113 protein-coding genes, 2 pseudogenes and 1 riboswitch (2 of these 116 running past the window's edge) are annotated in these 109,793 nt (G+C 64.5%); of the genes and pseudogenes, 66 read left to right on the top strand and 49 right to left on the bottom strand.

Going from position 1 to position 109,793, the window contains the following annotated elements; genetic code table 11:
• The 3 genes in view from HAP48_RS46970 to HAP48_RS46960 are tightly spaced (at most 22 nt apart) and all read right to left on the bottom strand, a layout consistent with a single transcriptional unit that may run on beyond the window.
• A protein-coding gene (locus HAP48_RS46970; RefSeq protein WP_166207323.1) for a hypothetical protein crosses the window boundary here: on the bottom strand, nt 1–365 show its 5' portion. Its footprint begins 133 nt before the window's first position; 365 of the gene's 498 nt are visible here — the first part of the coding sequence; it begins with the start codon at nt 363–365; its stop codon lies off the left edge, out of view.
• 22 nt (nt 366–387) lie between these two features.
• On the bottom strand, nt 388–744 hold the full coding sequence (gene flgJ, locus HAP48_RS46965; protein WP_166207321.1) for a flagellar assembly peptidoglycan hydrolase FlgJ: 357 nt from the start codon (nt 742–744) through the stop codon (nt 388–390).
• On the bottom strand, nt 744–1,868 hold the full coding sequence (locus HAP48_RS46960) for a flagellar basal body P-ring protein FlgI (protein ID WP_166207318.1): 1,125 nt from the start codon (nt 1,866–1,868) through the stop codon (nt 744–746). Before HAP48_RS46960 ends, flgJ begins: the two co-directional genes overlap by 1 nt.
• A 264-nt stretch (nt 1,869–2,132) precedes the next feature.
• On the opposite strand from HAP48_RS46960, the gene HAP48_RS46955 reads away from it, so the two are divergent.
• Entirely contained in the window at nt 2,133–2,546 is a 414-nt protein-coding gene (locus HAP48_RS46955; protein ID WP_166207315.1) for a flagellar assembly protein FliX, read from the top strand.
• A 48-nt stretch (nt 2,547–2,594) separates the two neighbouring features.
• On the opposite strand, the gene HAP48_RS46950 is transcribed toward HAP48_RS46955, so the two are convergent.
• A complete protein-coding gene (locus tag HAP48_RS46950) occupies nt 2,595–2,981 on the bottom strand; it encodes a winged helix-turn-helix transcriptional regulator (RefSeq protein WP_029085377.1) in 387 nt (128 codons plus the stop codon).
• A gap of 104 nt (nt 2,982–3,085) precedes the next feature.
• On the opposite strand from HAP48_RS46950, the gene HAP48_RS46945 reads away from it, so the two are divergent.
• From HAP48_RS46945 to HAP48_RS46935, 3 genes and pseudogenes are all read left to right on the top strand, one after another.
• On the top strand, nt 3,086–3,697 hold the full coding sequence (locus tag HAP48_RS46945; protein ID WP_166207312.1) for an NAD(P)-dependent oxidoreductase: 612 nt from the start codon (nt 3,086–3,088) through the stop codon (nt 3,695–3,697).
• Nucleotides 3,698–3,932: 235 nt separating this feature from the next.
• Nucleotides 3,933–4,298: an RNA polymerase-binding protein DksA gene (gene dksA, locus HAP48_RS46940; protein WP_170991616.1), complete on the top strand. Its 366-nt coding sequence runs from the start codon at nt 3,933–3,935 to the stop codon at nt 4,296–4,298.
• Between the two features lie 237 nt (nt 4,299–4,535).
• Nucleotides 4,536–5,338 (top strand): annotated as a pseudogene (locus HAP48_RS46935) (phytanoyl-CoA dioxygenase family protein).
• Nucleotides 5,339–5,521: 183 nt separating this feature from the next.
• On the opposite strand, the gene HAP48_RS46930 reads toward HAP48_RS46935, so the two are convergent.
• Nucleotides 5,522–5,932, bottom strand: a complete 411-nt coding sequence (locus tag HAP48_RS46930) for a winged helix-turn-helix transcriptional regulator (RefSeq protein WP_166207309.1) — start codon at nt 5,930–5,932, stop codon at nt 5,522–5,524.
• 113 nt (nt 5,933–6,045) lie between these two features.
• On the opposite strand from HAP48_RS46930, the gene HAP48_RS46925 reads away from it, so the two are divergent.
• Together HAP48_RS46925 and HAP48_RS46920 are read left to right on the top strand one after the other, a co-directional pair.
• A complete protein-coding gene (locus HAP48_RS46925) occupies nt 6,046–7,074 on the top strand; it encodes an SDR family oxidoreductase (protein ID WP_166207306.1) in 1,029 nt (342 codons plus the stop codon).
• A gap of 108 nt (nt 7,075–7,182) precedes the next feature.
• Nucleotides 7,183–7,968: a 2-keto-4-pentenoate hydratase gene (locus HAP48_RS46920; protein ID WP_166207303.1), complete on the top strand. Its 786-nt coding sequence runs from the start codon at nt 7,183–7,185 to the stop codon at nt 7,966–7,968.
• A gap of 193 nt (nt 7,969–8,161) precedes the next feature.
• Here HAP48_RS46920 and HAP48_RS46915 read toward each other — a convergent pair whose 3' ends face one another.
• Complete coding sequence (locus HAP48_RS46915; RefSeq protein ID WP_166207300.1) at nt 8,162–8,914, bottom strand: carbonic anhydrase; 753 nt, start codon at nt 8,912–8,914, stop codon at nt 8,162–8,164.
• A 1,078-nt stretch (nt 8,915–9,992) separates the two neighbouring features.
• Here HAP48_RS46915 and HAP48_RS46910 point away from each other — a divergent pair.
• The 5 genes from HAP48_RS46910 to HAP48_RS46890 are packed head-to-tail and all read left to right on the top strand — an operon-like array spanning nt 9,993 to nt 12,050.
• Nucleotides 9,993–10,316 carry an ArsR/SmtB family transcription factor gene (locus HAP48_RS46910; RefSeq protein WP_166207294.1) on the top strand — a complete coding sequence of 108 codons (324 nt, stop codon included), beginning with the start codon at nt 9,993–9,995 and terminating at the stop codon, nt 10,314–10,316.
• Nucleotides 10,313–10,744 (top strand): SRPBCC family protein, encoded by a 432-nt coding sequence (locus HAP48_RS46905; RefSeq protein WP_166207291.1) that lies wholly within the window; start codon nt 10,313–10,315, stop codon nt 10,742–10,744. The genes HAP48_RS46910 and HAP48_RS46905 overlap by 4 nt, the downstream gene beginning before the upstream one ends.
• Before the next feature lie 34 nt (nt 10,745–10,778).
• On the top strand, nt 10,779–11,003 hold the full coding sequence (locus HAP48_RS46900) for a hypothetical protein (RefSeq protein ID WP_166207288.1): 225 nt from the start codon (nt 10,779–10,781) through the stop codon (nt 11,001–11,003).
• A 55-nt stretch (nt 11,004–11,058) separates the two neighbouring features.
• Entirely contained in the window at nt 11,059–11,493 is a 435-nt protein-coding gene (locus HAP48_RS46895) for a DUF1801 domain-containing protein (RefSeq protein ID WP_166207285.1), read from the top strand.
• Nucleotides 11,494–11,534: 41 nt separating this feature from the next.
• The gene (locus HAP48_RS46890; protein ID WP_166207282.1) at nt 11,535–12,050 is read left to right on the top strand and encodes a GNAT family N-acetyltransferase; all 516 of its coding nucleotides are present in this window, start codon (nt 11,535–11,537) and stop codon (nt 12,048–12,050) included.
• Here the strand turns inward: HAP48_RS46890 and HAP48_RS46885 are convergent.
• The 7 genes from HAP48_RS46885 to flgF all read right to left on the bottom strand — a co-directional run bounded on the left by HAP48_RS46885 (nt 12,040) and on the right by flgF (nt 17,042).
• Complete coding sequence (locus HAP48_RS46885) at nt 12,040–12,471, bottom strand: hypothetical protein (RefSeq protein WP_029085390.1); 432 nt, start codon at nt 12,469–12,471, stop codon at nt 12,040–12,042. The genes HAP48_RS46890 and HAP48_RS46885 overlap by 11 nt on opposite strands.
• Nucleotides 12,472–12,480: 9 nt before the next feature.
• Nucleotides 12,481–12,774 (bottom strand): hypothetical protein, encoded by a 294-nt coding sequence (locus tag HAP48_RS46880; protein ID WP_029085391.1) that lies wholly within the window; start codon nt 12,772–12,774, stop codon nt 12,481–12,483.
• Nucleotides 12,775–12,870: 96 nt separating this feature from the next.
• Nucleotides 12,871–13,305 (bottom strand): hypothetical protein, encoded by a 435-nt coding sequence (locus HAP48_RS46875; protein WP_224496864.1) that lies wholly within the window; start codon nt 13,303–13,305, stop codon nt 12,871–12,873.
• Between the two features lie 348 nt (nt 13,306–13,653).
• On the bottom strand, nt 13,654–14,406 hold the full coding sequence (flgH, locus tag HAP48_RS46870; protein WP_166207275.1) for a flagellar basal body L-ring protein FlgH: 753 nt from the start codon (nt 14,404–14,406) through the stop codon (nt 13,654–13,656).
• Nucleotides 14,407–14,411: 5 nt separating this feature from the next.
• A complete protein-coding gene (flgA, locus tag HAP48_RS46865) occupies nt 14,412–15,467 on the bottom strand; it encodes a flagellar basal body P-ring formation chaperone FlgA (RefSeq protein WP_166207272.1) in 1,056 nt (351 codons plus the stop codon).
• A gap of 5 nt (nt 15,468–15,472) precedes the next feature.
• On the bottom strand, nt 15,473–16,261 hold the full coding sequence (gene flgG, locus HAP48_RS46860; protein ID WP_166207269.1) for a flagellar basal-body rod protein FlgG: 789 nt from the start codon (nt 16,259–16,261) through the stop codon (nt 15,473–15,475).
• 16 nt (nt 16,262–16,277) lie between these two features.
• Nucleotides 16,278–17,042, bottom strand: a complete 765-nt coding sequence (gene flgF / locus HAP48_RS46855; protein ID WP_166207266.1) for a flagellar basal-body rod protein FlgF — start codon at nt 17,040–17,042, stop codon at nt 16,278–16,280.
• Between the two features lie 382 nt (nt 17,043–17,424).
• Here flgF and fliL point away from each other — a divergent pair, with 382 nt between their 5' ends.
• From fliL to HAP48_RS46800, 11 genes are all read left to right on the top strand, one after another.
• Nucleotides 17,425–17,913 carry a flagellar basal body-associated protein FliL gene (gene fliL / locus HAP48_RS46850; protein ID WP_166207263.1) on the top strand — a complete coding sequence of 163 codons (489 nt, stop codon included), beginning with the start codon at nt 17,425–17,427 and terminating at the stop codon, nt 17,911–17,913.
• Nucleotides 17,914–17,931: 18 nt separating this feature from the next.
• Nucleotides 17,932–19,134, top strand: a complete 1,203-nt coding sequence (gene fliM, locus HAP48_RS46845) for a flagellar motor switch protein FliM (protein ID WP_166207260.1) — start codon at nt 17,932–17,934, stop codon at nt 19,132–19,134.
• Nucleotides 19,131–19,595, top strand: a complete 465-nt coding sequence (locus HAP48_RS46840) for a DUF6468 domain-containing protein (protein WP_166207257.1) — start codon at nt 19,131–19,133, stop codon at nt 19,593–19,595. The genes fliM and HAP48_RS46840 overlap by 4 nt, the downstream gene beginning before the upstream one ends.
• Nucleotides 19,592–20,404: a MotE family protein gene (locus HAP48_RS46835; RefSeq protein WP_166207254.1), complete on the top strand. Its 813-nt coding sequence runs from the start codon at nt 19,592–19,594 to the stop codon at nt 20,402–20,404. The genes HAP48_RS46840 and HAP48_RS46835 overlap by 4 nt, the downstream gene beginning before the upstream one ends.
• Before the next feature lie 396 nt (nt 20,405–20,800).
• Complete coding sequence (locus tag HAP48_RS46830) at nt 20,801–22,135, top strand: IS1182 family transposase (RefSeq protein ID WP_166202952.1); 1,335 nt, start codon at nt 20,801–20,803, stop codon at nt 22,133–22,135.
• A gap of 175 nt (nt 22,136–22,310) precedes the next feature.
• The gene (locus HAP48_RS46825; RefSeq protein ID WP_166207251.1) at nt 22,311–26,117 is read left to right on the top strand and encodes a tetratricopeptide repeat protein; all 3,807 of its coding nucleotides are present in this window, start codon (nt 22,311–22,313) and stop codon (nt 26,115–26,117) included.
• Between the two features lie 69 nt (nt 26,118–26,186).
• Nucleotides 26,187–26,423: a hypothetical protein gene (locus HAP48_RS46820; protein ID WP_166207248.1), complete on the top strand. Its 237-nt coding sequence runs from the start codon at nt 26,187–26,189 to the stop codon at nt 26,421–26,423.
• Between the two features lie 26 nt (nt 26,424–26,449).
• On the top strand, nt 26,450–27,409 hold the full coding sequence (locus HAP48_RS46815; protein WP_166207245.1) for a LysR family transcriptional regulator: 960 nt from the start codon (nt 26,450–26,452) through the stop codon (nt 27,407–27,409).
• An 88-nt stretch (nt 27,410–27,497) separates the two neighbouring features.
• On the top strand, nt 27,498–28,208 hold the full coding sequence (locus HAP48_RS46810; RefSeq protein ID WP_166207242.1) for an SDR family NAD(P)-dependent oxidoreductase: 711 nt from the start codon (nt 27,498–27,500) through the stop codon (nt 28,206–28,208).
• Nucleotides 28,209–28,222: 14 nt separating this feature from the next.
• On the top strand, nt 28,223–28,462 hold the full coding sequence (locus tag HAP48_RS46805; protein ID WP_166207239.1) for a tautomerase family protein: 240 nt from the start codon (nt 28,223–28,225) through the stop codon (nt 28,460–28,462).
• A 163-nt stretch (nt 28,463–28,625) separates the two neighbouring features.
• Nucleotides 28,626–29,867: a YbfB/YjiJ family MFS transporter gene (locus tag HAP48_RS46800; protein ID WP_224496862.1), complete on the top strand. Its 1,242-nt coding sequence runs from the start codon at nt 28,626–28,628 to the stop codon at nt 29,865–29,867.
• Here HAP48_RS46800 and HAP48_RS46795 read toward each other — a convergent pair.
• The 4 genes from HAP48_RS46795 to HAP48_RS46780 all read right to left on the bottom strand — a co-directional run bounded on the left by HAP48_RS46795 (nt 29,864) and on the right by HAP48_RS46780 (nt 33,731).
• Nucleotides 29,864–31,015 carry an aminotransferase class V-fold PLP-dependent enzyme gene (locus HAP48_RS46795; protein WP_166207236.1) on the bottom strand — a complete coding sequence of 384 codons (1,152 nt, stop codon included), beginning with the start codon at nt 31,013–31,015 and terminating at the stop codon, nt 29,864–29,866. The genes HAP48_RS46800 and HAP48_RS46795 overlap by 4 nt on opposite strands.
• A 51-nt stretch (nt 31,016–31,066) precedes the next feature.
• Complete coding sequence (locus HAP48_RS46790) at nt 31,067–31,954, bottom strand: hypothetical protein (RefSeq protein WP_166215813.1); 888 nt, start codon at nt 31,952–31,954, stop codon at nt 31,067–31,069.
• A gap of 86 nt (nt 31,955–32,040) precedes the next feature.
• On the bottom strand, nt 32,041–32,793 hold the full coding sequence (gene fliP, locus HAP48_RS46785) for a flagellar type III secretion system pore protein FliP (RefSeq protein ID WP_029085410.1): 753 nt from the start codon (nt 32,791–32,793) through the stop codon (nt 32,041–32,043).
• Nucleotides 32,790–33,731, bottom strand: coding sequence for a flagellar biosynthetic protein FliO (locus HAP48_RS46780; protein WP_176399254.1), 942 nt, complete (start codon nt 33,729–33,731; stop codon nt 32,790–32,792). Before HAP48_RS46780 ends, fliP begins: the two co-directional genes overlap by 4 nt.
• Before the next feature lie 369 nt (nt 33,732–34,100).
• Between HAP48_RS46780 and flgB the strand changes: the two genes are divergently transcribed.
• From flgB to HAP48_RS46735, 9 genes are all read left to right on the top strand, one after another.
• Nucleotides 34,101–34,511: a flagellar basal body rod protein FlgB gene (flgB, locus tag HAP48_RS46775; protein ID WP_166207233.1), complete on the top strand. Its 411-nt coding sequence runs from the start codon at nt 34,101–34,103 to the stop codon at nt 34,509–34,511.
• 27 nt (nt 34,512–34,538) lie between these two features.
• Complete coding sequence (gene flgC, locus HAP48_RS46770) at nt 34,539–34,964, top strand: flagellar basal body rod protein FlgC (RefSeq protein WP_166207230.1); 426 nt, start codon at nt 34,539–34,541, stop codon at nt 34,962–34,964.
• 26 nt (nt 34,965–34,990) lie between these two features.
• Nucleotides 34,991–35,311 carry a flagellar hook-basal body complex protein FliE gene (gene fliE / locus HAP48_RS46765; protein WP_029085414.1) on the top strand — a complete coding sequence of 107 codons (321 nt, stop codon included), beginning with the start codon at nt 34,991–34,993 and terminating at the stop codon, nt 35,309–35,311.
• 138 nt (nt 35,312–35,449) lie between these two features.
• The gene (gene fliQ / locus HAP48_RS46760; protein ID WP_024580945.1) at nt 35,450–35,713 is read left to right on the top strand and encodes a flagellar biosynthesis protein FliQ; all 264 of its coding nucleotides are present in this window, start codon (nt 35,450–35,452) and stop codon (nt 35,711–35,713) included.
• Between the two features lie 18 nt (nt 35,714–35,731).
• Complete coding sequence (gene fliR / locus HAP48_RS46755; RefSeq protein WP_166207227.1) at nt 35,732–36,502, top strand: flagellar biosynthetic protein FliR; 771 nt, start codon at nt 35,732–35,734, stop codon at nt 36,500–36,502.
• A 109-nt stretch (nt 36,503–36,611) separates the two neighbouring features.
• Nucleotides 36,612–37,685: a flagellar biosynthesis protein FlhB gene (gene flhB / locus HAP48_RS46750; protein WP_166207224.1), complete on the top strand. Its 1,074-nt coding sequence runs from the start codon at nt 36,612–36,614 to the stop codon at nt 37,683–37,685.
• Between the two features lie 141 nt (nt 37,686–37,826).
• Nucleotides 37,827–40,403, top strand: a complete 2,577-nt coding sequence (cckA, locus tag HAP48_RS46745; RefSeq protein WP_166215810.1) for a cell cycle histidine kinase CckA — start codon at nt 37,827–37,829, stop codon at nt 40,401–40,403.
• A gap of 310 nt (nt 40,404–40,713) precedes the next feature.
• Entirely contained in the window at nt 40,714–41,676 is a 963-nt protein-coding gene (locus tag HAP48_RS46740; protein ID WP_166207221.1) for a Tim44 domain-containing protein, read from the top strand.
• 151 nt (nt 41,677–41,827) lie between these two features.
• Nucleotides 41,828–42,505, top strand: coding sequence for a lectin (locus tag HAP48_RS46735; RefSeq protein WP_166207218.1), 678 nt, complete (start codon nt 41,828–41,830; stop codon nt 42,503–42,505).
• A gap of 130 nt (nt 42,506–42,635) precedes the next feature.
• Here the strand turns inward: HAP48_RS46735 and HAP48_RS46730 are convergent, their stop codons facing one another.
• Nucleotides 42,636–43,031, bottom strand: a complete 396-nt coding sequence (locus tag HAP48_RS46730; protein WP_166207215.1) for a DUF3606 domain-containing protein — start codon at nt 43,029–43,031, stop codon at nt 42,636–42,638.
• 155 nt (nt 43,032–43,186) lie between these two features.
• Here HAP48_RS46730 and HAP48_RS46725 point away from each other — a divergent pair, with 155 nt between their 5' ends.
• Nucleotides 43,187–43,894, top strand: coding sequence for a glutathione S-transferase (locus tag HAP48_RS46725; protein ID WP_166207212.1), 708 nt, complete (start codon nt 43,187–43,189; stop codon nt 43,892–43,894).
• 153 nt (nt 43,895–44,047) lie between these two features.
• Here the strand turns inward: HAP48_RS46725 and HAP48_RS46720 are convergent, their stop codons facing one another.
• Both HAP48_RS46720 and HAP48_RS46715 read right to left on the bottom strand, forming a co-directional pair.
• Nucleotides 44,048–44,407, bottom strand: a complete 360-nt coding sequence (locus HAP48_RS46720) for a GFA family protein (RefSeq protein ID WP_166207209.1) — start codon at nt 44,405–44,407, stop codon at nt 44,048–44,050.
• Nucleotides 44,408–44,416: 9 nt separating this feature from the next.
• The gene (locus tag HAP48_RS46715; protein ID WP_166207206.1) at nt 44,417–45,091 is read right to left on the bottom strand and encodes a methyltransferase family protein; all 675 of its coding nucleotides are present in this window, start codon (nt 45,089–45,091) and stop codon (nt 44,417–44,419) included.
• Nucleotides 45,092–45,263: 172 nt separating this feature from the next.
• Between HAP48_RS46715 and HAP48_RS46710 the strand changes: the two genes are divergently transcribed.
• Together HAP48_RS46710 and HAP48_RS46705 are read left to right on the top strand one after the other, a co-directional pair.
• Entirely contained in the window at nt 45,264–45,590 is a 327-nt protein-coding gene (locus tag HAP48_RS46710; protein ID WP_029085424.1) for an ArsR/SmtB family transcription factor, read from the top strand.
• Nucleotides 45,590–46,030 carry an SRPBCC family protein gene (locus tag HAP48_RS46705; protein ID WP_166207203.1) on the top strand — a complete coding sequence of 147 codons (441 nt, stop codon included), beginning with the start codon at nt 45,590–45,592 and terminating at the stop codon, nt 46,028–46,030. The genes HAP48_RS46710 and HAP48_RS46705 overlap by 1 nt, the downstream gene beginning before the upstream one ends.
• Before the next feature lie 4 nt (nt 46,031–46,034).
• Here HAP48_RS46705 and HAP48_RS46700 read toward each other — a convergent pair whose 3' ends face one another.
• Nucleotides 46,035–46,496 (bottom strand): hypothetical protein, encoded by a 462-nt coding sequence (locus HAP48_RS46700; protein ID WP_166207200.1) that lies wholly within the window; start codon nt 46,494–46,496, stop codon nt 46,035–46,037.
• Between the two features lie 261 nt (nt 46,497–46,757).
• Nucleotides 46,758–47,072, bottom strand: coding sequence for a Kazal-type serine protease inhibitor family protein (locus HAP48_RS46695; RefSeq protein WP_166207197.1), 315 nt, complete (start codon nt 47,070–47,072; stop codon nt 46,758–46,760).
• 220 nt (nt 47,073–47,292) lie between these two features.
• Between HAP48_RS46695 and HAP48_RS46690 the strand changes: the two genes are divergently transcribed.
• The 4 genes from HAP48_RS46690 (at nt 47,293) to HAP48_RS46675 (ending at nt 50,940) form a co-directional block, all read left to right on the top strand.
• Nucleotides 47,293–48,948, top strand: a complete 1,656-nt coding sequence (locus HAP48_RS46690) for a fumarate hydratase (RefSeq protein WP_166207194.1) — start codon at nt 47,293–47,295, stop codon at nt 48,946–48,948.
• A 9-nt stretch (nt 48,949–48,957) separates the two neighbouring features.
• Nucleotides 48,958–49,632, top strand: coding sequence for a DUF429 domain-containing protein (locus HAP48_RS46685; protein WP_166207191.1), 675 nt, complete (start codon nt 48,958–48,960; stop codon nt 49,630–49,632).
• 158 nt (nt 49,633–49,790) lie between these two features.
• On the top strand, nt 49,791–50,333 hold the full coding sequence (locus HAP48_RS46680) for a hypothetical protein (RefSeq protein ID WP_176399253.1): 543 nt from the start codon (nt 49,791–49,793) through the stop codon (nt 50,331–50,333).
• Between the two features lie 25 nt (nt 50,334–50,358).
• Nucleotides 50,359–50,940: a hypothetical protein gene (locus tag HAP48_RS46675; RefSeq protein WP_166306110.1), complete on the top strand. Its 582-nt coding sequence runs from the start codon at nt 50,359–50,361 to the stop codon at nt 50,938–50,940.
• Nucleotides 50,941–51,023: 83 nt separating this feature from the next.
• Here HAP48_RS46675 and HAP48_RS46670 read toward each other — a convergent pair whose 3' ends face one another.
• The 4 genes and pseudogenes from HAP48_RS46670 to HAP48_RS50320 form a co-directional block, all read right to left on the bottom strand.
• Nucleotides 51,024–51,320 (bottom strand): hypothetical protein, encoded by a 297-nt coding sequence (locus HAP48_RS46670; protein ID WP_029085432.1) that lies wholly within the window; start codon nt 51,318–51,320, stop codon nt 51,024–51,026.
• Nucleotides 51,321–51,397: 77 nt separating this feature from the next.
• A complete protein-coding gene (locus HAP48_RS46665; protein ID WP_166207182.1) occupies nt 51,398–51,952 on the bottom strand; it encodes an inner membrane-spanning protein YciB in 555 nt (184 codons plus the stop codon).
• Between the two features lie 57 nt (nt 51,953–52,009).
• Complete coding sequence (locus HAP48_RS46660) at nt 52,010–52,585, bottom strand: hypothetical protein (protein WP_166207179.1); 576 nt, start codon at nt 52,583–52,585, stop codon at nt 52,010–52,012.
• 334 nt (nt 52,586–52,919) lie between these two features.
• Nucleotides 52,920–54,248: pseudogene (locus HAP48_RS50320) on the bottom strand (carotenoid oxygenase family protein).
• Nucleotides 54,249–54,358: 110 nt separating this feature from the next.
• Between HAP48_RS50320 and HAP48_RS46645 the strand changes: the two are divergent.
• Entirely contained in the window at nt 54,359–55,081 is a 723-nt protein-coding gene (locus tag HAP48_RS46645; protein WP_166207176.1) for a TetR/AcrR family transcriptional regulator, read from the top strand.
• A 69-nt stretch (nt 55,082–55,150) separates the two neighbouring features.
• Nucleotides 55,151–56,485 (top strand): IS1182 family transposase, encoded by a 1,335-nt coding sequence (locus HAP48_RS46640; protein ID WP_166202952.1) that lies wholly within the window; start codon nt 55,151–55,153, stop codon nt 56,483–56,485.
• A 52-nt stretch (nt 56,486–56,537) separates the two neighbouring features.
• On the opposite strand, the gene HAP48_RS46635 is transcribed toward HAP48_RS46640, so the two are convergent.
• A complete protein-coding gene (locus tag HAP48_RS46635) occupies nt 56,538–57,140 on the bottom strand; it encodes a hypothetical protein (protein WP_224496861.1) in 603 nt (200 codons plus the stop codon).
• Nucleotides 57,141–57,303: 163 nt separating this feature from the next.
• Between HAP48_RS46635 and HAP48_RS46630 the strand changes: the two genes are divergently transcribed.
• The gene (locus HAP48_RS46630) at nt 57,304–57,963 is read left to right on the top strand and encodes an SET domain-containing protein (RefSeq protein WP_166207173.1); all 660 of its coding nucleotides are present in this window, start codon (nt 57,304–57,306) and stop codon (nt 57,961–57,963) included.
• 93 nt (nt 57,964–58,056) lie between these two features.
• Here HAP48_RS46630 and HAP48_RS46625 read toward each other — a convergent pair whose 3' ends face one another.
• Entirely contained in the window at nt 58,057–58,347 is a 291-nt protein-coding gene (locus HAP48_RS46625; protein WP_166207170.1) for a DUF6522 family protein, read from the bottom strand.
• Complete coding sequence (locus HAP48_RS46620) at nt 58,344–58,769, bottom strand: RrF2 family transcriptional regulator (protein ID WP_166207167.1); 426 nt, start codon at nt 58,767–58,769, stop codon at nt 58,344–58,346. The genes HAP48_RS46625 and HAP48_RS46620 overlap by 4 nt, the downstream gene beginning before the upstream one ends.
• Before the next feature lie 84 nt (nt 58,770–58,853).
• Here HAP48_RS46620 and HAP48_RS46615 point away from each other — a divergent pair, with 84 nt between their 5' ends.
• The gene (locus tag HAP48_RS46615) at nt 58,854–59,315 is read left to right on the top strand and encodes a group III truncated hemoglobin (RefSeq protein WP_166207164.1); all 462 of its coding nucleotides are present in this window, start codon (nt 58,854–58,856) and stop codon (nt 59,313–59,315) included.
• On the top strand, nt 59,312–59,470 hold the full coding sequence (locus tag HAP48_RS46610; RefSeq protein ID WP_176540410.1) for a hypothetical protein: 159 nt from the start codon (nt 59,312–59,314) through the stop codon (nt 59,468–59,470). Before HAP48_RS46615 ends, HAP48_RS46610 begins: the two co-directional genes overlap by 4 nt.
• 59 nt (nt 59,471–59,529) lie before the next feature.
• On the opposite strand, the gene HAP48_RS46605 is transcribed toward HAP48_RS46610, so the two are convergent.
• Entirely contained in the window at nt 59,530–59,928 is a 399-nt protein-coding gene (locus HAP48_RS46605; RefSeq protein ID WP_166207161.1) for a hypothetical protein, read from the bottom strand.
• 38 nt (nt 59,929–59,966) lie between these two features.
• Nucleotides 59,967–60,191, bottom strand: a complete 225-nt coding sequence (locus HAP48_RS46600) for a hypothetical protein (RefSeq protein ID WP_166207158.1) — start codon at nt 60,189–60,191, stop codon at nt 59,967–59,969.
• Nucleotides 60,192–60,285: 94 nt separating this feature from the next.
• On the opposite strand from HAP48_RS46600, the gene HAP48_RS46595 reads away from it, so the two are divergent.
• From HAP48_RS46595 to HAP48_RS46585, 3 genes are all read left to right on the top strand, one after another.
• The gene (locus HAP48_RS46595; protein ID WP_166207155.1) at nt 60,286–61,110 is read left to right on the top strand and encodes a helix-turn-helix domain-containing protein; all 825 of its coding nucleotides are present in this window, start codon (nt 60,286–60,288) and stop codon (nt 61,108–61,110) included.
• Nucleotides 61,111–61,172: 62 nt separating this feature from the next.
• Entirely contained in the window at nt 61,173–61,838 is a 666-nt protein-coding gene (locus HAP48_RS46590) for a DsbA family oxidoreductase (protein ID WP_166207152.1), read from the top strand.
• A gap of 101 nt (nt 61,839–61,939) precedes the next feature.
• A complete protein-coding gene (locus tag HAP48_RS46585; RefSeq protein WP_224496860.1) occupies nt 61,940–62,578 on the top strand; it encodes an NIPSNAP family protein in 639 nt (212 codons plus the stop codon).
• Nucleotides 62,579–62,873: 295 nt separating this feature from the next.
• Here the strand turns inward: HAP48_RS46585 and HAP48_RS46580 are convergent, their stop codons facing one another.
• Together HAP48_RS46580 and HAP48_RS46575 are read right to left on the bottom strand one after the other, a co-directional pair.
• A complete protein-coding gene (locus HAP48_RS46580) occupies nt 62,874–63,707 on the bottom strand; it encodes a transglutaminase-like domain-containing protein (RefSeq protein WP_166207146.1) in 834 nt (277 codons plus the stop codon).
• Nucleotides 63,708–63,741: 34 nt separating this feature from the next.
• Nucleotides 63,742–65,427 carry a glycosyltransferase family 4 protein gene (locus HAP48_RS46575; RefSeq protein WP_166207143.1) on the bottom strand — a complete coding sequence of 562 codons (1,686 nt, stop codon included), beginning with the start codon at nt 65,425–65,427 and terminating at the stop codon, nt 63,742–63,744.
• Nucleotides 65,428–66,092: 665 nt separating this feature from the next.
• On the opposite strand from HAP48_RS46575, the gene HAP48_RS46570 reads away from it, so the two are divergent.
• From HAP48_RS46570 to HAP48_RS46550, 5 genes are all read left to right on the top strand, one after another.
• On the top strand, nt 66,093–67,217 hold the full coding sequence (locus tag HAP48_RS46570) for a calcium-binding protein (protein WP_166207140.1): 1,125 nt from the start codon (nt 66,093–66,095) through the stop codon (nt 67,215–67,217).
• A gap of 257 nt (nt 67,218–67,474) precedes the next feature.
• Nucleotides 67,475–68,212 (top strand): hypothetical protein, encoded by a 738-nt coding sequence (locus tag HAP48_RS46565; RefSeq protein ID WP_224496859.1) that lies wholly within the window; start codon nt 67,475–67,477, stop codon nt 68,210–68,212.
• 30 nt (nt 68,213–68,242) lie between these two features.
• A complete protein-coding gene (locus HAP48_RS46560; RefSeq protein ID WP_166207137.1) occupies nt 68,243–69,574 on the top strand; it encodes a glycosyltransferase in 1,332 nt (443 codons plus the stop codon).
• Nucleotides 69,546–71,723, top strand: a complete 2,178-nt coding sequence (locus HAP48_RS46555) for a type I secretion system permease/ATPase (RefSeq protein ID WP_166207133.1) — start codon at nt 69,546–69,548, stop codon at nt 71,721–71,723. Before HAP48_RS46560 ends, HAP48_RS46555 begins: the two co-directional genes overlap by 29 nt.
• Nucleotides 71,723–73,192, top strand: coding sequence for an HlyD family type I secretion periplasmic adaptor subunit (locus HAP48_RS46550; RefSeq protein ID WP_166207130.1), 1,470 nt, complete (start codon nt 71,723–71,725; stop codon nt 73,190–73,192). Before HAP48_RS46555 ends, HAP48_RS46550 begins: the two co-directional genes overlap by 1 nt.
• 65 nt (nt 73,193–73,257) lie before the next feature.
• On the opposite strand, the gene HAP48_RS46545 is transcribed toward HAP48_RS46550, so the two are convergent.
• Together HAP48_RS46545 and HAP48_RS46540 are read right to left on the bottom strand one after the other, a co-directional pair.
• Nucleotides 73,258–74,442, bottom strand: coding sequence for a GNAT family N-acetyltransferase (locus tag HAP48_RS46545; protein ID WP_166207127.1), 1,185 nt, complete (start codon nt 74,440–74,442; stop codon nt 73,258–73,260).
• A 143-nt stretch (nt 74,443–74,585) separates the two neighbouring features.
• Entirely contained in the window at nt 74,586–75,017 is a 432-nt protein-coding gene (locus HAP48_RS46540; protein ID WP_224496858.1) for a hypothetical protein, read from the bottom strand.
• A 181-nt stretch (nt 75,018–75,198) separates the two neighbouring features.
• Between HAP48_RS46540 and HAP48_RS46535 the strand changes: the two genes are divergently transcribed.
• The 4 genes from HAP48_RS46535 (at nt 75,199) to HAP48_RS46520 (ending at nt 79,595) form a co-directional block, all read left to right on the top strand.
• Entirely contained in the window at nt 75,199–75,429 is a 231-nt protein-coding gene (locus HAP48_RS46535) for a hypothetical protein (RefSeq protein WP_166207121.1), read from the top strand.
• Between the two features lie 128 nt (nt 75,430–75,557).
• Nucleotides 75,558–77,006: a caspase family protein gene (locus HAP48_RS46530; RefSeq protein ID WP_166207118.1), complete on the top strand. Its 1,449-nt coding sequence runs from the start codon at nt 75,558–75,560 to the stop codon at nt 77,004–77,006.
• 71 nt (nt 77,007–77,077) lie between these two features.
• A complete protein-coding gene (locus HAP48_RS46525; protein WP_166207115.1) occupies nt 77,078–79,102 on the top strand; it encodes a pyrroloquinoline quinone-dependent dehydrogenase in 2,025 nt (674 codons plus the stop codon).
• A 199-nt stretch (nt 79,103–79,301) separates the two neighbouring features.
• A complete protein-coding gene (locus tag HAP48_RS46520; RefSeq protein ID WP_166207112.1) occupies nt 79,302–79,595 on the top strand; it encodes an HdeA/HdeB family chaperone in 294 nt (97 codons plus the stop codon).
• 81 nt (nt 79,596–79,676) lie between these two features.
• Here the strand turns inward: HAP48_RS46520 and HAP48_RS46515 are convergent, their stop codons facing one another.
• The 3 genes from HAP48_RS46515 to HAP48_RS51010 form a co-directional block, all read right to left on the bottom strand.
• Complete coding sequence (locus HAP48_RS46515; protein ID WP_166207109.1) at nt 79,677–80,138, bottom strand: PaaI family thioesterase; 462 nt, start codon at nt 80,136–80,138, stop codon at nt 79,677–79,679.
• Between the two features lie 155 nt (nt 80,139–80,293).
• Complete coding sequence (locus HAP48_RS46510; protein WP_166207106.1) at nt 80,294–81,322, bottom strand: tetratricopeptide repeat protein; 1,029 nt, start codon at nt 81,320–81,322, stop codon at nt 80,294–80,296.
• The gene (locus HAP48_RS51010; RefSeq protein WP_166207103.1) at nt 81,237–81,839 is read right to left on the bottom strand and encodes a winged helix-turn-helix domain-containing protein; all 603 of its coding nucleotides are present in this window, start codon (nt 81,837–81,839) and stop codon (nt 81,237–81,239) included. Before HAP48_RS51010 ends, HAP48_RS46510 begins: the two co-directional genes overlap by 86 nt.
• A 113-nt stretch (nt 81,840–81,952) precedes the next feature.
• On the opposite strand from HAP48_RS51010, the gene HAP48_RS46505 reads away from it, so the two are divergent.
• On the top strand, nt 81,953–82,912 hold the full coding sequence (locus HAP48_RS46505; protein ID WP_166207100.1) for a Bug family tripartite tricarboxylate transporter substrate binding protein: 960 nt from the start codon (nt 81,953–81,955) through the stop codon (nt 82,910–82,912).
• A gap of 37 nt (nt 82,913–82,949) precedes the next feature.
• Nucleotides 82,950–83,963 (top strand): methyltransferase, encoded by a 1,014-nt coding sequence (locus tag HAP48_RS46500; RefSeq protein ID WP_166207097.1) that lies wholly within the window; start codon nt 82,950–82,952, stop codon nt 83,961–83,963.
• Between the two features lie 89 nt (nt 83,964–84,052).
• Here HAP48_RS46500 and HAP48_RS46495 read toward each other — a convergent pair whose 3' ends face one another.
• Nucleotides 84,053–85,543, bottom strand: coding sequence for an amidase (locus tag HAP48_RS46495; protein WP_166207094.1), 1,491 nt, complete (start codon nt 85,541–85,543; stop codon nt 84,053–84,055).
• 196 nt (nt 85,544–85,739) lie between these two features.
• Between HAP48_RS46495 and HAP48_RS46490 the strand changes: the two genes are divergently transcribed.
• From HAP48_RS46490 to HAP48_RS46480, 3 genes are all read left to right on the top strand, one after another.
• Nucleotides 85,740–85,871, top strand: coding sequence for a peptidylprolyl isomerase (locus tag HAP48_RS46490; protein ID WP_166207091.1), 132 nt, complete (start codon nt 85,740–85,742; stop codon nt 85,869–85,871).
• Between the two features lie 74 nt (nt 85,872–85,945).
• Nucleotides 85,946–86,248 carry a hypothetical protein gene (locus tag HAP48_RS46485; RefSeq protein ID WP_166207088.1) on the top strand — a complete coding sequence of 101 codons (303 nt, stop codon included), beginning with the start codon at nt 85,946–85,948 and terminating at the stop codon, nt 86,246–86,248.
• 99 nt (nt 86,249–86,347) lie between these two features.
• Entirely contained in the window at nt 86,348–86,578 is a 231-nt protein-coding gene (locus HAP48_RS46480) for a hypothetical protein (RefSeq protein WP_166207085.1), read from the top strand.
• 75 nt (nt 86,579–86,653) lie between these two features.
• Here HAP48_RS46480 and HAP48_RS46475 read toward each other — a convergent pair whose 3' ends face one another.
• The 3 genes from HAP48_RS46475 to HAP48_RS46465 all read right to left on the bottom strand — a co-directional run bounded on the left by HAP48_RS46475 (nt 86,654) and on the right by HAP48_RS46465 (nt 90,607).
• Nucleotides 86,654–86,860: a hypothetical protein gene (locus HAP48_RS46475; RefSeq protein WP_166207082.1), complete on the bottom strand. Its 207-nt coding sequence runs from the start codon at nt 86,858–86,860 to the stop codon at nt 86,654–86,656.
• 260 nt (nt 86,861–87,120) lie between these two features.
• Nucleotides 87,121–88,250, bottom strand: a protein-coding gene (locus tag HAP48_RS46470) for an IS3-like element ISRj2 family transposase (protein WP_166206328.1) whose coding sequence is annotated in 2 segments (ribosomal slippage) — nt 87,121–87,998 and nt 87,998–88,250 — 1,131 coding nt in all. Because the reading frame shifts where the segments join, the coding sequence is not laid out codon by codon here.
• Nucleotides 88,251–90,451: 2,201 nt separating this feature from the next.
• The gene (locus HAP48_RS46465) at nt 90,452–90,607 is read right to left on the bottom strand and encodes a hypothetical protein (protein ID WP_166207079.1); all 156 of its coding nucleotides are present in this window, start codon (nt 90,605–90,607) and stop codon (nt 90,452–90,454) included.
• A 1,778-nt stretch (nt 90,608–92,385) separates the two neighbouring features.
• Here HAP48_RS46465 and recA point away from each other — a divergent pair.
• Nucleotides 92,386–93,474: a recombinase RecA gene (gene recA, locus HAP48_RS46460; protein WP_166207076.1), complete on the top strand. Its 1,089-nt coding sequence runs from the start codon at nt 92,386–92,388 to the stop codon at nt 93,472–93,474.
• A 160-nt stretch (nt 93,475–93,634) separates the two neighbouring features.
• On the opposite strand, the gene HAP48_RS46455 is transcribed toward recA, so the two are convergent.
• The 4 genes from HAP48_RS46455 to gcvT all read right to left on the bottom strand — a co-directional run bounded on the left by HAP48_RS46455 (nt 93,635) and on the right by gcvT (nt 98,700).
• Entirely contained in the window at nt 93,635–94,072 is a 438-nt protein-coding gene (locus HAP48_RS46455) for an acyl-CoA thioesterase (RefSeq protein WP_166207073.1), read from the bottom strand.
• Between the two features lie 188 nt (nt 94,073–94,260).
• Nucleotides 94,261–97,149: an aminomethyl-transferring glycine dehydrogenase gene (gcvP, locus tag HAP48_RS46450; RefSeq protein ID WP_166207070.1), complete on the bottom strand. Its 2,889-nt coding sequence runs from the start codon at nt 97,147–97,149 to the stop codon at nt 94,261–94,263.
• Nucleotides 97,150–97,172: 23 nt separating this feature from the next.
• Nucleotides 97,173–97,538 (bottom strand): glycine cleavage system protein GcvH, encoded by a 366-nt coding sequence (gcvH, locus tag HAP48_RS46445; RefSeq protein ID WP_166207067.1) that lies wholly within the window; start codon nt 97,536–97,538, stop codon nt 97,173–97,175.
• A 16-nt stretch (nt 97,539–97,554) separates the two neighbouring features.
• Entirely contained in the window at nt 97,555–98,700 is a 1,146-nt protein-coding gene (gene gcvT / locus HAP48_RS46440) for a glycine cleavage system aminomethyltransferase GcvT (protein ID WP_166207064.1), read from the bottom strand.
• Between the two features lie 140 nt (nt 98,701–98,840).
• Nucleotides 98,841–98,930: riboswitch (glycine riboswitch) on the bottom strand.
• 202 nt (nt 98,931–99,132) lie between these two features.
• Here gcvT and alaS point away from each other — a divergent pair.
• Nucleotides 99,133–101,823: an alanine--tRNA ligase gene (gene alaS, locus HAP48_RS46435; RefSeq protein ID WP_166207061.1), complete on the top strand. Its 2,691-nt coding sequence runs from the start codon at nt 99,133–99,135 to the stop codon at nt 101,821–101,823.
• 11 nt (nt 101,824–101,834) lie between these two features.
• Nucleotides 101,835–103,085 (top strand): cyclic nucleotide-gated ion channel, encoded by a 1,251-nt coding sequence (locus tag HAP48_RS46430; protein WP_166215802.1) that lies wholly within the window; start codon nt 101,835–101,837, stop codon nt 103,083–103,085.
• On the opposite strand, the gene HAP48_RS46425 is transcribed toward HAP48_RS46430, so the two are convergent.
• From HAP48_RS46425 to HAP48_RS46415, 3 genes are all read right to left on the bottom strand, one after another.
• The gene (locus tag HAP48_RS46425) at nt 103,082–103,582 is read right to left on the bottom strand and encodes a DUF3455 domain-containing protein (protein ID WP_166207058.1); all 501 of its coding nucleotides are present in this window, start codon (nt 103,580–103,582) and stop codon (nt 103,082–103,084) included. The two genes, HAP48_RS46430 and HAP48_RS46425, sit on opposite strands and share 4 nt — an antisense overlap.
• Nucleotides 103,583–103,619: 37 nt before the next feature.
• On the bottom strand, nt 103,620–104,834 hold the full coding sequence (locus HAP48_RS46420) for an NADP-dependent isocitrate dehydrogenase (RefSeq protein WP_166207055.1): 1,215 nt from the start codon (nt 104,832–104,834) through the stop codon (nt 103,620–103,622).
• 213 nt (nt 104,835–105,047) lie between these two features.
• Nucleotides 105,048–106,775, bottom strand: a complete 1,728-nt coding sequence (locus HAP48_RS46415) for an alpha/beta hydrolase family protein (RefSeq protein ID WP_210292772.1) — start codon at nt 106,773–106,775, stop codon at nt 105,048–105,050.
• Nucleotides 106,776–107,088: 313 nt separating this feature from the next.
• Between HAP48_RS46415 and HAP48_RS46410 the strand changes: the two genes are divergently transcribed.
• The 3 genes from HAP48_RS46410 to HAP48_RS50565 all read left to right on the top strand — a co-directional run.
• Nucleotides 107,089–108,288, top strand: coding sequence for a TrmJ/YjtD family RNA methyltransferase (locus tag HAP48_RS46410; protein ID WP_166207052.1), 1,200 nt, complete (start codon nt 107,089–107,091; stop codon nt 108,286–108,288).
• A 1,084-nt stretch (nt 108,289–109,372) separates the two neighbouring features.
• Nucleotides 109,373–109,624, top strand: a complete 252-nt coding sequence (locus HAP48_RS46405; RefSeq protein ID WP_338028971.1) for an Ig-like domain-containing protein — start codon at nt 109,373–109,375, stop codon at nt 109,622–109,624.
• On the top strand, nt 109,590–109,793 hold the 5' portion of the coding sequence (locus HAP48_RS50565) for a hypothetical protein (protein WP_338028970.1). 24 nt of this gene lie beyond the right edge of the window; only the first 204 of its 228 coding nucleotides appear in the window; the start codon lies at nt 109,590–109,592; its stop codon lies beyond the right edge, outside the window. The genes HAP48_RS46405 and HAP48_RS50565 overlap by 35 nt, the downstream gene beginning before the upstream one ends.

The following is a 109,793-nucleotide window of genomic DNA, read 5'->3' as shown; positions in this document are numbered from 1 at the left end:
GAGACGGCGTGCGCGGTCGCAAGTACCGTCAAGTTGACCTGGAGCATGGCGCGGAACGTCTCGTGATGACGCCGCAGCGTTGCGAGCAGTTCAGGATCAGTCTGCGACAGCATCTTCTGCATCGATTTCAGGTGCTCCACCGCGAGCATGTAGCGCCGCGACAGCTCGGATTTTTGCGCCTCGAGCCGCATGCCTTCGCGGATCTTGCCGGCGCGGACGAATTCGGTCTCCTGCTCGATGACGGCGAGCAGCCCGCTCATCACTTCCGTCAGCTCGTTGGCGAGCCGCGCGACGTCCGGAGGCGTCGACGTCACGGGACGCGCGGCGGGGGCGGGCGCTGGCCGCTGCGGTGGACGCTGGTTCATCGCGCTTCTCCTTGGGACCGTATCAGCTCTTGTTCGCCTGCTGCAGGATCAGCGAGCGGAACACCTCGTTGGAAATGCCGACGCCGCCGGCCTTGGCGAAATTCTTCGAATATTCGTCGGTCAGCATCGACCGCCAGGCGCCGGTGCCGACGGTGTCGCCGTACGGGCCGTCGCCCTTCAGGCCGGTCGTCATCTGCGAGAACATCGAATTCAGGAACATCGATTCGAAATCGGTCGCGGTCGCCTTCGCCTTGGTGATCTGCTGCGGCGACACCTTCTTCATCGCGTCCTGCAGCACGGGATCGGGGCGGCCGTTGAACATCGGCATCAACGCCTTGTTCGGCATGCTGCCCGTGGTGCTGTTGATCAGGCTCGCCATCACATCACCTCGATGTCGGCTTCGATGGCGCCGGCGGCCTTGATCGCCTGCAGGATGCTGATCAGGTCGCGCGGCCCGATGCCGAGGCCGTTGAGGCCGTCGACGAGCTGCTGCAGCGAGACGCCGTCCTTGACGACCGCAAATTTCTTGCCGTCCTCGCTGACGCCGACGCTGGTGCGCGGCGTCACGACGGTTCGGCCGCGCGACAGCGGATTGGGTTGGCTGACTTGGGGGCTTTCGGAGATCGAGACGGTGAGATTGCCTTGCGCCACCGCAACGGTGGCGACGCGGACGTCGCGGCCCATCACGATGACGCCGGAGCGTTCGTCGATCACGATCTTCGCCGCGAGATCGGGGTCGACCTGCAGCTGCTCGATTTCGGTCAGGAAGGCGACGACGTTGCCCTTGAACTCCGGCGGGATCGAGAGCTGCACGGTCGAGGGGTCGATCGGCTCGGCGGTCTTGACGCCGAGATAGTCGTTGACCGCGGCGGCGATGCGTTTGGCAGTGGTGAAGTCGGCGTTGCGCAGCGCCAGGCGCACATTGGGCAGGCGGTTGAGCGCGAACTCGATCTCGCGCTCGATGATGGCGCCGTTGGCGATACGGCCGACCGTCGGCACGCCGCGGACGACGCTGGCCGCGGCGCCTTCGGCCGCGAAGCCGGCGACCGCCACCGATCCCTGCGCCACCGCGTAGACATTGCCGTCGGCGCCGAGCAGCGGGGTGACGAGCAGGGTGCCGCCGCGCAGATCCTTGGCGTCGCCGAGCGCGGAGACGGTGACGTCCATGCGCGTGCCCTGGGTGCCGAATGCCGGCAGATTGCCCGTGACCATCACGGCGGCGACGTTGCCGGTTCGGATGGTGGCGCCGCGGATGTTGACGCCCATGCGCTCGAGCATCGCCTGCAGCGACTGCTTGGTGAACGGGATGTTGTTCAGCGTGTCGCCGGTGCCGTTGAGGCCGACCACGAGGCCGTAGCCGATCAGCTGGTTCTGGCGCACGCCCTCGATGTTGGCGAGATCCTTGATCCGCGACGTCGCGGCCGCAGGCATGGCGGACGCCGCCAGCGCCAGCAGTGCGGCGCAGGCCATCCCGAATAAACGCGCGATCCGGATGCCAGGCATCCCAAACTCCCCTCAGACCTAACTCGCGGATCACGCGACACTCCCATGACGGCGATCCGCCATTAACCATGCGAGTGGCGTGCCACATCGCTTCATCGGCACAATGTATTGATATATTTATCGAAATTGTCGGCGCGCCATTCGCCTCCGGTTCGCCAGGGCGCGCGAAACTGCCGTGTGGCGGCAGAAATTGCCGGGTCGTTTACGCACCGTTAACCATAAAACAGCGATGCTCGCGGCATTCAGGCCTGCGGGATCACCACGATGCGCATCTACGGACCGAACGGCACCACGCTTGGCACGTCGACCAGCTCCACGCGGCGGACCTCGTCGAGCGGCTTCTCGCTGCCGGACGCGACCACCGCGCAGGAGGAGGTCCGCTCCAGTGCGGCGCCGAAGGCCGCCGCCAGCCTCGATGCGCTGCTCGCGCTGCAGGGCGTCGAAGACCCGACCGAACGCCGCAAGCGCTCGGTGGCCCGCGGCAAGGGGGCGCTCGACGTGCTCGACGCGCTCAAGCTCGGACTGCTGTCTGGCAATTTCGATCCCTCCACCGTGAGCCAGCTGCGCAGCGCGGCGGCGAACCTGAAGGAATCCTCCGGCGATCCCGGCCTCGATGCCGTGCTCGGCGAGATCGAGCTGCGCGTCGAGGTCGAGCTCGCCAAGGCCGGGCAGTACTAGGCTCCTCCCGATCAACTCACCTGTCTTGCGCAACTGACGCCAGTGCCTTCAGGCAGCCAGTGCCTTGCGCTGCGTATCGTAGCGGCGTTGCGCGGCCAGCACTTCCTTCAGATTCTGTTCGGCCCAATCGCGTAGCGGATCGACCGCTTCGGCGAGCGTCGATCCGAGCGGCGTGATCGAATATTCCACGGTGACCGGAACGGTCGCGATCGCACGGCGGCGCAGCAGGCCGTCGCGCTCCAGGCTTTTCAGCACCTGCGACAGCATCTTCTGCGAAATGCCCTCGATGGCGCGGCGGAGCTGGTTGAATCGCATCGGCTCGCTGCGCAGCAATAACAGGATCAGCACCGCCCATTTGTCGCCGACCCGGTCGAGGATCTGGCGCGTCGGGCAGTTGGCGGCATAGGCGTCCGGCTTCAGGCTGGCGGCTTTCATCGGGGTTACTCCGGCGTAATCAGGTGAGACTAGAGTGCCTTCTTCACACCTACATCCATTTCGCTATCTAGTCACTATTGGAAACCTTCAATTGGAGACTTGAGATGAAGATCGCCATCGCCGGCGCGTCCGGCCAGGCCGGCTCGCGCATCACGGCGGAACTCGCCCGCCGCGGCCACGCCATCACCGCCATCGCCCGCAACCCGGAGAAGATCGCCGATCTGCCCGGTGTCACCGCCAAGGAGGGCGACGTGAACGACGAGGCCGCCCTGGCCGCGCTGTGGGCCGGCCACGATGCCGCAATCAGTTCCGTCCATTTCTCGGTCAGCTACCCCGCCAAGCTGATCGGGGCGGCCAAGGCGTCCGGGACCGGCCGCTATCTCGTGGTCGGCGGTGCCGGCAGCCTCGAAGTGGCCCCCGGCGTCCGTCTGGTGACCACCCCGAACTTCCCGGCCCAGTACAAGGCCGAAGCCTCGAAGGGGGCCGAGTTCCTCGACCTGCTGCGGCAGGAAAAGGACCTGAACTGGACCTTTCTGTCGCCTTCGGCCCTGTTCGTGGCGGGCGAGCGGACCGGCAAGTTCCGCCTGGGCACCGACCAGCTCCTGACCGCCGCCGACGGAAAAAGCTGGATCTCGTTCGAGGACTTCGCAGTTGCACTCGCCGACGAAATCGAGCGCCCGGCCCATATCCGCAGGCGTTTCACGGTCGGTTATTGAGGGGGCGGGAGGCGGCGCAAGAGAGGGCGAAGGGCGGCCCCCAGGCAGGGCGGATAAGTTTGCCTGTGCAAGGCCTTGGGGGCAGCCCGCCTTTCCCGGTTGCAGATATTGTCTGTCACATGTCGTGGCTATATAAGGCGCCGCGCGGAGGGGTTTTTGTTCCCTCCGCCTGACAGGGACATGGCTGCCTTTGGAAAAGCTGAAGAACTACCGGCCGACTGAAAAAGAGCCTTTCATGAATGAGCGGCAGCGCGACTATTTCCGCGCCAAGCTGCTGGCCTGGAAGGATGAGATCCTCCGCGAATCGAAGGTCACGCTGCAGACGTTGCAGGAAGAGAACGTCAATCACCCCGACCTCGCGGACCGAGCGTCCTCGGAAACCGACCGTGCGATCGAACTTCGTGCCCGCGACCGTCAGCGCAAGCTGATCTCCAAGATCGACGCGGCGCTCCAGCGCATCGAAGACAACACCTACGGCTATTGCGAAGAGACCGGCGAGCCGATCTCGCTGAAGCGGCTCGAAGCCCGCCCGATCGCAACGCTGTCGGTGGAGGCGCAGGAACGCCACGAGAAGCGCGAGAAGGTCTATCGCGACGAATAGTGGCGGTTGATCGCCACGGATTGATCCCGGTGCGCACCGGTTGTAGGTTCGCGCCGCTATGATGACACGTACTCTCAACATCGCCTCGGTCTTCTTCCTGGGCTGATCCCGCTTCCACGAGGAAGCGCTGATCGCCCCGGCAAGATCTGCTTGGCCGGGTTCCAGTGAACCGAATGAGCCGGTCAGGTTCCGCGCATCGCGGAGCAGCGATGGCTGGCGACAGTTTGAGAGACAATCATGATTCATCGAGACGACGCGCGTCCGCTTGACGGCACGCAGATTGAGCAATTCATCGAACAGGGCTTTGTCCGGATCGACAACGCCTTTCCCCGCGAACTCGCTGATGCCGGACGCGCCATCATGTGGCGCGACCTGCCATGCCGCGAGCACGATCCCTCGACCTGGACGCATCCGGTGGTGCGGCTGCCGGGCTATGGCGAGGAACCGTTCCGGCAGGCGATCAACATGCCGGTGCTGTATCGGGCGTTCGACCAGATCGCCGGCCCCGGCCGCTGGTCGCCGCGCCACAACATCGGGACCTTTCCGGTGCGGTTTCCGCATCCGGACGATCCCGGCGATGCCGGCTGGCATATCGATGTCAGCTTTCCCGGCGACGATTGCGACCCGAACGAGCGGAGCAACTTCTCCGCCTGGCGGGTCAACATCGTGTCGCGCGGCCGGGCGCTGCTGATGCTGTTCCTGTTCTCCGACATCGGCGAGCACGACGCGCCGACCCGGATCCGGGTCGGCTCGCACCTGCCGATGGCGCGTTACCTCGCGCCGGCGGGCGAGGCCGGGCGCGCATGGTGCTCGACGAGATGGGCGCCGACTGCGAGGTCGCGTTCGCGACGGGCGAGGCGGGGACGGTCTATCTGTGCCATCCCTTCCTCGTGCATGCCGCGCAACCGCATCGGGGAACGAGGCCGCGCTTCATGGCCCAGCCGTCGCTCGGCAGCGGCGAGCCATACCGGCTCGAGCGTGACGACGGCGCGTATTCGCCGGTCGAGATCGCGATCCGGCGCGCGCTCGGCATGGGTTGATGCGGCGCTTCCGCGAACTTGGTCTACCTCTCCCGCTTGCGGGGGAGGTCGGATCGCATCGTTAGATGCGATCCGGGTGGGGGCTCTCTCCGCAATACGACTCGTGGTGATACCCCCACCCCAACCCTCCCCCGCAAGCGGGAGAGGGGGCCGAGTCCCATTGCCGATGCAATCGGTCCTCACTCAGTCAATTCCAACTCCAAGCTGCGTCTCGCCTGCCACGGCGCTTCGTCGGGCACCGAATGTCTTCGACCACGCCAGCAATTCGCGGAAGGCCGGCGTCAGGCTCCAGGCCGAATCCGTCAGCTCGTATGCGACCTGCAGCGGCTTCTCGGTGAGCACCTTGCGCGCGATCAGCCCGTCGCGCTCGAGCTCGCGCAGCTGCGCGGTCAGCATATGCTGGGTGATCGGAGCGAGCGCGCGGCGCAGCGCGCCGAACCGCACGCCGCCATTCATCAGCGTGAACAGGATCTCGAGCTTCCACTTGCCGCTGAGCGCGTGGATCGCGTGCTTGAACTCGAGCAGCAGGGCGGGGTCGGTCGGGCAACTCTCGCAGTCACCGCCGTCACACAGATCGCTGGTATTGTTTTCCATACCGGTCTCGATTTTCATTCTACTTGCCCGAACAGAGATAGTGACCAGATGCGGTCTGTGCAGGGTGGGCGGCGTGACGTCCGGACCCGCTGAACCATGGAGAGGGCGAGGGCATGAGCACGGTTTTGGTCACGGGCGGAACGGGCTTCATCGGCGCGCATACGATTCTGCAACTGCTCGCCGCCGGGCACGCGGTGCGCACCACGCTGCGCAATCCGGATCGCAGCAAGGACGTCACCGCGATGCTGCGCGAGGGCGGTGCCGATACGCCCGACCAGGTCGGCTTCGTCACCGCCGATCTCTTGCGCGACGACGGCTGGCGCGAGGCCGCTTCGGGGTGCGAATACGTGCTCCATGTCGCGTCGCCGCTCGGCGCCCACGTGCCTGAGGACGAGAACGAGCTGATCGTTCCGGCGCGTGAAGGAACATTGCGGGTGTTGCGCGCGGCGCGCGAGGCCGGCGTCAAACGCGTCGTCATCACATCGTCGTTCGCCGCGGTCGGCTATGGCCATCCGCCGCAAGCGGCGCCATTCGACGAGACCGTCTGGTCCAATCTCGATGGCGGTGATGTGCAGGCCTATCCCAAATCCAAGACGCTGGCCGAGCGCGCCGCCTGGGATTTCATCGCGCGCGAAGGCAATGGTCTCGAGCTTGCTGTGGTCAATCCCACCGCGGTGTTCGGCCCGGCGCTGGGGCCCGACTTCTCCGAATCGATCGGCATCATCAAGGCGCTGCTCGACGGCGCGATGCCGGCGGTGCCGCGGATCCATTTCGGGCTCGTCGACGTGCGCGATGTCGCCGACCTGCATCTGCGCGCCATGACCTCGCCCAAGGCCAGGGGCGAGCGCTTCCTGGCGGTCGCCGGAGAGACCCTGTCGGTGCTTGCCGTTGCCCGCCTGCTGCGTGAAAAACTCGGCAGCAAGGCGCGGCGTGTGCCCCGGTTCCAGGCGCCGGATTGGCTGATCCGGCTCGCCGCACGGCGCAATCCGCTGGCCCGCGCGGCCTTGCCGTTGCTGGGCAAGGTGCGGCGTTCCACCAGCGCCAAGGCGCAGAACCTGCTTGGCTGGCGGCCGCGCGGCAATGAGGAGATGATTGTGGCGACCGCCGAGAGCCTGATCAGGCTCGGTCTGGTCAAGGCCTGACGGCAGCTCACGTCCAGCGTGCTTGCCAGATGCGTCGGCGAGTGCTGAATTGCTGTGAGCAGGCAGGGGCGCCACGGCCCCGCCGAGAACATCAGGGAGGCTGCGCAGATGGACCGGGTCGTCGCGGCCGCAAAGGCGATCGCCGCCGCGCGCCGCAATCGCGCGCCGTTGAAGGCGCTCGCCAAGGACGTCGTGCCGCGCGACGAGGCCGAAGGCTACGAGGTGCAGCGCGCGCTGCACGATTTGCTGCTGGAACAGGTCGGCAGCCTGGTCGGTTACAAGATCGGCTGCACCAGCGCGGTGATGCAGGAATACATCAACATCCCGCATCCCTGCGGCGGCGGGGTGTTCGAGAAGGTCGTGCATGACAGCGGCGTGCAGCTGCCGGCGGCCGATTTCGTCCATGTCGGCGTCGAGTGCGAGATCGCGGTGCGGCTCGCGCGCAATCTCGCGCCCGGCGAAGCGCCGTTCACCGCCGAATGGGTCGCGGAGGCGATCGAGGCCTATTATCCGGCGATCGAGATCGTCGACGACCGCTACGTCAAATGGGAGACGCTGGGCGCGCCGACGCTGATCGCCGACGACTTCTTCGCGGCCGGCTGCGTGCTCGGCGAGGCGGTGCCGCGCATCACCGTGCCCGATCTGCGCCAGGTCACCGGACGCGCGCTCGTCAACGGCAAGGAGGAGGGGCGCGGCACCGGCGCCGACGTGCTCGGCCATCCCCACAATGCGCTCGCCTGGCTCGCCAATCATCTCGCCGCCGAAGGCCGCGGCCTGCATGCCGGCCAGATCGTGCTGACCGGCAGCCTGGTCAAGACGATATGGCTGAAGGCCGGCGATGCCGTCGTGATGGAGCTCGAGGGGCTCGGCAAGGTGGAAGCGACGTTCACCTGAGATGACGTTAGGCTGAGGCGCTTGTATCCACATGAAGACGTCGTCCCTGCGAAAGCAGGGACCCATACTCCGCGGCGGTTGTTGTGAACGGGGCTCGTCGTTCCAGCGATGCACAACAATCAGCATTCGTGGTTATGGGTCCCTGCTTTCGCAGGGACGACACTGAATGTGCGGAGCGACGTTCACCTGACTTTCACGTCGCCGGTCGTTTCGCGTCCGTGACCAGCTCGACCTTGCCGTCGGCCAGCCGATAGACCGCGCCGACGATCCTGAGCTTGCCCTGATCGACCGCGGCGCTGAGGATCGGCGTCGCCGATTTGAGCTTCGCGACATTGTCGATGACGTTCTGCGTGATGGCGTTGGCGAGCCGGTCGCCGGGCTTGCCTTCGGTCGCCTTTACGGCCGGCGCGAGCGCGTTGACCAGCGAGGGCAGATGGCCGGGCAGGGTGGTGTTGTCCTTCAGCGACTTGATGGTGGCGTCGACTGCCCCGCAGGCGTCATGGCCGAGCACCATGAACAGCGGTACGTTGAGCACCGCCGCCGCATATTCGAGGCTTGCGATCATCTCATCGCTGGCGAAATTGCCGGCGACGCGGCAGACGAACAGATCGCCGCGTACGGCGTCGAAGGCGTACTCCGGCGCGATGCGGGAGTCCGCGCAGCTCAGGACGCCGGCGAACGGATTCTGTCCGCCCGCCAGCGCCTCGCGCTCGTGCTTGAAATCATGCCGCCGCGAGACGCCCTCGACATAACGGAGATTGCCCTTCACCAGCCGGTCCAGCGCCGCGTCCGGCGACAGCACGTTCTGCGGTTTCGGCGGCGGTTTCGTCTCTTTGGCGAAGACCTGCGGCGCAAGGGCGAGGCTGGCTGCGCTGCACGCCGCGGCAGCGAGGAAGCGGCGCCGTGAGGTCTGGGTGGGAAGAGTGACGTCGCAGAGCTGGCACATCAAGGATCTCCGTGAACAAGGACTGCATCCGCGCAATGGTTGTAAATCATGCGCAGCGCCATCGCAGCGGGCTCTCATGTCGCGCCGCCTACACCACCGTCGTCCCGGCCTAGTGCGCAATTGCGCACGGGAGCCGGGACCCATACGCCGCAGCAGATGTACTGAACGGGAACGGGACGCGTCGTTCCAGCAACGTGCGACAATAACCACTTGTGGTAATGGGTCCTGGCCTTCGCCGGGACGACGATGAGGATGGTTCTCGATTCAACAGTCAAACAGCTTGTTCAGTGTCATCACCCGCGCATGCGGGTGATCCAGTATTCCAGAGACGCTGGTGCTTGAGCCGAGAGGCCGCGGCGTACTGGATCGCCCGGTCGAGCCGGGCGATGACAGTGTGGGTGGGGACGCAACTGCGCATTCTCGCGACATGATTTGCCCGAGCTTTGCGTCTCGTTTCGCCCTCTCTTGAACAGAGGGCGCAGGGAAAGCCGGGTGCCGATCGCACCCATGGGCCCCGAGCAAAAGGTAGAAAGCTCGGGGGTAGGACCACAGGTGAAACCGAACAATCCGGCTTTCCCTGCGCGATGGGTTACGGCTTACTTCGTGCTCTCCCCGGCGAGACTGGGCTTTTTTGTCACCGCCTTCGCAAAACGCATTCGCGCTTTGCTTGGGGACACCGGCCGCTAGGGCGTCAGGACCACACGACTTCGCCGTCCGCCTCATGCGCATTCGTCAATCGCGCAATCGGCGTCCGTCGCATCTCACACCGCGTTCGTGACGATCGCGACCCGCCCCTCTATCGGGTGAGACGGGCAAACCATACACTGAGTTGTCATTACGATAAACCGAAATATTTTTGCGCGGGGTGATTGACAGATTTTGCTGAGTTGCCCGACGGGCAGTTCGTGCCGGCGAATAACCGGTGGGCTATGAAAAGCCGAAGCGGCGAGTTTCAGGATCGAGCCACCGAACGGCAGGAAGAATTCGACGTCCTTCAGCCCGCCCGGATTCCCCATTGACTCATCCATAACTGGCTGGTTATACGTTAATCAATAACCACCAGGTTATGGATCGCAAAATGCCTGACGCCCACGACATGCTGTTTCGAACCCTCGCAGACCCGACCCGCCGGGCGATCTTCGAGCGCCTGTGCCGCGAGGGCGAGCAGACCGTCGGCGCGCTGACCGCCCGCGCAAAAATCTCGCAGCCGGCGGTGTCGAAACATCTCGGCGTGCTGAAGCAGGCCGGGCTGGTGCGCGATCGCCATGAAGGAAGGCAGACGCATTACAGCGCGCAACTCGGCGCACTGGCGCCGCTGATCGACTGGACCAGCCAGATGGCGGGCTTCTGGCAGAACCGGTTCGACCACCTCGAAGATCTCCTCAAAAGGATGGACCAATGAACAAGACCACCCGTGAGACGCGCTCCGCGATCGTCGAGCGTGAATTTCCCCATGCGCCGGAAAAGCTCTGGCGTGCGCTGACCCAACCGCATCTGATCGAGGAGTGGCTGATGAAGAACGACTTCAAGCCCGAGGTCGGGCACAGCTTCAATCTGCGCGGCGAGTGGGGCGGCGTGCTGGACTGCAAGGTGCTCGCCGTCGAGCCGCACAAGACGCTGTCCTACACCTGGAATTTCGCGCATGCGGATGCCGCCTACAATCTCGAGAGCGTGGTGGTGTTCACGCTGACGCCGACGGCGAAGGGCACCCATCTGCGCGTCGAGCAGTCCGGCTTCCAGCCACATCAGAAGCAGGCCTATGGCGGCGCCCATGCCGGATGGAAGCAGTTCCTGGAGAATCTCGATCAGCTGATGGCGCGGCCGGAGTGAGGCCCGCACAACACCTATCAAACAGGAGGTCACATTGAACTGGAACAACTGGATCAGGCAACTTCACCGCTGGCTTTCGATTGCCTTCACGGTCGCCGTCATCATCAACATCATCGCCATGGTGCATCAGCAGCAAGCCGTGTGGATCGGCCTGCTGGCGCTGTTCCCGCTGATCCTCATGCTGCTTACCGGCCTATATCTGTTCGCGTTGCCCTATCTGGCACCACGGCGGGGATCGACCTCGGCATCACAAGTGTGATGCCCGGGCATCCCAAATATGATTGCATAGGGCAGGCGAGGAATACGAGGCGGACATGACGGCATCGGAACGCATCGACCGGATGATCGAGGATCTCACCGACTGGCGCGGCAAGACGCTGGCCAGCCTGCGCAAGAGCATCCTCGCCGCCGACCCCGGCGTCATCGAGGAGTGGAAGTGGATGGGCAGCCCGGTGTGGTCGCGTGACGGCATCATCGCGGTCGGCAACGCGCACAAGGGCAAGGTGAAGCTGACTTTCATGTACGGTGCGCAGCTGCCGGACCCCGACGGATTGTTCAACACCGGCTTCGAGGGCAATGTGCGGCGCGCGATCGACCTGTTCGAGGGCGACAAGATCAACGACCGCGCATTCAAGGCCCTGATCCGCGCCGCGATCGAGCTCAACCAGGCCAAATCGAAGAAGCCGGCCAAGAAAGCTGCGAAGAAGGCTGCGGCGGGTGCCCGCGCGGCCGCGAAGAAAAAGGCGTGAGTTGCGATCGTGCGTTGGCCCGCTGACTCGATCGAGCTGAAATGATCACAACCAGGCTCGCCACGTCGTCGGACGCGGAAGCCGTCTCCGCGCTGCTGACAGCCAACAGCGGTGACCGGGGCGGCATGCTGCTCGGGCAATGGCCGCGCGATGCGATCGAGACGCACATTGCAAGCGGGCAATCGATCGTCATCGCGATCGACGAAGCGGGCAGGCTGCTCGGCGCGCTCCTGACGTCGGAGAAGGGGTTTGACGAGGCTCCGCCGGTGCAGGCCATGCTGCAGGCCTGGCCGGGGCGTCCGGATGCCTATGTGTATGGTCCCGTATGCATCTCGCAGGACGCGCGCGGCCTTGGAGTCCTGGAGGCTTTGTACGCGAGGCTGCAGGCAAATTTTCCCGGCCGTGAGGCGATCCTTTTCATCAGGGACGACAATCCGCGCTCGCTCAAGGCGCATCTTCGGCTCGGCATGCGCGAGGTCGCGCGGTACGACTTCAACGGCAAGGTCTTTGTTGTCTTGAGCGACAGGCCCGAGGGGAGCGGCCAGATCAAGGGATAGTCCGTGGCTCAACTGTATCGGCAAGCCGCCTCGCGTCGCGGACAACCGGATAGATCCCGGCGCAGGTCAGCACGCCGAACAGGATTGCGCCAAATGTCCGCGTGAAGTCCGCCGACTGCAAAATCACGGCCATGACCGCGATGCCGAAGCCCGTCGAGAGCATGGTGAAGAACAGATAGGACCACAGGAATTGAATTGCCTGCTGATCGGCGGCTTTGCCGGCGGCCAGCCGGCGAACCTCGCGCCGCGTCCAGAACAAGTCGGAGATGACGGGAATTAGGACGAGAATCGTGACTGCGAAGGAGAGGCCATCGAAGCGCTTGATCGAGCTTGCAAGGCACAGGCCGAACACAAAGGCGCCGACCGCGCCGCAGCAAGCATGCGCGAGCAGCTTCATGACCGTGATCGGCCGAGCGTTCATTGCAGGCGGTCACGCCTTCGTATGCACGATCACTGGACCCGCCACTGCGGTAGCCTGGCCGATCAGCAATGGACCGAGATTGTCATCGATCCAGGCCAGCGCGCGACGGTTGGCCTCCTCGGCGCCGGCGTAATTGTTGAAGACGCTGATCGCGGTGACCGTGTCGTCGCCGGCATAGACCACGTAATAGGCCATGAAGCCTTCGACGTCGCTGATGATCGGAATAGCGCCTTCCTTGATCCGGCGCGCGAGTTCTTCGGCGCTACCAGTCTTCGCCTTGGCGTGACGGATGGCGGCATACATGCGGTCCTCCTTCCGGCTGCATCGATTGGGCTGCGCTTCGCGCATGTGCAATGCTACGCCTGATAGGGCAGAGACGCCATCGACATTGCGGACGGGTCAGCTGAAACGCCTGGTCACGACGGTCGTGCGGCGGCCGGGGAGTTTTGGCAGTCTCGCGACATCCGCGCGTGTTGTCGTCGTTTTTGGGCCGGGGGCGGGCTCCGGCTCGTGCTGCTGCAGAAACAGCGTGGCCTCGAACAGCACGCCGGGGGCCTGCTTGGCGGTGCCCGAGCACACCGCCCGGTTGCCGTTGAACGAGCCGGTCAGCTGCGCCTCGACCTCGTCGCAGCCGAACACCGTGGTGAACGGGCCGTCGGCATATCTGTGCGTCGTCAGGGTCGCGGTGAAGCGGTCCTCCTCGAGCTGATAGCTACCGCCATAGGTGAACATGGCGTCGCCACCCGAGATCCTGCCATTTGCGAGCTGGACTATTCCGGTGCCTTCGCCGCGCGGCGTCCGGAACCACGCCGCATATCGACCGTCTCTTTGCATGACTGTCATACAAATAGAAAACCCTGCGTTGTCGCCTAGCTACGTTGCAATCGATCGGACTTCCACTGTGCGCTGCTGCGACGGTTAACGAACCGAGAAAGCCATCGTGTGACTTTCGGAAAGCGGTATCGGACTGGTGCACGCCGATCGCGCGAGCGCACGCTACCGGTCACAAAATGCCACGGCCCTCGCCAGGGGAGCTAGCGAGGGCCGTGTTGGTACACCGCGCCGCGCCTAGGTTCGCGACGAGATGTGGGAGCTCGTGAAAATCCTACTTAGGCATGATCCATTTCCGAAAACCGGTTTCCACTTTGCGCTAACGCGGCCCTTCGGGTCGGGATCATGCCGTTAGAAGGGCAACAGCACGTCGAGGACCTGCTGACCGTAACGCGGCTGCTGCACATCGGTGATCTGGCCGCGGCCGCCATAGGCGATGCGGGCCTGGGCGATCTTCGAGGAGTCGATGGTGTTGTCGCTCTGGATGTCCTCCGGGCGCACGATGCCGGCCACGATCAGCTCGCGGATTTCGTAGTTGACGCGGATCTCCTGCTTGCCTTCGACCACAAGGTTGCCGTTCGGCAGCAGCTGGGTGACGACAGCGGCGACGTTGGTCTGCAGCGCTTCCTGGCGGTTGACCGAGCCCTTGCCGTCGCTCGAGGCCGTGGAGTCGGCGGTCAGGATGCGGCCGGGCAGGATCTTGTTCGGCTGCGTGATGGTCTGCGAGCCCAGGAAGTTGGTGACCCCGGAGTCTTCGGAATTGGTGCGGCTGCGCTGGGTTTCGTTGGCGATTGCGGCCTTGTCGGTGATGTTCACCATGACGGTCAGGATGTCGCCGACCCGCGCGGCGCGCTGGTCTTTGAAGAAGGCGCGGGAGCCGCTGCGCCACAGCGAGTTCGGGCTGTAGGAAGCGACCTCGGGCTTCGGCATCGGCATCTGCACCGGCTTGTAGCCGGGCTGCGTCGTCGGGTTCTCGATCTCCGTCAGCTTCGGCTTTTCACCGATCTGGGAGAGACGGTCGATCGACGAGCAACCGCTGGCGATCGCTCCGAGTGCGAACAGCGCACCGGCCAGGACGAGGCGGTTGATACGGTACTGGGACATGAACTTTACTCGGCGTTTGGTGCGACTGAACTCAGCTTGACGGGAGCGGAATTTGGATCGGTGGCGTCGGCGGCCGGCGCGGCGCGCGGGGTTGCGACCGAGATCGAGACCTCGCCGCGGCCGGTGACGACGCCGGAGACGGCGCGCTTGGACTGCAAATTCATCACGTTGACGACGTCGCCCTCGGCGCCGCCGTCGATCGCCTTGCCGCGGATCGTGAGGTAGAGACCGGAGGTGCGGTAGATCAGCGTGACGTTCTGGTCGCGGGTGACCAGATCGGGCTTCACCAGGTCGGCGGCGCGCAGGGCCTGGCCGGCGCGGAGCTGGCGGCGGACCTGCATGCCGATGGTGCTGTCGCGCACCGCCGCGTCGTTGCCGATTTCGGCCTTCGGACGGCGCTCGACCAGCACGTCGGAGGCCTTCAGCAGCTCGCCGCGCTCGACATTGCGCACCAGCACGGCGGCGTCGATGGTCTCGATCGCGGTGCCGGTGAGGCGCAGCTTGTACGGCGCCGTCCCGGCGTCGTTGCTGATCTCGAAGGTCACGTCGAAACGCGTCGAGCGCGCGTCGTAGCGCACGCCGATCGGCTGCATCGCACCCGTATTGGTCGCCTCGAGGCGGATGTCACCGGGATCGCGGTCGAAGGTCAGCGCGATATTGCCGGCCCGCCCGAGGCCGTGGCGGCCCTCGAGCGCGCGCGACACCTGCTGCTCGATTTCCTTGTTGTCGATGGTGCGCGCCAGCCGCGTGACCGTGATCTCCTTCAGCTCGCGGGTGTCGACGCCGATCACCTGGTGGCTGCGCAGCACGTTCAGCGCCTGGGCGACCGGCAGCGTGCCTGTCGTGCCGAGGTCAGGGGCGCGGTAGATCGCGATGCTGCCGGCGCTGCCGGCATTGTCGATGAGGTCGCCGACCCGCACGATGTCGTCCGCGACGGTGATGCTGGCGCGCAGCGTCGGCACCGCGATGGTCTCGCTGCGGCTTTGCGCGGCTGATGGTGCCACGGTGAGCGCGAGGAGCGCGGCTGCGATCAGGAGTGAGCGGGCGATCATCGACATCATCATCCTCAGCGGAACAGGTTGGAGGTCGACTGCATCATCTGGTCGGCCGCGGAGACCACCTTCGAGTTCATCTCGTAGGCGCGCTGGGCGGCGATCAGGTCGGAGATTTCCGAGACCACCTCGACATTGGCCTGTTCGAGGTTGCTCTGCTGCATGTCGCCATAGCCGTCGGTGTTGGCGATGCCGTCCTGCGGCTGGCCGGAGGCCGGCGTTTCCTGGAACAAATTGTCGCCGATCGGCATCAGCCCGGCCTTGTTGATGAAGCGGGTCAGGCCGATCTGGCCGATATTGGTCGATGCGGTCTGGCCCGGCAGCGTCACCGAGACCTGGCCCTGCGCGTTGATGGTGAGGCCGGAGGCGTTCTGCGGGATCGTGATCGTCGGCTGCACCAGGTTGCCCTGCGCGTTGACGATGCGGCCCTGATTGTCCATCTGGAACGAGCCGTCGCGGGTGTAGTTGAAGGTGCCGTCCGGCATCAGGATCTTGAAGAAGCCTTCGCCGCGGATCGCGACGTCGAGATCGTTGCCGGTCGGAGACAGCGTGCCCTGGGTCATCATCCGCGGCGTGCCGACGGTCTTGACGCCGCCGCCGAGGTCGATGCCCATCGGCATGATGGTGTTCTGATCGGAGGCCTGTGCGCCGACCCGGCGCACGTGGTCGTAGATCAGGTCCTGGAACGCGGCGCGCTGCTTCTTGTAGCCGGTGGTGCGCAGGTTCGCGATGTTGTTGGAGATCACCTGAACGCTGAGTTCCTGTGCCGCCATTCCGGTCGCTGCGGTATAAAGTGCGCGCATCGGTCAATCCTCCGGATCAGTTCGGCACGTCGGCGAGCTTCTCGATCGCCGATTTGTGCAGGTCGCTCTGCTGCTGCAGCAGCGAGGCGATGGCGGTATAGGTTCGCGTGATCTCGATCATGCGGCTCATCTCGACGACCGAGTTGACGTTCGACTTCTCGATGAAGCCCTGGCGGATTTGCGCCTTGGTGTCCGGCAGCGGCTGCGCGCCCTCGCCGGTTGAGTAGAGGTTCGAGCCTTCCTTGAGCAGGCGCTGGGCCTGCGCGAACGAGACCAGGCGCAGCTTGCCGCGCACCGAGTCGAGGCGGGACGTGCCCTCTTGCACGGTGATATTGCCGTCGGCGGCGATGTTGACGTCGTGGTCGGTCTGCTGGAACGTGATCGGACCGGCGTTGCCGAGCACCTGGTAGCCCGAGGCGGTGACGAGCTGGCCGCGGCCGTTGATCTGCAGATTGCCTTCGCGGGTGTAGCGTTCGCCGGCCGGCGTCTGCACCACCAGGAAGGCGTTGCCGTCGATCGCGACGTCGAGCGGGTTCTTGGTCTCTTCGGTCGGACCCTGCGAGAAGTCGTGGAAGGTCGCGCGGTCCTGCACAAAGGAGACGCGGCGGTCGGAGGACGCGAAATTGTCCTCATGCGCGTTCGAGGACAGATATTCCTGGAACAGCGACCGGTCGGCCTTGTAGCCGTTGGTGTTCATGTTCGCGATGTTGTTGGAAACGACATCCATCTGCCGTTCCAGCACCATCTGCTTCGATAGTCCGACCAGAAGCGTATTCTGCATCGGTGGTTCTCCCCTGTGAGGTGATCCGATGCAGAGGTTCTCCCAAACCTTCACGCCGGACCGTCGGTAACCATTGGGTTCTCCCAAACCCGCGGGTTACGACGTCCTCTCAGCGAAAGCCGTGCCAACTTGAAATATTCAGGTATTTTAATGGCTTAGGTGTTTTGCCGGGGGCCGCGCGGGGCGGCAGAAAGGTCTTGTTGACCATGTTTGCCCGGCAGTTTTTTCCTAGTGGATGGTAAATCCTAAGCTTCCGTTAACCATTATGACCCTAGCGTTGCCTTCGTTGGGGCGCGTGTGCGCTGGCGGCATTTGTATCGCGTCTTCAGGCCAAAGCTGGGGCAAATCGCGTTCGCATCCTTCAGAGTGAAGCGAGCGGACGATGGCGGACGAGGAAAAGACGGATAGCGGCGAGGGCGCGGCCGCTCCGAAGAAGGGCAAGCTCAAGCTGATCATTGCCGTCGCAGGCCTCCTCGTCGTGCTCGGCGCGGGCGGGGGCGGATGGTTTGTCTTCATGCGCGGCCACGGCGAGGAGCAGCACGCCGAGGCGCCGTCGCCGAAGCCGCCGAGCTTCGTCGACGTGCCGGACATGCTGGTCAATCTGGTCGGCGCGCCCGGCGAACGGGTGCAATACCTCAAGCTGAAGCTCGTGCTCGAGGTCAAGGAAGAGAAGCAGGCCGAGGCGATCAAGCCAGCGCTGCCGCGTGTCACCGACCTGTTCCAGACCTATATGCGCGAGCTGCGCCCGAGCGATCTCAACGGCTCGGCCGGCCTGTTCCGCCTCAAGGAAGAGCTGACCAAGCGGGTCAATCTCGCGGTTACCCCCAACCAGGTGAACGCAGTGCTGTTCAAGGAAGTCGTGATCCAGTGACGGGGTGGATGTAAAGCCATGGCCGGCAACGACCAGATGGACCAGGACGCCATTGCGGCCCAATGGGAAGCCTCGCTCGATTCCGAGGATCCCGCAGCCGCCGCGGCGGAAGCTGCCAAGAACGAACTCACCGAGAACATGGCGCTGCAATGGGCCGCCATGGTCGAGGACGGCAGCCGCGACTTCGGCGGCAAGAACACCAATGGCGAGCGCGTGCTGTCGCAGGAGGAGATCGACAATCTCCTCGGCTTCACGGTCGGCGACGTCAGCCTCGACGATCATTCCGGCATCCGCGCCATCATCGATTCCGCGATGGTGTCCTACGAGCGTCTGCCGATGCTCGAAATCGTGTTCGACCGCCTGGTGCGGTTGATGACGACATCCTTGCGCAATTTCACCTCCGACAACGTCGAGGTCTCGCTCGACCGCATCACCTCGGTGCGCTTCGGCGACTATATGAACTCGATCCCGCTGCCGGCGGTTCTGTCGGTGTTCAAGGCCGAGGAGTGGGAGAATTTCGGCCTCGCCATGGTCGACTCCAACCTGATCTATTCGATGATCGACGTGCTGCTCGGCGGCCGCCGTGGCCAGACCCAGCTCAAGATCGAGGGCCGGCCCTACACCACGATTGAGACCAACCTGGTCAAGCGGCTGGTCGAGGTGGTGCTGTCGGATGCCGAGCAGGCGTTCCGGCCGCTGTCGCCGGTGACCTTCACGATCGACCGGCTCGAGACCAATCCGCGCTTTGCCGCGATCAGCCGCCCGGCCAATGCCGCGATCCTGGTCCGCCTGCGCATCGACATGGAAGACCGCGGCGGCAACGTCGAATTGCTGCTGCCCTATGCCACCATCGAACCGATCCGCAACGTGCTGTTGCAGATGTTCATGGGCGAGAAGTTCGGCCGCGACCCGATCTGGGAAGGCCATTTCGCGACCGAGGTGGCGCAGGCCGAGATTTCCGTCGACGCGGTGCTGTACGAGGCCGACATCCCGCTGAAGGAGCTGATGAAGCTCAAGGTCGGCGACACGCTGCCGCTGGATATCCGCTCCGACGCGCTGGTTTCGGTCCGCTGCGGCAACGTCACGCTGACCGAAGGACGAATGGGCCGCGTCGGCGACCGCGTCGCGATCCGCGTCACCAAGAATTTGCGCAAACCCCAAACCACCTTCGCGATGTTCGAGAAGGCGGATGAGCGGACCAAACTGATGGAGGCACCATGAGCCATGTGCTTGGACTAGCGATCGAGAGTCTGGTGGCCGTGCTGCTGATGCTGACCATCGGCTATTGCTGGCTGCTCAACAAGCGCCTGCAGCGGCTGAAGGCGGACGAGCATTCGCTCAAGGCGACGATCGCGGAATTGATCACCGCGACCGAGATCGCCGAGCGGGCGATCGGCGGGCTGAAGCACGCGGTGCGCGACGTCAACGAGAACCTCGGCAACCGGCTCGATGCGGCGACGCAGATGTCCGCGTTGCTGAAGACCCAGCTGGCGGAAGGCGATGGCGTGGTGCGCCGTCTGTCCAAGATCGCGCAGGCCGCGCGGCCGTCCGAACCCGCGTATGCGCCGGCTCCCGCCGTTGCACCGGCGGCGCCGGCGCCCAGGGTCTCGGCCGCGCGCGCGGTTGCCGCGGCGGCTGAAGCCTTCACCGAGCGCAGGAGGGCCGGCGGTCTCGCTGCATGAAGTTGCTTCGTGACATCAGAGTGATGCCCGTGGTGCTGGTCGCGATCTTCGGCCTGATGGTGCTGAAGGTCGCGGGCCTCGTGCTCGATGGCGGTTACGTGTTCGCTGACGAGGCGCGGCCGGCTGGCCCGTCTGGCCCCTCTTGGGCGCAGCAGAACTTCAATTTCCCCGGCGCCGGCAAGGCGGTGGTTGACAGCAAGCTCAAGGCCGATCCCGGCGACATCACGGGATCGGTGCACGGCAAGGAAGAGAAGAAGGACGAGGCGCCGAAGCCGGCCGCCCCGGCTGCGGAGCCGTCCAAGCCCGACGGCGTGGTGGTCAATCTGGATGCGCCCGCGCCGGTGTCGGCGTCGGAGCGCGCGATCCTGGAACGGTTGCAGGCGCGCCGCCAGGAACTCGAGACGCGCGCGCGTGAGGTCGATATCCGCGAGGGCCTCCTGAAGGCCGCCGAGAAGCGCATCGAGGCCAAGGTCGAGGAGGCCAAGGCCAATGACGCCAAGTCGAACGCCGATGCGGCGGCAAAGGCGGAAGCAGACGCCGCCCGCTTCAAGGGCATCGTCACCATGTATGAAAACATGAAGCCGAAGGACGCCGCCAAGGTGTTCGACCGCCTGGAAATGGGCGTGCTCTACCAGATCGCCTCGCAGATCCAGCCGCGCAAGATGTCCGACATCCTCGGCCTGATGCAGCCCGAGGCCGCCGAGCGGCTCACCGTCGAACTCGCCCGCCGCGCCGGCGGCGACAAGTCGGCCTCAACAGACGATCTCCCCAAGATCGAAGGCAAGATCCTCGCGCCGAAGACGAATTGAGGGGAGCGTTAGCGCAGGGCTTGCTTCCGGCAAGCTTGCGCCCGCGAGCCAGGCGGGGCCTCGGCGAGGTCGGCGATGGCTCTTGCGACGAAAGATGGATCGGCACGGTCCAGCGCCGGTGCCGCTTGCTCGAGTATCTTCAGATGGTCCTTGATGCCGAACCTTGCTGTCTTGAGCGGCATCTCAAGTCGCCAGTTTCTGCGAGCCGGGCCAATGTGATGGCAAGCATTCTTTAACCATACCGCAAACGCATTCGAGAATGGTCTGAGATACCTTGCGGCCTCACCGCAGGGCGGAGCCAGCTCGGAAACTGCGAAAGACTTGCTCGCTCCTTCCTAGGAGCTTGTCTGGATAGTCGCTGTTCAAATCTGGTCGGGTCTGATTCAACATTGGGCGATGAGCAAGTATTTTCGGCCTTGGAACATCGATCAGACGCTGCTTCTGCCGCCGAATGTGCAGGACTTCGTGCCGAAAGGCCATGTCTCGCGGTTTATGGTTGATCTGGTGCGGGAGAGCCTCGATCTCAGGGAGATCATGGGCAGCTATGTGAGCGGGCTTGGGCAGCCGCCGTTTGATCCGCGGATGATGGTGGCGCTGCTGCTGCATAGCTATGCGAGTGGGCTGTATTCGTCGCGTCGGATTGCCAAGGCCTGCCGGGAGCGGAACGATTTTGTGATGATCGTGGCGCTGGATGCGCCGGATTTTCGGACGATCAGCGACTTTCGCAAGCGACATTTGAAGGCGCTCGGCGCGCTATTCGTGCAGGTTCTGAAGTTGTGCGAGACGGCCGGGCTGGTCAAGCTCGGTCATGTCGCGCTGGATGGTACGAAGATCAAGGCGAACGCGTCGAAACACAAGGCGATGAGTTATGAGCGCATGAAGAAGCGCGAGGCGGAATTGAAGGCCGAGGTCGCTCGCATGCTGGCGGCCGCCGAGGCGGCGGATGCCTCGGAGGATGAGACTTTCGGCAACAGCGACGAACTGCCGGACTGGACCGTCGACAAGCAGAAACGGCTGGCGAAGATCCAGCAAGCGATGGCGGCGCTGGAAGCGGACGCCAAACTGGCGGCGGAGGAAGAGCGCCGCATCGAGGCCGAAAAGGAACAGCAGCGCCAGGCCGAAGGCCGCAAGAAGCCGGGCAAACCGGCGGCGCTGCCATCGGAGGAACCCAATCCCAAGGCGCAACGCAACTTCACCGATCCGGAAAGCCGCATCATGAAGTCGAAGGATGGCTTCGTTCAGGCCTATAATGCCCAGGCGGCCGTCGATGCACATGCCCAGATCATTGTCGCGCAAGAACTGACCCAGCACGGCAGCGATCAGGGCCAGTTGGTGCCCCTGATCGAGGCCATCGAGAGCAATCTTGGCCGCAAGCCGCGGCAGGCCTCAGCGGATTCCGGCTACTGCAGCGAAGCCAATCTCGAAGCGCTCGACACACGCAGCATCGATGGCTATGTCGCGCCCGGACGCGCCAAACACCCGACAGTAGCGAACGGAAAAGTCGGCGGCCCGCTGACACAGGCCATGCGAAAGAAGATCGACGATGGCGGCTTCGAAACACCCTACCGATTGCGAAAGCAAGTGGTGGAGCCGGTGTTCGGGCAGATCAAACAGGCAAGAGGCTTCCGCCAGTTCCTGTTGCGGGGCATCGAGAAAGTGCGCGCCGAGTGGACAATGATCTGCACCGTCCATAACCTCCTCAAGCTGTTCAACCTCGCAAACGCAGCCTGAGCCTGCTACTCTACAACAAATGCCCGTCACGAAAACATATCTGGACGGGCTCCTAGCCCCCCGAAACAATCCATTGACGTTAACAGCTCCTTAACGCCGCCCGATCCAAGATCGGGACGCGTGGGCGAGGGCGCTTCGCGCTGGTATGGCTGAGGTCCCGAGAAAACGTTTCGAGATGGCGCGAACGGCTGCCGCTGGAACATGGTCGCTAGGCCGCGCCTGGGCGCGGACTGCGCGTCTGTGCCTGCTTGCCACCGGCCTTGTTCTCATGACCCTCACATATTCGCCTGCTGCACGCGCCGAAGACGCGGTGCCGGGTGAGGCGGCCTTCTCGGCCGCGAACGGCTTTGCCCGGCTGGTGCTGAAGCTGAAGGAGGATGTCGAGTCCGAGGTCACGGCCGCCGGCACGATCATCGTGATCCGCTTCAAGCGTCCGGTCGATATCCCGGTCGAGAAACTGTCGGATGCGGTGCCCGATTATGTCGGCGCCGCGCGCCGCGATCCGGACGGTTCGGCGATCCGCCTGTCGCTGGCGCGCCGTGTCACCATCAACACCATGACCGCCGGCGAGCGCATCTTCATCGACTTCCTGCCCGACAGCTGGACCGGGCCGCCGCCGTCGCTGCCGCAGGAGGTGATCCGCGAGCTTGCCGAGCGCGCCCGCGCCGCCGAGCGGTTGCTGCGCGCGCAGCGTGCCGCCGACGCCGCCAAGAAAAAGCCGCCGGTGCGCGTTCGCGCGCTGGTGCAGCCCACCTTCGTCCGCTTCGTGTTCGAGGTCCCCGACGGTGTCAGCGTCTCCTCGGTGCTGAATGAGCAGAAGCTGACGCTGGCCTTCAACTCGGTCCTGAGCTTCGACCTTGCCGACGCCAAGGTCGCCGCACCCCCGAACGTCGCGTCGATCAGCGCGCGCGCCGACACCGACACCTCCGCGGTCGATGTGACTCTGATCGGCGATGTCGACGTGCATTCGTTCCGCGACGAGAAGAACTACATCGTCGATGTCGCCTTCCAGCAGAACGAGCAGCCGGCGGCAAAGCCCGCGCTGAGCGCGCTGCTGCCGACGCCGCGCGGCAGAGCCAAAGGTGCTGCGGCGATCGCGCCGGTGACGTCGGAAAGCATCGCGCGAGAGGCCAAGATCGAGATCAAGCCTGAGCAGCCCAAACCTGAGCAGTCCAAGGCGGAGCCGGCCAAATCCGAACCGCCGCAATCCGAGCCGGTCAAGCCCGAGCAAGCCACGACCGAACAGCCGGCAGCCGCGCCCGCCAAGACCGAGCAGCCCAGATCCGAGCTGCCGAAGTCGGAGCTGCCGAAGATCGCCGCTGCACCGGCCGCGGATGTCGAGAACGCTGCTGCGCCTTCCGCGCCGCGCGAGGGCAGCGCCCCTTCTGCGCCGGAGCGGAACAAGGTGCCCGTGAGCGAGGCGCCGAAGCCGGCGCCCGCTGTCGCGGCCGTGCCGGCGATGGAAGGGCCGAAGCCGGCCGTGGCGCCATCGCCCGGCGAGGTCCGTGCCAGCGGCAAGCCCGCGGTCGAAGCCCAGCGCGACAGCGACGGGCTGGGGGTGACGTTTGCATTCCCCGGCGCGACGCCGGCGGCGCTGTTCCGCCGTGCCGACACGGTGTGGATGGTGTTCGACACGCCTGAGGCGATCGATGTCGATCCAATCCGCGCCAAGGCCGGCTCGCTGATATCAGACGTCAGCCGGATTCCACTCGAGAAGGGGCAGGCGGTGCGCTTCCGCCTCAACCGGCCGCAGATGCCGTCACTCGAGAGCGACGATCGCTCGCGCGGCGTGAGCTGGACGCTGACCTTTGCCGACCGGGTGCAGAAGCCGCCGCTGCCGCTCAGCGTGGTGCGCAACATCTCGGAGCCCGCGCTCGCCAATGTCAGCGTGCCGCTCGCCAATCCCGGCCAGCTCCATAAACTGGTCGATCCCGACGCCGGCGATACGCTCTGGGTGGTGACGGCGCCGCCGCCGACCCGCGGCATCATCAAACGGCAGGATTTCGTCGAGCTCTCGCTGCTGGAATCGATCCACGGCGTCGTGGTCCATCCCAACGCCGACGACGTCAAGGCGGAGGTCGGCGCCGACAAGGTGATGCTGGGCCGGCCCGGCGGACTGACGCTGTCATCGGCCGACGTCGCCGCCGAGCGCGCGACCGCGGCGGTGAAGCCGCTGTTCGATCCGAACGAGTGGCGCAAGAACCGGTCGGAGAGCTTCCTCAAGCAGCTCGACGCTCTGATCGTGGCGGCCGGTGCCGCCAATGCCGAGCAGCTGCCGCAGGCACGGCTCGATCTCGCCGATTTCTACATGGCGCGCGGCATGTACTACGAAGCGCATGGCGTCACCAATCTGATCCTGTCCGAGAGCAAGCGCGGCGGCGAGACGGCGCCGGTGGTGATGGTGCACGCGGTCGCCAGCATCCTGATCGGACACCCGGCACAGGGCTTGAAGGACCTGGCCAATCCCGTGATCGGCAATGGTTACGATTCCCAATTGTGGAAAGGGCTCGCCTTTGCCCGCGAAGGCAAATGGGCCGAGGCGCGCGAGAAGTTCAAGAACGCCGAATTCGCGGTCGCGACGTTGCCTGCCGAGCTGCAGCGCATCGTCACCCTGGACTCGATGAAGGCCTCGCTCGAGGTCAAGGACTATGCCGGCGCCGCGCGGCGCAAGAGCGATCTCGACGTGGTCGGCGTTCCCGACGGGCTCAAGCCTGCGGTTGCGGTGCTGCGCGGCCGGCTCGCCGAAGCGCTCGGCCAGGAGAAGGACGCGCTCGACGCCTACCGCTTCGCCGCCAATTCGGCCGACCGTCAGGCCGCCGCCGAGGGCAAGCTGCTCGAGACGCTGCTCAAGCAGAAGCGCGGCGAGATCGGGCGCGACGATGTGCTGAAGGAGCTCGAGCTGTTGTCGATGCTGTGGCGCGGCGACTCCATCGAGCTGAAGACGCTCTACGTGTTGTCGAAGATCTACGCCGAGACCGCGCGCTATGCCGACGCCTTCGCGGTGACGCGTGCCGCGACCCGGCTGCAGCCGAACGCGCCGGAATCGCGGCTGGCGCAGGATGCCGCCTCGGCCTTGTTCGTGCAGCTCTATCTCGGCCCCAAGGGCGACGAGATGGCGCCGATCGATGCGCTCGGCACTTTCTACGAATACCGCGAGCTGACGCCGATCGGCCGCCGCGGCGACGAGATGATCCGCCGTCTCGCCGACCGTCTCGTCGGTGTCGATCTGCTCGACCAGGCCGCCGACCTCCTGCAATACCAGGTCGACAAGCGTCTCGAAGGCGCGGCGCGCGCCCAGGTCGCCGCGCGCCTTGCGATGGTCTATCTGATGAACCGCAAGCCTGATCGCGCCATCGGCGCGCTGCGCTCGACCCGGATCGCGGACCTCTCCGGCGAACTGCGCCAGCAGCGGCTGCTGCTCGAGGCGCGCGCGCAAAGCGACGTCGGCCGGCACGACCTCGCGCTCGACATCATCTCGAACATCACCGGCCGCGAGGCGATCCGGCTGCGCTCCGACATCTACTGGGCATCGCGGCACTGGCGCGAGGCGTCCGAGCAGATCGAGCTCTACTACGGCGACCGCTGGCGCGACTTCACCCCGCTCAACCCGGGCGAGAAGGCCGACATCATCCGTGCCGTGGTTGGCTACGCGCTCGCCGAGGACGCCATCGGGCTATCCCGGTTCCGCGAGAAATACGCGCCGCTGATGTCGGGCGATGCCGACAGGCTGGCGTTCGAGGCGGCCAGCAAGCCGGTCGCGACCTCAAGCGCCGAGTTCGCGCAGATCGCGCGGATGGCCGCCAGCGTCGACACGCTCGACGGCTTCATCCGCGAGATGAAGGTCCGCTTCCCCGACGCCACCGCCCGCGCGCCGCTGCCCGATCCGGTCGCGACCGGATCGGTGCCTGACAGTGCGAAGGCCGCGCCGGTGAGCACGCTGCCGGCGATCAAGGGCGAGCGCCGCGCCAGCGCGTCACAGTAGCGCCTCTCGACAGACGCCCATCAAATCGGCAACCATGGCGGAAGTCGCCAGCCGGGAGGACGTCGTCATATGAGCAAGCCGAGCAAGACCGAAGCCGAACTTATCGCGATGGCGCGGGCCGAGTTGAAGGTGCATGCCGACTGCCCCGACGGCATCGACATCTCTGTGCTGCGCGACGGCGACAGCTGGGAATTCCGTGCCAGCGCCGACGAGGCCACGGTGGCCAGGCCCGGCTACCCCGAATGTGTCGCGATGCTGGTGCAGATCGGCGATCACCTCAGCAAGCAGTATGATGTGCAGGGGTAGCGGCAGCCGCGAGCCGAGGAAAGCTTATGGACCGCATCGACGCCATGAAGGTTTTCGTCGCGGCGGTCGACGAGGGCAGCCTTGCGGGTGCCGGACGGAAGTTGCGGCGATCGCCGGCGGCGGTCAGCCGTGCCGTCGCGTTCCTTGAGCATCATGTCGGTGCCGAGCTGCTTCATCGCACCACGCGGTCGCTGAAGCTGAGCGATGCCGGGCAGCGTTATGCGGCGGCGTGCCGGCGCATCCTCTCTGAGCTCGAGGAGGCCGACATCTCGGCCGGTGGCGAGCGCTCGGCGCCGCGCGGCACGCTGACGATCACGGCGCCTGTCGTGGTCGGCGAGGATCTGCTGCGGCCGGTGCTTGATGCCTTCATGACGGAGCATCCGGCGGTGGTCGCCCGCCTCGTGATGCTCGATCGCACCGTCAATCTGATCGATGAGGGCATCGACGTCGCGCTGCGCATTGCCCATCTCGCCGATTCCAATTTCGTCGCGATCAAGCTCGGCGAGGTGCGCCGCGTGGTCGCGGCGTCACCGGGCTATCTCGCGCAGCACCCGGTGATCGGCGAGCCGGCCGATCTTGCGAAGCATCAGATCATCGCGATGACGCATTTCGGGCTCGACTCCTGGAGCTTTCCGCCGGCCGTGAAGTCGAAGGTCGCGCGCGCGGTGCAGTTCACGCCACGGCTGGTTGTCAACACGGTGCGGGCGGCGGTCGCCTCGGCCAGCGAAGGGCACGGCATCACCCGGCTGTTCTCCTATCACATTGCCGAGGAAATCCGCGACGGGCGGCTGCAGATCCTGCTCGCAAGCGACGAGCATCCGCCGCTGCCGGTGCATCTGTTGGCGCCGCAGGGCCGCTTCGACGTGCCGAAGGTGCGCGCCTTCGTCGACTTCGCGACGCCGCGGCTGAAACGCTATTTCGAGCGGCTGTCGCGCGAAGCCAGCCAGGCCAGTCGTTCGCGCCGCGGAAGAGTGTCTGCCGAATAGCGGGCATTCGCGCGGAAACCGAACGTATCTACGTTGTTCTCCATCGAGGCGGCGCTGTTGCAGCCTCATCAACAGATGGAGAGAGACCATGGGTGCAGAGCAGAAGGTTGCCATTATCACCGGCGCGTCGCAGGGAATCGGCGAGGCGCTCGTCAAGGGCTATCGCGACCGCAACTACCGCGTTGTCGCCAATTCCCGCAGCATCAAGCCGTCCTCCGATGCCGATGTGCTGGCCGTCCCGGGCGACATCGGCGATCCCGAGGTTGCCGACCGCATCGTCAAGCAGGCGCTGGCGCGCTTCGGCCGCGTCGACACCCTGGTCAACAATGCCGGCATCTTCGTCGCCAAACCGTTCACCGACTACACCGACCAGGACTATGCGTCGGTGCTCGCGACCAACCTCAACGGTTTCTTCTACATCACCCGCCGCGTGGCGAAGGAGATGGTGAAGCAGGGCTCCGGGCACATCGTGCAGATCACGACCAGCCTGGTCGACCACGCCAACAGCAACGTGCCCTCGGTGCTGGCCTCGCTGACCAAGGGTGGGCTGAATGCGGCGACCAAGTCGCTCGCGATCGAATATGCCGCCAGGGGCATCCGCGTCAACGCGGTGGCGCCGGGCGTGATCAAGAGCCCGATGCACGCGCCTGAGACCCACGACTTCCTTGCCAAGCTGCATCCGGTCGGACGGATGGGCGAGATGAAGGACATCGTCGACGCCGTGCTGTTCCTGGAAGGCGCGGGCTTCGTCACCGGCGAGATCCTGCATGTCGACGGCGGCCAGAGCGCGGGTCACTAGGACCGGAGGACGTCATGCCTATCGTCACCATCCAGGTCACGCGTGAGGGGACGGCGCCGGGGGCGTCGTCCACCACACCGGAGCAGAAGGCGGCGCTGATCATGGGCGCCAGCGAGCTGCTGCGCGACGTGCTCGGCAAGCCCATGGAATCGACCTTCGTCGTCATCGAGGAAGTCGATACCGACAATTGGGGCTGGGGCGGGCTGCCCGCGCTGGACTATCGCAAGAAGCTCGCGGCGGAACGAAACCGCTGAGACTCAGTCCCACGAGAGAGCTCACCCCTCACCCGGATCGCATCTGACGATGCGATCCGACCTCTCCCACAAGGGGAGAGGTGAGGAGCTGAGGTGATCGCTGCGAACGATTGCTGCGATCGCAACTAATCATTTTTCACGGACGGCCGGAGGGCCTACTGCGATGTCCATGTCAGCCAATGTCGACCATGCCAGGCGCCATCACGCCGAACTACATCGCGATGCGGGCGGACCGCTATGGCTGGCCGCGGCCGCAGGGCTGTGCGCGTCGCTGGTCGGGCTCGGGCTGGCGCGCTTTGCCTACACGCCGCTGATCCCGGCGCTGATCGCGGCGAAATGGTTCACGCCGGCGGAAGCGGTCTATCTCGGTGCCGCCAACCTTGCCGGCTACCTTGCCGGCGCGCTGATCGCCCGCGATCTCGGCGCGCGGATCGGCTCGGTGTGGGCGCTGCGCAGTATGATGACACTGGCTGCGATCACCTGCTTTGCCTGCGCAGTGCCGATCTCCTTCATCTGGTTCTTCGGCTTCCGCTTCCTCGCCGGCGCCAGCGGCGGCGTCATCATGGTGCTGGCGGCGACCGTGATCCTGCAGCACACGGCGCCGAGCAAGCGCGGCCTGATCGGCGGCGTGATCTTCGCCGGCGTCGGATTGGGCGTCGCCGCCTCGGGCACGCTGGTGCCGCTGTTGCTGCAGCAGGGCGTCAAGCAGGCCTGGTACGGGCTCGGAATCCTGTCGGCGGTGTTGACCCTGATCAGCTGGAAGGCGTGGCCGGCGGAGGCGCCTGCCGCGCATGCTGCCGCAGAACAGCACGTTGCGTCGCATGGCGTGCGGTCACCGCTGCTGATCGCGCTGTGCCTGGAATATGGCCTCAACGCGCTGGCGCTGGTGCCGCATATGGTGTTCCTGGTCGACTTCGTGGCCCGCGGACTCGGGCAGGGGATCGCGGCAGGTTCCTATTACTGGGTGCTGTACGGCATCGGCGCCGTGGTCGGACCGCTGCTGTCAGGACATCTCGCCGATCGCGCAGGCTTCGCCGCGGCGCTCCGCGTGGCGTTCCTGATCGAGGCCGTAGCGGTCGCGCTGCCTGCCGTGACGACGTCGCCGGCCGCAATGATCGTGTCGAGCCTCATCGTGGGCGGCTTCACGCCCGGCATCGTGCCGCTGGTGATCGGCCGCATCCACGAGCTGATCCCGCACTCCGCCGCGAGCCAGCGTTCTGCCTGGGCCCAGGCCACGACGACCTTCGCGCTGTTCCAGGCGGCGGGCGCCTACGGCCTGTCCTATTTGTTCGCGCACAGCGGCGGCGACTATGCGCTGCTGTTCGTGATCGGCGCGGCCAGCGTAGCCGTTGCGCTAGCGATCGAGTTGTTCAGCGTCATCGCGCTCGGGCGCAAGCGGAGTTAACCGCGCAGCGCCTTCGTCAACACAGCGACGAGGCGGTCGACATCGGCCTCGTCGTTGAAGACGTGCGGTGAGATCCGCATCCGGCCGAGCCGCAACGCGACGTGGATGTTCTCGGTGGCGAGGCGCGCGATCAATTCCTTCGGGATGCCGCCCGCCATGCCGAGGCTCAGGATATGCGGCGCGCGCACGCTGCGCGGCAGCACGTCGAGCCCGAGGTCACGCACACCGTCGGCGATCCGCTCGTTAAGCATCGCCAGCCGCGCGCTGACGGCAGTGGCGCTCCAGTCCGCCATCATCTCCATGCCGATCGACGCCATCTCCAGCGTGATGAAGTGATCGCGTTCGCCCATGTCGTAGCGGCGGGCGTCGTCGACATAGGTGAGATCGCCGAAATAGACCGGGTTCTCCGAGTTCACGTTGCGGCGGCCGGCGGAGGTCTGCTCCAGCGGCACGCCGTTCTGGTGACGTTTCGCGACGTAGAGGAAGGCGCGACCATAGGGGCCGATCAGCCATTTGTAGGTCGGAAAGATCACTGCGTCGGGATCGAGCTTTGTCACGTCCATCGCCACGACACCGGCGCTCTGCGTCGCGTCGATCACGAACATCGCATCGTGCCGCCGCAACGCCGCCTGCACCTTGTCGACATCGATCAGACCGCCGTCCGACCAGTGCACCGACGAGATCGAGGCGAGGCCGACCGGCGGCGCGCCGGACCGCTCGATCGTCGCGAGCACCGCCGACGTCCAGTCGCCATCGGCAGGCTGGCGCACGGTGTCGACGACAAAGCCCTGCGCCTCGGCGCGGGCGTGCCATTCCAGCACCGGCGAGGAGTGATCGTTCTCCAGCACGACGACGCGGGTGCCGCGCGGAATGCTCAGTGCCTTCGCCACCGTCGCGACGCCGTAGCTGATCGCCGGGATCAGGGCGACATCATTCGCATCGGCATTGATCAGGCGCGCCGCCGCGGCGCGGGCGCGTTCATGCTGGCGGCCGGCGAAACCGGCATCGATGGTCCAGGGCTGGCCCTTGCGTTCGACCGCCGCGCGGCCGGCGTCCAGCGTCTTCAGCGGCAGCGGGCTGTAGGACGCCGAATTCAGGTAGCAGATCTCGCGTGGAATCTCGAAGAGGTGGCGCTGGGAGGGAAGCATGTCGTCTCGTGGCTGAAATTGCGGAGGGTGGCGTGATGCGGAGGCGTGCGCTCACCCGTCATACTGGTCCGGCCCCATCGCCCAAGGCGCCTGGTCGTAGCCGTTGGCGAAGGTGCGGTTGGTCTGCGCCGGATTGCGGTTGATCAGCGGCCGCAGATACATCGGGTGCGTGGCGCTGCGCACCTCGTGCTCGACGGTGAACAAATGCCGGCCATTGGCGGGATCGACGATGTCGCAGAAGCGGTACTGGTACTGATTGTCCTCGCGGGAGACCAGATTGCGCTCCCGCAGCCGCTTGTAGGGGCCCGAAAAGTCGGTGATGTAGATCTGGACATGATGGCCGTCGAACTCGCCCTGCGCCTGATCGGTCTCGCGGAATTGCAGATACTGGTCCTTGCCGACCTTAGCGCGCGCGACGACATCGTCGCCGTTCGCAACGCTCGCCGGGATGCCCATGATCTCGGGATAGAACCGGCTGATGGCTTCAGCGGTGCCGCGCGGCACGGCGAATTCGACATAGGGCATGCCGAGCGCGATGCGCCCGAACCGCTCGGCGTCCGGTTCAAAGCAGCGCAGCCGGTTGCCCCAGGGACAGGTGGCCTCGACGTGATCGTTGCGCTCGCGATAGCCGAACGCGGTGCCTTCGAGCTTGGGGGCGACCGCGGCAAGCCGCGTCAGCAGGGCCTGCCGTCCGGCGATCACGATACCGGTATGGCCGCGCAGCACCTGCTGCCGGCCGGTCGGCAGATGAAACTGGCTGCGGCCGGCGTTCACCCACATGTTGCTGTCTGAGACCATCAGATAGGGATCGCGGGTCAGCCCGATGCCGGCGACATAGAACAGCGTGGCAAGGCGCTGGTCCGGCACCTGCACGTTGACATGTTCGAGATGGATGGAATTGCCGAGATCTTCTGCGGCGCGGTCGAATGGCTGCTGCACGGGCACGGCTCCCTGGATGCGATGCCGCGCATGATAGTGCAACGGCACGCCCAATCCAGCTGACGGGCCATGAATGTTTCGCGGGGCTACCCCCCGTAACTCTGCACCAGGCTGCCGGCGACCAGCGCCCAGCCGTCGACCAGCACGAAGAAGATCAGCTTGAACGGCAGCGACACCACCACCGGCGGCAGCATCATCATGCCCATCGACATCAAGACCGAGGCGACCACGAGGTCGATGATCAGGAACGGCAGGAACAACAGAAAGCCGATCTCGAAGGCGCGCTTCAGCTCGGAGATCATGAAGGCCGGCACCAGGATGCGCAGCGACATCTCATCGGGCGTCGCCGGCGGCGGCTCGCCGGAGAGGTCCATGAACAGCTTCAGATCCTTCTCGCGGACGTTCTTCTGCATGAAGCCGCGCAGCGGCACCGAGGCGCGCTGCAACGCCTCCTCGACGCCGATCTGGTTGGCGACCAGCGGCTTGATGCCGTCGTCATAGGATTTCTGCAGCACGGGCCCCATCACGAAGGCGGTGAGGAACATCGCGAGCGCGATCATCACCGAGTTCGGCGGCGCGGTGGCGGTGCCGAGCGCGGTGCGCAGCAGCGAGAGCACGACCACGATGCGCGTGAACGACGTCATCATGACCAGGATCGACGGCGCGATCGACAGCACCGTGAGCAGTGCGATCAGCTGGATCGCGCGCTCGGTCACGCCGCCATTGCCGCCGCCGAGATTGATGCTGATATCCTGCGCCATCGCCGGATCAGCGAAGGATCCGGCGGCGATCAGGACAGCGATGAAAAAAACTCTACGCGGGACGGACCCTGATCTCACGAAGGAGACTTCGGTGGTCGGCCGAGCAGCGAGGCCATCTCGTCCTCGAGATTCTCGAACCCGCTCTTCTGCTGGGCAGGCGCGGCGGGCGGCTCGCTGCGCGGCGCACGCACCGGCGGCGCCTCGGGCGCAACCGGCGGCGCGACGGTCTCGCCTGGGCCGGTCGGGCGGCGCAGCGCAGCTTCGAGCCGCTGTGCCATCTCGGCGAGATTGGCGTCGGCATTCGATGCGGGCGGCTGGGCCGGAGGCGCCTGCGTCGCGACCGGTGGCGGAGCGGGGGGAGGCGGTGGCGTGACGGCGCGCTCGGCCGCGGGCGCGCGCAGCGGCGGCGGCGCCTTCGGCGGTTCGGCCGCGCGCGGCACACGCGGGATCACGGGTTCGGAGCGCGGCGGCAGGCGCGGCGGCATCGGATCGGGCCGCGGCTCGCTACGCTCGGGCGTGAAGCCCGTGAGCGGATCGCTGCGACGCTCGGCGATCGGCGGCGGGGGCCGGCGCAACTCGTCGGCGAAGGAGGGGCGCGCCTGACGCTGCGGCAGCTCGGGCTCGGGAAGTTCGAAACTGTCGGAACGGGCGGCCTCGCTCTCGTTCCAGGCGGCGTCAGGAAGCGGTGCGGCGCGCGGCAGCGCGGCTTCTGGGCCGACCGCGGGGCGGGCCGACATCTGATCACGTCCGGGCATGGCGCGGACGATGTTCGGCTCGACGACGATATCGGTGGGGCCGCCGATCATCAGCAGATGTTCGATATTGTCGCGGCGGACCAGCACCAGCCGGCGCCGGCCGTCGACCGCGGCAGCGTCAATCACCGCCAGCCGCGGCATCCGCCCCCGATTGGCGTTGGCCCCGAGGCGGTTTCCGGCGAAGCGGCGGACGAGCCATGCGGTGACGCCGATCAGCGCCAGCACGACAACGAATGCCAAGACGAATGTAACGACCTGCATATTGGAGTCCCCGGCCATCGTGGCCTTCCTCAGCTTTCGCCATCAACGAGCGCGGATTGACAAGTGCGGTTTGCACAGCGAATCGCGCCCGAGATTCGCCTTATTTCTTAATTCCCAGCGGCTTGCAGCCGGCTGTTCTATTAATAAACCAAGAATCGCTTGTCCCAAAACGACTTCTCAGCGCCCCACGCTGTCTTGGTCCGTGCTGGTTAACGCAGCATTCGTGGCGAAAATGCGCTCTCAGGCCTCAGTTGCGGTGTTCTCCACGGATCAGTCCAGCATTTTAACCACCCGTTAACCATACACCGGGCAAATTCTGCCTACCTCGGGAGCCCAAGGGTTGTCCAAGAGGTTAACGGAGCCGCGGCGATGTCCATGAACGATCTCCCGATCCTGTCGGCGCTGCGCAGCAAGATGCAGTGGCACCAGGAGCGCCAGCGCGTCCTTGCCGAGAACATTTCCAATTCCGACACGCCGAACTTTCGGCCGCGCGATCTGGTCGAGCCGAAGTTTGACCGGGCCGGTGCCACGATCGGCGGCGGCATGGGGACGCTGCCGATGATGCAGACCAGCGGCACCCATCTGGCGGCGGCCGGCGCGCCTGATGCCTTCGACAACGACCGCGGCAAGAGCGGCTTCCAGACCCGTCCGGCCGGCAATGCGGTCAATCTCGAGGACCAGATGCTGAAAGTGTCCGCCAACCAGATGGACTACGCGGCGGTCACCTCGCTCTACAGCAAGAGCCTGCATCTGCTGAAGACCGCGATCGGCAAGGGCTAGGCCGTCTGACGGCGGCAGGAGGATCCCATGGCAGATGGAACAAGCGATTTCAGCCGCTCGATGAGCATCGCGACCTCAGGCCTGCGCGCGCAGGCCGGGCGGATGCGGGTGATCTCGGAAAATATCGCCAACGCCGATTCGACGGCGCAGACCGCGGGCGGCGACCCCTATCGCCGCAAGGTGCCGACCTTTTCGTCCGCGCTCGACCGCTCGCTCGACGCCCAGGTCGTGACCCTCGGCCGGATCCGGCCGGACCGGTCGTCGTTCCGCATCAAGCAGGAACCGGGCAATCCGGCGGCGGATGCCTCCGGCAATGTCAAATATCCGAACGTCAATCCGATGGTCGAAATGACCGACATGCGCGACGCCCAACGCTCCTACGAGGCCAACCTCAACATCATCAGCGCGACGCGGCGGATGATCCAGCGCACGCTCGACATCCTCAAGTCCTGACGCAACAAGAACAGGGAACGTAAATCATGGCTACACCGACAGTCGCCGCCAACGCCTACGCCAGCCTCGCGAAATTGATGGAGCGCGGCGGCGCCGAGAAAGCCGGACTGGGCGGGCAGGCCGTCGCCGGCCCGTCGTTCAGCGCGCTGCTGAAGGACTCCGTCGGCAGCGTGCTGGAGGCCGGCAAGAAATCCGACGCGCAGACCATGGCGATGGCCTCGGGCAAGGCGAATGTGATGGACGTGGTGACGGCGGTCGCCGACACGGACGTTGCCGTGTCGACGCTGGTCTCGGTCCGCGACCGCGTTATCCAGGCCTATGAAGACATCATGAAGATGCCGATCTGACGTCGCTTGCGACGTCATCCCGGGGCGCGAAGCGAACCCGGGAAATCGAGATTCCCCGATGCGCAGTTGCGCATCTGAGGTCTGGTCCTTCGGACCATCCCGGAATGACGAAACAAACAACAACAGCGAGAACTCCAAATGACCGGCCCTGAAACCCTCGACGTCGCGCGTGATGCGATCTGGACCATCGTGATCGTGTCGTCGCCCCTGATGGTGGTCGGCCTCGTGGTCGGCGTCGTGGTGTCGCTGTTCCAGGCGCTGACCCAGATCCAGGAACAGACACTTGTCTTCGTGCCGAAGATACTCGCGATCTTCGTCACATTGCTGCTGGCATTACCGTTCATGGCCGACTCGCTCGCCAGCCACATGATGCGGATTTCGTCGCGAATCATCGGCGGTTGATGCACTAATGCCGCGGTCATGCGCATCGATGTCTCCCTGCTGCCGGCGCTGGCCGCAATATTCGTGCTGGTCTTTGCGCGCGTGGGCGCGATGGTGATGCTGCTGCCCGGTTTCGGCGAGAGCAACATCCCGGCGCGGGTCAAGCTGTCGATCGCGCTGCTGCTGACGCTGATCATCCTTCCGCTGCATCGCAACGCCTATCATGTCGACCTGACGTCGATATCCTCGCTCGGTGTCCTGATGGTGCATGAACTCATCATCGGCATCGTGCTCGGCGCGACCGCGCGGGTGACGCTGTCGGCGCTCAATGTCGCGGGCTCCGTGATCGCGCAGCAGCTCGGCCTCGGCTTCGTCACTGCGGTCGATCCGACCCAGGGTCAGCAGGGCCAGATCGTCGGCAATTTCCTTACTATCCTCGGTCTCACCCTGCTGTTTGCCACCGACAGCCACTATCTTGTCATCGCGGCGCTGAGCGAGAGCTACCGCATCTTCTCGCCGGGCGAGATCATGCCGACCGGCGACGTCGCCGCGCTCGCGACCTCCGCGTTCTCCGCCGCCTTCAAGATCGGCCTGCAGCTGTCGGCGCCGTTCCTGGTGTTTGGCCTCGTCTTCAACATCGGGCTCGGTGTGCTGGCGCGGCTGATGCCGCAGATGCAGGTCTATTTCGTCGGCGTGCCGCTCGCGATCATGGTCGGCTTCCTGATCTTCGGCGTGGTGCTCGCGGCGATGATGAATACCTATTTCGACTACTTCAACGGCGTCATGCGCCAGCTTGCTCCGATGAACTAATCAGAGCGTTTTCGAGCGAAGTGGGAACCGGTTCGCGTGAAGAAAACGCGTCAAAAATAGGGACCGCAGAACATGATGCGATAAGTCGCATCATGTTCCAGGGAGAGCGATGGCCGACGATACCGAAGACAAGACAGAAGACCCTACGCAAAAACGTCTCGATGAAGCCCTTGAGAAAGGCGACGTCGTCAAGAGCCAGGAGGTCAACACCTGGTTCATCATCGCCGGCGCCACGCTGGTGCTGTCGACCTTCTCGGGCTCGATCGGCGGCGGCATCTTGATGCCGTTGCGCAACCTGATCGCCAATTCGTGGATGATCCGCACCGACGGCGCGGGCCTGCTTCAACTGACCCAGACGCTTGGCTACGCCGTGGTCGCCGCGATCGGCGTACCGTTCCTGATGCTGGCGCTGGCCGCGGTCGCGGGCAACATGATCCAGCATCAGCTGGTGTGGTCGGGCGAACAGCTGAAGCCAAAATTCTCCAAGATATCGCCGGCCGCCGGCTTCAAGCGGCTGTTCGGCAAGCAGGCGGTGGCGAATTTCCTGAAGGGCCTGTTCAAGCTGATCGCGCTCGGCGCCGTGATGGTCGTGGTGCTGTGGCCCGAGCGGCTGCGGATGGAGGCATTCCTGCGGGTCGATCCCGCCGAGCTTCTGCCCGCCATCATCAGCATGACGGTGCATCTGATGGCGGCGGTGGTCGCCATCCTCGCTGCGGTCGCGATCGCCGACTACTTCTTCCAGTACCGGACCTGGTACGAGCGTCACAAGATGTCGCTGCAGGAGATGAAGGAGGAGTTCAAGCAGTCGGAAGGCGACCCGCACGTCAAGGGCAGGATCAAGCAGTTGCGGGTCCAGCGCGCCAAGAAGCGCATGATGGCCCAGGTTCCCAAGGCCTCGGTGATCATCACCAACCCGACCCACTATTCGGTGGCGCTGGCCTACGACCGCAGCATGTCGGCGCCGCTCTGCGTCGCCAAGGGCGTCGACGTCATGGCCTTCAAGATCAGGGAGATCGCCAAGGAGCACGATATTCCGATCGTGGAGAACGTGCCGCTGGCCCGGGCGCTCTATGCGACCGTCGAGATCGACCAGGAGATCCCGGTCGAGCACTATCACGCGGTTGCCGAAATCATCGGCTACGTGATGCGGCTGAAGCGCGGCCTGTCCGGCCTGCGCCAGTAAGGGGCGGAAAACCGCTCGAAATGCGCGTAACTTGCGAAATTGCCGCCTGATGGACTTGCGTTTTCGGGTCCGATTCAGGCACTCAGGGGCGAGGCGGCCGGCCGGGCGCCTTCGTGATGCAGACGAGCCATGTCTCTCCAGATGACCGCCGATAGCAACGATCCACCCGCGACTGAGCCGTTCGTGGCTCACGGGCCAGCGCGGCGCAGCGGCAGTATCCTGCTGGTGGTCCTGATCGCCGTCGGCATCGTCGCGGTGGCGGTCTGGTTGATGACCATCGGCCGCACCCAGGCGCAGCCCTATATCCTCGGCGTGCTGGCGCTGCTCGCCACCGTCGGCCTGTTCACCCTGTTCGCGCTTGCCGCCGGCATCATCCGCTTCTCCGATCGCGCCACCGACGACCCCGTGATGGCGCGGATCGCCGACCAGGCCCAGGAAGGACTCGTGGTCACCGACTCCCGCGGCCATGTGGTCTATTCCAACGCCGCCTATCTGAGGCTGACCGGCGCGGCCGGGCCGCAGGACGTCCGCCCCGTCGAGCGCGTCTTCATCGGCAACCCCGACGTCTCCGAGGCGGTGTTCCGCCTCTTGAAGGCGGCGCGCGAGGGCAAGCGGCAGCAGGAGGAGGTCCGCGTCGCCGGCCACGAGGCCGGGCAAGGTGGTGGACAAGGCCGCTGGCTGCGGCTCAGGGTGCGCCCGCTCGGCGAGGGCAAGCGCGACGCGAGATATGCGGTGTGGTCGATCGCCGACGTCACCCGTGACCGCGAGGACCAAGAGGACGTGTTCCAGGAGCTGCGGCACGCGATCGAATATCTCGATCACGCGCCGTGCGGCTTCTTCTCGGTCAATCCGGCCGGCGAGATCGCCTATGTCAACGCCACGCTGGCCAACTGGCTGGACTACGATCTGGCCGAGATCGGTTCCGGCGGGCTGAAGCTGACCGACATCGTCTCGGGCGACGGCGCGGCGCTGTTGACTTCGATTGCGGCGGTGCCGGGCGAGGTCAAGACCGAAGTGTTCGACATCGACCTGCGCATGCGCGGCGGCAAGACCGTGCCGGTGCGGCTCTATCACAAGCTCGCCTTCGGCGCCGACGGCGCGGCGGGCGCCTCGCGCACGCTGGTGATCAGCCGCGCCCGCGACGAGCGTTCCGATCCGGAGCGCGCCGCCGAGGTGCGCTTCATGCGCTTCTTCGACCATACGCCGATGGCGATCGCGACCGTCGACCGCGGCGGCAATGTGGTCGGCGCCAATGCGCGCTATGCCAAGCTGGCGCAGGGGCTGAACGGCGACGGCGGCGCGGCCAAGTCGATCTTCCGCGCGGTCAATCCGCGCGACCGCGGCCTCCTGATCGCCGCGATCAACCAGGCCGCCGAGGGCCAGGGCGATATCGCGCCGGTCGAGGTGATGCTCGACGGCACCAAGGAGCGCTTCGCCCAGTTCTTCGTGACCACCGTCGAGAAGGACGAGCGCGACGCCGAGACCGCGATCGTCTACATGCTGGAGATCACCGAGCGCCGCGCGCTGGAAAACCAGATCAACCAGTCGCAGAAGATGGAGATGGTCGGCCAGCTCGCCGGCGGCATCGCGCACGACTTCAACAACGTGCTGTCGGCCATCATGATGGCCAACGACTTCCTGCTGAACGCGCACAAGCCGACCGATCCGTCGTTCCAGGACATCATGCAAATCAAGCAGAACGCCACCCGCGCCGCGACGCTGGTGCGGCAGCTGCTTGCGTTCTCGCGCCGCCAGACGCTGCGGCCGCAGGTGCTCGACCTCGGCGATGCGCTATCCGACCTCACCATGCTGCTGCGCCGGCTGATCGGCGAGAAGGTCAAGCTCGACCTCGTGCATGGCCGCGATCTGTGGCCCGTGAAGGTCGACGTCTCGCAATTCGAGCAGGTGGTGGTCAATCTTGCGGTCAACGCGCGCGACGCGATGCCGGACGGCGGCAAGCTGATCATCCGCACCGGCAATGTGCCGACCGAGGAAGCCGCGCAGCTCGCCAACAAGGGCATGCCGGCGGCGGACTATGTGAAGATCGAGATTTCGGACACCGGCACCGGCATTCCGCACGAGATCATCGACAAGATCTTCGAGCCGTTCTTCTCGACCAAGGAAGTCGGCAAGGGCACCGGCCTCGGCCTGTCGACGGTCTACGGCATCGTCAAGCAGACCGGCGGCTTCGTCTATGTCGATTCCGTGCCTGGCGGGGGCACCACGTTCCGGATCTATTTGCCGCGGCATCGCCAGGACCAGGAGGTCGCCCCGGAAGCGCAGGCCGGCAATGGCGCGGCAAAGGACGCCGCCGCCGAAGCCGCCAAGCCGAAGCCCGATCTCACCGGGCAGGGCACCATCCTGCTGGTCGAGGACGAGGACGGCCTGCGCTCGCTGAATGCGCGCGGTCTCCGCTCGCGCGGCTACAGCGTGATCGAGGCGGCCAACGGCGTCGAGGCGCTGGAGGCGTTCGAGGAGAACAACGGCGCCGTCGATCTCGTCGTCTCCGATGTCGTGATGCCGGAGATGGACGGCCCGACGCTGCTGAAGGAAATGCGCAGCCGCAATGCCGAGCTGAAGATCATCTTCGTCTCAGGCTATGCCGAGGACGCCTTCGAGAAGAGCCTGCCCGAGAACCAGCAGTTCGCGTTCCTGCCAAAACCGTTCACGCTGACGCAGCTGGTCGCCGCGGTGAAGGAAACCATGACGGCGAATTAGAGCGTTTTCGAGCGAAGTCGGCACCGGTTCGCGTGAAGAAAACGCGTCAAATAAGAAGCGCCAACCCAGGCGAGGGGCTTCGATGCGCCTTCGCTTCTGGCATGGGAATAGTCATGTTGCGATGCGGTCGCGGTTGAACCTGAGCCCCATCTCGCGGTAGGACGCGCCGTCGCGTCCACAAGGACCATAGTGTCACATCTCCGCGACCGAGGGCCGCAGCCGCGGTTCCCGTTTCCCGCTTCACTTTTATCAGGCCCTGCCCATCTTAGGGGCGTTTCCCCATGCCGGGGAATCCTTTGAGGAAACCAACATGAATTTCTCGCAACGCACGCGTGGAATTGTCCGGGCGATCGCCGTCGCGATGGCGCTGGCGCTGCCTGTGATGATGACCGTTTCGGCGGCCGACGCTCGCGTCGGCGGCGGCGGCTCGCGCGGCTCGCGGACATTCTCCGCGCCGCCCTCGACGAGCACGGCGCCCGGCTCGGTTGCGCCGATGAACCGCACCTTCAGCCAGCCTGGCAGCCCGAACATGGGGTCGCCGGCGGCGGCGACGTCCGGCGGCCTGTTCGGTCGCGGCGGAATGGGCCGTGGCCTGCTCGGCGGCCTGGCCGCGGGCTTCCTTGGCGCCGGCCTGTTCGGCATGCTGTTCGGCGGCGGCCTGTTCTCGGGTCTCGGCGGCCTGTCGTCGATCCTCGGCCTCCTGCTGCAGATCGGTCTGATCGTGCTCGTCGTCCGGCTCGCGATGTCGTGGTGGCAGCGCCGCAATACGCCGGCCTCCGCGTACGCGGGCGGCCCCGACGTCGGTCCCGGCGCGCAGGGCAACGCCCGTTCGGGCTTCGGCTTTGGCCTCGGCGGCGGATCGAACACACCGGTCGAGATCACGCCGGCGGACTATGAGACGTTCGAGCGGCTGCTCGGCGATATCCAGGCCGCGTGGTCGAACGAGGACATTGCGAAGCTGCACACGCTCGCGTCGCCGGAGATGGTGTCGTACTTCTCGAAGGATCTCGAGGAGAACAAGGCGCGCAACGTCACCAACAAGACGTCCAATGTGAAGCTGTTGCAGGGCGACCTCGCCGAAGCCTGGAGCGAAGGCGACAGCGAATACGCCACCGTCGCGATGCGCTACACGCTGGTCGACACCATGCTCGAGCGCGGCACCGGCCGGATGGTCGGCGGCAACGGGCAGCCGGAGGAGATCACCGAAGTCTGGACCTTCGTGCGCCAGCGCGGCGGCAACTGGGAACTCTCGGCGATCCAGCAGACCAACTGATCGATCGCCCGATATGACAAGTACAAGGCGCCGCGGCATCAACCGCGGCGCTTTTGTTTTGCGCGCTTCATTGGCGCGTCGCGGCGCCGGAATATCCGCGCGGGCCGCGGGTTGATGTCAGCGGACCATAACAACCATCGGGAGGATTAAGATGAAGGTCATTGCGTGCATCGCGGTTCCGGCCTGTCTTGCATTTGTCGTCACGGCTGCGCCGCCGGCACAGGCGCAGACTGCCGACACCAGCTTCTTCTTGACCAGCAACGGCATCGGCAACGGCGCCAATCTCGGCGGCCTCGCCGGTGCCGACAATCATTGCCAGACGCTGGCGCAGGCCGCGGGCTTCGGCGCGCCGAAGACATGGCGCGCCTATCTCTCGACCCAGGCCGCCGACGGCCAGCCCGCGGTGAACGCGCGCGACCGCATCGGCAAGGGACCGTGGAAGAATGTGAAGGGCGTCGTGGTCGCCAAGGACGTCGCCGACCTGCACAGCGCCGGCAACAATCTGACCAAGCAGACCGCCCTGTCCGAGAAGGGCGACGTCGTCAACGGTGCCGGCGACACGCCGAACCGCCACGACGTGCTGACGGGATCGCAGGCGGACGGGACTGCGTTTGCGGCCGGTGAGGACCGCACCTGCAAGAACTGGACAAGCAGCACGCAAGGCGCCGCCATGCTCGGACATTTCGACCGCAAGGGCCTGCGCGACGACGAGCCGTCAAAATCCTGGAACGCGTCGCATCCCTCGCGCGGCCCCGACGGCGGCTGCTCGCAGGCCGATCTGAAGAGCACCGGCGGTGACGGCCTGCTGTACTGCTTCGCGGCGAACTGAGCGTCGCCTCAGAACGCGTCATTGCGGGGAGCGATCGCGACGAAGCAATCCATCTCTCCGCATATGCGGCGCGGTGGATTGCTTCGCTTCGCTCGCAATGACGAGGAGAGAGCGGCGTACCTTCGACCGCTCACGCCTTCTTGCGCTTGACGGTCTTCCTTGCAGCTTTCTTTTTCTTCGCGGTTTTCTTCTTGGCCGCGAAATAGGCCTCGACCTTCTTCGAGGAATGTCCGACTGCGGCCACCGCGGTCTTGAGCCGGGCAGGGGTCACCTTGAACTTCTTCGACCAGTAGCGGACCTCGTAGGGCTGGCTGATCGCGATCCGTGCGCGGTCGGCAGCCTTGTGCCGCTGCTCCTTGAAGTAGGCCTCGACCTTCTTGGCGGAATGCCCGACCTTCTTGACGGCGGCTTTGAGCTTGGCCGGCGTGACCTTGAACTTCTTGGACCAGTACGCAACTTCGTAGGATTCGCTCAACGCGATCAGGGCGCGATCTGCGCCGCCCCGCTTCTTCTTGTTGTCCGCCATCAGATGATCCTTCATCGAAGATTCGACGTCGGAACATTAGCAGTCTCTGCGTGGTTCGGACAGGCAGCCTGTCCACGGTGGACGATCCGAGCGCTGCACGGCTACGATCGATCTGACCGGGAAGCGACGCGGCGAAAGTTTTTGGAGGTAAGTGCATGCACTATCAGCTTTACTACTGGCCGATGATCCAGGGCCGCGGCGAATATGTCCGCCTCGCGCTCGAGGATGCGGACGCCGGTTACACCGACGTCGCGCGCGGCAAGGGCGGCACGGGCGCCATGATGAAGATGATGGACGCGCACAAGGGCACGCCGCCGTTTGCGCCGCCGTTCCTCAAGGCCGGCAGCCTCGTGATCGGGCAGACCGCGAACATCCTGCTCTATCTCGGCGCGCGCCACGGCCTCGCCCCGAAAGCGGAAGGTGGCAAGCTCTGGCTGCATCAGCTGCAGCTGACGATTACGGACTTCGTGCTGGAGATCCACGACACCCATCATCCGCTCGGCCCGTCGCTGTATTACGAGGACCAGAAGGCGCCGGCGAAAAAGCGCACGGAAGAATTCTGGGCGTCGCGGGTGCCAAAATATCTCGGCTATTTCGAGGACCTCGTGCAGGCGAACGGCGGCGCCTTCGTCACCGGTCGCCGGGTGACCTACGTTGACCTGTCGCTGTTCCAGATCGTGGAAGGCCTGCGCTACGCGTTTCCGAAGCGGATGGCGGCGTTCGAAAAGAAGGTCCCGCGCCTGATCGCGCTGCGCGATCGCGTCGCCGAGCGGCCGAACATCAAGGCGTATCTGGCCAGCGAGCGGCGGATTCCATTCAACGAGGAGGGGATCTTCCGGCGCTACAAGGCGCTGGATTTGTAGGTGCCGTCAGGACGCGATCTTACTGTGCTCGTCATGGCCGGGCTTGACCCGGCCATCCATGTCTCACCATTCGATGGATGCCCGGGCATAGGCGAGCGGAAGCGACGCCGTCCTTCGGACGGCTGTGCCCGGGCATGACGAAGGGAAAAGTGCCTACCGGTTCCTTCCGTCCACCGGCGTCATCGTGATCTTCGACAGATCGATGCCGTCGATGCAGCTGACATTGAGCGCCACGATGTCGGTGCCGTCAGGCTTGTTGCCGCGTGCGAACACGTCGACGCCGCAATCGACGCAGAGCTGGTGGCGGATCGCATGGCGGTTGAACAGATATTCCTTCAAATTCTCGGCGCCGGCGCGAAGCTGGAAGCTCGTTGGCGGCATGAACACGAAGTGCAGGCCCTTCTTGGTGCAGATCGAGCAGTTGCAGGCGGTCACCATCGCCATGTCGGTGGTGCATTCGAAGCGGACCTGGCCGCAATGGCAGCCGCCGGTATAGGTCTTGTTCTCCGCCATGATCGATCCTCACCACAGCCCGGGCACAAGGCGATAGCGCACCCGTGCCGCATAATCGGCATAGCCTGACAAACCCGCCACCAGCGTGCGCTCCTCGATCCCTGTGCGGATCGCAAACATCACGAAGAACACCGGCACGAAGGCAAGACCCCACCAGGAGCCGAGCATCAGCGGCACGCCGATGAAGAACAGCATCACGCTCGTATACATCGGATGGCGGACCAACGCGTAGGGGCCGGTCGAGATCACCTGATGGTGGCGCTCGGTCTGCACCTTCACGACCGGTGCGGCGAACGAATTGGCGCGGAACACCCACAGGATCAGCACGGTCGAGACCAGATACAGCACAAGGCCGAGCACGATCAGCGGCGCGCCGGCATTGGCGCCGCCAAAGCGCCGGTCGAGCCCCATCGCGACGAACCACAGCACCGCGACGACGACGAACACCAGCATGAAGCGCTTGTCCTCGGTGGGCTGGCCCTCACGCGCGGTGAGACGCATGCGCTCGGCCAGCAGTCCGGGATCGACCCTGGCGAGCCACAGCCCGCAGGCGGGCCCGATCAGCGCCGAGGCGATCAGATAGGCCCACGCGCCGGGCCAGTGCAGCGTGCCGGCGAAGGCAAACAGCAGCGCGGCCATGGCGATGACGAAGAAAGTGTTCTGCAGGAGGAGCTTTGCGATCATGGGCGGCTCCGCACGATTCCGATCACAGTTATCGCACCCTTTTTCCGGCAAACATGCGACCGCAGCCATCAACTTTCGGAGCACGCAACACGTTCCCGTGTCGCCGTCGGCGCTGCGGCTGCATTGGCGCCTCCGCATTGACTTTTATATAAGTAGATGCTTATATAAATTCATGACCGCCGCCATGCAGCTGACCAATGTGCTCAAGACCCTCGCGGATCCGACGCGGCGGGCGGTGTTCGAGCGGATCGCACGGGAAGGCGAGGTGGCCGCGACCGGGCTGGTGCAGGGCTCAAAGGTGTCGCAGCCGGCGGTGTCGCAGCATCTGCGCGCGCTGCGCGATGCCGGGCTCGTCGCCGAGCGGCGCGAGGGCCGGCATATCCATTATCGCGTCGCGCCGAAGGGGCTCGGCCCGCTGATCGACTGGCTCGGCCACTATGAGACGTTCTGGGCCGAGCGCTTCGCAAATCTGGAGAAATTGCTGAAGGAGAGTGAGTGATGGCTGAGACGCACGCGATCACGGTCGAGAAGGTGCTGCCTTACGCCGCCGACAAGATCTGGCGTACCCTGACCACGAGCGACTTGCTGGTGAAATGGCTGATGCCGAACGATTTCGTTGCCGTGGTCGGACACCGGTTCAATTTCCGCACCAGGCCGATCGGCGGCTGGGACGGCGTCGTGCATTGCGAGGTGCTGGATTACGATCCGCCGCGCCTGCTGCGCTATTCCTGGAAGGGCGGCGCCGACACCAATCCCGAATACGGCTCGAAGCTCGACTCGGTCGTCACCTGGACGCTGACGCCGGTCGAGGGCGGCACGCAGGTCCGCATGGTGCATGACGGTTTCGTGTTCCCCGGCAACCGCTACGCCTTCGACATGATGAGCCCGGGCTGGGGCAAGATCGTCGATGCGATCGGACGCGTCGCCGCCGAAGCCTGACGGCTCACTCGTTGTTGCCGCGGCGGACGGTGATCGAGGCGTCGGTCCGGTTGCGCGTGCATTCCAGATTGAGGCGGCGATAGCGCATCGTGATGGTGTTGCCGCGGAGGATTCCCATGCGCTTCAGGCAGCGCGAGGTACCGGTCACGGCGTCGTCCTTCGGCACGGTGAAGACCAGCGCCGTGGCCGAGCCGACCAGGTTGAAGAACTCCGGCCTCATCTTGCGATCAGTCTTGGCATAGAGCTCGATCGAATAGTCCTTGCCGCGGCAGCCGAGCGACAATTCCTTGGCCGCCGGATGCGTGAGGTAGGTGATGTTGGCGGCGCTGAAATTGACCTTCAGCCCGTCGATCTGGCCGGCGAGCTGCTTGGCGATGTCCGCGCAGGGATCGGCATGAGCGGGTGCCGCCGCGAAGGCTGTCGCCAGCGCGATCAGCGCGGCCGGCAGAATGGAGCGGATGCTCAAAGGCAAGCGTCGGCGCAACGGTGCTGTCACGAAATACCCCCGCGGTACAAAAATACGCGAAGGTACATGCAGGCTCCCGCGGAGCGCGTCAATATGTGCGGTGACCGCGGGAGCGGTCACACAGCGCCGTCCGCCTAGCCAGGCGCCTTGCACTTGCCGTTGTGCTTGGACACTCCGGCGGCCTCGCGCCTGCAATCAATTGCCGATGGCAGTCCGAGTGCCTTTCCGTTCCCCTAAAAGACCGGCGGCTAGCCACCTGCCTTAGGACGCGCACTTCCCATCCCGCGCCTTGGACGCCCCGGCGGCCCGGCGTTCGCAATCATTGCCGTAGGTCTTGCCGTCGCAGCCGCAGACCGGCCGGAAAATCTTGTTGCAGATCGTCGGGCGGAAGGCGCAGGTGCCGGTCTGGTCGAAGCGGCCGCAGGTCCCTGGCTTGAACTGGCAGAACTTGCCGGTGCCGCATTGCAGGCCGGCGATGCCGCCGCACGTCTTGCCGAGGCGGGCTGCATTGGCGTCAATCGGAACCGCCATCAACAAGGCCAGCGCCGCGAACCAGACGAAAAGCGCTGTCTTCATGACGGTCTCCTTGGGCGTCTCGTGGATCGTTCGGCGTTGTCGCAACCTGAGATTACGGCGCGATGAAACATAGCACGCGGATTGCCGTTTCAGCGCATGGCTGGACGGCGGCCGCCTTCCCTTTCCTTTGTCCGAAAAAGGCTTAGAACGGCTCTACATTGCCGGCGGCCTAGCGGCTGACCAGCCTTTCGAACCGACGCGCAGCCCAAACGAGCAGCTCATGAACGCCCCCACCGCCTTTCCCGACCAGCAGAAGCCCGTTCCGCCCTACAAGCACACCCCGCTGTTCCCGCTTGGTACGGACACCACGCCCTACAAGAAGGTCACGAGCGAGGGCGTCCGGGTCGAGAAGGTCCTGGGCAAGGACATGCTGGTGGTGTCGCGCGAGGCGCTGCGGGCGCTCTCCGAGGCCGCGTTCGGCGAGATCAATCACTATCTGCGGCCGGGCCATCTGAAGCAGCTGCGCTCGATCCTCGAGGACAAGGAAGCCAGCGACAACGACAAGTTCGTCGCCTTCGACTTCCTGAAGAACGCCAACATCGCGGCCGGCGGCGTGCTGCCGATGTGCCAGGACACCGGCACCGCGATCATCATGGGCAAGAAGGGCTTTAACGTCATCAGCGACGGCGACGACGAGGCGGCGCTTTCCGAAGGCGCCCGCGACGCCTATCTGCGCCGCAACCTGCGCTATTCGCAGGTCGCGCCGCTGTCGATGTATGAGGAGAAGAACACCGCCAACAACATGCCGGCGCAGTGCGAGATCTACGCCGAGGGCGATGACGCCTACAAGTTCATGTTCATGGCCAAGGGCGGTGGTTCCGCCAACAAGAGTTTTCTGTTCCAGGCGACGCCCTCGGTGCTGACCAAGGACCGGCTGCTGGCCTTCCTGAAGGAGAAGGTGCTGACGCTCGGCACCGCGGCGTGTCCTCCGTACCACCTTGCGATCGTGATCGGCGGCACCTCCGCCGAGCTCTGCATGAAGACGGTGAAGCTCGCTTCGGCGCGCTATCTCGATGCGCTGCCGACCCACGGCTCGGCCGACGGCAATGCGTTCCGCGATCTCGAGATGGAGCAGGAAATCCTCAAGATGACGCAAAGCTTGGGGGTGGGAGCGCAGTTCGGCGGCAAATATTTCTGCCACGACGTCCGCGTGATCCGTATGCCGCGCCACGGCGCCTCGTTGCCGATCGGGCTTGGCGTGTCCTGCTCGGCGGACCGTCAGGTGCTCGGCAAGATCACCAAGGACGGCGTCTATCTCGAGGAGCTCGAGCACAACCCGGCGCAGTATCTGCCCGCGGTCGAGCAGTCGCTCGGCGGCGAGGTCGTCAAGATCGACCTCAACAAGCCGATGAAGGACATTCTCGCGACGCTGTCGCAATATCCGACCAAGACCCGCGTCTCGATGACCGGCACCATGATCGTGGCGCGCGACTCCGCCCACGCCAAGCTGCGCGAGCGGCTGGAGAAGGGCGAGCCGCTGCCGGATTATTTCAAGAACCACCCGGTCTACTACGCGGGCCCGGCCAAGACCCCCGACGGCTACGCCTCCGGTGCGTTCGGCCCGACCACGGCGGGACGCATGGACTCTTTCGTCGATCAGTTCCAGGCCGCTGGAGGCTCGATGGTGATGGTCGCCAAGGGCAACCGCGCCGTCGCGGTGCGCGAGGCCTGCAAGAAGCACGGCGGCTTCTATCTCGGTTCGATCGGCGGTGCCGCGGCGAACCTCGCCGAGCACTGCATCAAGAAGGTCGAGGTGGTCGAGTATCCCGAGCTCGGCATGGAAGCGATCTGGCGCATCGAAGTGGTCGACTTCCCGGCCTTCATCATCATCGATGACAAGGGCAACGACTTCTTCAAGGAACTGAATCTCGGTTGAGGATCCGGGTTGAGGGCGACAGGCCTCGACGGATTTTCCAAGGGCTGGGTTGCCGTCAGCATCGACGGCGACCGGCGCACGATTTCCTTTCACGCCGATATTACGGACGCGCTGGCGCGTCCGTTCGATCGCGCCGGGATCGATATCCCGATCGGCATGACTGATGACGGCGAGCGCGCGTGTGACCGTCTCGCCCGCGAGCGCCTGCGTCCGCATACCTCGCGCGTCTTCACCGGGGCACGGCGCTGGCTGTGGGAGGAGTTTCGCGATCCCGACGTTGCGAACCAGGAGGCGTTGCGGCGCGGCCAGACCCGCGTCTCGCGTCAGCTCTGGCATCTCGGCAACAAGATCATGGAGGTCGACGCGTTCGTGCGCGCCGACGCCGCGCATGACATCCGCGAGGTGCATCCCGAACTGGTGTTCCTGCGGCTGAACGGCGGCATGCCGTTGCCGCGCAAGAAGTCGGAGGAGGGCGATGCACTCCGTTGCACACTGCTCAAGCGCTCGGGCTTTCGCGACATCGATCGCTGGCTCACGAAGGCGCGGATCGGCAGCGGAGCCAAGCGCGACGACGTGCTGGACGCCTGCGCGGTGGCGTTCGCCGCGTGCGAGCCTTGTGACAGCGTTCCCGAAGGAGCACCGCCATTGGATGCGCAAAATCTGCCGATGCAGATCTGGTTCTAGCGTCAAGCCCGCGCCGTATCGCTGCTGTTAACCACGCTGCGGCGACTGCGACGTTCTGCCACGCGCAGGGTTGTGGGGCGCGATCAAAGCAACCGATTTCGGCCAAGGACCCTTAACGTTTGTCGTCGACCCTCCGCGCTCATCCAAGGGTAGTGGGCGTGGATGACATGACACATTCGGCGATACAGCGAATTGGACGCGCGGCGCTTGTGTTCGCGGCGCTCGGCCTCGCCGGCTGCAACAAGGAGCGGCCGCCCGGCGTGTACGACGTGAGCGTCAACGAGGCCTACCGGCGCCTGTCCAACGACAAGCTTGCCGACATGGTCTACGCCAAGCAGTGCGGAATTCTGGTCCATGTGACGCCGTCAGGCATCCCGGGCTACGAGGTCACCTGGCGGGTTCACAGCAGCGGCCGCGAGGTGGTGCGCTTCACCGCAGTGCTGACGGCCTTCAGCGAGAACCAGACCAAGGTCGAGATACGTATGCCTTCGGCCGGCAACGGCGAGGCGTACGATGGGTCGCAATCCTACAGGCGGCCGGCCTTCCAGCAGCCGCTTCGTCCGGCCGTGCAGGAGCAGGTCGCCGCGATCCTCGAAGGCCGCAAATTCGACGTCCAGCGCGTCGGGCCCGGGAAGGACAAGATTTGCCAAGTGCAGCGCGCCGGGCTCGAGACGGGCCTGGTGTTCCGCGTCGACGATTAATGGAAATCAATAAAGGGAGTTGACGATGAAGTTTGCTTTCGGTGCATTTCTCGTGGCCTGCGTGGTGGGGTATCTGTACTACATCTTTCCAAACCCCGCGGATGGCACGGTCTATCCCGTGCCGATCACCCAGGCGCGGCAGGACCTCGCGAAGGCGGAGCTGCCGCCCTTTGTTTTCGGCAGCCAGTCGCTGGACGTGGTCCGCAACATCGGCGACGCGCAGGTTGTCTGGATCGTCCGCAGGAAGAGCGAGGAGTTGTTCCGCTACACCGCCGAGCTCTCGCCGGAGGAAAAGGGCGCTGCGACTCGCGTCAAGCTGAGGCTGGACGGCGCCAAGGGGCGCACCGAGGATTATGCCAAGAACCTCGCGGACAACCCCAAGATCCGGGACCTGTATCTTGTCGCGATGCAGGAGCGTGTCGCTTCCACGCTCGAGCGCCGGCAGTTCGAGATGTCGCGCATCCATCCCGCAATGGCGGCCGCGGCAGTGGCGAACATGGGCAATATACGGAAATCGGCGGACGAAGCGGCCGCCGCAGCCGCGGAGATCGAGCGCAGCACCATTCAAAGGGCCTATCGTAACGAGCCCGCCAGCGTCCGCCGCTGAGAGCCAAAGCGCGCTGAGATCAGGTTGAATCGTCAGCGCGCTTCGGCTTTTTGTGTGAGCCGGTCGGCGTGTGGACCCGGCGCTTACGCCCGGGTGCCGGTGAAGGGGAAGCTGCCCATCGGGCCGATGCCCATCTCGCCGGCGATGCCGTCGCCGGAAACCTTGCCGGTGAATTCGAGCGTCAGCGGCATCGGGTTGGTGATGGAAACCTTCCAGGTGACGTTGTCGCCGTTCACGGAGCCGTCGAAGATCTCGGTGGAATTGCCCTCGGCGCCCTGCGTGCCGGTGAGCGTGCCGCCCGAGCTTGCCAGCGACAGCGTCGCCTTGCGCTCGCCCATCGGCGTCGTCATCGTCAGATTCCAGTTTCCGTCCACCGCCATTGATGTCTCCCCTGAGATAAAAGCGTGCGCGGGTATAGCTTATCTTGCCGCGCGCGCCTAGTTCGCGGCTGCGGCGATCAGGCGCGGGCGGCGGCGCGCAGCCGGTTTCCGACCAGGAAGCGGAAGGCGACATACTGGATCGCGAAGGCAACGATCTTGGCGCCGAGCAGCACCACCGATACGTAGAACGCCCACAACTTCATGTCGCCGGTCGCTGCGATCGCGATGGTGCCGGCGGCGAGCACGAACATCAGCACAGCCCAGGCATAGCCGGCGAAGGTGGCGTATTCCGGAATGGTCTCGGTCACGATCGGCGGCAGATAGCGCAGCATCCAGCCGCGCTTGAGCATGATCGCGCCGATCGCGATGTGGCCGATCGCGGGCTTCGCCAGCACGAAGCGCGGATCGTTGGTCAGCAGCGTCGCGCTGCCGAGCACGATCACCAGCGCGAGGCTTGCCCAGGTCATGTAGCCGAGCGCTTGTCCCTTCACGCGCGCATAGACCACTTGTGCAATCGCGCCCGCGATCGCAACGCCGGTAGCGATCAGGACATTGTCGGTGGCGAGATAGACCACCAGGAACACGATGGTGGAGAGAAAGTCGCTCGCAAGCCTGGCAAATACGCTCTTCATCGTCGTGGTTTCCGTTTCCTCGGGCGGGTGATTGTGCTGATGTTGTTATAGCAGCGTTCAGTGCGACGGCAGCGCGCTGGCCGGCGGTGCTCCGTACTTGGCCGCGCGATATTGCGGATACCAGCGGGTGAAGCACACCGCGGCGTTGCGCGCGGCGAAGGCGATCAGCAGACCCGTCCACAGCGGCAGGGCCGGCACGTAGAGCACCGCGATGTTGCCGATCAGCATCAGCAGCGTCGCGGCAGCCCAGGCCCCGGTGATCAGGTAGTTGGCGTGGGTGAAGCCGGGCAGCTTCGCGATCTCGGCAGCGACCTGTTCGAGCGCGTATTGCCGTGTGAAGGGCTGGCCGATCAGGATCGAGAACAGCGTCACCAGCAGCATGCCGGCATCGACCGCGATCTTCACGGCGATGCTGCTCGGCGTCGCGTCGATGAAGGTGAGATAGCCGCCGACCGCGGTGAACACGATCACCGAACCGACGCCGAGAATCTTGATGCTGCGGCCGCGCGCGATATCGGAGGCGATGACGGCAAGGCAGATCAGCGCGGCACAGAGCAGGCTCAAATTGGCCGAGGCCACCAGCATCAGCGTGGCGAAGGCGCCGTAGGGAGCGAGGATCAGGAAGATCGTCATGGTCGGCCTCATCCGGCTAATCTTTACACCGTAAAGATACCCTAGAGGTGGGCGAGCGAGGCGTCAAGTGAAATCTTGACAGTGTCAAAATCGTGAAGCGATCTCGGAAAAATGGGTGATTTCAAACGGATGCGCCGGCGATCAGGGGCCGTTGCGTCGTTCTCGCCAGCCGTCATGGCCGGGAATTGCCGTCCGAAGGACGGCGTCGCTTCCGCTCGCCTATGCCCCGGCCATCCACATCTATCCTGCAAGAACCAACAAAGACGTGGATGCCCGGGACGAGCCCGGGCATGACGGTGGAGGAATTCGTACCCTCTGGCGGGACGCGCCGCGGCTACTTCGCTCCCACCCAATTGCCGTGGAATCCGTCTGGCACCCGGTGACCGAGATGGACCAGCGCAGTCGGGCCCGCCTCGACATCTTGCGCGTTGAACACGGCGAGGTCGCTGCGATTTTCGCGGGCACGCCAGACCGCGGCGAGCAGCCAGCCGTCGCCCTCCGCGGCATCAGGTCCGCGCTCGACGAACACGGGCTCGGAGATCGTGTCGCCGGCGGGCAGGAGGTATTTGCCGAGCCGCTTGCCCGCGCCGTCGACATGCACGATGCCGGACAGCGCGCCGGCCAGCGGCACGTCAGGGTCCGTGCTTGCGTGCCAACCGTGGCTATTCCTGAGACCGGCGCGGCGGTCGTCGATGCGCGGGAATTCGCCGGTCAGATCGTTGAGATAGGTTTGGGTGAAGCTGTCGGTATTCCCGGCCAGATCGAAGCTCCAGCGGCACAGCCGGGCGCTCGATTTCTTCTCATCCGTCGGCGAGCCGTCGGGGTGGGTGAACAGCGGCGGCTCAGCAGTTCTCGGCGCGGAACCAGACCAGATCGTTGGCTGAGCCGTTGCGCTTCATGACGCCAACATAGGCGCCTTTTCCTGGTTCCCAGGCGTAGGGCGGCTTGCCGCGCATCGCGCGTTCCATGCTGCCGGTGATGGGCAGGACCGGAAACAGCAGATGGTTTTCGGTGACGATGAAGTCGTGCACCATGCTGGCATAGGGCGCCTCGAAGCGTTCGAACCGCGTCACCACGCCGGATGAATTGACCGAACCGAACGACAGCGCCGGCGTCAGCGGACCGGCGGCGTTGTAGCCACCATCTCGCCGGTGATCGGATCGATCTTGGGATGCGCGGTGAAGGGGCCGGAGATCGCGCCCTTGTAGTCGCAATAGCCGGTGCGCTTCAGTGTGCCCGGTTCGATCTCGGTCGGCAGATGGCCTTCCTCGAGCGCGAGCAGGCGGCCGGCATGGAAGATGATGTTGGTATTGGCGACGCCGCCATCGGTGATGGTGGTTTCCGGCGCATCCGGCAGCTTGCGGCCGAAGCCGCCGAACAGCGCGCGTCCCGCATCATGCTCGGCCTGCCATTTCGGGGTGCGGACCCAGCGGTTGCGATAGCTGGCGCGGCCGTTCTCGAGATGGAAGGCGTGCAGCATGCCGTCGCCGACGAACCAATGCGCGCCCGGCGCGTCGAACTGCGGATTGGGGCCGTTGCGATACAGCGTGCCGTTCAGCTCGCGCGGCAGTTCGCCGGTGATCTTCAGGAACGGCGCATCGGCCTCGAATGGGATCGGCGCCAGATTGGTCCCCACGGCATTTGATGTCACAAGATCGAGCATTCGCGTCTCCTCCATTTGATCTTTACATCGTAAAGATATCCGTACGGGTGATGCGGCCGATCGTCAAGCAAAATCTTTACAGTGTAAAAATTGCGACATATAAGAGCCGCATGACAAGATTATCCAAGGAAAACAAGGCCGCTCGTCCGGCACCGGCGCGCACCCGCAGGGTTGCGCGTGCAACCGCTGACCGGCCGGCGCGGCGCCGGGCCAATGACGCGCCGTATCATCACGGCGATCTGCACGAGGCACTGCTCAAGGCGGCCGAGCGCGTGCTCGAGCGTGACGGGCTGGGCGGGCTGACATTGCGCGCGGTGGCGCGCGAGGCCGGGGTGTCACACGCGGCACCCACGCATCATTTCGGCGATCTCACCGGTTTGCTCAGTGAACTCGCGGCGATCGGTTTCAGGCAGTTCGGCGAAGCAATGGCGGCGGCGAACGCGTCGGCAGCGACGCCGCCGGAGAAGGGAATGGCGAGCGCCAAGGCTTACGTCGCCTATGCGCAGGCGCATCCAGGCATGTATGGGCTGATGTTCCGCAGCGAACGGCTGGATTACTCGCGACCATCGCTGCATGAATCGTCCGAAGCCTCGTTCGCAGGATTGGCCCGCGGCGTCGGTGCCAGCCGGCATGAGGAGATTTCCAGGGATTCGCTTTCGCTGGAGCAGGCTGCCGCGATCGCTTCCGCCTGGTCGCTGGTGCATGGCTTCACCATGCTGCTGCTCGACGGACGGCTCTCCAAGATTCTGAACCTGTCGCCCGAAGGAACGACCCCGGAGACGTTGCTGATCGCGATGCTGCGGTTGGCCTCAAGCCGTCCGCCGCGGCCGTAGCCGATGTTCTAGGAGCTTGTCTGGATAGTCGCTGTTCAAATCTGGTCGGGTCTGATTCAACATTGGGCGATGAGCAAGTATTTTCGGCCTTGGAACATCGATCAGACGCTGCTTCTGCCGCCGAATGTGCAGGACTTCGTGCCGAAAGGCCATGTCTCGCGGTTTATGGTTGATCTGGTGCGGGAGAGCCTCGATCTCAGGGAGATCATGGGCAGCTATGTGAGCGGGCTTGGGCAGCCGCCGTTTGATCCGCGGATGATGGTGGCGCTGCTGCTGCATAGCTATGCGAGTGGGCTGTATTCGTCGCGTCGGATTGCCAAGGCCTGCCGGGAGCGGAACGATTTTGTGATGATCGTGGCGCTGGATGCGCCGGATTTTCGGACGATCAGCGACTTTCGCAAGCGACATTTGAAGGCGCTCGGCGCGCTATTCGTGCAGGTTCTGAAGTTGTGCGAGACGGCCGGGCTGGTCAAGCTCGGTCATGTCGCGCTGGATGGTACGAAGATCAAGGCGAACGCGTCGAAACACAAGGCGATGAGTTATGAGCGCATGAAGAAGCGCGAGGCGGAATTGAAGGCCGAGGTCGCTCGCATGCTGGCGGCCGCCGAGGCGGCGGATGCCTCGGAGGATGAGACTTTCGGCAACAGCGACGAACTGCCGGACTGGACCGTCGACAAGCAGAAACGGCTGGCGAAGATCCAGCAAGCGATGGCGGCGCTGGAAGCGGACGCCAAACTGGCGGCGGAGGAAGAGCGCCGCATCGAGGCCGAAAAGGAACAGCAGCGCCAGGCCGAAGGCCGCAAGAAGCCGGGCAAACCGGCGGCGCTGCCATCGGAGGAACCCAATCCCAAGGCGCAACGCAACTTCACCGATCCGGAAAGCCGCATCATGAAGTCGAAGGATGGCTTCGTTCAGGCCTATAATGCCCAGGCGGCCGTCGATGCACATGCCCAGATCATTGTCGCGCAAGAACTGACCCAGCACGGCAGCGATCAGGGCCAGTTGGTGCCCCTGATCGAGGCCATCGAGAGCAATCTTGGCCGCAAGCCGCGGCAGGCCTCAGCGGATTCCGGCTACTGCAGCGAAGCCAATCTCGAAGCGCTCGACACACGCAGCATCGATGGCTATGTCGCGCCCGGACGCGCCAAACACCCGACAGTAGCGAACGGAAAAGTCGGCGGCCCGCTGACACAGGCCATGCGAAAGAAGATCGACGATGGCGGCTTCGAAACACCCTACCGATTGCGAAAGCAAGTGGTGGAGCCGGTGTTCGGGCAGATCAAACAGGCAAGAGGCTTCCGCCAGTTCCTGTTGCGGGGCATCGAGAAAGTGCGCGCCGAGTGGACAATGATCTGCACCGTCCATAACCTCCTCAAGCTGTTCAACCTCGCAAACGCAGCCTGAGCCTGCTACTCTACAACAAATGCCCGTCACGAAAACATATCTGGACGGGCTCCTAGCGCTGCGTGAGCGACGTGGTGCGGCCGCTCTGGCCGATCGTCTTCACCTGATCCGCGCCGCATTTGAAATCGCGGGCGAACTCGTCGGCGGCCTGCCGCGCCAGCTCGTTGGCGTTGGGATTGGCCGCGACGTCGACATAGGCGACGTGACAGACCTCGCCCGGCGGCAGCCGGGTCACCGCAAGCATCGCCCTTGAGACGGGACCGCCGCGCTTGTCCTGCTCGCTGTTGTCGGCGATCAGCCAGCGCTGGATGATGGCAAAGGGCTCGCTGCCGGCCGCACGCCATTCGACGGTGTCGCCACTCGAGCTGAACGGGCCGGACCAGGCTTGCGCCGCCGGTTCCCTGGCTGCCGCCTCGCGATTTCGGCCGACCGAGACCACTTCGCGCAGATCGCCCTCGCTGATCAGCACCACAAGGCCGGATTTCCCCGGGCAGACCCGCGTGGCGCTGCCGTCCTCCTCGTTGGGCTTGCCGATCATGCGGCAAGCCTTCGGCGCGGTCGAGGTGTAGCTGCTGCTGATCGCCTCAGAGCCAGCCTGACCAGGATTTGCGCTGGCAAGCGCCATAATGGCTGTTGCAAAAGCAAGGTATTTCATCAGGGGAGACTTACGATCCACGTTACTTTGTGTCTGACACACGCAATCTGGGGAAGGTTCAACAGACACGCGGGAAACACCTGACAGACGCGCGGAATCGTCCTAGAAGGGCGGCTTCGCAACTTTTGTCACGTGCGCCTTGCGTGCCGTAACCTCGATCGTCATGCCCACGATATCATCCAACAAGCCTTATCGCGTCGGCCGCTCCCGTACCGGCCTCGGCCTTTTCGCCACCAAGCCGATCAAGAAGGGCGACAAGATCATCCGCTATTTCGGGCCGTTGCTCGACTCGAAGAAAAAGGATGAGGACGCGATCGAGAACAAATATCTGTTCGAGCTCACCAATCGCTGGACCATCGACGGCTCGATCCGCGAAAACCTCGCTCGCTACATCAACCACGCCTGCCGGCCGAACGCGGAATCCGACGTCCGCCCACGCAAGCGCAAGGTGTTCATCCGCGCCATCAAGAACATCGAGCCGGGCGACGAGATCAGCTACGATTACGGAACCGACTATTTCAAAGCCTACCTGAAGCCGATCGGCTGCAAGTGCGACGCCTGCGAGAAGAAGCGCAAGAAGAAGCGCGCGGAGGCGAGGGCGGAGCGGCTGCGGCTGAAGGAGAAGGCCGAGCGCAAGGCCGAGAAGCTCGCGGCGGAGAGGGCGAAGGCCAAGGAAAAAGCCGCGCCAAAGGTCAAGCCAAACGGCGCCAAGGCGAACGGCAAGCTGAATGGCAAGCACCTGAACGGCCATTCCTATTTGAAGGCCGCAGGCAAGAAGGGCGTCGCCTCGAAGCGTGGTGGCGCGCGGGCGCTCTCCGCCTGACACCGGTCTCCGGAATGAGACCGTGTGCCCAAATGGCTGGTGGTCTCCTTTGGCACGCGTGATGTCCGCTTGTCCGCCGGAGTGCAACAATTCTTAGCCGCCCGGCTTGCGCGCCGACGCCGGCAGCGGGGCGTCGCCGAAATCGAGTGTTGAGCGTTGGACGATCGTGCCGCGCTCGTCGATGACGAGGCGGAAGCGGCGGTGTTCCAAAAAGAAGGTCAGCCGATGCCGGCCCGCATCGGCGTCGACCCCGCGTTCCGACAGCGTCGTGATCTTTCCGGATCGCATCTCGGCCTGCAGCAACGGCACGGCGATGCCAAGCCCCTCGGCGACGACGTTGGCATCGACCTCGAACGTGCCGTCAGCGAATACGATTCCTGTCATGACGCCCTCGCGGGCTGGCGCGGAAAGTAGGTGCAATCCGCCAGCGTGGTTCCATCGAGCTCGCGCATGAAGGCCTCGCGCGCCGCCGCAAGCCTCGCCTTCAGCCGGCAGCGCGGCAGCAGCACGCAATCGCCGCCATCATCCCTGAAGCATTCGACAAGTGCGCTGTCGCCCTCCAGCGCGCGCACCACCTCGCCGAGGGTGATCGCCTGCGGCGGCCGCGCCAGCGCAAACCCGCCCCCGACGCCGCGCTGGGTGGTGATGAAGCCGGCCTCGGCGAGGTCGCGCACCACCTTGGCGAGGTGATTGCGGGAAATGCCGAATTCGGCCGCGATCTCGCTGGTGGCGAACGACCGGTCCGGCTCGCCGGCCAGCCGCATCAGCGCGCGCAGGGCAAAATCCGTGAACGACGTCAGGCGCATGGGAGGCCCTCGAAAACAGAACTTGGCAGGGCTGATATAGCCCGCTAAATGGGTATTTGAAATACCTATTTATGGAGGCCCGCCATGACAGGGGCAGAACGGCGCGAGCAGATCACGGCCCAGATCGTCGAGCGGACCGGGATCACCGAGGCGATGATCGAGCGCCTCGTGCACGGTTTCTACGCCAAGGTGCGCCGCGACCCGATGCTGGCGCCGGTGTTCGACGCCAGGATCCGCGATTGGGGGCCGCATCTAGAGCAGATGTGCGCGTTCTGGTCCTCGGTCGCGCTGATGACCGGGCGCTATCACGGCACGCCGATGGTCAAGCACATGAAGCTGCCGATCGATGCCGCGCATTTCGACCGTTGGCTCCAACTGTTTGAGGCAACCGCAGCCGAGCTGTGCCCGTCCGTGGCGGCGGAACATTTCATCGACCGCGCGCGGCGCATCGCCGCCAGCCTGGAGATGGGCGTCGCCAGCGGGCAAGGCGTCATGCTCGGCGTCGGCGAGCGTTACAGGCGAAACGAAGCAGGAGCAGTGCAATGAGGAACAGGGCGAAAGCGATCGCGCGTGCAATCGACAGGACGGGGTTTGAACAGGACCAGGCCAATCCGTTTTCAGGCAGCAGCCTCGTGCCGATGCTGATCATTGGCCTGGCGTTGACCTTTGCGGGCATGATTGCCGCAGTCGCTCTGAGCTGACGACCGGGAGCGGCCGCCGCGTTTGCCGCGACGGCCGCTCGTCACGTCTTCCATTCGGCTTACGCCGCGACAGTCCCGCCACTGCGGCGCAGCCCGACATATTGCAGCTCGGCGAACACGCCGGTGGCGATCGCCTGGGCGAGGATCATGATCGTCCCGAGCAGGTTCGGCGACACCGCGCCCGACAGCAGCAGCGCGATGCTGGCGAGCGTCCAGGCGGCGTTGCCTATGACCACCAGCATCACCACCGCCTTCGGCACCGAAGCGCGCGTGCCGAGCCAGCCGACCAGCGCGGTGTAGGCGACCAGGAACAGCCCGGTCTCGCGTAGCAGCGCTTCCGGCAGATTGAAGAACGACGCCAGCGCGCCGGCATCGAGCACCATCGCGACGGCGGATACGCCGCTGAAGATGGCGTCGGCGAGCAGGGCGCGGCGCAACAGCTGGGACGAATGGATCATGGCAGGTTCTCCTCTGGTTGGGGATCGGGTTTGGTTGGTCAGCGGAACAGGGACTGCAACTGACGCCACAGGCGGAACGGGCAGAGTGCCTTGCCGACCCTCATCTCGACCGCATAGACCTGCGCGAACACGAACAGGCCGGTCGCGTGCACGAGCGGCTGCGGCATGTTGAGCGAGCGCGCGACGAGCCAGGTGGCCAGATGGACCAGCCACGGGATCAGGACAGCGAAGGCGCGGATAAGGGACAGCATCAGCATGGTCATCTCCTGTGCCGTGGAAGATGAGCCGGCTAGCGCGCCAATTCGATTACCTCAGGCGTAATGGAACGACCGAATTTCGCATGGTAGGTTTTGCAGCATGAACGCACATGCATCCATGGCGCGGGCCGAGCCCGCAAAACCCGTCCTGATCGGCGAGCACCTGCGCGAGTGGCGGCAGCGCCGTCATCTCAGCCAGCTCGACCTTGCCGTCGACGCCGAGATCTCGGCGCGGCATTTGAGCTTCGTCGAGACCGGCCGTTCGGCGCCGTCGCGCGACATGGTCCTCAAACTGGCGGAGCGCCTCGACGTGCCCCTACGCGAACGCAACGTGCTGCTGGTCGCCGCGGGTTTCGCACCCGCATTTCAGCAACGCCCGCTGGACGATCCCGCGCTGAAATCGGCGCGTGAGGCGATCAACCTGGTCTTGAAGGCGCATGAGCCGCATCCGGCGCTGGCCTATGACCGGCACTATAATCTGGTCTCGGCCAACCGCATGGTGGCGCCGTTGCTCGAGGGCGTGCCGCAGCGGCTGCTCGGCCAGCCCTTCAACATCCTGCGGCTCGCCTTCCATCCGGAAGGGCTCGCGCCGCGCACCGTCAACCTGCCGGAATGGGCCGCGCATCTGCTCGAGCGGCTGCACCGCCAGTGCGAGGCCACTGCCGATCCGGAACTGCTGAAGCTCTATCAGGACCTGAAGTCCTACCCGATCCCGGCGCGATCGGCGCCGATCGCCCCCGACAACAATGTCGCGCTGCCGTTCAAGCTGCGCCTCAATGGCGAGATACTGAGCTTCATCTCGACCACCATGGTGTTCGGCACGCCGGTCGATATCACCCTGCAGGAACTGGCGCTGGAGACCTTCTTTCCCGCCGACGAGCTGACCGCCGAGCGGATGCGGCAGATGGCAGCCAGTATGAAATAGCGGCTTGTCTCGGGGCACTTTCGGCCTACCTTTGGGGCTCCATCTCCGCCGGGAATCCCGCCATGAGCGACCTGAAGCCGCTTCGCCTCGATATCGTCTCCGACGTCGTTTGCCCCTGGTGCTATATCGGCAAACATCGGATCGAGGATGCGCTCAAGCTGGTGCCGGATGTGCCGGTCGAGGTGCACTGGCGGCCGTTCTTCCTCAACAATTGGGTGCCGCGCGAGGGCATCAGCCGCGACGAATATCTCACCGCCAAATTCGGCTCGGTCGAGGCCTACAAGGGCATCGCCGGCCGCGTGGTCGCCGCCGCCAATGAGGAAGGGCTGACCTACCATCCCGAGCTCGTCAAGCGGCAGCCCAACACGATCGATTGCCATCGCCTGATCCACTGGGCCGAGGCCAAGGGCAAGGCGGCCGAGATGAAGCAGCGGCTGATGGAGCTGTATTTCCGCGACGGCGGCGATCTCACCGACAGCAACGTGCTGGTGCAGGCGGCAGCCGATGTCGGGCTCGACGCCGACGACGTCCGCAAGCGCCTTGCCACCGACGAGGACACGGCCCTGGTCTCTGCGCAGGCCCAGGAGGCCGCCGAGAAGGGCATTTCCGGCGTGCCGACCTTCGTGTTCGCGCAGAAGTACGCGGTCTCCGGCGCCCAGCCGGCCGAGCAGCTTGCCCGCGCCATCCGCGAGGTCTCGGCCGAGATCAACGCGCAGGCGGCCGAGTAGTCCCGCAATCCTCTTCGAAAGCCCGGTTCACGCCGGGCTTTTTCGTCTTGCCCATTTCATCTTGCCCGCACGATCGATCGGGAACAATCAGGGAGACAACCATGATCTATGAGCTGCGCACCTACACGGTACGTCCAGGGACCGTCGGCGAGATGGTCAAGGCGGCGAGCACGATCTCGCGCGATATCCGCGGCGACAATTTCGGCAAGCTCGAGGGCTACTGGATCACCGAGATCGGTCCGCTCAATCAGGTCATGCACATGTGGAGCTATGCCGATCTCAACGAGCGGAGCCGGTTGCGCGCCGAGCTCGCGAAGAATCCGCGCTGGACCGGCGAGTATATTCCGGCGATCCGTCCGCTCTTGGTGCGCCAGGAGGTCCGGCTGATGAACGCGATCATCCCGCCGGTGGCGCCGGCGACGACAGGCAACATCTACGAATTCCGCAACTATCGCGCCAAGCCGCTCGGCGGTGTCAAGCAATGGCTCGATCTGATCACCGGCGTGCTGCCGGAGCGCGAGAAATATTCCAAGATCGTCGGCCTCTGGCACACCGATTCCGGGCAACCCAACGAGGTCTGCCACATCTGGGCCTATCCCGATCTCAACGCCCGCGCTGCTGCGCGCGGCGGGGCGATGAAGGATCCGGCTTGGCTGGAATTCCTCAGCAAGGGCACGCTGCTGCTGGAAGAGATGCACTCGACCATCATGCTGCCGGCGCCGCACTCGCCCTTGCAGTGAGGGTGGCGATCATCCACGGTCGTCCTGCCGGGCACGCAGGCAGAAGGCCCCACCCGATGTTTCCATCGGATGAGGCCTTCCAAGCAAGGGCGCGCGCCGCCTGAGAAACAGCGCGCTGCAACGCTAGTCGGGTCAGCTGACGCCAACCTGACAGCGGGAACCAATTGTTTCCCGGTGTGTCCGAATGGCTAGGAAACGGTAAACCGTTCGCGGCCGCGAATGCGGCCACCGCGATGCGCCATTCCTGCAGGGGGAGTGTGCTTGCGCCTCCTGCGCGCAACGTCCGCCTCGCGCATTACGTGAACCAGGGCGGCATCACGTTGCGTGATGCCGCCTCATCCAACGCGGCGAATTGGTCCGAGCCGCCCTCGAACGGGGTGACCATGTCTGCCAGCCGGTCAAGCTCGGCGAGGGTGCTGACATCCAACACCTTGCTGGCCGGCGCAGCGTCGCGCCAGCTGTCCCAGGCCGACATCTGCCGGTTCGTCAGCGACAGGAGGTCACGGTAGACGTTGACGCGAAGAAACCACAGACCCGTGGCTGCTTCGTGCCCGAAGCTTTCCGCAGCAATTGCGTTGCTTCTCGCCAGCCGCCAGGCCTGCGATGCCGTCAGAAACGCATCGCGTGGCAGGTCTGAGCAGTCGAACTCGATCCGCGATTGGTCGATCTGGAATTGATCGAGCTGGGCGTCGACTTGCACCCAGCGCCGGTCGACCGGTGACCAATACTCGCAGATCCAATGGTCGTGATACATATCGGCGGCAAGGTAGGCGGCAAAACCGCAGCGGACGCGCGCCGGGATGGATCGGTTGCGCAGCATGCTGCACAGCAAGAGCGCGTAGTCGCGACATGTGCCGAATGTCCGTCTGCGCGGCGGGCGCGGCACGGTGAGCGATCCGGCGAACGAGGCCTGAATCAACCTCAATCGATCCGCGACCGGTTGGGTTTGCCGGACCATCGGGACGTCAGGCGGTATGCCATACCGCTCCGCCCATGCGACATGAACAATCAGCCCCGAGACGACCTCGCGCATTCCGGAGATGGTTCCGGGCAGATCATCATATCCACCGGCCAACTCGCCAGGGTCGGTCAACAAATCTTGCCGGGCGTAGAATGCCTGAATCGTCATGTTCCCGCCGAATGAGATGCCGCCGGCCGCCGGATTACGGTTTGCGCGCGGAAGGCGTCGCTTTCGGTTTTGACTGCAGGGTGAGGATACCGCATTTGGTCAGTACCATCACCGTTCGCTCCACAGATTCACCGGGTACGTTGGGCATGTGCCGGATCAGGTCCGACATCGATAACGACGGGCCATGCTTTTCGAAGGCGCCGACGATCTCATCCACAACCTGCGGCCTGGCAACGACCTGAGCGGCCCGCGCAATACTTTCGGCGGAAAGCCTGCGTTGCACTTCCTTGCGGTCCACGCCTTCGCCCAGCGCGAATACACATGCGCCGTCGAGCGTTCGCGTCGGATAGGAGTTGAACATCGAGAACGGATTGAGCCGGTCCGGCCGGATTGCTCCTGCCGGCACGGTGCCTTCGACCTTGCTTCGCCTGCGCGCTCCGAGTTCGGTCCAAAGCTGTGCATACAGCTTCATGATCTGCGACCAGTCATAGTGATCGCGCGCGCGCTTCTGCCCCGCTGCCCCCATCTGCCGCCGCAGATCGGGATTGGCAAACAGCGTCGAATAGGCGGTCGCGGCGGCGGGGATGTCGACTGCGATCAACTGGCTCGTGAGGGCGGTATAGGTATCGTAATTGTCGAAGCCGAAGTCTGCCCGCTCGACGAGGAACTCGGCCGAACCTGGTGGCAAAGTGAGGGTTGGCACCCGGAAGCCGTCGGTGCCGTGACGAATGGTTTCCTTGTAGCCGTTCCAGTCCGATACCACGACCGGCAGGCCGGAAGCCATCGCCTCGACCGGCGTGAGGCCGAACGTCTCCTGAAAATTGTCGGCGAGCGAGGTGAAGATGTCGGCCGCCGCCCATGCGGCCTTCAGATCCTTGGCCTTGCGCCCGTCGACGAAGATGCGCCGCAGAGACGGGCCAAATTGGGCGCACTCGCGGACATAGAGCTCCTCGGTGGCGTCGCGGCTGAACCAGCCCGCCAGCACCAGCACGACCTTATGTCCCTTGCTGGCCTGTTCCGCCGCCAGCAGCATGGGAACGTGGTGGGCCTTGGCATGGAAAGACAGGCGTCCGACGTAAAGCAGGACGATCTCATCGTCGTCGATTCCCAACATCTGCCTGGCGCGTTGCCGTTCGCCTTCGCGAAAGGTGAAGTCGGCGCAATTGACCCCAAGCGGGATCACCGGAAGCTGCGGTATCGGCATTCGGCGCGCGCCCAGCCTCGCCTTCAGGAATGCGGCCTGCGCCTTAAGCAACTGGTCGACGCTCTTGTGCACTGCAAGCGAGGTGCAAATAACCGCATCCCAATGCTCGAGCGGACTGAGCGGCATCGACGACAGCATCCCCATCGCAACATGGGTCATCGTCGTGTGCGTGATGCCGCACAGGCTATAGGCGCGAGGCGAGTGCCGCGCCCGCCGCCAGGCGTACGGGGCGAGGCCGGGGTCGGGCAGATACAGCAGCCCTGGTTCGCCAAGACGTCGATGCGCCGGCGGCGGCAGCCATTCGATGGTGGTGGTATCCGATCCGGAACGCCTTATATCGGTCGCGAACTGATCGACGAATTCCCGCTTTGGCGTGTAGCAGAACAGCCGTTCCGGTTTCTCGCGCGCCAGCGCCTTGAGAAATCCAGCCCCGGCGGCTTGACGTCCCATGATGCGCTTGTCGCCAAGCGAGTAGGCTTCGGGAAGATAGGAAATCGCGGCGGTGGGAAACGACATCTGATTATCCAAAATCAATATTGCCCGAGATTGATAGCAGGTGAGGCCGTTGCAGTGGAACCTGATTTCTTTTTGCCGCCTCCTTGAACCTGCAACCTGAGGGCGATAGCGTGCCCGCCGAACGCCGTGTTAGCGTAACGGTGTATTTGAGAGGTTCGGCCCCCGTGGCCGGCATCGTTTGGGTTGGCTTCGATTTGTGGCCGCCCTCGCTTTTTTAGCGGCTCGACGAAGAGCCTGCATATTGACGGAGATGTTTCATGGTCGGCCGCGACACGGCAGTTTGTTGATCAGCGCAAATGTGAGCGCGACCACAGTGCCCGGCGGCGAATTCCCCTATTGTTAGTCGGCGAGGCGGGGTCCGGGACCCTTCTTCCGAGCCTCTTTTGGTGTTTTGAGCCGGGGCAGGCGGCCTCGCAACTCCGGCTTCTGGTGCCAAGCGCCGGTCGCCTATCTCTACGGCCGGCCTTGGAAATTAAAGCAGGTGATTTTCGATTGCATTGAACCTTGCAACCATCGCCGATACCAAAACAGTTGGATGCTAGGTTAACGCCTTGTTTGAAGACCGGCCTTTCGAGGCCATTTCGTCCCCCGGCGGTTCCCCATATTTGGCCGCCTCTAAGTTTTTGGCCGGCTCGACGAAGAGCCAATATTGACGGAGATATTCCATGCCCGTGTTTTACGGCGACAGCACCGACAACAGCGTTGCCCCCGCAGCCAACTTCGATTCGCTCTATGGCGGCCAGGGCAACGACACGCTGGGCAGCAGCATCGTCGGTTTCGACTACTGGGAGGGCGGCCAGGGCAACGACTACCTGTATGCACTCTGGAGCAGCACGGCCTACGGCAATTTCTACGGCGGCGACGGCAACGATTTCATCCAGGGTGGCAATACCGCCGTTAGCCAGTTCGAGTATGGCGGCAGCGGCGACGATTACATCCAGGAAGATTCGAGTGGTCTGACCACGCAGCTCCACATCATCGATGGCGGCGCTGGCCGCGACCGCTTGGATGGCTCAAACGGCAACGACACGATCTACGGTGGCGACGGTAACGACAGCGGCGCCGCCATCACTGGCGCTTTCGGTTCCGTGACGCCGGGTCTGTACGGCGGCCTCGGCAACGATGTCCTTGCAGGGGGCGGCGGCGATGACCTCCTGTTCGGCGGTGACGGCAACGATTTGGTGTATGGCGGCACCGGCAACGATACGTCGTATGGCGGCACCGGCAACGACACCATCACCGGAGATGCCGGCACCGATCTGCTCGAAGGCGACGCCGGCGACGACTGGCTCTACATGAGCAGTGGCAACCTCAGCAATGCCTACGGTGGAACGGGCAACGACGTCATCATCGCCACCCAGGGCTCGGCGGTCGAGAATGGCGACGACGGCAACGACGTCATGTACGGCGACCAGGGCAACGACTATCTCTACGGCGGCAATGGCGACGACACCATGTACGGCGGTGCCGGCGTTGACGTTCTGCTCGGCGGCGCCGGCAACGACTATTTCGATGGCGGCACCGGCGTGAACTACTACTTCGGCGGCGGCGGCAACAACACGTTCGTCTCCAACGACGTGCCGGGCGTCGAGGTGGTTCAGGACTTCAACGCTGCCACCGATACCGTGCAGCTGAACGGCACAGGCTTCAGTTCGTTCGCGGATGTGCTGTCGCACTCCTACCAGAACGGCGCCTACTTCGTCGTCCAGGTCGACAGCGACACTGCGGTCTGGCTGAACGGCGCTTCCGCAGCCACGGTCACGGCGGCGAATTTCTCGATTGTCAGTTAACGAGAGGGGCCCGGGAGCTTTCTCCCGGGCCCCCTTTCGCCGCCACCAATCCGGACTGGATGGTTCAAAACCCCCAGTTTCACAGATCGAAAGCGCCCGTCCGCTTTGACTGCGGTCGGGCGCGGAGCGTTTCAAATTGGTTAGCCCGTGGTTTTGCGGGATCTCGACGCGACGAAGTTGGAAGTGCATGAACCGGCCGAAGCAACTATGATGGCTGGTATGAGGTTAGGGGAATGTTTGATTTCTTGAAGCGAAAGGTGTCTCTCAACAGGGCCGTCGAGGTTGGTTGGACGCTTGACACCAACAAGGCCACCTTCATGTGGGAGGCCCCGAGCCGGCTCAGCCGGGAAGAGAAGCGCACCGCGCACGCCAAGGCCGTGACATACTGCCCCGCCGTGATCGATCACGAAGCGCGCATCTTCCAGGTCAACTGCCCGGTCGACATTCAGCTTCGGATCGCGATCGATCCGAAAACCAACGAGCCAAAGCTCAGTAGCACGGCCGGTGACATGTCCTCGATCCGGCCGAAGGCACTCGCGGAACTGGTCAAGCTCAACTCCCCCAAGGAATGGCGCCATCCGAAGCGGCCCATTCTGCAAATTGGGAGCCCCTACGTCTTCCTGGCCGATGAACTCGTCTACATGATGCAGTTGCCGGCCTTCAATCACTACTACACGACGCCGTTGCCGGGCGTGATGATCGGCGGCCGGCTGCCGATTCATATCTGGCCGCGCCCGATGATGTGGGCCTTCGAATGGCATGACATCAGCAAGGAGCTGGTGCTGAAGCGCGGCGATCCCTGGTTCTACGTCCGCTTCGAATTCCAGGATCCGACCCGGCCGGTCCGCATGGTCGAGGCGGATATGACGCCGCAGCTGCGAGAATACATGCAGGGCGTGTCGGCCGTGACCAACTACGTCAGCCGGACCTATTCATTGTTCGAAACCGCCAAATCGCGACGGCCGAAAACCTTGCTTGTCGAGAAACAGCGCTAGGAAAGCACCTCAACCCGAACCCCGATTGTCATGCGCATTCTTTTCATCCACCAGAATTTTCCAGCGCAGTTCAGGCACATTGCTCAGCTCCTGAAGCGCTCCGGCGACCAGGTCCTGGCGCTTTGCGACAGCCGCAACACGAAGCCGGAAATCGTGCCGGTCCGGCGCTACCGTTTCAATGACGCGAATGTCGGCAAACCCTCGCCGCTGGCGGCTTCCTTCTCGCAGCACGTGGTGCGGGCGCGGCACGCCGCCGATGAGATGCTGAAGTTGCGAGAGCAGGGGTTCGTGCCCGATCTGGTTTTCGGCCATGTCGGCTGGGGCGAAACGCTGGCGGTCCGCGATGTCTGGCCGTCTGCAAGGCTCGCCGTCCATGCCGAGTTCTACTATTCGGCCGACGGGGCGAATATCGGTTTCGATCCCGAGTTTCACTCGACGTTGTCATTCAACGAGCGCTTTGCCGCGCGCCTGAACAATGCGCCGATCCTGCTCGCGATGACGGACGCCGACGCCGCGGTGGCTCCGACGCAGTGGCAAAAGATGCGATACCCCTCGCATCTGCAATCCAAGATCCAGGTGCTGCACGAGGGCATCGACACCGACATGGTGGCGCCCGATCCGGCGGCGACCTTTGTCCTGCCGAACGGCCGGTCGCTCGGCCCGCAGGATGAAGTCATCACCTTCGTCAACCGCAATCTCGAGCCCTATCGGGGCTATCATATCTTCATGCGATCGCTGCCGGCGATCCTCGAAGAGCGGAAGAACGCCCAGGTCGTGATCGTCGGAGGCGACGGCGCCTCGTATGGACCGAAGCCGAGGGATGGCCGCAGCTGGAAGAACATCTTCCTGGAAGAGGTGCAGGATTCGCTGCCGCTCGATCGGGTGCATTTTGTCGGATCGATTCCGTACGACAGGTTTGTTGCGCTGATGCAGATTTCGAGCGCGCACCTGTATTTGACCTATCCGTTCGTGCTGTCGTGGTCGATGCTGGAGGCGATGAGCGCCGGCGCGCTGGTGATCGCCTCGAAGACGGCGCCGGTGGAAGAGGTGATCGTCGACGGTGAGAACGGTCTGCTGGTCAATTTCTTCGATTCAGAAAAGCTTGCCGAACTGACGATCGAGGCGCTGGCCGCGCCGTCGCAGTTCCGGGGCCTGCGGGAGGCCGCGCGCCGCACGATCGTCGATCGGTACGACCTGAAGCGGCGCTGCCTGCCGCAATGGGCGGAATTTGTCCGCCAGTTCGATCCGGCCAGACGCGGCAAGCCGGCAAAGGACGGCGTCGGGCGCGTCCTTGGTGTTGAGAACAATATTGCGGTTGTAACAAGGGATAGTCATGACGTTGCAATCAGCAATCCCCGATAACGACGACGCTCCGGCGTCGGTCGAGAAGGTTGATACCGGCCTGTATTCCGTGGCTTTGGTGGCGGGCTATTTCCGCATCGCCGCCGATCCCCGGCAACTCGGTCACGAGCTCGGACTGGCCGGGCGGCTCGCTGAGTCCGCGGACCTCGTTGCGGCCGCAAAGCGCCTGGAGTTGAAGGCGCGCTGGATCACCAACGCCACGGTGAAGCGCCTCACCAGCTGTCCCTTGCCGGCCATCATCGGACTCAAGGAAGGCGGCTTCCTGGTGCTCGCGCCGGGCGGCAAGGCCGGCCAGTTCCGTCTCGCCGATCCGGTGCGCCGCAGCAGCGCCGAGGTCGATCTCGAGCAGTTGGCCCAGCAATGGGACGGCAATATCGTCCTGATCACGCGGCGGGCCGGCGGCGCCGGCGTCAATCCGAAGACATTCGGCTTCAACTGGTTCCTGCCGTCGATCTGGCGCTACCGGCGCGTGCTCTCGCATGTCTTGCTGGCATCGTTCTTCGTGCAGATATTCGGCCTGATCACGCCACTGTTCTTCCAGCTCGTGGTCGACAAGGTGCTCGTTCACAAGGCCATGTCGACACTGATCGTGCTGGTCGTCGGGATGGTGTCGCTCGGCCTGTTCGAGGCGACGCTGCAATATCTGCGGACCTATGCCTTGAGTCACACCACCAACCGCATCGATGTCGAGCTCGGGCGGCGGCTTTTTCATCATCTGTTCCGGCTTCCGATCGCCTATTTCGAGACCCGCGCAACCGGCCAGACGATCGCGCGCGTGCGCGAGCTCGAGACCATCCGGAACTTCCTAACCGGCCAGGGACTGACGTCGCTTCTCGACCTGTTCTTCACCTTCGTCTTTGTCGGCGTTCTGTTCCTCTATTCAGTGCCCCTGACGCTCGTGGTGCTGGCGACGCTGCCGCTCTACGTGCTGATCGCGGGCCTGATCCGTCCGTTCCTGCGCGAGAAGATCCGGGAAAAATTCAATCGCGGCGCGCGCAGCCAGCAATTCCTGGTCGAGTCGATCGTCGGCGCCCTGACGCTCAAGGCGGCGAGCGTCGAGCCGATCATGCAGGCGGAGTGGGAGGACCGGCTGGCCGCCTATGTCCGCACCTCCTTCGAAGCGTCGATGCTGGGCTCACTCGGACAGAACCTGATCCAGTATGTCGGCAGGCTCACCACGGCGATGATCCTGCTGTTCGGGGCGCAAGCGGTGATCGCGGGGTCGATGACCGTCGGCGAACTGATCGCCTTCAACATGATCTCGAGCCAGGTGCTGCAGCCGATCCTGCGGCTGTCGCAGCTGTGGCAGGATCTGCAGCAGGTTCAGGTGTCGGTCGAGCGCCTCGGCGACATCCTCAACACGCCGGTCGAGCCGATCCCGGCGAGCCTGCCGACCCTGCCGCCGCCGAAAGGCGATATCGAGTTGCGCGACGTGTCGTTCCGCTATCAGCCGGGCCGTCCAGAGGTTCTCCGCAACATCTCGCTCAGGATCAAGGCCGGCGAGGTGATCGGGATCGTCGGGCCTTCGGGCTCGGGCAAGTCGACCCTGACCAAGCTGATCCAGCGGCTGTATTTGCCGGAGCGCGGTCAGGTCTTGCTTGACGGCGTCGACGTGGCGCAGCTCGACCCAAGCTGGCTGCGCCGGCAGATCGGCGTCGTGCTGCAGGAAAACCTGCTGTTCAACCGCACCATCCACGAGAATATCGCGTTGGCGAATCCGGCGATGACGCGGGCGCAAGTGATGCACGTTGCGCGGCTGGGCGGCGCGGACGAGTTCATCGGGGCGCTGCCGCAGGGCTACGACACGATGATCGAGGAGCGCGGCAGCAACCTGTCGGGCGGACAGCGTCAACGCATCGCCATCGCCCGGGCGCTGGCGACCAACCCGCGGATCCTGATCCTCGACGAGGCGACCAGCGCGCTCGACTACGAGAGCGAGCGCATCATTCAGAACAACATGCGCGCCATCACCAAGGGACGCACCGTCATCATCATCGCGCACCGGCTCGCCGCGGTGCGGCCATGCAGCCGGATCATCGGCATGTCGGACGCCAGGATCGTCGAACAGGGAAATCACGACCAACTGATCGCAAACAGCGGCAGCCTTTACGGCCGTCTGTGGTCGATGCAGAATGATTGGACAAAGTGATGGGCAAGGAAGTCACACCGGCTCGCCAGGTTCTTTTTCCATTCAAGTCGGACGTTCGCGGCGCCGACCGCGAGTTCCTGCCGTCCGCGCTGGAGATCCTGGAAACCCCCGCGTCGCCGGTCAAGGTGGCGCTGATGCTCACGATCTGCGCCTTCGTGGCGGCCGCACTCGCCTGGTCGGTTTTCGGCAGGCTGGACGTGCATGCGGTGGCGCTCGGCAAGATTGTGCCTTCCGGACAGACCAAGTTCATTCAGCCCTTTGATCCGGGCACGGTGGTTTCGTTGTCGGTGACCAACGGAATGCGCGTCGAGGCCGGACAGGAGCTGATGGCATTTGATGCCGCCGAAGCCGAGGCCGAGGCCAGGCGGCAAAGCGAGGCGGCGAGCGCGCTTCGCGCAGAGGTCGCCCGCCGCAAGGTGGCGATCGATCAGGCGAAGGCCTGGCCGGGCAGGCCGCTGTTCCCGGTGGCAGACGTCGAATGGCAGGATGACGTGCCGCCTGCGTTCCGCAGCCGCGAACATCGTGTGCTGGCGGCGGATCTTTCCCAGCTTGCCGAGACCATCGGGACGCTGGAGAAGCAGATCGCGCAGAAGCACGCGACCCGCGAACGCCTCAACATGAGCATCGCCTATCAGACCGAGCTGATCAAGACGCTGCAGGACCGCGTGGCGGTTCGCGAGGCATCGCTCAAGCTCGAGGTCGGCACCAAGATCAATCTGTTCGATGCGCTGGAGTCGCTGGACAAGTCCCGCTCGTCGCTTGCCAGCGACAAGGGCCAGCTGCTCGAGACCGAGGCTGCGATCGTCGAGCTGCGCGGCGAGAAGGACAAGGATCTCGCGACATTCATCGCCGACAACAGCACGAAGCTTGCCGATGCCGAGAAAAAGCTCGACGACGCCGTGCAGCAATATGCCAAGGCCAGCACCAAGCTGGCCCGCACCAAGCTGCTTGCCCCGACCTCCGGAACCGTGCAGGCGCTTGCGGTCACGACGCTCGGCCAGGTCGTCACGACCGGCCAGCAGCTTCTGACCATCGTGCCGGATGGTGGGCGGCTGCAGGCCGAGGTCTATGTGTCGAACACCGATATCGGCTTCATCAAGGTCGGCCAGGACGTCGTGGTCAAGGTCGACACGTTCCCGTTCACCCGCTTCGGCTCGCTGCATGGCAAGGTCATCAACGTCGCCAACGATGCGATCGACGAGCAGACGGCGCGGCGCCAGCAAGCCAACCCCACCAGCACCGTGAATGCGATGGCCAACACGCCGGGCGCTCCCGGGCAGCCGCAGAATTTTGTGTTCCTCGTCACGGTGGCGCTGGAGGAATCGGCGATGAAGATCGATAACGTGATCATACCGCTCACCCCGGGCATGACCCTCACCGCGGAAGTCAGGACCGACGACCGCCGCATCATCAGCTATCTGCTGTCGCCGCTCACCAAGGTTGCCTCCGAGGCATTCAGGGAACGCTGAGCGCCTCGCTCCGAGGCCGTCGCGCGCAATCTTTCGACCCGCGGGCTGGTGCAAGCGGCGTCGTGCTATCCGGGCGTTGCGCGCCGTTGGCGGATCCACCTGACAGCGTCACGCGCGGCTTCGTAGCCGTGCCTGTGGATGTTCAGCGCGCCGTGAATGGCCGGTAGCAGCGGATCGTGGCGTCGCAGCGGGAGCAGCACGTCGCCGATTGCGAAGCGGCCGCGCCAGATCGGATCGATCATGGGGTGGCCGGGAGCTGCGGTGGAATCGGCCGAATTGATCGCGGGGTCGGCGCAGAGGTGCCGCGTCAGCTCCAGCGTCAATTGCGCGCCGGGCGAATGCTTCGCAAAGCGCTCGTCGATGCCGATCTTGAAGAAGAAGGCGCGGTCCTGGTGGCGCACCACGATGCCGCCTGCGACCGGTGTCGCGCCCGCATACAGCGTGAGGATCTCGCAGCGGCCGGCTTCGGCCATTGCCGACGTCGCGCGGCGGATGAAGGCCTCATCGCCGGCGTGCTGGCTGAGCGCCGTGCCGCGCCGGCCCTTCCAGCCGCCGGCTTCGAGGACAAGGAAGGTCTCAAGCGCGGTGGCAACTTCGTGTGGCGTGCGTGCGACGTCGAAGCGCACCGCGCCATGGTCGGCGAGGCGTTGACGCTGGCGGCGTAGCTCCTTCAGCTTCTTAGGCCCGAGCGCGTCGCGCAGCAATTGGTCGGCATCGCGCGTCGCATCGAGCTGCGCGCGCTGATAGGCGCTGAGCAGGCGCGGCTGCAAACCGTCCCGCGCGAGCACCGCGCGGATCGCGGCCATGGCCGGGCCCTCCAGCGACATGGTGCGGAGGATCAGCGCATGCGCGCCCGCATCGCGTGCCTGCTGCAGCATCTTGCCGACCGCCTGCTCGGCGGCGTCGCGGTCGAGCAGCGGCGTGCACAGCGTGCCATAGGGCTCGACGCCGACCAGCGCGGGCAGGGGAATGCGATAGATCCGCCGCATCGGGACGACCGGCAACAGCCCGATCAATTGCCCGGCATCGCCGGTGGCGCTGAGCAGCGACGCGCCGGTGCGACCGCGCGCGGAGGCATCGACCGCCAATTCCCAGTCCGGCTGGTAGTAGCCATTGGCCTCGATCGTACGCTCGGCCAGCACGCGCCATGCACCGACCGGCGCGCCCGACAGCGGCGGCAGCACATGCCTCTCCGTGGCATCGTCACGCGATGCACGGCGGATCATTGCCTGGTCAGCAATATCGGCCACGTCCCTGTTTTCCCCGGTGCGCGAGCCTGATCGGCCTGCGTTCGTCAGGGCAACGCTAGCGGAAAGAAATGGAAAATGCCGTTGAGGCCATCAGGCAATTTGAGCGGTCAGGTTAACCGCGCATTCAGCATGGCGCGGGCGGCTCACGGTTTGGCGTTTTGTTGCGCTTGCACCGCAACGGCGCTGTCGACCGGTTCGTAATTCTCGGTCAGGCAGTTGTCGTCGGCCTCCACCTGCCGGCGATCGAAGATCGCGCCACCATTGATGAACACGCGATAGGTCCGCGTCCCGAGCGGCTTGCCGATCACCGATGTCAGCTCGGCCTGCACGCAGGCCGTCCAGCCGGTGCCGCCGGGGTCGTGCAGCGGGGCGGAGACCCGCACATGGGTCGGCTGCGAGCCGGCGGTGAACACCGAGTCCAGCTTGCTCGCGACCAGCCGTTTGACATCCGGAGGCGCCTCGAGCGGCGCCGGCTCGGTGGACTTGACCTTCAATATCTCCGGCCACACCGCGTGGCTGCCCGCCAGCCCGCAGCCACTCAACATAAGGGCGGCGCCGGCCAGCAGCGCCGCCACATGTACCTGTCTCTGTCCCATGGAGCTAATTTAATGTGCCGTCGCCCAGATTGCGCCCCCCTGGTGACGCTGAATTCGCGCCACGCGGCGCTTTGTCGATCAACAAATGTCGAGAGACAAGTTATGTTTGGGGTGGCGGTATTGCCGGATGTTTCTGCGGCCGCGGGGGAGAGAGACTGACATGAAAAGCTTCACGGTTGCTGCCGTCATTCTGGCGCTGGTCGCGACACCAACTCTGGCCCAGGGCCGGCGAGGGGGCGGGGGCGGTGACGCGAAGACCGAGCAGAAACCAAAGGTCGACGAGAAGGCCTACAAGGCCGCGCTCGATCGGATCCCCGAGCCCAAGGAGAAATACGATCCCTGGGGCGTCACCAAGCCGGCCGCCGATCCAGCCAAGAAGCCGAAACAGTAAGCGCTCGTTGGGCCCCGCGACAGTTCCGCAGCAGAACCGGCGTCGGGCGGCCGCCCGTTGCCGCGCGTAGCTTGAACCTTGGTTTGACGGCTTTCGACCCATTTCCGACGTCACCGCCGGAGGCCGCCATGTTTCGCCGTTCGTTGCTCAGCCTGATCGTTCCGGCTGCGATCCTGCTCGGCACCGTACCGGCATTGGCGGAAAACCGTCTGGCGCTGGTGATCGGGCAATCGGCCTACAAGTCCGTGCCCGCACTGCCCAATCCGGCCAACGACGCCAGCGCCATGTCGCAGATGCTGACCGATGCCGGATTTGCGGTGACGGCGGCGTCTGATCTGTCGCAGGACGAGATCCGCGGCCGGATCAGCGACTTCGCCGGACAAGTGGCGGCGAAGGGCGCCGACACCGTGGCGCTGGTGTTCTATGCCGGGCATGGCCTGCAGATCGACGGCGAGAACTATCTGGTGCCGGTCGATGTCGATCCGAAGCGCGAGGCCGACATCCCGATCCAGGCGGTTCGCCTCAACGACATCCTGAACACGCTGACCTCGGTGCCGAGCCGGATGCGCATCGTGCTGCTCGATGCCTGCCGCAACAATCCTTTCCCGGAGTTCAGCAAGACCGCAGGCCACGGGCTTGCCATCGTCGATGCCAGGGTCGGCGCACCCGGTACCTTCGTGTCGTTCTCGACGTCGCCGGGCGCGGAAGCCGAGGACGGCAGCGGCGCCAACAGCCCGTATACGACCGCGTTGCTGGCCTCGGCCAAGGAGCCGGGCATTGCGATCGAGGACACCTTCAAGCGCGTTCGCCTTGCGGTGTACAAGGCGACCGACGGCCGCCAGACACCATGGGACTCCTCGTCGCTCACCGACGACTTCCGCTTCATCGCAGATCCGGCTTCGGCGACGCCCGCGGCCGCGCCGCAACCCGCCGCCGCCAAACGCACCGTCGACGAATGGAAACGCGAATTGCAGGGCAAGCCGATCGAGGCCGCAAACGAGTTGATCGTGGTCGACGGCACCGACGAATCCTATGAAGCCTTCGCCGCGGTCTTCGCCGGCACGCCGCGCGGCCTGCAGGCGCGCAACTGGCTCGACCGGCATCGCCGCATGGTGGCGTGGAATGATGCCATTCTCGCCAACACGGCGGCGGCCTATCGCGGCTTCCTCGCGCAATATCCTGACACCGACCTTACAGCCACCGCGCGCAAGATGATCGAACGGCTGCGCTATCGTCCCGATCTGACGCCGGCCGCTGCGGTCAGTGTGCCCGCGACCAATGTCGCGCTGGCGGCGCCGACCTGTCCCTGCAACGCCGCGCCGCCGCAGTTGCAGAAGGCCGATGCACCGGCCAAGAAGGGTGTCGGTAAGCGCGTCGATCCCGATCCGCCACGGCGCGCAGGCAAGCGCCCGCCGCGCGTGGTGGTCGAGGACGACGTCGTAGTGGTGCGCCGTCCGCCTCCTGCCGTGGTCTACGAGCCTGTTGGGCCGCCCGTTGGAATCGGAATTGGCATCGGCGGCGGTCGTGGTGGCTATCGCGGCAATGATGGCGGCGGATATCACAGGGGTGGATACTGAGGCGCCGATCGCGTAAAGGCTTTCCCGCTTGAGATGCAGCGCCTAATGATCGCATCTCGCGGGAGGACGCAATGCGGTCGTTGTTTCGCCTGGTTGCCGCAGTGGTGCTGTGTACTCGGCCGGCGCTCGCCTGGGAATATTGGGGCGGTGACCGCGGCGGACAGCGCTTCTCGCCGCTGACCCAGATCACGCCAGACAATGTCGGCACGCTGGTGCGTGGCTGGGAATTCCGCACCGGCGATCTCGACGCGCGCCCGCCCGAGGTCATGAAGCGGACCAAGTTCGAGGTGACGCCGCTCTTGGTCGAGGACAGCCTGATCCTCTGCACGCCGTTCAACGAGGTGATCGCGCTCGATCCCGGCACCGGTGCGCAGAAATGGCGGTTCGATCCGAAGATCAGCATGGCGCAGCGGCCTGCCAACCGCTTCGTCTGCCGCGGCGTCGCGCACTGGACGGATGATCGGGCGGCTGACGGCGCGGCCTGCAAGTCACGCATCTTCACCGGCACCAATGACACGCGCCTGATCGCGCTCGACGCCAGAACCGGCAAGCCTTGCGCCGATTTCGGCAACGCTGGCGAGATCAAGATCGACGCCGGCATGAAGCTGGCATGGCCGGGCGAGTTTCAAATCACGTCGGCGCCGGTGACGGGACGCGGCGTGGTGGTGGTCGGCTCCGCGATCGGCGACAACCGGCGGGTCGATGCGCCGCTCGGCGCGGTGCGGGCCTTTGATGCGCGGACCGGCCAGCCGCGCTGGACGTTCGATCCGCTGGTGCATGACGGGATCGAAGCCGGTCACAGCAATGTCTGGGCGCCGATGTCGGTGGACGAGGAGCGGGGCCTGGTGTTCCTGCCGACGACATCGCCCAGTCCCGATTTCTGGGGCGGCAAGCGCCCCGGCAATGATAAGCACGCCAATTCCGTCGTCGCGCTGCGGATCGAGACCGGCGAGCTCGTGTGGGCATTCCAGACCGTGCATCACGACGTCTGGGACTACGACCTGCCGGCGCAGCCGACATTGGCGCGGATCGACACCGGTTCTGATATGCGCGACGTCGTGATTCAGCCGACCAAGCAGGGCTTTGTGTTCGTGCTCGATCGCGACACCGGCAAGCCGGTGTGGCCGGTCGAGGAGCGCGCGGTGCCGCAGAACGGCGCCGACGGCGAGCAGTTGTCGCCGACGCAGCCGTTCCCGACCCACGTGCCGCCGCTGCTGACGCAACGCATCACGGCCGATGATGTCGCCGGATTGCTGCCGGGCATCGGGAGCTCGGCCTGCGAGAAGCTGCTCGCCCAATCCCGCAACGAGGGCCTTTACACGCCGCCGTCGACGCAAGGCACGATCGTCTATCCGATGACCGGCGGCGGTGTGAACTGGGGCAGCGCAGCGTTCGATCCTGTCAACCAGGTCCTCTACGCCAATGTCAGCCATGCGGCGCATATCATCACATTGATCCCGCGCGACCAGGCCAAGGGCTTCGATCCGCCGCCCGGACATGATTTCGGCCAGCAGGAGGGCGCGCCGTTCGCGATGTCGCGGGCGCTGGCGAAGTCGGCGGTTGGATCGCCGTGCAACAAGCCGCCGTGGGGCGAGACGGTGGCGGTCGATCTCAAGGCTGGCAAGATCCTTTGGCATTCGACGGTCGGCACCAGCGAGGATCTCGCGCCGCTCGGCATCGCGCTCGATACCGGCACGCCGCTGGTCAATGGCGTCGCGATCACCGCAGGCGGGCTGGTCTTCACCGGCGCGATGGATGCCTATCTGCGCGCGTTCGATGCCAGATCGGGCCGGCTGTTGTGGCTCGGCCGGCTTCCGGTGCCGGGCGTCGCCAATCCGATGACTTATCTCTGGAAGGGCGAGCAATATGTCGTCATCGGCGCCGGCGGCCATTCCGAAGCCGGCACATCGGTCGGCGACAGCGTGGTCGCGTTTCGCCTGCCGCGTCAGGGCGAGGGTGTTTCGCTTCTCGCGCGATTGATCGATCGTCCCGGCGGACGGTTTGCCGCGAAGGCAGTCGCGACCGGTGCGGTGCTGATCGTGCTTGTTGGGTTGTTCCGGCGCTGGCGCAGGAGGCGTCGCGTCAAGGTCGTGTAGCTCGACTGCGCGTTCGGTGAGGCGTCACATGACAAATCGGCGACACGGCTTCTCACTCCGTGCACCGAAACGACGTGCAGAACGATCTGCGCGATGCCATGCTTGCGTTCGCTGCAATGCTTCGCTTACGAGGTCGCGAGCGGATGCGCTGGGCTTCCGGCGACCTGTTCATTTCAGATCATTGCCCATGGAGATTGCGATGAAGTTCACTGCCTCGATCATGCTTGCCGCCGCGCTTGCGCTGTCGTCCGCGCCGGCCAAGGCCACCGTCCTCGATCTGTCGACCATGACCTGCAAGCAGTTCGTCGAAGGCGGCGACGATACCATCAAGATGGTGCTGATCTGGATGGACGGCTGGTACAAGGGCGATTCCGACGAGGCGATCATCGACACCGATGTGTTCGTCGAGAACGCAAAGAAGTTCGGCACCTATTGCGGAAAGAATCCGACCATCAGCATCGTCAATGCCGCCGAGGCCGTTCTCGGCAAATGACGTTTCTTTGAGCATAATCCCGCGCGAACGCCTTGCGTTTGTCGCGAGGGAGAACCGCTTCGCACTTTTCCGGATTGTGCTCTATCCCGGCAGCATCGCGAATGCGCTCGACACCATTGCCACCGGCTTGTTGTCGGTGGCGGAGAGCAGCGTGACGCGACCGAAGCTCATGGTCCGGCCGAGCCGGACCACACGGGCGTCAGCCAGCACATCGGACGCGGTCGCCGCGCGCATGAAATGCGTGGTCTGGTCGACCGTCGTCATCGGACGATAGCCCTTGTTGGCCGCGAGATTGGCGAGCACCATCGCGGTGTCGGCGAACGCCATCAGCGCTTGGCCGCAGACGATGCCGCCCTGGCGGCACAGCCGCTCGGAAAACGGCATGCGCAGGATGGCGCCGGGCTGCCAGTCGGCACCGCCACCGGCGGGCGGCGCAAAGTCGAACTGCTCGATCGACAGATTGAGGTCCTGCACCCATGGCGCAAAGACGTCGCCGAGCACGCGTCGCGCGTCGTCGATCCCGAATTCACCGGCCTGCTGCATGACGTCCCGTTTCCTCCGCTTGGTTTCTTGCTTGCTATTTATTGCCTAGTGCTTGTACCCATTTTTAATCACGCTGCACTTGACGTCTGCTATGCACTCGACTGCGGCCGGGAAGCGCACATGGCCTGACTTCGCTTGTGGGCTGTGCGCCGACACTAACTGCAAGTAGCGAGTTGGCTCCACGCCTGTGCCATTGGATCGAAAACGGCAGGGTTTTTTCGTACGGTGACCGACCACACCGGCATCGTGAACGTCGGGTCTAGGTTCAAAACACGTTCGGCGGCCGATCTCGCCTCTTCGATGCGACCGAGCCGGACCAGGGCGACCGTGAGAAGGACTTGCGGCACGCTAAATGAGGGATTGGCTTCGACGGCGCGAGCCGCTGCCCTGAGCGCCTCGTCAAAACGGTTCGCATGGAGTTCGGTCACCGCGATCGCCATGTGAGCAATCAGTGTATCGAACGGGCTAACCGTAAGGGCATGTTGCGCCAGTTGCAGCGCAATTTTGCCATCGCCCATGAACGCATGTGCAAACGCACTGTTCCCCAAGGCAACGACATTCGAAGGACTGATCGACAGTGCCCGGTGAAACACCTCGAACGCGTCACTGAAGTCAGGGTCGGCGAACCAGATCACCAGACCGGCAGCACCGAGCGCGGTCGCGTCGTCACTTCTCGTCGCAGCGCGAGCATAATGGACGGCGGTGGCGCGATCTGCCTCGTTCAATCCACCGCGGCTGAATCGTATCTGAAAACATCGCGCCAACTGTGCCTGGGCCGCCGAATAATAGGGCTCCAGCACCAATGCCTTCTCCAAGAGCGGAATGGCTTCACCAGCGCCCGTCGGCATGGTTGTGCGCATCGAGGAGAGTGCCCGCAACACGAGGTCATAGGCGTCGAGACTGTTGGGGCGCTCTCGTCGAACGCGGCTGATCTCGACCTTGCGTAGATTCGGTTCGAGCGCTCCGATCAGGCTCATCGCAATGGCATCCTGAACCTCGAAAATATCATCAAACCGGCGATCGTACCGTTCGGCCCACAATGCGACTCCCGTGTCGGACTCGACCAACCTCGCCGTGATCCTTAAGCGATTGTCGGCCTTACGTACGCTCCCCTGCACGAGATAGCGGCACCCCAGCTTCCGCCCGATACTCGCCAGGTCGCCGGAGCCGGCTTCGAACAGCAAGCTCGACGTGCTGCCGACCACCGATAGACCGGTGATACGGGACAGTCCCGTGATGATGTCCTCTACGATACCGTCGGCGAAGTAATCTTGGCTGGAATCCCCACTGAGATTGGCGAACCGCAGCGGCGACCGTGGTCCCGCGCGCCGGGGCGTCTCCGGAGCCCGAATACGCCGGCATGTCGGGACCATTCTCGAGCCCTACCAGGCGATAGCCTCGTCCCGGAACGGTGACGACGTAGCTGTGACCGTCACTTCCGATTTCGAGTGCCTTGCGCAAAGTGGACACATGCACCTGGATCGCGTTCTCCTCCACCACGCGGCCCGGCCAGATTTTTTCCATCAGGCGATCCTTGCTCACGACCTCGCCTGGGACCGAAGCCAATTCGCAGAGGATATCGAGCGCCCGGCTTGAGAGTTTGACGGGCTGTCCCGAACAGGTCAACCGCCGGTCGACAAGACCCAGCGCAAACGTTCCAAATCGAACAGTGTCTCGATCCGGTTTCGGATTGAACGCCATGCCTGTTCAGAACTCTTCAGACCCTGAAACAAGGACCTTAAGGGTATCGCTTCGTAGTGTCCATCGAGCCCGACAAACTGCCGTGCCGGCGGTCGGGACGAGGAGGCTCCGTCATGCGCACCACGCATTTGGCTCTGGGACTGCTGACCACAATCGCTCTGTCGTTTACCGCGCTTCCGGGCAACGCCCAGTCGTGGCCGACCCAGGTCGTGAAGATCATCACGCCATTTCCGCCTGGCAGCGGTGGCGACGTCACCGCGCGTCCGCTCGCCGAAAAGCTCGCGAAGCGGTGGGGGAAGCCCGTCATCGTCGAAAATCGTCCAGGTGCCGACGGCATCATCGCCGCGACCGCGGTGCTCAACTCGAACGATGGACATACTCTCCTCTACACGAACGGGGGCCCGCTCACGAGCAACCTGCTCGCGCACGCGGGCAGCCTTGCGTACAATCCCGACGATCTGCTGCCGGTTGCGGCCGCCGCCGAAGTCTACGTAGCGATAGGGGTGCCTGCTTCCCTGGCGACAAGCTCGCTGTCCGAATTTGTTGCGCAGGCGCGACTGAAGAAGGGGCAGTTCAATTGGAGCGGAACTCCCGGCAGTCTGGACTATCTTGTGCCGGGATTTTTGAAGCGCGCCGGCATCGATCTGCCGCGCGTCCCATACCGAGAGGTGAGCATGGCGATGCAGGACCTCTCGCAAGATCGACTCCAATTCTATGCTGCTGCCCTCGCGACCCAGTTGCCGATGGCGCAAACCGGCAAGATCAAGATTATCGCGATCACGAATAGTCAACGATCACCCTTCCTGCCGGACGTTCCCACGGCGCGCGAGTCGGGTTTCCCGGAGCTCGAGTACGAAGCGTTCCTTGGCTTTTTCGTGCCCCGCGGGATGTCGGCGGAGCTACGTAAACGCATCGGCACCGACCTGCACGCGATCGACGCGGACGGGGACTTGGCGGCACGCTTCAATGCGATCGGCATGCGGTTACACGTCACCACTGCTGCAGAACTGCAAAAGATCGTCACGGACGAGCGCGCGGCGCTCGCCCGTTACACCCAGGCGGTGCCGCGATAACGGACGCGCAATGCACCGAGACAGGAGAAATATCCCCATGACCCGCGAGCATCCGCGTACCGATCGGCTTTTCGAGATCGGTAGCGCCTATCGACAGGCGAAAGTTTTACTGAGCGCGGTCGAACTCGGAGTTTTTTCGGAACTCGCAACCAGCCCGCTCGATGCGGGGGATCTTGCCAGCCGCATTCAGGTTCACGGTCGCGCGGCTCGCGACTTCTTCGATGCACTCGTCGCGACTGGTCTGCTGACGCGAGACGACAAAGGGCGATATCGCAATACCGAGGAGAGCGATTTTTATCTCGACCGAGCGAAGCCGACTTATCTCGGCGCCAGCTTCGATCAGTACAACCGCCGCGAATACGCCTTATGGGGATCGCTGACGCAGTCGCTACAGACCGGCAACCCGGCGGCCGAAACGCATGGCCAGGATCACTTCGGGTCATTGTACAATGACGCAGCGAGATTCCGGACCTTCGTCACTGCAATGACGTCCGGCAGCTTGCTCGCCGCTCAAGGTATCGCTCACCAGTTCCCCTGGGAGAACTATCAGACACTTTGCGATGTCGGCACCGCTCAAGGATGCCTACCGGTCCAGGTTGCTGTGGCGCATCCTCACGTCCGCGCGATCGGATTCGATCTTCCGATTCTGCGCTCGGCATTCGAGGAGTACGCGGTCGAACGCAACGTCGCTGACAGGGCGAGTTTCGTGGGAGGCGATTTCTTCAAGGATCCGCTCCCTCAGGCCGATGTCATTGTGTTGGGTCGCGTCCTCCACAATTGGGACCTTGAAGCCAAGAAGATGTTGCTGGACAAGGCGTATCAAGCGATCCGGAAAGGTGGAGCTGTCATCGTCTATGATATGCTGATCGACGACGACCGGCGCACAAGCACAACCGGCCTGCTCTCCTCTCTCAACATGCTCCTTTGGACGGCGGGAGGGTTTGGATATACGGCGACGGATTGCACCGGCTGGATGCGTTCGGCCGGGTTCGCAAAGACGATGGTTCGCGACCTTCCAGGTGGCAACTCCATGATCATCGGTGAAAAATAGCCGGCGCTCTGTTCGGTGCCCGCCCAGGTCGTTTTCGACGGATTTGAGCCGGGATGGTCCCTTGGCTGATGTCCGCTGCGCCCCAAAAGTTATGGGGCCGCACCCCAGTTGCCTGTGACATGCACGCCAGGCCGCTTGCCGTCATTCCACTTGCCGTCGATGGCCCGTTCGATCTGGGCGGCGAGCTGCAGCAGAAGCCCGTCATCGGCCTGCTTTCCGATCGCCTGGATGCCGAGCGGCAGGCCGTGCTCGTTGGTTGCAAGCGGCAGCGAGATCGCCGGGATGCCGCACAGATTGGCAAGCGGCGTGAAGGCGAAGTTGCGCCAGAGATTGCCGAACCAGTCCAGCACCGACGGATTGTCGCTGATGGTGAGATATTCCGTGGTGCCGACCTTTGGCGTCGGCAGCGCCGTGATCGGCGTCAGGATGATGTCCCAATCCTCGAAGAAGGCGCCGAAGCCGCGCGCCGTCGTGTTGAAGGTTGCCTGCATGCGGGCGCGATCGGCGAAGCTAAAGTGCCTGCCATGCTCCCAGATCCGGATATTGATCGGCTCGATTAACTCCGCCGGCGGCCGCTCAAGTCCGCGTGCGGCGAGCATGTTGCTGATCACAACGGCGAAATTGCTGATGTAGCAGGTGGTCTGAGCTGCGAAGGCTTCTTGATAGTCGATCGATGGCAGTGCGTAATCGACCTGATGGCCGAGGCCCTCGAGGAAGCGTCCGACCCGCGCGAGCTCGGCTGTGATATGCGGCGTCGCGCGATAGTCGCCCCAGCTGTGCGACAGCGCGATCCTGAGCCGGCCGGGATCGCGCGCAATCATTGCCGTGTACGGCTCCGGCGACGTCCAGAACGGCATGAATTCGCCGGGCGCCGGGCCGCGGCAGGCATCGACGAAGACAGCGGTGTCGCGCACCGTGCGCGACTGGCAGCCCTGGATCGAGACCAGCCCTGTGAGATCGGACAGATGCGGCGCGAGCGAGAACACGCCGCGCGACACTTTCAATCCGATATTGCCGTTGACGCCGGCGGGAATCCGGATCGAGCCGCCGCCGTCGGTCGCATGCGCGATCGGCACGGCGCCGGCGGCAACCATCGCCGCGCTGCCGGCGGACGAGCCGCAGGTGGTGTAGTCGGTGTTCCAGGGATTGCGCGTGACATACACGGCGGGGTTTTCGGCCGAGCTGCAGACCCCGAACTCCGGCGTGGTGGTGCGGCCGATCAGATTGAGGCCGGCCTTGCGCAGCTTCGTCGTCAGGAAGGTATCCGCCGCCGCGCGATTGCCGCGCATCATCAGCGAGCCCATCTCCTGCAGCCGTCCCTTCAAGGTCGGGCCGAGATCCTTCATCAGGAAGGGCAGGCCGGCGAACGGTCCGTTGAGATCGGCGCCGTCGCGTGCGGGATCGGCGATCACGTCGTCGAACAGCTCGACCACGCCCGACAGCGCGGGATCGACCTTGGCGATGGCGGCGGCGGCCTGGGACGCTAGCTCCCGCGGCGTCAGCTCGCCGTTCCGGACGCGCTCGGCGAGCGCCGTTCCGTCGTGCCGCGTCCATTCGTCCCAGCTCATCGCCAAAGTCATTTGATCGATTCCTTTTCTGCTTTGTTGCGCAGTGTAATTTGCGCGGCCGCCCGGTCAAACCGACGCGCGTACGAGGCGCTCCGGCACGCGGGCGCTGCTCTCCGACGCGCGTGCGCGGCGCTGCAAGCGCCGTGCCCGGCTTGAAAATGCCCCAGTTCTATAGCCCAATTGCCCCTCGTCAGTGGTGGGGGCATACATGTTCCGCAGGTTGGCGATGCTGGGCGGCGTGATTGCGATCGGGCTTGCGCTGAGCGGTTGCACGCGCTGCGGTCCGATCTGGGACGACTGGATGCAGTCGCCGAAATCCTGCAAGTCAGACCATCTCTAGGGCAGGAGTAGGCGCGCTTGGCGGCGGCTTTCTTGCGGTGATATACCGCTGCCGAAAATGCAAGGAGCGTTGCTATGAGAGTTTTGTGCGCGGTTGCGGTTGCGGTGCTGCTGTCGGCGCCGGCCTATGCGCAAATGCCGAACGTCAACCTGATGCCCGAGGTCAAAAGCAAGACCCAGGAGGAGAAGGATCGGGACGCGGTCAACGACAAGGCCTACAAGGATTCGCTCAGCAAGATTCCCGACGCCAAGGGATCGTCCGATCCCTGGGGGGTCGTGCGCAGCGACGCGCCGAAGGCGGCGGCCCATCCCGCCAAGCCGAAGACCAAGACCGGAAGCTCCGCGCAGCCCGCAAGCTCGGCGCAGCGCAGCCAGTAGCGCCGGTTCGGGCCGGGCCTAGTCCATCTCCCGCAGACTCGGAATCTCCTGACGCGGTGCCTATATTGGGGCGTCGTCAGTTGGTCCGGAGTTGCGGCAATGGTGTTTCGTCCGCGCGATCTTGCCAGCCGGATGGCCGAGCGGCGCAAGCCGGATGACGGCTATCTGCGCGAGACCTTCAGCCTGCCGCGGGATCAGGCCCGCCTGCGGGCGCGTGACTTTCTCAAGCGCTATCCGAAGGCGGCCTATATGAGCGCCGTCGAGAGCTGGCGTGAGCTGCCTGGCGGCGACATCGAGTTCACGATGCGGCGGCTGGCCAGCGCGGATTAGAGCGTTTTCGACGCCGGTTCGCGTGAAGAAAACGCGTCAAGACAATCATCCGGCGCTTGCCGGATAGACTGCGCCTCAATCGGAATCGCTGCGTCCGCGGGTCCGTCCCCGCCCGACCTTGTTCAGCTCGCGGTCGATCCGCAGCTGCACCCGGCGGATTGCCAGCAGGTCGAGTTTCGCCTCGGTCTTGCCCGTGAAGATCCGATCGCCGATCTGGAAGCGCCATCTCCAGACGCCGGCCACCAGCTGCGTGACACTGAATTCGACGCCCCTGTGGATCATCTGGACCGGTTCCGCAATTGAAAGGCGGTCTTCGAATCTTAAACTGAAAGTTGTATCAATAACAAATGCCCGTCAAACGGTAATGTGCATCGCGCCCATTCGCTCTTCGTTGTGAGAGCTGGCGCCGGTTGTTTGGACAGCGCCCCGCGGGATTTAAGTGGATTCCTGCCGGGTTATGCTGAACGCGGGGCCTTACGATTTTGTCGTTGCGTCGGGAGGGCGTAGCCCGACCAGAGCGACGACAAAATCGTCGGCGACGGTCATGCGGCGATCACCATAGCTTGCGTGCCGAAGTAAGCCTCGTCGGGCGTGCGCCCGTCAAGGCTCGAGTGAGGGCGTCCCTGATTGTAGAAGGCCAGATACTTGGCAATTGACGCTCGCGCCTCGGACACGCTGTCGTAGGCGCGGAGATAAACTTCTTCGTATTTGACCGTGCGCCAGAGCCGCTCGACAAACACGTTGTCGCGCCAGGCGCCCTTGCCGTCCATGCTGATGGCGATCTTCGCGTCCAGCAGCACATCGGTGAACTCGAGGCTGGTGAACTGGCTGCCCTGGTCCGTGTTGAAAATCTCGGGCCTGCCGTGCTTCGCCAACGCCTCCTGGACCGCTTCGACGCAGAAGGCCGCCTCCATTGTGATCGAGACGCGATGGGCCAGGACCCGTCGGCTGAACACATCGACGACCGCCGCGAGATAGACGAAGCCACGCCGCATCGGAATGTAGGTGATGTCCATTGCCCACGCCTGGTCGGGCCGCTCGATCTTCAATCCGCGCAACAGGTACGGGTAGATCTTGTGACCCGGTGCCGGCTTACTCGTGTTCGGGCGACGATAGACCGCCTCGATCCCCATGCGCTTCATCAGCGTCGCGATGTGGCGGCGACCGGCGTATACGCCCTCCCGCCGCAGCAACGATCGCTGCATACGCGCTCCCGCGAAGGGATAATCGAGATGCAGCTCATCGAGCCGACGCATCAAGGCAAGGTCCTCGGCCGAAACTGGCCGAGGTTCATAGTAGACCGTGCTGCGAGCCAGCTTCAGGACCTTCGCCTGGCGCACGATAGAAAGATCATGACCGCGGTCGATCATCGCTTTGCGCTCAGCAGGCCCGCCTTGGTGAGCGCGCCGGACAAAAAATCGTTTTCCAACGCCAGCTCGCCGATCTTGGCATGTAACGCCTTCAAATCGACCGGCGTCTCGGCCGACGCCTTGTCATGCCCAAACACGCCGGCGGCGCCTTCCAGGAGCTGGTTTTTCCAGATCGTGATCTGGTTCGGATGAACATCAAACAGTTGCGCCAGCTCCGCCAGCGTCTTGTCGCCTTTGACCGCAGCCAAAGCAACCTTCGCCTTGAATGCCGGAGAATGCATCCGGCGGCTCTTCTTCGTCATCTTCGCTCCTGATTCGCGGCAAGAATCCTCGCCGCTGTCAGGCAGAAAATCCACTCAAGCTACTGTCCGAATTTGCGGAGCCAGCTCTGTGGACCCTGGAAGAGGATCCGTCCGCCAGCCGCATCGCCTGCCTCGCGACGCGCAGGTTGCGCCGGCTGGATGCGCCAATATTACGAACACTGAGCGGAACCTTGAGTCTTCCTGAAGGCTACGTAGTTTTTTCGGGGGTCAGGAGAGGTACTAAGGTATTATGCAGATTGTGCCAAACCCGTTATCCGGCACCGTCGGGCCTGCCGGTAACTTGTTGATTATCCGAGCGACGCGCGGCGTGTGTGTGGCCATCCGTCGCAGGAACTTTGTTCTCGCCCGGAGAACTACGGAAATGCGGCCGGCCATCGCTGGATGCCCGCGTTTCCAGACGGGGTTCGTCAGCCGCATGAACCGGGGACTCCGGTCGGAGCAGGGGCGGCGATAGCCGTCAGGATGGCCGGGCGCAGGTTCTGGTTTTCCGCCGGCGCTGTCCCGGTCAGGACATCGATTTCTTCGGATCAGGACGCTCGGAAGCGGGATAGCTTTCGTGCCTTTCCGGCCTCGGCGTGTCTTCCGGCACAACGCTGCCCGCTTGAAATATATGCGGACGACGTGCGCTGAACAGGAACCGACTTGGGCAGCGCCCAGTTGTCACAGGTTCGGTTGCTGTCCGCCGACGGCACCGGGCGATGTGGGAAGCCCGGCCTCAGCGTGGCCCCCGCGCTGGGGTCGTTTATCTTGGGACAAGCACGTCATGGGGCGAGCCATGTGGAGCAGGCGGCTTTCGTCAGCCAATTGCCTGGTCCCGACCGGTCATCGCATTCGTCATTTCCTGTTGAAGATTGCATCGGCCAACCAACGATCCCCGGGCGCCGGAGGTTTCACAGCGCCGGGGATCGCTACTCCCGGTGGGCTTGGGGGCTAAGGCCGGGAGCTTGAGAACCGACTCTCCAGGTTCCGGTTCGTTCCTCGGATTGCTGCTCCATGGCCGAAAAATGCGCAACGCCGCCCGCATTGAAATACGACGGGCGGCGTTGGTTCTAGCCCCAGGAGGGTTGGCAAAATCCTGACCTGGACAGCTACGGACGAGCAGGGCGCAAGGTTCACATCTTTGGTCCGTATGACTCCGGTACTCCAAACGCACCCAGCAAAGTGTCGGTTTGAGGTCTAGAATCGAGTGACTGAGTTGCTTTGGCCTCGGCGGGTCCCCCTCGCCGGGGCCCTTTTCGTTTGGATCGTCGAAGCGAGGAATGAGGCAGCGCAGAACAGCCCGCCGCGTTGGCGGCCGTCCGCGTTCCCCGGCTGGATGTCGAGCTGGATGTCACCGCAGCAAGAGCCAGGCCACGCTGACGAACAGGGCCACCAGCGACACCGCCGCAGCGCAGACAAAGGCAACCTCCACGCCATCGATATGGTGGTGGTTCGCCTGCATGATCGTCCTCCCTGATCTAGAGGGGCATCCGCAAACCCCGGGACATCAGCCACTCCGTCAAGTGAGCGGTGGTCTCGTCATGCCGCGCCTTCCTCAGCAGGATCTCTTTGGTGGATCGGGGGAAGCGTGCCGGCTGCTGGCGCATGGCCTCGTCGGCAAGACGTTCTTGCAGTGATTGCGCGTGCCTGGAACGACGCCGCTTCTGCATGGCGCTGCACCCTGCTGGCGTTGGGCGGGAGCGCTAACCGGGCGATCTCATCACCGGTCGATGCCCACGGGCGGTGCGGTGATGAATAATCAACGGATAGAAAGACGGGATGTTCCGCGCAGCGGGAAATTAGGACACTTGTCAAAATGAGGTAATCCACGAGGGCGGGCTCCGTTGCCACTTTTTCCCGATACAGTGAATTGCGCTCTCCGGACGGAGCGCCCAAGGGGGCGGCCCCGGCGCGTATCCCGCTAGCCCGCGCGCCGGGGCCGTTTCGAGTGATCGAAGGACACCGGACAGCACAACGCCGCCCGCTTGAAAATCTTGCAGACGGCGCTGGGCTCTAGCCCCGAGAGGGTACGAACAAAATCCCGGTGATGGTCGGTCTTGCCGGAGCAACGAAAGGTTCACAGGCCGGTCGCCAAAAAGAGCGCCGCTTCTCTCGTTGGCACAATCTGCGGATATCAGAGACGTTTGCGGGGCTATCAATTGAAAACAGGAACGAAGCGCGTCCGCCAGCCGAGGGCGGTCTTACTCTTTCGGCTCCGGATGCAGCTTGCGCTTCTGGGCTTCGTGCTCTGCAATTAACTGCGCCATGCCGTCGACGGTCTGCCGATCCGTGATCGTCCGGGCGAGCGCTGCGTAATGGACGCTTCTTTCGTCCAACTCGACACACTTCGCACACATGGCGTGCGCTCCCATTCCAATGAAAGGCGGGAGCCCGGTAGGTCTCTCAGCCACCGACGCCCAAAATCGTGCCGGTGATGCGCTATAACCAAGTTATCGTGGGTTAGTTTCTCGCTGGGCGATCTTAATCCTGGAGACTCAGCCACTCGGTCAAAGGGCTCAGCAACGCCTCTCGCGCAACCAGTTGCCTGATGTCCCGTAACTGGGAGTGTCGGCCCATTCTTCCATTTTGGTACTACGGGCTGGCTGGGGCCGTTCGGTCCATCCCGGTCACGGACGGCCCTATCTTTTGTTCTCGTAAGAACGGATTGAGCATCATCAAGATTTATATGCCCAGAACCGTGAATATGGCCGCTCATTAGTTCTACTGAGAACATCGGCCAAGCCTTGGTTTCTGTTCGCTTAATCCAAAACGGACCACGCCAAGATTCAAACCGGACCGCCAGGGGATAAAGCCGGCCAGCACCGATTTGCCGGTGCTGTCCCAATTAGGACACCCAGTACGGCAGGCTAGGACACTTCTGAACGACCGGGAAAAAGTGGCAATTCCTGACGGCTATGTTTAGATTTGAGATCTCGGGTGTCACGCCCCGATTTTCGTTGATGCATAGGAAAACTTGGCCTCGGCGCTTTCACGGCTCCGGGGCCTTTTTCTTGGTCTCGCCATCACCGGGATTCTACGGAGTCCACCTTTGCGCCGTTCGGCGCTAATTGTCTCGCTGCCGGGGCTAGATTTCATCCCGAAGCAATTTTCAGATTTCCGGTAGAGGGGCCGTCCGCGTGACCGGCCCCTTTTCATTTGGCGCCGCCCTTATCGATGGGTGGGCCATTTGAGGAAAGGCTGGGGAGTAATCCGAGCGCGCCCTCGGCATTGCCACTTTTTCCCGGTACCGTGCACAGCGCTCTTTGGATGGGCGTGGAGAACGGCTCCGGCGCGTTGGCCCTGTTAGCCCCGGGATAAGTGCCGGGGCCGTTCCCTTGAAGCTCGGGAAGCTTGGCGTGAATGGTGTCGAGTACAGCCTTGCGAGTCTCGCGGTCGTCGCGCTCATCGTCGGCGTGGGCTGGTTTCTGATCGGCTGAGCCAGGCGCTGGCACATTCTGCAGATATCAGGGACGTTTGCGGGGCCATAAATTCCCGACAGGAACGAAGCGCGCTCAGCAGCACTTATTGCATGTCCGGCGCTTGACGGGCGCTGGGACGACCAAAGTGCAACTTGGCCCCGGCTTGTGCCCCTTCGCTGGGGCCGCTTCTTTGAATGTTGCCGCTCACGATCAAGCGGAAACTGGCATCCTTCGCCAAGATATACGCGATGCGTCCAAACGAACTGATCTATCTTGGCGGTCTCTCGACCGGGTTAGATCAGGTGGAGGGCGAGGGAAAAGGCGAGGCAGCGTGATGCATGTATCTCGCCTTTTCTTTTGGGCGCCAGGAACTCCGTTCACCCACGGAGAACCCCGGTAACACTTCTCCTCTGTGGAGAAGAACAGTTGTCGGACCATAACAATTGCTAAAGCCAGAACATCCGATGTGCGACTCAGTAGTCCTACCGAGAACAACGGCTAAGCATTGGTTGCCGCTCGGTTAATTCAAAACAGGCCACTCCGAAAATCAAATTAGGCCACCAGGGGATAAAACAGGCCAGCACCAATTCGCCAGAAAGAACATATTGCGAACATAGAACAAACGTGGTACGAGGTTCCAATCAAAAACGCATTCCGCCCGATCTCATCACCCGTTTGTCCCGCTAGCGAATCCCCGCCATAAGGAGCACATCCCAATGTCTGCTACTGCCCTGCGTATCGTCGAAGGATCCTCCATGGACAAGTCCAAGGCCCTCTCAGCCGCGCTCTCCCAGATCGAGCGCCAGTTCGGCAAGGGCTCGGTGATGAAGCTCGGCAAGAACGACCGCTCGATGGATGTCGAGACGATATCTTCGGGATCGCTCGGGCTCGACATTGCGCTCGGCGTCGGCGGGCTGCCGAAGGGCCGCGTCGTCGAGATCTACGGGCCGGAGTCCTCGGGCAAGACCACGCTGGCGCTGCACACGGTGGCGGAAGGCCAGAAGAAGGGCGGCATCTGCGCTTTCATCGACGCCGAACACGCGCTCGACCCGGTCTATGCGCGCAAGCTCGGCGTCAACATCGACGAGCTGCTGATTTCGCAGCCGGACACCGGCGAGCAGGCGCTGGAAATCTGCGACACGCTGGTGCGCTCCGGTGCGGTCGACGTGCTGGTGGTCGATTCGGTCGCGGCGCTGGTGCCGAAGGCCGAGCTCGAGGGCGAGATGGGCGATGCGCTGCCGGGCCTGCAGGCGCGCCTGATGAGCCAGGCGCTGCGCAAGCTCACCGCCTCGATCAACAAGTCCCACACCATGGTGATCTTCATCAACCAGATCCGCATGAAGATCGGCGTGATGTACGGCTCGCCGGAGACCACCACCGGCGGCAACGCGCTGAAGTTTTATGCCTCGGTCCGCCTCGACATCCGCCGCATCGGCGCGATAAAGGAGCGCGACGAAGTGGTCGGCAACACCACCCGCGTCAAGGTGGTGAAGAACAAGCTGGCGCCACCCTTCAAGCAGGTCGAGTTCGACATCATGTATGGCGAGGGCGTCTCCAAGATGGGCGAGATCCTCGACCTCGGCGTCAAGGCCGGCATCGTCGAGAAGTCCGGCGCCTGGTTCTCCTATGACAGCCAGCGGCTCGGCCAGGGACGCGAGAATTCCAAGGCCTTCCTGAAGGCGAACCCCGACATCACCGCCAAGATCGAAGCCGCGATCCGGCAGAACTCCGGCCTGATCTCCGAGCAGATCCTCGCCGGCACGCCCGAGCGCGACGCCGAGGGCGAAGAGCCGACTGAGGAGTAAGCCGTAAGGCTGCAAGACTTCGCTGCAAGCGGGCGCTGAGGACGTTGAGTTGCCGACGTCTTCGGCGCCCGTTTCGTTTGGTCGTGGCGTTGAACGAGCCTGCGGGCGGGCGCTGGAACCTGATCGGCTTGTCCGATCGTTTGATCCATGTCTGCCGCGCTTACCCCTGCGCCAGTGCCTTTTCCCGGCTTGCGATCAGCGCGCGCAAGTCCTCGGTCACCGCGACCGATTGGTGCGTCTTCTGATCGGTGGCAACCCAGATGATCTCGCCGGTGGCGCGAAGGTCGTCGGAGCCCTTGGCGAAGATCGCGAGCGCAAGCACGATCGAGGAGCGGCCGATCCGTGCGACCCGCACGCAGACCTCGATGTCCTCGTCGAACCGGATCGGCGCCTTGTATTCGACGACCGATTTCACGGTGTGAAAGTCGACGCCGGTCCGCGCCACCTCGCCGAGATAATCGTAGCCCATCGCGCGAAAATATTCGGTGATCGCCGTGTCGAAATAGGTCAGATAGTGGGCGTTGAACACCACGGCCTGCGCGTCGACCTCGGAATAGCGGACGCGAAACGGGAAATGAAACCAGAATTCCTCGCGCATGAATCCTCCTGCCGCGGCATTGCGGGGCCGTCACTCGCCCCGCAGTCTCGCCGGGCTCGCTCAAATGTCACCATATCCTCATCCTCAACAGGCCATGCCTTGATGGCCGCGAGCACGGCGTCAGCATCAACCGCGATCGGACGACCCAATTGCGCCCATTGGAATGTTTAATGGTTGCTACAATAGCGCTACTCCGCCGCCTGCGCGTAATCTTCCACCGGCGGACACGAGCACACCAGATTGCGATCGCCATAGACGTTGTCGACGCGGCCGACCGGGCTCCAGTATTTGTCGGAACGTGACACGCCCGCGGGGAAGCAGCCCTCGGTGCGGGTGTAGGCCCGGTTCCAGGCATCGTCGGCGATGTCATGGACGGTGTGCGGCGCGTGGCGCAGCGGCGACGCCTCGACCTTCCAGCGGCCCTTCTCGATCTCCGCGATTTCATTGCGGATCGCGATCATGGCGTCGCAGAAGCGGTCGATCTCGAACTTCGATTCCGATTCCGTCGGCTCGATCATCAGCGTGCCCGCCACCGGGAAGCTCATGGTCGGCGCATGGAAGCCGTAGTCGATCAACCGCTTGGCGATGTCGTCGACGGTGACGCCGCTGGTCGTCTTCAGCGCCCGCGGGTCGACGATGCATTCATGCGCGACGCGGTCACGGGCGTTGCGATACAGCACCGGGAAGTGGGGCTGCAGCCGCGCGGCGATGTAGTTCGCGTTGAGGATCGCAATCTCCGTGGCGCGCGTCAGCCCTTCGCCGCCCATCATCAGGATGTAGATGTAGGAGATGGTCAGGATCGACGCCGAGCCGAACGGCGCAGCCGACACCGGGCCGATGGCGTGCGCAACCGTGCCGTCAGTTGCGGGATGGCGATTCTCAGGATGACTTGGCAGATAGGGCGCAAGATGCGCCTTGACGCCGATCGGGCCCATGCCGGGGCCGCCGCCGCCATGCGGGATGCAGAAGGTCTTGTGCAGATTGAGATGGCTGACATCGGCGCCGTAATCGCCGGGCCGGGAGAGCCCGACCTGCGCGTTCATGTTGGCGCCGTCGAGATAGACCTGTCCGCCATGCGCATGCACGATGTCGCAGATCTCGCTGATGTGCTCCTCGAACACGCCGTGGGTCGACGGATAGGTGATCATGACGGCAGCGAGATTGGCCGAATGCTTCTGCGCCTTGGCGCGAAGGTCCTCGACATCGACGTCGCCGCGCGCATCGCAGGCCACCACCACGACGTCCATGCCGACCATCGCGGCCGAGGCCGGATTGGTGCCGTGGGCGGAGGAGGGGATCAGGCACACCTTGCGGTGCGGCTCGCCGCGCGCGAGATGATAGCCGCGGATGGCGAGAAGCCCGGCATATTCGCCCTGCGCGCCGGAGTTCGGCTGCAGCGAGACCGCGTCATAGCCGGTGATGTCGCAGAGCCACGCCTCCAGCCGCTGGAACAGCGCGTGATAGCCCTCGGCCTGATCGGCAGGCGCGAACGGATGCAGATTGCCGAACGCCGGCCAGGTCAGCGGGATCATCTCGGTGGTGGCGTTGAGCTTCATGGTGCAGGAGCCGAGCGGGATCATGGCGCGGTCGAGCGCCAGGTCGCGATCACTGAGCTTGCGCATGTAGCGCAGCAGTTCGGTCTCCGAGCGGTGCGTGTTGAACACCGGGTTGGTGAGGAAGGCGCTGGTGCGCCGCAGCTCCTTCGGCAGCGCCTCGCGCGCGGCCGCCTCGATCTCGGCATAGCTGAGCTTGCCGCCGAACACGCGCCATACCGCCTCGACGGTCTCCGGCGTCGTGGTCTCGTCAAGCGCGATGCCGAGCGTGGTCGCGCCGATTCGCAGATTGATCCGCTCCGCCAGCGCGCGGGAGACAATCTCGATCTGCTTTGCGCCAGCCTCGACGGTCACGGTGTCGACGAACGCTTCGCTCACAGGTGCAAAGCCGAGCTTGCGCAGGCCTGCGGCAAGCACGGTGGCGCGGCGATGCACGCTGCGTGCGATGTGGGTCAGGCCCTCGGGGCCGTGATACACCGCATACATCGAGGCGATCACGGCGAGCAGCACCTGCGCAGTGCAGATGTTCGAGGTCGCCTTCTCGCGGCGGATATGCTGCTCGCGGGTTTGCAGCGCCAGCCGATAGGCGGGCGCGCCGCGCGAATCCACCGAGAGGCCGACGATGCGGCCGGGCAGCGAGCGCTTCAGCGTGTCGCGCACCGCCATGTAGGCGGCGTGCGGCCCGCCATAACCCATCGGCACGCCGAACCGCTGCGCCGAGCCGATTGCGATGTCGGCGCCGAGCTCGCCGGGCGAGGTGAGCAGCGTGAGCGACAGCAGGTCGGCCGCCACGATCGCAAGCGCGCCCTTGGCGCGCAACGATGCGATCGCGGGCTTGAGGTCGCGCACCGCGCCCGATGTGCCCGGATATTGCAGCAGCGCGCCAAGTACGTCGGCCTTGTCGAGTTCGGTCAGGGGATCGCCAACGACCAGCGCCCAGCCCAAGGGCGCTGCGCGCGTGCGCATCACCGCAAGCGTCTGCGGATGGACCTCCTTGTCGACGAAGAACACCTTGGCCTTGACCTGCGAGTGGCGCTCGGCGAGCGCCATCGCTTCCGCCGCCGCGGTCGCCTCGTCGAGCAGCGAGGCGTTGGCGACGTCGAGGCCGGTGAGGTCGCAGACCATGGTCTGGAAGTTGAACAGGGCTTCGAGCCGGCCCTGGCTGATCTCGGGCTGGTACGGCGTATAGGCGGTATACCAGGCCGGGTTTTCCAGGATGTTGCGCTGGATCACCGCCGGCAGGATGGTGCCGGAATAGCCCTGGCCGATCAGCGAGGTGAACACCTGATTCTGCGCGGCGAGCTCGCTCATATGCGAAAGCGCCTCGGTCTCGCTCAGCGCGCGGCCGAGGTCGAGCGGCGCCTTCTGGCGGATCGACGCCGGCAGCGTCTCGTTCATCAGCGCCTGCAGGCTCGCGGCGCCTACCGTCTCCAGCATCGCGTTGATGTCGCGCGGCGACGGTCCGATGTGGCGGCGGACGAAATCGGTGGCGGCTTCGTTGATCGGCTTGAAGGGCGCGTTCATGGCTTGATCCTTGGGCTGATCCTTTAGGCGGTGTGGGCGGCGTAGGCGGCCTCATCCATCAGGCCGCCGAGTTCGCTGTTGTCTGCAATCTTCAGCTTGAAGAACCAGGCCTTGCCGCCGGCGTCCGAATTGACCAGCGCGGGCTCGGCAGCGAGCTCTTCGTTGACCTCGATTACCTCGCCGGTGATCGGCGCGTAGACGTCGGAGGCGGCCTTGACGGATTCGACGACGGCGGCGGCCTCAGCCTTCTTCAGGCTGCGGCCGACCTTGGGCAGTTCGACGAACACGACGTCGCCGAGCTGCGATTGCGCGTAGTCGGTGATCCCGATCGTGGCGACGTCGCCCTCGATGCGGAGCCATTCGTGGTCGGACGTGTACAGCGTCGTCATGGAGATCCTCTGGCGTTTAGCGTTTGTAGGTATTGGGAACGAAGGGCGTGGCGGCGACTTTCAGCGGCAGCCGCTGGCCGCGCACTTCGGCGAAAACGGTGGTGTCGAGCGCGGAAAGCGAAATCGGCAGATAGCCCATCGCAACCGGCGCATTGAGGCTCGGGCCGAAGCCGCCCGACGTCACCTTGCCGATCTGCTCGGTCGAGGTTGGATCGGCAAACAGGGCGGCGCCTTCGCGCACAGGCGCGCGGCCGTCAGGCTTCAGGCCGACGCGGCGGCGGGAGGCGCCTTGCGCGAATTGGGCGAGGATCTTGTCGGCGCCCGGAAAACCGCCGGCGCGGGCGCCGCCGCTGCGGCGGACCTTCTGCACCGACCATTCCAGCGCGCCTTCGATCGGCGTCGTCGTGGTGTCGATATCATGGCCATAGAGGCAAAGCCCAGCTTCGAGCCGCAGGCTGTCCCGCGCGCCGAGCCCGATCGGCAGCACGTCGGGATTGTCCAGCAGTGCGGTGACAAGGGTTTCGGCCTTGTCCGCCGGCACCGAGATCTCGAAACCGTCCTCGCCGGTGTAGCCGGAGCGCGAGACGAAACAGTCGATGTCGGCGACGCGGCGCGGACCGGCGTCCATGAATTTCATCGCACTGACATCTGCACAAAGTTTGGCCAGCGCCGATTCGGCTTTCGGCCCCTGCAGCGCGATCAGCGCGCGGTCGGCCAGCGACACGATTTCGCAGGCGTCGGAGAGATGCGCACGCAGATGCGCCTCGTCCTCGGCCTTGCAGGCGGCGTTGACCACCAGGAACAAATGATCGCCGAAATTCGCGACCATCAAATCGTCGAGCAGCCCGCCGTCGTCATTGGTGAATTGGGCGTAGCGCTGCCGTCCCGGCGCGATGCCGACAATGTCCTGCGGCACCAGTTTTTCCAGCGCGAGCGCCGCGTCAGCGACATTGCCGGATTTGGCCTTCAGCACCAGCTGGCCCATGTGGGACACGTCGAACAGGCCGGCGTTGCCGCGGGTGTGCAGGTGCTCCTTGAGCACGCCGGCGGTGTATTGCACCGGCATGTCATAGCCGGCGAACGGCACCATCTTGGCGCCGCGCGCCAGGTGCAGCGCGTGCAGCGGGGTCTGTTTCAGCGGGGAGGTTTCGCGCGCAAGCATCACAGGGCCCTCGCGGTTCCCGCAGGGGACCTATTTCCCCTTGAGAAACCTGCAGAAAGCCCCATCTGTCGCTGTGCCTGAGAGTATTATCCCGTCGGCGGACGCATCGGGGATGACCCCAGCGCCTCTTTCCAGATGTCAGACGTCACGCGGTCCTTTTGCCTGAGAGTTTCCGGGGCGGTTGCTCCTTCGGCGCCGGCGCAAGGCCGGTCTCTCCCGACGTGACTTAGCTATAGGTAGGTAGAAAACACGGCGCCACCAAGACTGTCAACGCAGCTCTCGCTGCTATCCAATGGGCTTTGTGCTGCCGCGGCAAGCCCATGATCCGCCTGCACAGTTTCTGGACACCGCAGCTGGCCTTGTCTAAAAGCGTTCGGCCGGAAAATGACGCCTTTTTGCGGCTGGCCGGCCCCTTTTTCCGATTGGATGAACATGAGCAGCGTCAACGACATCAGGTCGACATTTCTGAACTTCTTCAAGGAGAACGGCCACGAGATCGTGGCGTCGTCGCCGCTGGTGCCGCGCAACGACCCGACCTTGATGTTCACCAATGCCGGCATGGTGCAGTTCAAGAACGTCTTCACCGGCGTCGAGAAGCGCGCCTATCAGCGCGCCACGACGTCGCAGAAGTGCGTGCGCGCCGGCGGCAAGCATAACGACCTCGACAATGTCGGCTACACCGCGCGCCATCTCACCTTCTTCGAGATGCTCGGCAATTTCTCGTTCGGCGACTACTTCAAGGAGCGCGCGATCGAGCTCGCCTGGAATCTGATCACCAAGGATTTCGGGCTGAAGAAGGACAAGCTGCTGGTCACCGTCTACCACACCGACGACGAGGCGGCCGGCTACTGGAAGAAGATCGCGGGCTTCTCCGACGACCGCATCATCCGCATCCCGACTTCGGACAATTTCTGGGCGATGGGCGACACCGGCCCGTGCGGGCCGTGCTCCGAGATCTTCATCGATCGCGGCGAACACATCTGGGGCGGACCTCCGGGCAGCCCGGAGGAGGATGGCGATCGCTTCCTCGAATTCTGGAACCTGGTGTTCATGCAGTACGAGCAGGTGACGAAGGAGGAGCGCGTGGCGCTGCCGCGTCCCTCGATCGACACCGGCATGGGGCTGGAGCGCATGGCCGCCATCCTGCAGGGCGTCGAGAGCGTGTTCGAGACCGATCTGTTCCGCCATTTGATCGATGCGGCCGCGTCGGCGCTCGGCCATGGGCCGAACGCGCAGAACGTCGCGTCGTACCGGGTGATCGCGGACCATCTGCGCTCGTCGGCGTTCCTGATTGCCGACGGTGTGCTGCCGTCGAACGAGGGCCGCGGCTATGTGCTGCGCAGGATCATGCGCCGCGCGATGCGCCACGCGCAGCTTCTGGGTGCGAGCGAGCCGCTGATGCATCGCCTGGTCTGGGCGCTGGTCCGCGAGATGGGCCAGGCCTATCCGGACCTGGTGCGTGCGGAGAAGCTGATCGAGGAGACGCTGCGGCTGGAAGAGACGCGCTTCCGCAAGACGCTGGTGCGTGGCCTGTCGATCCTCGATGAGAAGAGCGCCGGCCTCAAGAAGGGCGACATGTTCGACGGCGACACCGCGTTCACGCTGTACGACACTTACGGCTTCCCGCTGGACCTGACGCAGGACGCGCTGAAGTCGCGCGGCATCAGCGTCGATCAAGCGTCGTTCACGGATGCGATGAACCGTCAGCGCGAGAAGGCGCGCGCCTCCTGGGCCGGTTCGGGCGAGGCGGCGACCGAAAACATCTGGTTCCCGCTGCGCGAGAAGCTCGGTGCGACCGAATTCCTCGGCTATGAGACCGAGAGCGCGGAAGGCGTGGTGACGGCGCTGGTCAAGGACGGCGCCGAGGTCGACAGCCTCAAGGCCGGCGAGACCGGTGCGATCGTGCTGAACCAGACGCCGTTCTATGCCGAATCCGGTGGTCAGGTCGGCGACGTCGGCATCCTCACTGGCGAAGGCGTCAAATTCCGCGTCACCGACATGCAGAAGAAGGCCGGCGATCTGTTCGTGCATGTCGGCGCGGTGGAGCAGGGCACGTTGAATGTCGGCACCGCGCTGCAGCTCGAGGTCGACCACGCCAGGCGTTCGTCGATCCGCGCTAACCACTCGGCGACCCATCTGTTGCATGAGGCGCTGCGCCAGGTGCTCGGCGATCACATCGCCCAGCGCGGCTCGCTGGTTGCGCCCGATCGCCTGCGCTTCGATTTCGTGCATCCGAAGCCGATCACTCCGGAAGAACTCGCCCGGGTCGAGGACATCGCCAACGACGTGGTGCTGGAGAATGACGAGGTGACGACGCGGGTCATGGGTGTCGACGACGCCCGCGAAGCCGGTGCGCGCGCGCTGTTCGGCGAGAAATACGGCGATGAAGTCCGCGTCGTCTCGATGGGCAGGAGTGCCCGCGAGCACGGCCAGAACGCGCTCGGCTGGTCGGTCGAGCTCTGCGGCGGCACCCATGTTCGCCGCACCGGCGACATCGGCCTGATCTCGGTCACCAGCGAGAGCGCGGTGGCATCAGGCGTTCGCCGCATCGAGGCGCTGACCGGGCATCATGCGCGCAAGCACGCCAACGACACCATGGCGCTGGCCAAGACCGCGGCGGCCGAGCTGCGCACCACGATCGAGGATGTGCCGGCGCGCATCGCAGCCCTGATGGAGGAGCGCAAGAAGCTCGAGCGCGACCTGTCGGATGCCCGCAAGAAGCTCGCGATGGGCGGCGGCGGCGCGTCGTCGAACGGCGCGGCCTCCGCCGTGCGCGAGGTCGGCAATGTCAAGCTGCTCGCCCGCGCGGTCGAGGGCGTCGAGACCAAGGACCTCAAGAGCCTGGTCGACGACGGCAAGAAGCAGATCGGCTCCGGCGTGGTCGCGATCGTCGGCGTCACCGAGGACGGCAAGGCCGGCATCGTGGTCGGGGTCACCGCCGATCTGACCTCGCGCTTCAACGCGGTCGAGCTGGTGCGCAAGGGCTCCGAGGTGCTCGGCGGCAAGGGCGGCGGCGGCCGGCCCGACATGGCGCAGGCGGGCGGCCCCGACGGCGCCAAGGCCGATGCCGCGCTGTCGGCGATCGAGCAGGCCATGACTCAACAGGCATCGGCCGGGGCCTGACGGAGAGGCTGATCGTGGCGACGGCTCCGGGCAAGCCCACGATCAGCGATCCCGGACTGCGCGACCGTCTCTACGAGCTGCTGGAGCAGGACCACCTGCCGCATTCGGTCGGCGCGCGCTTTGTCCGGCTCGTCGTCGCGATCATCAGTGTCGATGTGCTGGCGGCGATCCTGGCATCGGTGCCCGAGTTCGACGCCCAGCTGTGGTGGCTGTTCTCGGCGATCGAAATCGCAGCCGTCATTGCGTTTGCGCTGGAATATGCCGCGCGGCTCTGGAGCGTGGTCGGCCGCTCGCTGCGCGACATGACGCCGCTGCAGGCGCGGCTCGAATACGCCTTTTCGGCGCTCGGCGTGATCGATCTGCTCGCCTTCCTGCCGTCGGCCATCGCGCTGGTCATCAACGACAAGACCGCGCTGGTGCTGTTCGGCATGCTGCCGTTCCTGAAGCTGGTGCGCTATTCGACCGCAATGCGCTCGCTGCTGGCGGCGCTGCACGCCGAGCGGCGCACGCTGTTCGGCTGCGTCGTGATCCTGACTGGCGCGGTGCTGCTGTTCGCCTCGCTGCTTTATGCCATCGAGCACAGAGTGCAGCCGGACAAGTTCGGCACCATGCCGCAGGCGATGTGGTGGGCGATCGTGACGCTCGGCACTGTCGGCTACGGCGACGTCGTCCCGGTGACGCCGCTCGGGCGGATCGTCACCGTGGTTGCGATCGTGGTCGGCTTCGCGATGATCGCGCTGCCGGTCGCGATCATCTCGACCGCCTTTGCCGACGAGGTCCGGCGCCGCGACTTCGTCGTGACCTGGGGCATGCTGGCGCGGGTGCCGCTGTTCTCGCATCTCAACGCGGCCGATATCGCCGACATCATGCGCCTGCTGCGCTCGCAGACCATCGAGGCCGGCGAGGTGCTGGTGCGGCGCGGCGATCCGGCGTCATCGATGTATTTCATCACCGCGGGCGAGGTCGAGATCGACCTGCCGAGCCAGCTCGTGAAGCTTGCCGACGGCGCGTTCTTCGGCGAGATCGCGCTGCTGCGGCGGACCAACCGCTCCGGCACGGTGACGGCGACGCGCAAGACCAAGCTCCTGGTGCTCGACGCGCAGGACTTCCATGCCCTGATCGAGCGCATGCCGGCGCTCGCCGCGCATGTCCGGGAGACGGCGGAGGCGCGGCTCGCCGATCCGCTTACGGCCGGTGGCGACCTAGCCGCCGGCGAAATCGCCCAGGCGCCTGGCGAGACCGACGGCGGCATCCGCGACTAGTCGCGGCGCAGGAACACGTAATCGGCCGAATAGGGTGCGCTCTTGAACACGCCGGCCTTGTCGCAGGCGCCGTCGAGCTGCCCGCCAGATGTATTGATCCGCTGCACGGTGGCGACGCTGGTCAGCACGCCGTTGCCGCGGTGGGCGATCGCCTCGAGTTTCAGCCAGGGAATATCGGCGGCGGTCGCGCCGGGTGCGCTGCCGGCGGTGCGGGCGGTCACGGTGCTGCCGTCGACATGCTCCCAGTTCGGGCCGGCATAGTGCCGGCCGACCGTGCGGCCGCCGGCGATCAGGGTGGCGATGGGTTCGCGGAACGACCAGGCGAGCTTGCCGTCGGTGACCGGCTTGCACTCATAGACCTGGGCGCCCTCGGCATGCACGGTGAGTACCGCGGTCTCGTCCGGTGCCGCAACGGGGGCGGGCAGGGGATCGGCAGCGAGCGCCGCCGATCCGGTCAGCAACAAGGATGCGAGCGTTGCCCGGCCGAGTAGGGTCATGGTCACGCTCGCTGTTGTATTCACCAACAGGCGGCCGTTAGGCCGCCATCGCCTTCGCGAGGTTGTCGGAAACCTTGTCGAGGAATCCGGTGGTCGAGAGCCAGCGCTGGTCGGCGCCGACCAGCAGCGCGAGGTCCTTGGTCATGTAGCCCTCTTCGACGGTCGCGACGCAGACCTTCTCCAGGGTCGTGGCGAACTTCGCCAGCTCCGGATTGTTGTCGAGCTTGGCGCGGTGAGCGAGGCCCCGGGTCCAGGCGAAGATCGACGCGATCGAGTTGGTCGAGGTCTCCTTGCCCTTCTGGTGCTCGCGGTAGTGGCGAGTCACGGTGCCATGGGCGGCTTCGGCTTCCACGGTCTTGCCGTCCGGGGTGAGCAGCACCGAGGTCATCAGGCCGAGCGAGCCGTAGCCCTGGGCCACGGTGTCGGACTGCACGTCGCCGTCATAGTTCTTGCAGGCCCAGACATAGCCGCCGGACCACTTCAGCGCCGAGGCCACCATGTCGTCGATCAGGCGGTGCTCGTAGGTCAGGCCCTTTGCCTCGAAGTCCTTCTTGAACTCGCGGTCGTAGATGTCCTGGAAGATGTCCTTGAAGCGGCCGTCATAGACCTTGAGGATGGTGTTCTTGGTCGAGAGATAGACCGGGTAGTTGCGCAGCAGGCCGTAGTTGAGGGAGGCGCGGGCGAAATCGATGATGGAGTCGTCGAGATTGTACATCTCCATCGCGACGCCGGCGCCGGGCGCCTTGAACACTTCGCGCTCGATCACGGTGCCGTCCTCGCCGACGAATTTCATCGACAGCGTGCCCTTGCCGGGGAACTTGATGTCGGTGGCGCGGTACTGGTCGCCATAGGCGTGGCGGCCGATGATGATCGGCTTGGTCCAGCCGGGAACCAGGCGCGGCACGTTCTTGCAGATGATCGGCTCGCGGAAGATCACGCCGCCGAGGATGTTGCGGATGGTGCCGTTCGGCGACTTCCACATCTGCTTCAGGCCGAACTCCTTCACCCGGGCCTCGTCGGGGGTGATGGTGGCGCATTTGACGCCGACGCCGACCTTCTTGATGGCTTCGGCGGCATCGATGGTCACCTGGTCGTTGGTCTCATCGCGGTATTCCATGCCGAGATCGAAATAGAGCAGTTCGACATCCAGGAACGGGTTGATCAGCTTGTCCTTGATGTACTGCCAGATGATCCGGGTCATCTCGTCGCCATCGAGCTCGACGACGGGATTGGATACCTTGATTTTTGCCATGACGGAGGGGCCCTCTTGGGAACAGCGCGCTTTTGACCGCGGGTTGGAATACGCCTGCGCTATAGCACCGCCCGGGGGCGGGCGGAAGCGGACCGGTTATGCACTTTAAGCCCATCTTTTCATCGAGAACCGCCATTCTGATGGCGGCTCCCGGTCCTTGGTTTTGACGGGTTTTCTTCACGCGAACCGGTGCCCACTTCGCTCGAAAACCCTCTAAAATGGGACCTGGGTCGCCGTGCCGGCCACGATGTACCAGGTCACGAACAGGCCCGCGATCAGGGCGCCGGGCAGGCTCGATCCGGTCCGCCGCCAGGTGAAGGTCGCTATCACGGCGACGATTGCGAGCAGCGGCACGAACTGGATCGCGACGATGGTCGAGAGCGGCACGAAACCGGGGTCCGGGATCGGATTGAACAGTTTTCCGGTCAGCCGCAGCGTGCCGTATTGCAGGACCAGCAACACGATGAAACCGAACGTCAGCGCCAGGATGTTGGTCAGATAGAGCGCCCCGCGCGGGGCATCCATGGTCGAGAAATTCCGGTGCAGCACGTGCAGCGCCACGACGAAAAACGTCGTGAACGGAATCAGATAGATCAGGAAGATGAGGAATTGCTTCGCGCTCATCAACTTGAGTGCGACGATCCAGAACCTGAAGTCGATCTTGAACGCGAGATCGGCGAGCCAAAGCGCGGCGTACCCCACCACGACCGACGCCACCGCGATCACGACGGATTGACCGACGAGGCCGGCCCGGCTGGCGCGCTTCGGCGCGAACCGCATCAGGGCCAGCGTGATCAGGCCATTGATGATGGCCCAGACCAGGATCTGGTTGGTGATGCCCTGCGGCAGGAACGCGCTCGGGGTCACGAAGGTGCCGCCCAGCGCGAAGGCCGGATAATAGGTCAGCGCCGGAATGAAGGCCGAGAGGATGAACGCCGTGGTCCAGCGCCGGCCGCTTGCGGCCTCGTGCGGCGGCATGGTGCCGTCGGCGATCGCCGGCAGCCGCAGGCGGGAGAACATCGGTGCCTCCAGCAGCCCGTCGAACGTCCCGATCACAAGGGCGACGAAGCCGATCAGCGCAATCAGGGTGCCGATCTCCTTGCGGAACCAGATCTGGTCGTCAACGGGCCGCGCCGTGCCGCCCTTCAGTGTTTTGGCGAACCAGTCGAGGCTGTAGCCGATCGCCTCATGCGAGATGTGCTCGGCCGGATGGGTTATCGCCGGCGTGTAGAGCACGCGGGCGGTGCCGGCAGCCGGATCGCCATAGACCTTGCCCGGCTCGACCGCGCCCTGGGTGCCGAACAGCGCCCAGAGCTTTGGGCTCGTGGTGACGTCGCGGGCGAGATCGACGCCCCACATCAGGTCCGGGAATTCCTCGTACTGGGCGAACACCAAAGCGGTGTTGCGCGGCCAGGTCGCGGTGCCCTCGGCGGCGAACGGCTTGCCGGTCGAAGACCCCTCCAGCACCATCGACTTGTAGTCGTTGGGCATCGCGGCGGCGGCGGCCAGCACAGTCCAGCCGCCCATCGAATGGCCCTCGAGCCCGATGTTCTCCTTGTCGATGAATGGCAGGCTGCGGAGATAGGCGAGGCCGTCCGGTCCGCCGAAGCTGTTGGCGAAGGAGGGCGGGTCGCTGTAGCCATGGCCGGTCTGGTCGAGCGCCAGCACGACATAGCCGCGGCGGGCGAACTCGATGGCGAAGCCGTCCTGGGTCTCGCGCGAATTGATATAGCCGTGGACCGCGAGGATGCCGGGCGCCGGGATCTGCGCCGTGGCATTCGGCGGGATGTAGAGCAGGGCGCTCATCGTGTTGCCCTTGGCGCCCTTGAACCTGACATCCTCGATCCGGATGCCGCCTGCGGTCTGCGTGAGGTGGGCGAACAGGCCCCCCGCCACGATCAAAACCAGGCCCACAATCGCCAGCGTCCATCTGCCCCGCATCGTCGTCCCCCCAAGGTGCCTCGCCGTTCAACCGGCGTCTCAAGCGTGCCTTTACAGCTTCGCTTTGGTTGTGGTTGATAGCCTATCCGAAGGCGAAGCGCGCGCAAGCGGCAGCCTTCGTTGCGTGTGATCCGGATTCCGATTGAGGATTCGCAATCGCCGCTAACCCTGTTATCTCCTTGGAGAAATTGGTCCCGCAAAACCGGTGCACAGCTGGTCGATGCCGTTCTTGGGCCGCTGCATGAGACTTTGAATCAGGCTCTTCGGAAGCTGATTCAAAACCTTCAGACGTTGAATCAGAAAGTGAAGTGAGATGTCCGGCACCGACAAGACCAAGGCAGGGCACGACCTTGCCGGTCCCGTCGTCATCCTGGTCGAGCCGCAGCTTGGCGAGAACATCGGCATGGCCGCGCGCGCGATGGGTAACTTCGCGTTGACCCGGATGCGCATCGTCAATCCGCGTGACGGCTGGCCGAATGTCGCCGCGCAACGTGCCGCCGCCGGTGCCGACCACATCATCGGTTCGGTCGAGCTGTTCGACACCGTCGAGCAGGCGATCGCCGATCTCACGCTGGTGTTCGCGACCACCGCCCGTGCCCACGACCAGGCCAAGCCGGTGGTCGGGCCGGAAGGCGCGGCCGGCGAGATCGTCGGCCATGTCGCCTCCGGCGGCGGCGCCGGCATCCTGTTCGGGCGGGAACGCTCCGGCCTGACCAATGAGGAGGTCGCGCTCGCCAATCGCATCATCACCTTCCCGGTCAACCCGGGCTTCGCCTCGCTCAATCTGGCGCAGGCGGTGCTGTTGATGGGCTATGAGTGGTTCAAGCTCTCGACCGCGGGCGCGCTGCCGTTCGCGATGCCCGAGCGGTCCGAGCCGGCCTCCCAGCACCAGATGCAGGCGTTCTTCGACAACCTCGTCGCCGAGCTCGACAAGGTCGAGTTTCTGCGCCCGGCGGAGAAGCGCGACACCATGCTGGTGAACCTGCGCAACATCTTCACCCGGATGGACCCGACCAAGCAGGACATGCACACGCTGCACGGTGTGGTGATGGCGATCGCCGAGGGTCGCAAGGGCCCGGCCAAGGGCGGGGTGCTCGACGGTGCCCAGGCGACAAGGCTGCGGGCGCTGCTCGCCGAGCAGGGAGGGGGCGGTGCCGTCGCCGACAACTCCAGCACGGTGCGCGGCCTCGCCCGGCTGCTCCGCCGCAACCCGACCGATGCCGAACGCATCCTGTGGCAGGCGCTGACGCGGGACCGCCGCTTCGCCGGCCAGTTCAAGCGCCAGACCCCGGTCGGCCGCCACATCCCCGACTTCGTTTCCTTCGTGCATCGGACCGCGATCGAGCTGGTCAATCCGAACGAGAGCGAGGCCATCGGCGCCGACCGCACCAAGCGCCGCGCCTGGCTCGAGGCGCGCGACTATCGGGTGGTCGACATGCACGTGGCCGACGTCGAGCGCGATCTCGACGGCGAGCTGGCGCGGCTGGAGGGAAGTTTGCGGCAGGGGCGGTGAGGTTTGCGGGCGTTCCGTTCGCGCAAGAATCGATTTGAGGCCCGGATACTCTCCACACGTCGTCCCGGCGAAGGCCGGGACCCATACGCCGCGGCAGATGTGGTTGACGGGACTCGTCGTTCCAACGGTGCATAACAATCGGCATTTGTGGTTATGGGTCCCGGCCTTCGCCGGGACGACGGTGAATGTGTGGCGCGATTTGTGACTCATACAACCGCGTTCTCGCGACATGAATCGTCCGAGCTTTGCTCTTCGTTTCGCCCTCTGAGAATAGAGGGCGCAGGGAAAGCCGGGTGCCGATTGCACCCATGGGTCCGGTGCAACAAAAAGCACCGGGGGTAGGACCACAGGTGTAACCGGAGCAATCCGGCTTTCCCTGCGCGATGGTTTTACGGCTTACTTCGTGCTCTCCCCGGCGAGACTGGGCTTGCTTGTCACCGCCTTCGCAAGACGCAGTTGCGTCTCACAAAAGGACACCGGCCGCTAGGGCGTCAGGACCACACGACTTCACCGTCCGCGTCATGCGCACTCGTCAGTTGCGCAATCAGCGTCCACCGCATCTCACCGCAACACCCGTGACGATGCGCAGCGCCCCTCGATCGGGTGAGACGGGCGAACCATACACTGAGTTGTTTTTCTGATAAAGCGAAATATTTTCAGCGCGTGGGCTTGACAGGTTTTGCTGACTTGCCCGTCGGGTCGCCTTTGCACTCGTTGTCGCCTGACGTGCCGAGTGTCCGCCGTCTCCAATTTCGATTCGCATCATCTGCGGTCAGACGTTTCTCGTCGATCGTCAGCGCCGATGAATATCACTTTGCGCACGGGATATTCTCATTCAGCGCATGCACCGCACGAGATGCAAATTGTCGGCAGCGATCCGCGAGATCGTGCTGTTGCAGTTGAGTAACGCGGCGAGAGAATTGCTTGCCCTCCAGGTGGATGCAGCGAGATCTGTGCGTGTGCCAATTGTCTTTGCATCGTTGTCGTTGCTAAGTGGCGGCGACTTTCGGGCTGAGAATATTTTGATGAGCTTGGCGCGTTGCGGGCTCGCCCGCCTCCGCCGTTGCGGGGTTGGGTTTAACCGGTGACGTTCACCGCTGTCGTCACGGGTCTCGGCGGAACGCCCGGCGGCACGGTGACGTTCAGCGACGGCGGGACCGCGATCGGCACCGCCACGCTATCTGCCGGCGTCGCGACTATCACCACGACGACGCTCGCCGCCGGCAGCCATTCGATCATGGCGAGCTATGGCGGCGGCGCCAATTTCAACCCGAGCGCCTCGCAAGCGTTGGCGCAGACGGTTGAATACGCCGTCCGACAGCGCCAAGCTGCGTGAGTTGCAGGTCAACGTCACCAAGGTGGTGGCGCAGGCCTCGGGTCAGGCGATTTCGGGGGCAATCGACTCGGCGATCTCCGACGGCTTCAACGACAATGGCGGCAACTTTGCCACCCCGGGCCCGTACCTCGACGACCACGGCCGCCGGCACCACCACCGCAGCAGCGCC

The organism is Bradyrhizobium septentrionale, from assembly GCF_011516645.4.
Lineage (GTDB): Bacteria > Pseudomonadota > Alphaproteobacteria > Rhizobiales > Xanthobacteraceae > Bradyrhizobium > Bradyrhizobium septentrionale.
Note: the sequence above shows the minus strand (reverse complement) of the source record. Positions and strands in the feature narration are given on the sequence as shown.

Bases quoted from the DNA above. Each gene is read 5' to 3' on its own strand.
- HAP48_RS46475 (WP_166207082.1), bottom strand. From the start codon at position 86,860: ATGATCCACAGGGGCGTCGAATTCAGTGTCACGCAGCTGGTGGCCGGC.
- HAP48_RS46410 (WP_166207052.1), top strand. From the start codon at position 107,089: ATGTCCGGCACCGACAAGACCAAGGCAGGGCACGACCTTGCCGGTCCC.
- HAP48_RS46570 (WP_166207140.1), top strand. From the start codon at position 66,093: ATGCCCGTGTTTTACGGCGACAGCACCGACAACAGCGTTGCCCCCGCA.
- HAP48_RS46505 (WP_166207100.1), top strand. From the start codon at position 81,953: ATGCGCACCACGCATTTGGCTCTGGGACTGCTGACCACAATCGCTCTG.
- HAP48_RS46960 (WP_166207318.1), bottom strand. From the start codon at position 1,868: ATGCCTGGCATCCGGATCGCGCGTTTATTCGGGATGGCCTGCGCCGCA.
- alaS (WP_166207061.1), top strand. From the start codon at position 99,133: ATGAGCAGCGTCAACGACATCAGGTCGACATTTCTGAACTTCTTCAAG.
- HAP48_RS46710 (WP_029085424.1), top strand. From the start codon at position 45,264: ATGACCGCCGCCATGCAGCTGACCAATGTGCTCAAGACCCTCGCGGAT.
- HAP48_RS46675 (WP_166306110.1), top strand. From the start codon at position 50,359: ATGAAGTTTGCTTTCGGTGCATTTCTCGTGGCCTGCGTGGTGGGGTAT.
- flhB (WP_166207224.1), top strand. From the start codon at position 36,612: ATGGCCGACGATACCGAAGACAAGACAGAAGACCCTACGCAAAAACGT.
- gcvP (WP_166207070.1), bottom strand. From the start codon at position 97,149: ATGAACGCGCCCTTCAAGCCGATCAACGAAGCCGCCACCGATTTCGTC.
- HAP48_RS46800 (WP_224496862.1), top strand. From the start codon at position 28,626: ATGTCCATGTCAGCCAATGTCGACCATGCCAGGCGCCATCACGCCGAA.
- HAP48_RS46495 (WP_166207094.1), bottom strand. From the start codon at position 85,543: ATGACTTTGGCGATGAGCTGGGACGAATGGACGCGGCACGACGGAACG.
- HAP48_RS46910 (WP_166207294.1), top strand. From the start codon at position 9,993: ATGCCTGACGCCCACGACATGCTGTTTCGAACCCTCGCAGACCCGACC.
- HAP48_RS46560 (WP_166207137.1), top strand. From the start codon at position 68,243: ATGCGCATTCTTTTCATCCACCAGAATTTTCCAGCGCAGTTCAGGCAC.
- HAP48_RS46645 (WP_166207176.1), top strand. From the start codon at position 54,359: ATGACAAGATTATCCAAGGAAAACAAGGCCGCTCGTCCGGCACCGGCG.
- HAP48_RS46465 (WP_166207079.1), bottom strand. From the start codon at position 90,607: ATGTGTGCGAAGTGTGTCGAGTTGGACGAAAGAAGCGTCCATTACGCA.
- HAP48_RS46810 (WP_166207242.1), top strand. From the start codon at position 27,498: ATGGGTGCAGAGCAGAAGGTTGCCATTATCACCGGCGCGTCGCAGGGA.
- HAP48_RS46615 (WP_166207164.1), top strand. From the start codon at position 58,854: ATGACAGGGGCAGAACGGCGCGAGCAGATCACGGCCCAGATCGTCGAG.
- HAP48_RS46530 (WP_166207118.1), top strand. From the start codon at position 75,558: ATGTTTCGCCGTTCGTTGCTCAGCCTGATCGTTCCGGCTGCGATCCTG.
- HAP48_RS46640 (WP_166202952.1), top strand. From the start codon at position 55,151: ATGAGCAAGTATTTTCGGCCTTGGAACATCGATCAGACGCTGCTTCTG.
- HAP48_RS46950 (WP_029085377.1), bottom strand. From the start codon at position 2,981: ATGAAAGCCGCCAGCCTGAAGCCGGACGCCTATGCCGCCAACTGCCCG.
- HAP48_RS46480 (WP_166207085.1), top strand. From the start codon at position 86,348: ATGGTGTTTCGTCCGCGCGATCTTGCCAGCCGGATGGCCGAGCGGCGC.
- flgA (WP_166207272.1), bottom strand. From the start codon at position 15,467: ATGATGTCGATGATCGCCCGCTCACTCCTGATCGCAGCCGCGCTCCTC.
- fliL (WP_166207263.1), top strand. From the start codon at position 17,425: ATGGCGGACGAGGAAAAGACGGATAGCGGCGAGGGCGCGGCCGCTCCG.
- cckA (WP_166215810.1), top strand. From the start codon at position 37,827: ATGACCGCCGATAGCAACGATCCACCCGCGACTGAGCCGTTCGTGGCT.
- HAP48_RS46520 (WP_166207112.1), top strand. From the start codon at position 79,302: ATGAAGTTCACTGCCTCGATCATGCTTGCCGCCGCGCTTGCGCTGTCG.
- HAP48_RS46620 (WP_166207167.1), bottom strand. From the start codon at position 58,769: ATGCGCCTGACGTCGTTCACGGATTTTGCCCTGCGCGCGCTGATGCGG.
- flgC (WP_166207230.1), top strand. From the start codon at position 34,539: ATGGCAGATGGAACAAGCGATTTCAGCCGCTCGATGAGCATCGCGACC.
- HAP48_RS46695 (WP_166207197.1), bottom strand. From the start codon at position 47,072: ATGAAGACAGCGCTTTTCGTCTGGTTCGCGGCGCTGGCCTTGTTGATG.
- HAP48_RS46730 (WP_166207215.1), bottom strand. From the start codon at position 43,031: ATGGCGGACAACAAGAAGAAGCGGGGCGGCGCAGATCGCGCCCTGATC.
- HAP48_RS46830 (WP_166202952.1), top strand. From the start codon at position 20,801: ATGAGCAAGTATTTTCGGCCTTGGAACATCGATCAGACGCTGCTTCTG.
- HAP48_RS46550 (WP_166207130.1), top strand. From the start codon at position 71,723: ATGGGCAAGGAAGTCACACCGGCTCGCCAGGTTCTTTTTCCATTCAAG.
- HAP48_RS46915 (WP_166207300.1), bottom strand. From the start codon at position 8,914: ATGTGCCAGCTCTGCGACGTCACTCTTCCCACCCAGACCTCACGGCGC.
- HAP48_RS46515 (WP_166207109.1), bottom strand. From the start codon at position 80,138: ATGCAGCAGGCCGGTGAATTCGGGATCGACGACGCGCGACGCGTGCTC.
- dksA (WP_170991616.1), top strand. From the start codon at position 3,933: ATGAATGAGCGGCAGCGCGACTATTTCCGCGCCAAGCTGCTGGCCTGG.
- HAP48_RS46575 (WP_166207143.1), bottom strand. From the start codon at position 65,427: ATGTCGTTTCCCACCGCCGCGATTTCCTATCTTCCCGAAGCCTACTCG.
- HAP48_RS46795 (WP_166207236.1), bottom strand. From the start codon at position 31,015: ATGCTTCCCTCCCAGCGCCACCTCTTCGAGATTCCACGCGAGATCTGC.
- HAP48_RS46670 (WP_029085432.1), bottom strand. From the start codon at position 51,320: ATGGCGGTGGACGGAAACTGGAATCTGACGATGACGACGCCGATGGGC.
- fliE (WP_029085414.1), top strand. From the start codon at position 34,991: ATGGCTACACCGACAGTCGCCGCCAACGCCTACGCCAGCCTCGCGAAA.
- HAP48_RS46820 (WP_166207248.1), top strand. From the start codon at position 26,187: ATGAGCAAGCCGAGCAAGACCGAAGCCGAACTTATCGCGATGGCGCGG.
- HAP48_RS46840 (WP_166207257.1), top strand. From the start codon at position 19,131: ATGAGCCATGTGCTTGGACTAGCGATCGAGAGTCTGGTGGCCGTGCTG.
- HAP48_RS46705 (WP_166207203.1), top strand. From the start codon at position 45,590: ATGGCTGAGACGCACGCGATCACGGTCGAGAAGGTGCTGCCTTACGCC.
- HAP48_RS46905 (WP_166207291.1), top strand. From the start codon at position 10,313: ATGAACAAGACCACCCGTGAGACGCGCTCCGCGATCGTCGAGCGTGAA.
- flgG (WP_166207269.1), bottom strand. From the start codon at position 16,261: ATGCGCGCACTTTATACCGCAGCGACCGGAATGGCGGCACAGGAACTC.
- HAP48_RS46625 (WP_166207170.1), bottom strand. From the start codon at position 58,347: ATGACAGGAATCGTATTCGCTGACGGCACGTTCGAGGTCGATGCCAAC.
- HAP48_RS46595 (WP_166207155.1), top strand. From the start codon at position 60,286: ATGAACGCACATGCATCCATGGCGCGGGCCGAGCCCGCAAAACCCGTC.
- HAP48_RS46500 (WP_166207097.1), top strand. From the start codon at position 82,950: ATGACCCGCGAGCATCCGCGTACCGATCGGCTTTTCGAGATCGGTAGC.
- gcvH (WP_166207067.1), bottom strand. From the start codon at position 97,538: ATGACGACGCTGTACACGTCCGACCACGAATGGCTCCGCATCGAGGGC.
- HAP48_RS51010 (WP_166207103.1), bottom strand. From the start codon at position 81,839: ATGGCGTTCAATCCGAAACCGGATCGAGACACTGTTCGATTTGGAACG.
- HAP48_RS46880 (WP_029085391.1), bottom strand. From the start codon at position 12,774: ATGTATGCCGCCATCCGTCACGCCAAGGCGAAGACTGGTAGCGCCGAA.
- HAP48_RS46735 (WP_166207218.1), top strand. From the start codon at position 41,828: ATGAAGGTCATTGCGTGCATCGCGGTTCCGGCCTGTCTTGCATTTGTC.
- HAP48_RS46895 (WP_166207285.1), top strand. From the start codon at position 11,059: ATGACGGCATCGGAACGCATCGACCGGATGATCGAGGATCTCACCGAC.
- HAP48_RS46420 (WP_166207055.1), bottom strand. From the start codon at position 104,834: ATGGCAAAAATCAAGGTATCCAATCCCGTCGTCGAGCTCGATGGCGAC.
- HAP48_RS46815 (WP_166207245.1), top strand. From the start codon at position 26,450: ATGGACCGCATCGACGCCATGAAGGTTTTCGTCGCGGCGGTCGACGAG.
- HAP48_RS46740 (WP_166207221.1), top strand. From the start codon at position 40,714: ATGAATTTCTCGCAACGCACGCGTGGAATTGTCCGGGCGATCGCCGTC.
- HAP48_RS46885 (WP_029085390.1), bottom strand. From the start codon at position 12,471: ATGAACGCTCGGCCGATCACGGTCATGAAGCTGCTCGCGCATGCTTGC.
- fliM (WP_166207260.1), top strand. From the start codon at position 17,932: ATGGCCGGCAACGACCAGATGGACCAGGACGCCATTGCGGCCCAATGG.
- HAP48_RS46825 (WP_166207251.1), top strand. From the start codon at position 22,311: ATGGCGCGAACGGCTGCCGCTGGAACATGGTCGCTAGGCCGCGCCTGG.
- HAP48_RS46875 (WP_224496864.1), bottom strand. From the start codon at position 13,305: ATGCAAAGAGACGGTCGATATGCGGCGTGGTTCCGGACGCCGCGCGGC.
- HAP48_RS46780 (WP_176399254.1), bottom strand. From the start codon at position 33,731: ATGCAGGTCGTTACATTCGTCTTGGCATTCGTTGTCGTGCTGGCGCTG.
- HAP48_RS46890 (WP_166207282.1), top strand. From the start codon at position 11,535: ATGATCACAACCAGGCTCGCCACGTCGTCGGACGCGGAAGCCGTCTCC.
- HAP48_RS46555 (WP_166207133.1), top strand. From the start codon at position 69,546: ATGACGTTGCAATCAGCAATCCCCGATAACGACGACGCTCCGGCGTCG.
- flgH (WP_166207275.1), bottom strand. From the start codon at position 14,406: ATGTCCCAGTACCGTATCAACCGCCTCGTCCTGGCCGGTGCGCTGTTC.
- HAP48_RS46605 (WP_166207161.1), bottom strand. From the start codon at position 59,928: ATGATCCATTCGTCCCAGCTGTTGCGCCGCGCCCTGCTCGCCGACGCC.
- flgJ (WP_166207321.1), bottom strand. From the start codon at position 744: ATGGCGAGCCTGATCAACAGCACCACGGGCAGCATGCCGAACAAGGCG.
- fliQ (WP_024580945.1), top strand. From the start codon at position 35,450: ATGACCGGCCCTGAAACCCTCGACGTCGCGCGTGATGCGATCTGGACC.
- HAP48_RS46635 (WP_224496861.1), bottom strand. From the start codon at position 57,140: ATGAAATACCTTGCTTTTGCAACAGCCATTATGGCGCTTGCCAGCGCA.
- HAP48_RS46930 (WP_166207309.1), bottom strand. From the start codon at position 5,932: ATGGAAAACAATACCAGCGATCTGTGTGACGGCGGTGACTGCGAGAGT.
- HAP48_RS46490 (WP_166207091.1), top strand. From the start codon at position 85,740: ATGTTCCGCAGGTTGGCGATGCTGGGCGGCGTGATTGCGATCGGGCTT.
- HAP48_RS46580 (WP_166207146.1), bottom strand. From the start codon at position 63,707: ATGACGATTCAGGCATTCTACGCCCGGCAAGATTTGTTGACCGACCCT.
- HAP48_RS46455 (WP_166207073.1), bottom strand. From the start codon at position 94,072: ATGCGCGAGGAATTCTGGTTTCATTTCCCGTTTCGCGTCCGCTATTCC.
- HAP48_RS46945 (WP_166207312.1), top strand. From the start codon at position 3,086: ATGAAGATCGCCATCGCCGGCGCGTCCGGCCAGGCCGGCTCGCGCATC.
- HAP48_RS46665 (WP_166207182.1), bottom strand. From the start codon at position 51,952: ATGAAGAGCGTATTTGCCAGGCTTGCGAGCGACTTTCTCTCCACCATC.
- HAP48_RS46415 (WP_210292772.1), bottom strand. From the start codon at position 106,775: ATGCGGGGCAGATGGACGCTGGCGATTGTGGGCCTGGTTTTGATCGTG.
- HAP48_RS46720 (WP_166207209.1), bottom strand. From the start codon at position 44,407: ATGGCGGAGAACAAGACCTATACCGGCGGCTGCCATTGCGGCCAGGTC.
- HAP48_RS46585 (WP_224496860.1), top strand. From the start codon at position 61,940: ATGATCTATGAGCTGCGCACCTACACGGTACGTCCAGGGACCGTCGGC.
- HAP48_RS46715 (WP_166207206.1), bottom strand. From the start codon at position 45,091: ATGATCGCAAAGCTCCTCCTGCAGAACACTTTCTTCGTCATCGCCATG.
- flgF (WP_166207266.1), bottom strand. From the start codon at position 17,042: ATGCAGAATACGCTTCTGGTCGGACTATCGAAGCAGATGGTGCTGGAA.
- HAP48_RS46535 (WP_166207121.1), top strand. From the start codon at position 75,199: ATGAAAAGCTTCACGGTTGCTGCCGTCATTCTGGCGCTGGTCGCGACA.
- HAP48_RS46590 (WP_166207152.1), top strand. From the start codon at position 61,173: ATGAGCGACCTGAAGCCGCTTCGCCTCGATATCGTCTCCGACGTCGTT.
- HAP48_RS46955 (WP_166207315.1), top strand. From the start codon at position 2,133: ATGCGCATCTACGGACCGAACGGCACCACGCTTGGCACGTCGACCAGC.
- gcvT (WP_166207064.1), bottom strand. From the start codon at position 98,700: ATGCTTGCGCGCGAAACCTCCCCGCTGAAACAGACCCCGCTGCACGCG.
- HAP48_RS46610 (WP_176540410.1), top strand. From the start codon at position 59,312: ATGAGGAACAGGGCGAAAGCGATCGCGCGTGCAATCGACAGGACGGGG.
- HAP48_RS46425 (WP_166207058.1), bottom strand. From the start codon at position 103,582: ATGACCCTACTCGGCCGGGCAACGCTCGCATCCTTGTTGCTGACCGGA.
- HAP48_RS46920 (WP_166207303.1), top strand. From the start codon at position 7,183: ATGGACCGGGTCGTCGCGGCCGCAAAGGCGATCGCCGCCGCGCGCCGC.
- HAP48_RS46725 (WP_166207212.1), top strand. From the start codon at position 43,187: ATGCACTATCAGCTTTACTACTGGCCGATGATCCAGGGCCGCGGCGAA.
- HAP48_RS46925 (WP_166207306.1), top strand. From the start codon at position 6,046: ATGAGCACGGTTTTGGTCACGGGCGGAACGGGCTTCATCGGCGCGCAT.
- flgB (WP_166207233.1), top strand. From the start codon at position 34,101: ATGTCCATGAACGATCTCCCGATCCTGTCGGCGCTGCGCAGCAAGATG.
- HAP48_RS46805 (WP_166207239.1), top strand. From the start codon at position 28,223: ATGCCTATCGTCACCATCCAGGTCACGCGTGAGGGGACGGCGCCGGGG.
- HAP48_RS46660 (WP_166207179.1), bottom strand. From the start codon at position 52,585: ATGACGATCTTCCTGATCCTCGCTCCCTACGGCGCCTTCGCCACGCTG.
- HAP48_RS46485 (WP_166207088.1), top strand. From the start codon at position 85,946: ATGAGAGTTTTGTGCGCGGTTGCGGTTGCGGTGCTGCTGTCGGCGCCG.
- HAP48_RS46630 (WP_166207173.1), top strand. From the start codon at position 57,304: ATGCCCACGATATCATCCAACAAGCCTTATCGCGTCGGCCGCTCCCGT.
- HAP48_RS46600 (WP_166207158.1), bottom strand. From the start codon at position 60,191: ATGACCATGCTGATGCTGTCCCTTATCCGCGCCTTCGCTGTCCTGATC.
- recA (WP_166207076.1), top strand. From the start codon at position 92,386: ATGTCTGCTACTGCCCTGCGTATCGTCGAAGGATCCTCCATGGACAAG.
- HAP48_RS46690 (WP_166207194.1), top strand. From the start codon at position 47,293: ATGAACGCCCCCACCGCCTTTCCCGACCAGCAGAAGCCCGTTCCGCCC.
- HAP48_RS46525 (WP_166207115.1), top strand. From the start codon at position 77,078: ATGCGGTCGTTGTTTCGCCTGGTTGCCGCAGTGGTGCTGTGTACTCGG.
- HAP48_RS46835 (WP_166207254.1), top strand. From the start codon at position 19,592: ATGAAGTTGCTTCGTGACATCAGAGTGATGCCCGTGGTGCTGGTCGCG.
- fliR (WP_166207227.1), top strand. From the start codon at position 35,732: ATGCGCATCGATGTCTCCCTGCTGCCGGCGCTGGCCGCAATATTCGTG.